General features: G+C 38.1%; 88 protein-coding genes, 2 pseudogenes and 1 riboswitch. Of the genes and pseudogenes, 55 read left to right on the top strand and 35 right to left on the bottom strand.

Annotated features, from left to right (window positions below; translation table 11 throughout):
* From AC4CVF_RS21325 to AC4CVF_RS21275, 11 genes and pseudogenes are all read left to right on the top strand, one after another.
* A partial coding sequence (locus AC4CVF_RS21325) for a DUF2345 domain-containing protein (protein ID WP_490789960.1) occupies positions 1 to 1,437 on the top strand: 1,437 nt, incomplete at its 5' end.
* The gene (locus AC4CVF_RS21320; protein ID WP_490789959.1) at positions 1,437 to 2,294 is read left to right on the top strand and encodes a hypothetical protein; all 858 of its coding nucleotides are present in this window, start codon (positions 1,437 to 1,439) and stop codon (positions 2,292 to 2,294) included. The genes AC4CVF_RS21325 and AC4CVF_RS21320, both read left to right, overlap by 1 nt.
* Positions 2,284 to 5,268 (top strand): T6SS effector BTH_I2691 family protein, encoded by a 2,985-nt coding sequence (locus AC4CVF_RS21315; RefSeq protein ID WP_419358817.1) that lies wholly within the window; start codon positions 2,284 to 2,286, stop codon positions 5,266 to 5,268. Before AC4CVF_RS21320 ends, AC4CVF_RS21315 begins: the two co-directional genes overlap by 11 nt.
* The gene (locus AC4CVF_RS21310; RefSeq protein ID WP_419358819.1) at positions 5,268 to 6,263 is read left to right on the top strand and encodes a DUF6708 domain-containing protein; all 996 of its coding nucleotides are present in this window, start codon (positions 5,268 to 5,270) and stop codon (positions 6,261 to 6,263) included. The genes AC4CVF_RS21315 and AC4CVF_RS21310 overlap by 1 nt, the downstream gene beginning before the upstream one ends.
* 96 nt (positions 6,264 to 6,359) lie before the next feature.
* Positions 6,360 to 7,358 carry a DUF6708 domain-containing protein gene (locus AC4CVF_RS21305; protein ID WP_419327677.1) on the top strand — a complete coding sequence of 333 codons (999 nt, stop codon included), beginning with the start codon at positions 6,360 to 6,362 and terminating at the stop codon, positions 7,356 to 7,358.
* A gap of 95 nt (positions 7,359 to 7,453) precedes the next feature.
* Positions 7,454 to 8,452 (top strand): DUF6708 domain-containing protein, encoded by a 999-nt coding sequence (locus AC4CVF_RS21300; protein ID WP_419327676.1) that lies wholly within the window; start codon positions 7,454 to 7,456, stop codon positions 8,450 to 8,452.
* Positions 8,449 to 9,429, top strand: coding sequence for a hypothetical protein (locus AC4CVF_RS21295; RefSeq protein ID WP_490789958.1), 981 nt, complete (start codon positions 8,449 to 8,451; stop codon positions 9,427 to 9,429). Before AC4CVF_RS21300 ends, AC4CVF_RS21295 begins: the two co-directional genes overlap by 4 nt.
* A gap of 47 nt (positions 9,430 to 9,476) precedes the next feature.
* The gene (locus tag AC4CVF_RS21290; RefSeq protein ID WP_490789957.1) at positions 9,477 to 10,484 is read left to right on the top strand and encodes a DUF6708 domain-containing protein; all 1,008 of its coding nucleotides are present in this window, start codon (positions 9,477 to 9,479) and stop codon (positions 10,482 to 10,484) included.
* A 161-nt stretch (positions 10,485 to 10,645) separates the two neighbouring features.
* Positions 10,646 to 11,620: a hypothetical protein gene (locus tag AC4CVF_RS21285; protein WP_490789956.1), complete on the top strand. Its 975-nt coding sequence runs from the start codon at positions 10,646 to 10,648 to the stop codon at positions 11,618 to 11,620.
* 92 nt (positions 11,621 to 11,712) lie between these two features.
* Positions 11,713 to 12,698, top strand: a pseudogene (locus tag AC4CVF_RS21280) (DUF6708 domain-containing protein).
* 84 nt (positions 12,699 to 12,782) lie between these two features.
* The gene (locus AC4CVF_RS21275) at positions 12,783 to 13,064 is read left to right on the top strand and encodes a hypothetical protein (RefSeq protein WP_490789955.1); all 282 of its coding nucleotides are present in this window, start codon (positions 12,783 to 12,785) and stop codon (positions 13,062 to 13,064) included.
* 101 nt (positions 13,065 to 13,165) lie between these two features.
* On the opposite strand, the gene AC4CVF_RS21270 is transcribed toward AC4CVF_RS21275, so the two are convergent.
* The 8 genes from AC4CVF_RS21270 to AC4CVF_RS21235 all read right to left on the bottom strand — a co-directional run bounded on the left by AC4CVF_RS21270 (position 13,166) and on the right by AC4CVF_RS21235 (position 24,051).
* Positions 13,166 to 14,125, bottom strand: a complete 960-nt coding sequence (locus tag AC4CVF_RS21270) for a formylglycine-generating enzyme family protein (RefSeq protein WP_490789954.1) — start codon at positions 14,123 to 14,125, stop codon at positions 13,166 to 13,168.
* Positions 14,126 to 14,263: 138 nt separating this feature from the next.
* Positions 14,264 to 15,667, bottom strand: coding sequence for an efflux transporter outer membrane subunit (locus tag AC4CVF_RS21265; protein WP_490789953.1), 1,404 nt, complete (start codon positions 15,665 to 15,667; stop codon positions 14,264 to 14,266).
* A 22-nt stretch (positions 15,668 to 15,689) separates the two neighbouring features.
* A complete protein-coding gene (locus AC4CVF_RS21260; protein ID WP_105714400.1) occupies positions 15,690 to 17,681 on the bottom strand; it encodes a MacB family efflux pump subunit in 1,992 nt (663 codons plus the stop codon).
* Between the two features lie 2 nt (positions 17,682 to 17,683).
* Positions 17,684 to 19,048: a MacA family efflux pump subunit gene (locus AC4CVF_RS21255; RefSeq protein ID WP_336953544.1), complete on the bottom strand. Its 1,365-nt coding sequence runs from the start codon at positions 19,046 to 19,048 to the stop codon at positions 17,684 to 17,686.
* A 112-nt stretch (positions 19,049 to 19,160) separates the two neighbouring features.
* Positions 19,161 to 20,153: a DNA polymerase III subunit delta gene (gene holA / locus AC4CVF_RS21250; RefSeq protein WP_336953545.1), complete on the bottom strand. Its 993-nt coding sequence runs from the start codon at positions 20,151 to 20,153 to the stop codon at positions 19,161 to 19,163.
* A 4-nt stretch (positions 20,154 to 20,157) separates the two neighbouring features.
* On the bottom strand, positions 20,158 to 20,691 hold the full coding sequence (locus tag AC4CVF_RS21245) for an LPS-assembly lipoprotein LptE (RefSeq protein WP_336953546.1): 534 nt from the start codon (positions 20,689 to 20,691) through the stop codon (positions 20,158 to 20,160).
* A gap of 212 nt (positions 20,692 to 20,903) precedes the next feature.
* Positions 20,904 to 23,540, bottom strand: a complete 2,637-nt coding sequence (gene leuS / locus AC4CVF_RS21240; protein WP_419327671.1) for a leucine--tRNA ligase — start codon at positions 23,538 to 23,540, stop codon at positions 20,904 to 20,906.
* Positions 23,541 to 23,655: 115 nt separating this feature from the next.
* The gene (locus AC4CVF_RS21235) at positions 23,656 to 24,051 is read right to left on the bottom strand and encodes a DUF4124 domain-containing protein (protein ID WP_336953548.1); all 396 of its coding nucleotides are present in this window, start codon (positions 24,049 to 24,051) and stop codon (positions 23,656 to 23,658) included.
* Positions 24,052 to 24,626: 575 nt separating this feature from the next.
* Here AC4CVF_RS21235 and AC4CVF_RS21230 point away from each other — a divergent pair.
* The 5 genes from AC4CVF_RS21230 to AC4CVF_RS21210 all read left to right on the top strand — a co-directional run bounded on the left by AC4CVF_RS21230 (position 24,627) and on the right by AC4CVF_RS21210 (position 29,887).
* A complete protein-coding gene (locus AC4CVF_RS21230; RefSeq protein WP_336953549.1) occupies positions 24,627 to 26,354 on the top strand; it encodes an acetolactate synthase 3 large subunit in 1,728 nt (575 codons plus the stop codon).
* Positions 26,351 to 26,842 (top strand): acetolactate synthase small subunit, encoded by a 492-nt coding sequence (gene ilvN / locus AC4CVF_RS21225; RefSeq protein WP_004725868.1) that lies wholly within the window; start codon positions 26,351 to 26,353, stop codon positions 26,840 to 26,842. The genes AC4CVF_RS21230 and ilvN overlap by 4 nt, the downstream gene beginning before the upstream one ends.
* Positions 26,843 to 26,991: 149 nt before the next feature.
* Positions 26,992 to 28,008, top strand: coding sequence for a ketol-acid reductoisomerase (gene ilvC, locus AC4CVF_RS21220; RefSeq protein WP_004725869.1), 1,017 nt, complete (start codon positions 26,992 to 26,994; stop codon positions 28,006 to 28,008).
* A gap of 55 nt (positions 28,009 to 28,063) precedes the next feature.
* Positions 28,064 to 28,987 carry a hypothetical protein gene (locus tag AC4CVF_RS21215; RefSeq protein ID WP_336953550.1) on the top strand — a complete coding sequence of 308 codons (924 nt, stop codon included), beginning with the start codon at positions 28,064 to 28,066 and terminating at the stop codon, positions 28,985 to 28,987.
* 69 nt (positions 28,988 to 29,056) lie between these two features.
* On the top strand, positions 29,057 to 29,887 hold the full coding sequence (locus AC4CVF_RS21210) for an XAC2610-related protein (RefSeq protein WP_490789952.1): 831 nt from the start codon (positions 29,057 to 29,059) through the stop codon (positions 29,885 to 29,887).
* A 109-nt stretch (positions 29,888 to 29,996) separates the two neighbouring features.
* Here AC4CVF_RS21210 and AC4CVF_RS21205 read toward each other — a convergent pair whose 3' ends face one another.
* On the bottom strand, positions 29,997 to 30,527 hold the full coding sequence (locus AC4CVF_RS21205) for an SEL1-like repeat protein (protein WP_336953552.1): 531 nt from the start codon (positions 30,525 to 30,527) through the stop codon (positions 29,997 to 29,999).
* Between the two features lie 140 nt (positions 30,528 to 30,667).
* Between AC4CVF_RS21205 and AC4CVF_RS21200 the strand changes: the two genes are divergently transcribed.
* From AC4CVF_RS21200 to AC4CVF_RS21135, 14 genes are all read left to right on the top strand, one after another.
* Positions 30,668 to 31,954, top strand: coding sequence for a glycosyltransferase family 4 protein (locus AC4CVF_RS21200; protein WP_490789951.1), 1,287 nt, complete (start codon positions 30,668 to 30,670; stop codon positions 31,952 to 31,954).
* 31 nt (positions 31,955 to 31,985) lie between these two features.
* On the top strand, positions 31,986 to 32,537 hold the full coding sequence (locus tag AC4CVF_RS21195) for a phosphatase PAP2 family protein (protein WP_004725875.1): 552 nt from the start codon (positions 31,986 to 31,988) through the stop codon (positions 32,535 to 32,537).
* 218 nt (positions 32,538 to 32,755) lie between these two features.
* Positions 32,756 to 32,956, top strand: a complete 201-nt coding sequence (iscX, locus tag AC4CVF_RS21190) for a Fe-S cluster assembly protein IscX (protein ID WP_004725877.1) — start codon at positions 32,756 to 32,758, stop codon at positions 32,954 to 32,956.
* Between the two features lie 143 nt (positions 32,957 to 33,099).
* On the top strand, positions 33,100 to 33,531 hold the full coding sequence (gene ndk / locus AC4CVF_RS21185; protein ID WP_004725878.1) for a nucleoside-diphosphate kinase: 432 nt from the start codon (positions 33,100 to 33,102) through the stop codon (positions 33,529 to 33,531).
* A gap of 178 nt (positions 33,532 to 33,709) precedes the next feature.
* Positions 33,710 to 34,954, top strand: a complete 1,245-nt coding sequence (gene rlmN / locus AC4CVF_RS21180) for a dual-specificity RNA methyltransferase RlmN (RefSeq protein WP_419327666.1) — start codon at positions 33,710 to 33,712, stop codon at positions 34,952 to 34,954.
* Between the two features lie 65 nt (positions 34,955 to 35,019).
* Positions 35,020 to 35,823, top strand: a complete 804-nt coding sequence (pilW, locus tag AC4CVF_RS21175; RefSeq protein WP_336953555.1) for a type IV pilus biogenesis/stability protein PilW — start codon at positions 35,020 to 35,022, stop codon at positions 35,821 to 35,823.
* The gene (locus tag AC4CVF_RS21170; protein WP_419358835.1) at positions 35,814 to 36,602 is read left to right on the top strand and encodes a helix-turn-helix domain-containing protein; all 789 of its coding nucleotides are present in this window, start codon (positions 35,814 to 35,816) and stop codon (positions 36,600 to 36,602) included. The genes pilW and AC4CVF_RS21170 overlap by 10 nt, the downstream gene beginning before the upstream one ends.
* Positions 36,603 to 36,623: 21 nt before the next feature.
* Positions 36,624 to 37,739 carry a flavodoxin-dependent (E)-4-hydroxy-3-methylbut-2-enyl-diphosphate synthase gene (gene ispG / locus AC4CVF_RS21165; RefSeq protein WP_490789950.1) on the top strand — a complete coding sequence of 372 codons (1,116 nt, stop codon included), beginning with the start codon at positions 36,624 to 36,626 and terminating at the stop codon, positions 37,737 to 37,739.
* A complete protein-coding gene (gene hisS / locus AC4CVF_RS21160) occupies positions 37,736 to 39,031 on the top strand; it encodes a histidine--tRNA ligase (RefSeq protein WP_419819972.1) in 1,296 nt (431 codons plus the stop codon). Before ispG ends, hisS begins: the two co-directional genes overlap by 4 nt.
* Positions 39,032 to 39,061: 30 nt before the next feature.
* Positions 39,062 to 39,763 (top strand): YfgM family protein, encoded by a 702-nt coding sequence (locus tag AC4CVF_RS21155; protein WP_336953558.1) that lies wholly within the window; start codon positions 39,062 to 39,064, stop codon positions 39,761 to 39,763.
* Entirely contained in the window at positions 39,763 to 40,911 is a 1,149-nt protein-coding gene (bamB, locus tag AC4CVF_RS21150; RefSeq protein WP_336953559.1) for an outer membrane protein assembly factor BamB, read from the top strand. Before AC4CVF_RS21155 ends, bamB begins: the two co-directional genes overlap by 1 nt.
* 200 nt (positions 40,912 to 41,111) lie before the next feature.
* Positions 41,112 to 42,521 carry a ribosome biogenesis GTPase Der gene (gene der, locus AC4CVF_RS21145; protein WP_004725892.1) on the top strand — a complete coding sequence of 470 codons (1,410 nt, stop codon included), beginning with the start codon at positions 41,112 to 41,114 and terminating at the stop codon, positions 42,519 to 42,521.
* Between the two features lie 59 nt (positions 42,522 to 42,580).
* Positions 42,581 to 43,252 carry a 4'-phosphopantetheinyl transferase family protein gene (locus tag AC4CVF_RS21140; RefSeq protein ID WP_419330225.1) on the top strand — a complete coding sequence of 224 codons (672 nt, stop codon included), beginning with the start codon at positions 42,581 to 42,583 and terminating at the stop codon, positions 43,250 to 43,252.
* Between the two features lie 380 nt (positions 43,253 to 43,632).
* Complete coding sequence (locus AC4CVF_RS21135) at positions 43,633 to 44,844, top strand: ammonium transporter (protein WP_336953561.1); 1,212 nt, start codon at positions 43,633 to 43,635, stop codon at positions 44,842 to 44,844.
* A 94-nt stretch (positions 44,845 to 44,938) separates the two neighbouring features.
* Here AC4CVF_RS21135 and rsfS read toward each other — a convergent pair whose 3' ends face one another.
* The 5 genes from rsfS to AC4CVF_RS21110 all read right to left on the bottom strand — a co-directional run bounded on the left by rsfS (position 44,939) and on the right by AC4CVF_RS21110 (position 51,168).
* Positions 44,939 to 45,340, bottom strand: a complete 402-nt coding sequence (gene rsfS / locus AC4CVF_RS21130; protein ID WP_336953562.1) for a ribosome silencing factor — start codon at positions 45,338 to 45,340, stop codon at positions 44,939 to 44,941.
* Positions 45,341 to 45,442: 102 nt separating this feature from the next.
* Positions 45,443 to 46,237, bottom strand: coding sequence for a hydroxypyruvate isomerase family protein (locus tag AC4CVF_RS21125; RefSeq protein ID WP_419358844.1), 795 nt, complete (start codon positions 46,235 to 46,237; stop codon positions 45,443 to 45,445).
* Positions 46,238 to 46,328: 91 nt separating this feature from the next.
* Positions 46,329 to 47,204, bottom strand: a complete 876-nt coding sequence (locus tag AC4CVF_RS21120; protein WP_419327661.1) for an NAD(P)-dependent oxidoreductase — start codon at positions 47,202 to 47,204, stop codon at positions 46,329 to 46,331.
* Between the two features lie 36 nt (positions 47,205 to 47,240).
* Positions 47,241 to 48,029 (bottom strand): crotonase/enoyl-CoA hydratase family protein, encoded by a 789-nt coding sequence (locus AC4CVF_RS21115; RefSeq protein ID WP_004725906.1) that lies wholly within the window; start codon positions 48,027 to 48,029, stop codon positions 47,241 to 47,243.
* A 331-nt stretch (positions 48,030 to 48,360) separates the two neighbouring features.
* Positions 48,361 to 51,168, bottom strand: coding sequence for a GacS-like sensor histidine kinase (locus AC4CVF_RS21110; protein ID WP_336953565.1), 2,808 nt, complete (start codon positions 51,166 to 51,168; stop codon positions 48,361 to 48,363).
* Between the two features lie 314 nt (positions 51,169 to 51,482).
* Here AC4CVF_RS21110 and cysM point away from each other — a divergent pair, with 314 nt between their 5' ends.
* From cysM to AC4CVF_RS21090, 4 genes are read left to right on the top strand one after another with little or no spacing between them, the layout of a single operon-like run.
* Positions 51,483 to 52,403 (top strand): cysteine synthase CysM, encoded by a 921-nt coding sequence (gene cysM / locus AC4CVF_RS21105; protein ID WP_336953566.1) that lies wholly within the window; start codon positions 51,483 to 51,485, stop codon positions 52,401 to 52,403.
* A 59-nt stretch (positions 52,404 to 52,462) separates the two neighbouring features.
* Positions 52,463 to 53,284 (top strand): 3'-5' exonuclease, encoded by an 822-nt coding sequence (locus AC4CVF_RS21100; protein ID WP_336953567.1) that lies wholly within the window; start codon positions 52,463 to 52,465, stop codon positions 53,282 to 53,284.
* Positions 53,285 to 53,292: 8 nt separating this feature from the next.
* Positions 53,293 to 54,687, top strand: coding sequence for a 23S rRNA (uracil(1939)-C(5))-methyltransferase RlmD (rlmD, locus tag AC4CVF_RS21095; protein ID WP_419819975.1), 1,395 nt, complete (start codon positions 53,293 to 53,295; stop codon positions 54,685 to 54,687).
* A 27-nt stretch (positions 54,688 to 54,714) separates the two neighbouring features.
* Positions 54,715 to 57,021 carry a RelA/SpoT family protein gene (locus tag AC4CVF_RS21090; RefSeq protein WP_336953569.1) on the top strand — a complete coding sequence of 769 codons (2,307 nt, stop codon included), beginning with the start codon at positions 54,715 to 54,717 and terminating at the stop codon, positions 57,019 to 57,021.
* A gap of 146 nt (positions 57,022 to 57,167) precedes the next feature.
* Here AC4CVF_RS21090 and AC4CVF_RS21085 read toward each other — a convergent pair whose 3' ends face one another.
* Positions 57,168 to 57,950 (bottom strand): SDR family oxidoreductase, encoded by a 783-nt coding sequence (locus AC4CVF_RS21085; RefSeq protein WP_336953570.1) that lies wholly within the window; start codon positions 57,948 to 57,950, stop codon positions 57,168 to 57,170.
* A 105-nt stretch (positions 57,951 to 58,055) separates the two neighbouring features.
* On the opposite strand from AC4CVF_RS21085, the gene mazG reads away from it, so the two are divergent.
* The 9 genes from mazG (at position 58,056) to yjgA (ending at position 64,789) form a co-directional block, all read left to right on the top strand.
* Entirely contained in the window at positions 58,056 to 58,820 is a 765-nt protein-coding gene (mazG, locus tag AC4CVF_RS21080; RefSeq protein ID WP_336953571.1) for a nucleoside triphosphate pyrophosphohydrolase, read from the top strand.
* Positions 58,821 to 58,827: 7 nt separating this feature from the next.
* On the top strand, positions 58,828 to 59,292 hold the full coding sequence (locus AC4CVF_RS21075) for a ComEA family DNA-binding protein (RefSeq protein WP_336953572.1): 465 nt from the start codon (positions 58,828 to 58,830) through the stop codon (positions 59,290 to 59,292).
* A gap of 147 nt (positions 59,293 to 59,439) precedes the next feature.
* Positions 59,440 to 60,921 carry a polynucleotide adenylyltransferase PcnB gene (pcnB, locus tag AC4CVF_RS21070; RefSeq protein WP_336953573.1) on the top strand — a complete coding sequence of 494 codons (1,482 nt, stop codon included), beginning with the start codon at positions 59,440 to 59,442 and terminating at the stop codon, positions 60,919 to 60,921.
* The gene (gene folK, locus AC4CVF_RS21065) at positions 60,918 to 61,400 is read left to right on the top strand and encodes a 2-amino-4-hydroxy-6-hydroxymethyldihydropteridine diphosphokinase (RefSeq protein ID WP_419327653.1); all 483 of its coding nucleotides are present in this window, start codon (positions 60,918 to 60,920) and stop codon (positions 61,398 to 61,400) included. The genes pcnB and folK overlap by 4 nt, the downstream gene beginning before the upstream one ends.
* Before the next feature lie 46 nt (positions 61,401 to 61,446).
* A complete protein-coding gene (gene panB / locus AC4CVF_RS21060; protein WP_336953575.1) occupies positions 61,447 to 62,256 on the top strand; it encodes a 3-methyl-2-oxobutanoate hydroxymethyltransferase in 810 nt (269 codons plus the stop codon).
* Between the two features lie 2 nt (positions 62,257 to 62,258).
* Entirely contained in the window at positions 62,259 to 63,104 is an 846-nt protein-coding gene (panC, locus tag AC4CVF_RS21055) for a pantoate--beta-alanine ligase (RefSeq protein WP_419819976.1), read from the top strand.
* A gap of 25 nt (positions 63,105 to 63,129) precedes the next feature.
* Positions 63,130 to 63,981, top strand: coding sequence for an RNase adapter RapZ (gene rapZ / locus AC4CVF_RS21050; RefSeq protein WP_004725931.1), 852 nt, complete (start codon positions 63,130 to 63,132; stop codon positions 63,979 to 63,981).
* Positions 63,978 to 64,247: an HPr family phosphocarrier protein gene (locus AC4CVF_RS21045; protein WP_004725933.1), complete on the top strand. Its 270-nt coding sequence runs from the start codon at positions 63,978 to 63,980 to the stop codon at positions 64,245 to 64,247. Before rapZ ends, AC4CVF_RS21045 begins: the two co-directional genes overlap by 4 nt.
* 2 nt (positions 64,248 to 64,249) lie before the next feature.
* The gene (yjgA, locus tag AC4CVF_RS21040) at positions 64,250 to 64,789 is read left to right on the top strand and encodes a ribosome biogenesis factor YjgA (RefSeq protein WP_004725935.1); all 540 of its coding nucleotides are present in this window, start codon (positions 64,250 to 64,252) and stop codon (positions 64,787 to 64,789) included.
* A gap of 63 nt (positions 64,790 to 64,852) precedes the next feature.
* On the opposite strand, the pseudogene AC4CVF_RS21035 reads toward yjgA, so the two are convergent.
* Positions 64,853 to 65,464: pseudogene (locus AC4CVF_RS21035) on the bottom strand (hypothetical protein).
* Positions 65,465 to 65,606: 142 nt separating this feature from the next.
* Here AC4CVF_RS21035 and baeS point away from each other — a divergent pair.
* Both baeS and AC4CVF_RS21025 read left to right on the top strand, forming a co-directional pair.
* Complete coding sequence (gene baeS, locus AC4CVF_RS21030; protein WP_336953578.1) at positions 65,607 to 67,343, top strand: sensor histidine kinase efflux regulator BaeS; 1,737 nt, start codon at positions 65,607 to 65,609, stop codon at positions 67,341 to 67,343.
* A 15-nt stretch (positions 67,344 to 67,358) separates the two neighbouring features.
* A complete protein-coding gene (locus AC4CVF_RS21025) occupies positions 67,359 to 68,045 on the top strand; it encodes a response regulator (protein WP_004725942.1) in 687 nt (228 codons plus the stop codon).
* Positions 68,046 to 68,266: 221 nt separating this feature from the next.
* On the opposite strand, the gene AC4CVF_RS21020 is transcribed toward AC4CVF_RS21025, so the two are convergent.
* The 8 genes from AC4CVF_RS21020 to AC4CVF_RS20985 form a co-directional block, all read right to left on the bottom strand.
* On the bottom strand, positions 68,267 to 68,647 hold the full coding sequence (locus AC4CVF_RS21020; RefSeq protein ID WP_336953579.1) for an MmcQ/YjbR family DNA-binding protein: 381 nt from the start codon (positions 68,645 to 68,647) through the stop codon (positions 68,267 to 68,269).
* A gap of 24 nt (positions 68,648 to 68,671) precedes the next feature.
* On the bottom strand, positions 68,672 to 69,271 hold the full coding sequence (locus AC4CVF_RS21015) for a L,D-transpeptidase family protein (RefSeq protein WP_419327649.1): 600 nt from the start codon (positions 69,269 to 69,271) through the stop codon (positions 68,672 to 68,674).
* 179 nt (positions 69,272 to 69,450) lie between these two features.
* Entirely contained in the window at positions 69,451 to 70,908 is a 1,458-nt protein-coding gene (locus tag AC4CVF_RS21010; RefSeq protein WP_490789949.1) for a protein adenylyltransferase SelO, read from the bottom strand.
* Between the two features lie 76 nt (positions 70,909 to 70,984).
* Positions 70,985 to 71,314, bottom strand: coding sequence for a DHCW motif cupin fold protein (locus tag AC4CVF_RS21005; protein ID WP_419327647.1), 330 nt, complete (start codon positions 71,312 to 71,314; stop codon positions 70,985 to 70,987).
* A 95-nt stretch (positions 71,315 to 71,409) separates the two neighbouring features.
* On the bottom strand, positions 71,410 to 72,573 hold the full coding sequence (locus tag AC4CVF_RS21000; protein WP_419327646.1) for an acyl-CoA desaturase: 1,164 nt from the start codon (positions 72,571 to 72,573) through the stop codon (positions 71,410 to 71,412).
* Positions 72,574 to 72,933: 360 nt separating this feature from the next.
* Positions 72,934 to 73,656, bottom strand: coding sequence for a glycerophosphodiester phosphodiesterase (locus tag AC4CVF_RS20995; protein ID WP_419358863.1), 723 nt, complete (start codon positions 73,654 to 73,656; stop codon positions 72,934 to 72,936).
* Between the two features lie 113 nt (positions 73,657 to 73,769).
* A complete protein-coding gene (locus AC4CVF_RS20990) occupies positions 73,770 to 74,348 on the bottom strand; it encodes a cob(I)yrinic acid a,c-diamide adenosyltransferase (RefSeq protein WP_262087002.1) in 579 nt (192 codons plus the stop codon).
* A 154-nt stretch (positions 74,349 to 74,502) separates the two neighbouring features.
* The gene (locus tag AC4CVF_RS20985) at positions 74,503 to 76,362 is read right to left on the bottom strand and encodes a TonB-dependent receptor plug domain-containing protein (protein ID WP_490789948.1); all 1,860 of its coding nucleotides are present in this window, start codon (positions 76,360 to 76,362) and stop codon (positions 74,503 to 74,505) included.
* Positions 76,363 to 76,398: 36 nt separating this feature from the next.
* Positions 76,399 to 76,605, bottom strand: a riboswitch (cobalamin riboswitch).
* 142 nt (positions 76,606 to 76,747) lie between these two features.
* Between AC4CVF_RS20985 and AC4CVF_RS20980 the strand changes: the two genes are divergently transcribed.
* The 9 genes from AC4CVF_RS20980 to AC4CVF_RS20940 all read left to right on the top strand — a co-directional run bounded on the left by AC4CVF_RS20980 (position 76,748) and on the right by AC4CVF_RS20940 (position 85,706).
* Complete coding sequence (locus AC4CVF_RS20980) at positions 76,748 to 77,398, top strand: phosphoribosylanthranilate isomerase (protein ID WP_419327643.1); 651 nt, start codon at positions 76,748 to 76,750, stop codon at positions 77,396 to 77,398.
* Positions 77,382 to 78,623: a tryptophan synthase subunit beta gene (trpB, locus tag AC4CVF_RS20975; protein WP_004725964.1), complete on the top strand. Its 1,242-nt coding sequence runs from the start codon at positions 77,382 to 77,384 to the stop codon at positions 78,621 to 78,623. The genes AC4CVF_RS20980 and trpB overlap by 17 nt, the downstream gene beginning before the upstream one ends.
* Before the next feature lie 152 nt (positions 78,624 to 78,775).
* Positions 78,776 to 79,495, top strand: coding sequence for a CPBP family intramembrane glutamic endopeptidase (locus AC4CVF_RS20970; protein WP_419358867.1), 720 nt, complete (start codon positions 78,776 to 78,778; stop codon positions 79,493 to 79,495).
* Between the two features lie 9 nt (positions 79,496 to 79,504).
* On the top strand, positions 79,505 to 80,038 hold the full coding sequence (locus AC4CVF_RS20965; protein WP_490789947.1) for a DUF1543 domain-containing protein: 534 nt from the start codon (positions 79,505 to 79,507) through the stop codon (positions 80,036 to 80,038).
* A gap of 199 nt (positions 80,039 to 80,237) precedes the next feature.
* A complete protein-coding gene (locus AC4CVF_RS20960) occupies positions 80,238 to 80,426 on the top strand; it encodes a hypothetical protein (protein WP_336953590.1) in 189 nt (62 codons plus the stop codon).
* 341 nt (positions 80,427 to 80,767) lie between these two features.
* On the top strand, positions 80,768 to 82,411 hold the full coding sequence (locus AC4CVF_RS20955; protein WP_419819981.1) for a nitrite/sulfite reductase: 1,644 nt from the start codon (positions 80,768 to 80,770) through the stop codon (positions 82,409 to 82,411).
* Positions 82,404 to 82,889: a DUF934 domain-containing protein gene (locus AC4CVF_RS20950; RefSeq protein ID WP_419819982.1), complete on the top strand. Its 486-nt coding sequence runs from the start codon at positions 82,404 to 82,406 to the stop codon at positions 82,887 to 82,889. Before AC4CVF_RS20955 ends, AC4CVF_RS20950 begins: the two co-directional genes overlap by 8 nt.
* A 306-nt stretch (positions 82,890 to 83,195) precedes the next feature.
* Positions 83,196 to 84,062: a 4,5-DOPA-extradiol-dioxygenase gene (gene ygiD / locus AC4CVF_RS20945; protein ID WP_419327640.1), complete on the top strand. Its 867-nt coding sequence runs from the start codon at positions 83,196 to 83,198 to the stop codon at positions 84,060 to 84,062.
* A 201-nt stretch (positions 84,063 to 84,263) separates the two neighbouring features.
* Positions 84,264 to 85,706 (top strand): hypothetical protein, encoded by a 1,443-nt coding sequence (locus AC4CVF_RS20940; RefSeq protein WP_419327639.1) that lies wholly within the window; start codon positions 84,264 to 84,266, stop codon positions 85,704 to 85,706.
* On the opposite strand, the gene AC4CVF_RS20935 is transcribed toward AC4CVF_RS20940, so the two are convergent.
* From AC4CVF_RS20935 to AC4CVF_RS20920, 4 genes are all read right to left on the bottom strand, one after another.
* Entirely contained in the window at positions 85,698 to 86,318 is a 621-nt protein-coding gene (locus tag AC4CVF_RS20935) for a rhomboid family intramembrane serine protease (RefSeq protein WP_336953592.1), read from the bottom strand. The two genes, AC4CVF_RS20940 and AC4CVF_RS20935, sit on opposite strands and share 9 nt — an antisense overlap.
* Before the next feature lie 83 nt (positions 86,319 to 86,401).
* A complete protein-coding gene (locus AC4CVF_RS20930) occupies positions 86,402 to 86,842 on the bottom strand; it encodes a VOC family protein (protein ID WP_004725980.1) in 441 nt (146 codons plus the stop codon).
* Between the two features lie 143 nt (positions 86,843 to 86,985).
* Complete coding sequence (locus tag AC4CVF_RS20925; protein WP_336953594.1) at positions 86,986 to 87,921, bottom strand: mechanosensitive ion channel family protein; 936 nt, start codon at positions 87,919 to 87,921, stop codon at positions 86,986 to 86,988.
* 14 nt (positions 87,922 to 87,935) lie between these two features.
* The gene (locus AC4CVF_RS20920) at positions 87,936 to 88,757 is read right to left on the bottom strand and encodes a DUF432 domain-containing protein (RefSeq protein WP_004725984.1); all 822 of its coding nucleotides are present in this window, start codon (positions 88,755 to 88,757) and stop codon (positions 87,936 to 87,938) included.
* A gap of 111 nt (positions 88,758 to 88,868) precedes the next feature.
* Between AC4CVF_RS20920 and gspE the strand changes: the two genes are divergently transcribed.
* Positions 88,869 to 90,356: a type II secretion system ATPase GspE gene (gene gspE, locus AC4CVF_RS20915; protein ID WP_490789946.1), complete on the top strand. Its 1,488-nt coding sequence runs from the start codon at positions 88,869 to 88,871 to the stop codon at positions 90,354 to 90,356.
* 155 nt (positions 90,357 to 90,511) lie between these two features.
* On the opposite strand, the gene AC4CVF_RS20910 is transcribed toward gspE, so the two are convergent.
* The 7 genes from AC4CVF_RS20910 to AC4CVF_RS20880 form a co-directional block, all read right to left on the bottom strand.
* Positions 90,512 to 91,633, bottom strand: a complete 1,122-nt coding sequence (locus tag AC4CVF_RS20910; protein ID WP_490789945.1) for an HNH endonuclease — start codon at positions 91,631 to 91,633, stop codon at positions 90,512 to 90,514.
* Positions 91,634 to 91,765: 132 nt separating this feature from the next.
* Positions 91,766 to 92,191: an organic hydroperoxide resistance protein gene (locus tag AC4CVF_RS20905; protein WP_004817050.1), complete on the bottom strand. Its 426-nt coding sequence runs from the start codon at positions 92,189 to 92,191 to the stop codon at positions 91,766 to 91,768.
* Between the two features lie 89 nt (positions 92,192 to 92,280).
* Positions 92,281 to 92,718, bottom strand: a complete 438-nt coding sequence (locus AC4CVF_RS20900) for a MarR family winged helix-turn-helix transcriptional regulator (protein ID WP_490789944.1) — start codon at positions 92,716 to 92,718, stop codon at positions 92,281 to 92,283.
* Positions 92,719 to 92,805: 87 nt separating this feature from the next.
* Positions 92,806 to 93,630, bottom strand: a complete 825-nt coding sequence (locus AC4CVF_RS20895; protein ID WP_490789943.1) for a carbon-nitrogen hydrolase family protein — start codon at positions 93,628 to 93,630, stop codon at positions 92,806 to 92,808.
* A gap of 32 nt (positions 93,631 to 93,662) precedes the next feature.
* Positions 93,663 to 94,187 (bottom strand): anti-anti-sigma factor GigB, encoded by a 525-nt coding sequence (gene gigB / locus AC4CVF_RS20890; protein ID WP_016539397.1) that lies wholly within the window; start codon positions 94,185 to 94,187, stop codon positions 93,663 to 93,665.
* Between the two features lie 113 nt (positions 94,188 to 94,300).
* Complete coding sequence (gigA, locus tag AC4CVF_RS20885; RefSeq protein WP_004725998.1) at positions 94,301 to 95,269, bottom strand: RsbU family protein phosphatase GigA; 969 nt, start codon at positions 95,267 to 95,269, stop codon at positions 94,301 to 94,303.
* A gap of 123 nt (positions 95,270 to 95,392) precedes the next feature.
* A complete protein-coding gene (locus AC4CVF_RS20880; RefSeq protein WP_336953599.1) occupies positions 95,393 to 96,346 on the bottom strand; it encodes an MlaA family lipoprotein in 954 nt (317 codons plus the stop codon).
* Between the last annotated feature and the right edge of the window lie 200 nt (positions 96,347 to 96,546).

The following is a 96,546-nucleotide window of genomic DNA, read 5'->3' as shown; positions in this document are numbered from 1 at the left end:
CAACAAAGCAATTGGGTAAATGAAAATAAAGCAGATTCAAATAACCCAGAACGCCAAGCCAATCAATTGGTACTACAACGCCGTAATATCACCACTGTTCCTGAATACCACCCACTACAACACCGTCCAAGTACCCATCCACAACGTGCCAAAGTGGTTGGGCCAAGTGGAGAAGAAATCCATGTCGATGAATGGGGGCGCATTAAAGTTCGCTTCCTATTTACCCGAAATGAAGACCACAGTCATGATGGTGGTGCAGGGAGCAATGACAACGACACCGATTCCGCTTGGGTGGATGTACTGACCCCGTGGGCAGGTGAAGGCTATGGTGCACGGTTCTTGCCGAGGATTGGTGAGATTGTCGTGATAGATTTCTTTGATGGCAATATCGATCGACCATTTGTGGTGGGGCGTATCCATGAAGCACAACGTAGCCCAACGAAATTTGATGACAAAGGCCAATTGCCTGATACTAAAAAACTGGCAGGGATCAAAAGTCGAGAAGTTAAAGGCAGTGGCTATGGCCAGCTTAGATTTGACGATACCACAGACCAAATCAGCAGTCAGCTACAAAGTAGTCACGGTGCGAGTCAACTTAACCTCGGTAATCTGAGTCATCCTAAAGAAACCGAGACCAGTGAAGGACGAGGTGAAGGCTTTGAACTAAGAACAGACCAATGGGGTGCAGTACGTGCAGGGCAAGGTCTACTACTCAGTACCTATGCTCAAGATTCAGCTTCAGGCAATCATCTTGATGCGACCGCCGCCAAAAGTCAGTTAGAAAGCAGCCTAAATAACTCTAAAGCCTTAAGTGAAGTTGCCAAGAATCAGCAAACTGATCCTTTGGAAGTGTTGGAAAGAATCAAAGGATTTATCAATACACTAGACCAACAAGATCCGAAAAAAGCAGATGCATTTAAGTCTGCGGTGATGATGTTGGCTTCCCCTAATTCGATTGCACTTGCCAGTAACGAAGATATTCATCTTTCAGCAGATGGGCAAATCAGTCATACCGCAGGCGACAGTATCAACCTAAGTACACAAAAGGCTTTGATTGGGCATGCCAGTGCTAAGATCAGTCTTTTTGCGGCACAGGAAGGGGCAAGGTTATTTGCTGGAAAAGGTAAAGTTGAACTTCAAGCTCAAGATGGTGGTGCAGATGTGATTGCACGCAAAGGGATTCAAATCATTTCGACCGAAGACGCGGTTTATATCATTAGTCCGAAAGAGATTAAGTTGATTGGTGATGGTTCTGAATTAAAGATTAATGGCTCAGGGGTATTTTCAACTACAGGTGGTTTGTTTCAGGTGAAGTCGGGGCAACAGAAGTTTACCAGTGGTGCGAAGATTAATTCAGACATTCCTCAGCTTCCTATTTGTGAAATGCGTGTTTCTGGTGCTGCGGCAAAAGGTGATGCTTCTGTGGAGCTTTCATAATGTTATTAGAGCCTATACATCCAAAAGAGGTGATTGAGTATGATTACGTCATTATTGACCCGAATCTAAATGCGCAATATTTTTATGAAGTGGAAGCTCAACTTAAGTCTTTAGCACCAGATTATGCGAAGAATGTACAGCATGTTTTTCCGTATTTATTGCGCTTAAATTCAGTTGATGCTTCGCTTGTTGATGAAATAAAGCAACATGATCAAAATCAGATCAAAGCAGAGCTTTCCCCTTTTTTTCTGATGATGTTTAAAAGTGTTCCAACTCGAGAACCTGATATTGTTGATCACTTAAAACAAAATTTAGTCTATGAAGTAGGCACTAAGAAGTATTTGTATCGGTTTTTTGATCCGAAAATTTGGATGTTACTCAATTATTTTGAGAGTCAGGATTTTTTATGGATCAATAAATATTTTAAAAATATTGAATTTAATTTCTTAAATGAAACATTGTGCTTTGACGCTGGATCTGAGGGTGATTTTATTCAACAGCCTGATCATGATTTATTGGAAAAAATCAGTGTAAACAATAGAGTGTTTGAAAAGTTAAAATTCAAGACTGAGGATCTGCCAGCATACTTTTTGAAAGTAAATCAGATTTTTAATTATGCAAACTTAATAAAAAATAAAGGAATTTTGACCAAGGATGATGCTGTAGCATCCATTTTTCATGCAGATTTAATCGGCGAGAGTTTTCTTGAAACCCACTTTTTTCAACGTTTAACAGAAAGTCCCAAAGGCTATGAACAAGCAAGCAAACAGCTTTCAACGTCTGAGTGGGATGATTTTTTTAAAAAACAAAATATTGATGATGAAAATTTAAAAAATAAGGTGGTGTATGGATTCTAAGAGTTGTGATTTTTGTAAAAGAGATATTGGCTTAAAGATTTTTGTGAATCGCTATATATTTTCATCAACAGGTGCAAATAATTCACTTGATGACGATGCAAATCAAAAAGAATTATATAACATAGCAGATATAAAATCACAGATTGATGAATATTTATCGAGTTTAGAAGAAACCAAGTTTAATTTTATTAACTCCTATAAGCCATCTAGTCCTCAAGCTTCAACAGCCGCGTCAGCTTTAGAAGCATCCAGTCATGATTCAACTAATAATCCTGAAGTAAAAGTTGAGCCCCTGCCTACGATTGAGGTTACAGCTACAGAGGCTAGTTATAGCTATCCTAAACATAAAACTGAAACATCAATGGAACAGTATGGTTTTAAAGGAAGCACTTTAAGAAAAGGTTTTTTATATGTTTTCATAAAGCATTTAAATCAATGGCAAGAATATAAAATTTCTGAAAAGGGTTTTTTAAAACGTATTAATGAATCAAATTATGATCAAGATTACTCATCTAGACCCTTAGTTTTAATGGAGCAGGGTGATGAGCCTTGCATGAATATTAAGCATAGAGCAAATGCTTTAACGATCGTTGTACCCAAACCCAATGAAGCTTCTTTTGTATATTTCAAATATTCTGAAAACGCATGGAGCAAAGCAACGAAGCTGAGAAACAAGTCACCTGAATTTTACGAAAAATATATGGATAAATTTGACGTAAAAAAATTTATTGCAGGACAGTACGCAAAAGGCACATTTCCAATGCAGACGGGAATTGAGAGTTTTTGTGCAGATTCTAAGACAGAATGGGTGGCTGGCGAAAAAGGTCAAGGAACTCTAGAAAACAGTCTGTTAAAAAATAATATATCAAAAGATTTATTTTCATATTCAGAGTATTTTTCCTATCTGTCAGGGAAGACATCTAAAGATATACTTGAAAACACTTTGTCTCAAAATGAAGATATTAACCAAGTTAAAACTAATAATTTAGCTTATAGATTATTTTCAGACTCAAGTTTGGATGATTCATTTCTTAAAGAGCATACCAAAGAGGAGCTCACCGCGGCTTTGTCAAATGATGCAAAAGCAAGAATACTTTTTGGCGCTGTATTTGCGATTGATGACCCTGTTGGCGTAGTGATGGATATTTCAGCTCAAGTTGCAAATCAAATGATGAGTGACGAAGATTATACTGATGATGAAAAAACCGTAAATACATTAGAAGTGTTAAAAAATAACTTTGGGATTAATGATTATCCTTACTTTACCAATGACGAATTAAAAAGAAATGAGGAAGCGAAACAAAAAATTCGTATGTATGGTGGGCAAGGAGCAATGATTGGTGGACTCATTGAGGACGTGTGGGATGATAAAAAAACAACAGAAGAACTCAATGCTAAGGAGCGAGCCCAAAAAGCAGCAGAACAAAAAGTAAAAAATCAAGAATGGAATACAGAATATGTCCAGCATATTGATTCAAATAGATTTAATGCAGGTTTAGCCACGCTTAAGCAGAAAAAACAAGTGCAGGCAGGCTATGCGGATACGCTCGATGGAATAGGTCAGGAGTTTCTTAAGGAAAGCGTAATTGCGGACCATTTTTTCTTTAACCAAGAAAAAGATAATTTAGTTGATGGTGTTTCTCTTGGCATGTGTGTCAATCTAGTTTTAGAAAGTAGCAAATTATGTCCAAAAATGAATAAATACATGGGGCAGTACTTATATAACACTCGAGATCCTAATAATTATTTTTTAAATTTTCTTGCTTTAAATTCAAATGGACTTCGTCAAAAGTTAAATGAACAAATTAATAAATGGTCGCTGACTAATTTAAATGGAGCTTTTGCTACACAGCCTTTTGGGGATTTCATCAATTCCTTTCATGGCTTTTTAAGTACAGCTCGAACGGAAGAATTAAAATTTACATTGTTGACGAATATCAGCAAAGCCTTTTTAAACATCACAGGCTTAACACCGCCCAATGCTTTAGCCGCTCATCCATTACAACCCTTGATGATTTCAATGTTTAGTTTGTCAGAAGTCAAGTCTGAACGTATTACTTTTACGAGCAAAAGCGATTTTAACTCGAAAATGCGAAATTATTATAGATCACATCAAAATATCGTCGGCAAAGATAATGGTCTAGGAAATGTTATAAAAAATAGTGATTGGAACTATCTATATGATAAATACAAACATCTTAAATATATCGATGTGCCTCGTTTAGAAGTAAATCCTGAGTTTGAGAAAAATTTACCGAAAAATTTTAGAGAGGCTGTAAAAAAGCATGCTGAGTTATTAAAAAAACAAAGTACGATGAATGTGAGCGTTATTGCTGAAGATGCCATAGAGCCAAGCCCAAGCTCAGATTATTTTAAATTCTTTATGATTAAAGTCGCAATTGTTGGTTTACAAGGCTGGGCAATTTGTACTGTTTTTAGTCAAAGTTTTGACAATAAATATGAAAAAGTTGGTCGCAGAAGTGCTGCTGTGATTGGTCTAACCATGTCCACTGTAGAAGCAGTGGGCGCACTGTTGAATTCAAGTGATAAAATCACGTCACAATCTCGGCTGTTAAAGTCAATGAATAGTTTTATTTTAAAACTCACTACAGATGATAGAAGCGTTTTAGCAGGAAAAATTTGGCGAGGTTTTGGATTATTTGCAGGATTAATTTTTGGTGGTTTTGATGTATATAATGGGGTTAACGCAAGTCTTAATGGAGAGTCTACTTATGGTTTTATTTTGGCCGCTAGTGGTGTTAGTGTAATTATAGGCTCAGTAATGATTTTTATGCTTAATCCTTTTGGATGGATTGCAATTGCTTTAGGCATCATTCTTTCTTTAATTGCCTATTTTGTAAAAGAGAACAATATTCAAATATGGATACAACGATGCCTACTATCGACCAATACTGAAAAGAAAAGATTTAGCGATATCTTCGAGCAAACAGATCAGTTAAAGACGGTAATGTGATGAAAAGTAAAATTAAAAAACATGTGTTTGGTTATGATGTGTTTAAAGAAAACATACCTTTTTCAAAATTAGATAAAGGTGATGTACTTTTAAATCCTCATGATGAATTTAAACGCAATCATAACTGGTCTTTTCTAAGAATGAATGATGATTATATTGAACTGATCGATCAATCTTATGCAAGATTGGGTAAATCACTTAGTATGTTTGTTTTTATATCACCTTTAGTTCTTTTCTTAATTGGTTGTTTAATGTATATGTTGATCAAACCATTTTATAGTGAAGGGATTTATAAATATATATTTGTTATATTTGTTTATTTATTCTTATTGTTTTTTACTTTATATGGTTTTTTGAGTCCATACTTTAAATATGATCATAAGAAACCGTTATGTAAACCGATCTTGTTTAATCGAAAAACAGGTAAAGTATTTTTTTATTTAACTGATGCTGAGTATATCGAGCGAGATTGGAAAGATGTTGTTTATGTTATGGGGACAAGTTTTGGTCTTTCAGGATTTACCTTAAGAGAGCTTAGAGCGCATATTGTAGATGATGGCCTGTTAAAACATACCTTTGTTATTGGCTTTCCAATGATTGGTTGGGATAATACCCAAGGCTTATGGTCATTTATATGTCATTTTATGCATAAAGGACCAGCAGAACTTTATCCAAAGCCTAATCCGATGTATGGAACAATAGATCCGTTTACACAATTAACGTTTTGCCAACAGGTCGTTGGAGCAAAAGAAAGTTATCGAGATACATGGAAGTCATTTCGAATCATTTATCATGATAACTGGGTTCCTGCCTTATTTTCCTATCCTTTCGATGTATGTAATTTTATTGCAAGACGAATATTGCTCAATATAAAACCTCTACCTGTATGGAATAAAGAAGTCATTCTTAAGAATAAAATGGAACAACAACGTCCAGAGGAAATCAGCTTTAAAGACAACTTTGAATTTAGTATGTTTGAGATGAAAGATAAATGATAAAGCGCGTAAGCGCTTTGATCTTTAATGATTAAAATGAAAATTATATTTTTTTGTGAGCTTAATATTTGGAAGCATCAGTAAAATGGTTACATAATGAAAAGTAAAATTAAAAAACATGTGTTTGGTTATGATGTGTTTAAAGAAAACATACCTTTTTCAAAATTAGATAAAGGTGATGTAATTTTAAATCCTCATGATGAATTTAAACGTAATCATAACTGGTCTTTTCTAAGCATGAATGATGATTATATTGAGCTTATTGATCAATCTTATGCAAGGTTAGGGAAAGGAATCAGTCTTTTAGTTTTATGTTTTCCTGTATTGTTATTAATATTTCATATCCTATATTTGTATTTTACACTTGGTGGAGGTCCTAACGAGTCTATTTATTTTTCAATATTTGTCGTTATTTCTGCATTGATTACCTTCTTTTTACCACTATACGCATTTTTGAATCCTTTCTTTAAATATGATTATAAAAAGCCAATATGTAAACCGATCTTGTTTAACCGAAAAACAGGCAAAGTATTTTTTTATTTAACTGATGCTGAGTATATCGAGCGAGATTGGAAAGATGTGGTTTATGTGATGGGGAATAGCTTTGGTCTTTCAGGTGCACCTTTAAGAGAGCTTAGAGCGCATATTGTTGAAGGTGGTCTGTTAAAACATACTTTTGTCATTGGCTTCCCGATGATGGGTATATTCCGTACCCAAGGCTTATGGTCATTTATATGTCATTTTATGCATAAAGGGCCAGAAGAATTGTATCCAAAGCCTAATCCGATGTATGGAACAATAGATCCGTTTACGCAATTAACATTTTGCCAACAGGTCATTGGTGCAAAAGAAAGTTATCGGGATACGTGGAAATCATTTCGAATTATTTATCATGATAATTGGGTTCCTGCTTTATTTTCTTTTCCTTTTGATCTTGGTAATTTTATTGCAAGACGAATATTGCTTAATATAAAGCCTCTACCTGTATGGCATAAAGAGGTTATCCTTAAAAATAAAATGGAACAACAACGTCCAGAGGAGATCAGCTTTAAAGACAACTTTGAATTTAGTATGTTTGAGATGAAAGATAAATGATAAAGCGCGCAAGCGCTTTGATTTTTTGGAATTAAAAAGAAAATTATATTTTTTGATAGCTTGATATTTGGAAGCATCAGTAAAATGGTTACATGATGAAAAATAAAATTAAAAAACATGTGTTTGGTTATGATGTGTTTAAAGAAAATATAGCTTTTTCAAAATTAGATGAAGGTGATGTACTTTTAACGCCGTATGATGAATTTAAACGCAATCATAACTGGTCTTTTCTAAGGATGAATGACGATTATATAGAGCTTATAGATCAGTCTTATGCAAGACTTGGGAAAGGATTGAGTCCATTTATATTTTCATTCCCTCTGATTTTAATTGCATTATATTTTTTATATTTATATTTTAGTCTTGGTGGTGATAGTAATGATTCTATTATTATAACTTTTATAATTGTAACTTCTGTTATTTTCATAATATGGTTTTGCATTTTTGTTTTTTTTCGTCCTTTTTATAAATATGATTATAAAAAAACGTTATGTAAGCCGATCTTATTTAACCGAAAAACAGGTAAAGTATTTTTTTATTTAACTGATGCTGAGTATATCGAGCGAGATTGGAAAGATGTTGTTTATGTGATGGGGACAAGTTTTGGTCTTTCAGGATTTACCTTAAGGGAGCTTAGAGCGCATATTGTTGAAGATGGTATTTTAAAACATACCTTTGTCATTGGCTTTCCAATGATCGGTTGGGATAATACCCAAGGCTTATGGTCATTTATATGTCATTTTATGCATAAGGGACCAGCAGAACTATATCCAAAGCCTAATCCGATGTATGGAACGATAGACCCGTTTACGCAATTAACATTTTGCCAACAGCTCATTGGTGCAAAAGAAAGTTATCGAGATACATGGAAGTCATTTCGAATCATTTATCATGATAATTGGGTTCCTGCTTTATTTTCTTTTCCTTTTGATCTTGGTAATTTTATTGCAAGACGAATATTGCTGAATATAAAGCCTCTACCTGTATGGCATAAAGAGGTTATCCTTAAAAATAAAATGGAACAACAACGTCCAGAAGAAATCAGTTTTAAAGACAACTTTGAATTTAGTATGTTTGAGATGAAAGATAAATGAAAAACCCATGGTATTTTGTTCCTCGTACTAAGGTGGGAGAAAGTGTAAAAAAGTATCAACTTTTTAAACTGGATACTTTTGAACTCAAACGGGTGATCAATCATAATTTTTCAGTTGTTCAGATGAACTCTAACTTTATTGAATTAACAAATAAAAATTATGCTTGGAAGGGAAAGATCGTAACAATTTTTCTCCTTGTCGCACTTCCTATTTTAACTTTAACTATTTATCTCAGCATATTTTTTTTAAAAGATGGTGTAGAGGATGAGGTATTTGTCATACACACCAGTGCAATAATTGTAATATGTAGTGCTCTTTATATATTTATTACGATGTTTATTTCTTTTTTAAAATTCGATTTTTTAAAGCCTCTTTATTTACCAGTCGTAATAAATAGACAAAAAAAGACAATGACTGTGTGTTCTGATGGGAATAACACCACTCAGTTTTTATTAAACGATTTGTATTTTGATATCGTTCATTCACAAGGTGTAGTGGGACTACCGCTATATGAGTTACATGCCTATATACTTGATGGTGAAGTGATAAAACATGATATACAGTTGGGTACACCCAATATTCATAAAGACTATATAGAAGGCTTTTTACTATTTATAAAAACTTATGCAGAACAGGGACCTGAACCACTGTACTATAGAAAAGGGATAGATGATCCTGAGCAAGATTATAAAAGTAAATTAACATATTGTTATGATATTCAAGAGAAAAAAGAATCCTTTAAGCAAAGTTGGCAAACCGTGTTTATCAATCATTTTCAGACACCACTCTATGCGCTTATTTTTGCTTTACCTGAATTTGTTCGGTTCTTTGGGCGACGAATTACAGTTGTTTTTTCAAAACCATTTTACTGGAGTGAACAGCTTAAAAAAGATAATTCCGTAGATGAAAATGATCCCTATATAGTGACAGCAAAAGACAATTTAAAATTTGGTTTCTTTAGCGTGAAAGATAAATAAAAAGATTAAAATTAATTTTTATCTTAAATTATATTAATAGGTTAACTATGCTAAATGGCACTTTACAATACCCAGTTTATAAGAATGATAGACATCTAACCCCAAAAGAAAAGGACAACATTCTTTCCAAAAGAGCCACTTATAAATCAAATATTTCTCATAGCTATAATTTTATAAAAATGAATTCTACCTATATGGAATGTGTGAATAATAGCTTTTTCTTAAAGGGGAATTCTTATTCTAATTTGCTCGGTGTTTTTTTTGTAGCAGTTCCGGTTATTTTAATTGTTTGGCTTATATTTTTTTATATTACAGTAATTCGTGATGCTGAAAGTTTATTAGCTTTTATAGTAGTTTTTTCTCCAATGCATATTTTATTTTTTTGTATTCTTTACGTTTTTTATAAAGGTTTTCAGAATTTTAAAAAGTATGAAAAATTAGGCTATAACTATTACCCAATCCGATTTAACAGAATAAATCAAAAAGTTTATGTTTATGATGTAAGTGGCCAAATATTCACAGGTGATTGGAGTAAAATTGACTTTATTTTAAATAGTCGACTTGGTGGATATGAAGGTACTTTTTGGGAAGTCAAAGGGTTTATCAAGGATAACAAAGATTTGATAGTTTATACCTTTGCCTTTGCACTCAGTAAGAATAAAAAACAAGAGACATTGGAGATATGGGAGTTTATCAAAGAGTATATGAATAATGGACCTGAGAAGCTTTATTTTAATAAAAAGGTTGCTGGTGTAATTCATCGCCTACCTGCTGAAAAGTTGAGTTATTGTCTAAACATTGAAGCACAGCCTGAGTCTTTAGAAACAAGTAAGGAAATCGTTGCATTAGATTATCAAAGTGAAATTCGATCATTCTACTCAAGAGCAATGATTAAAATTTTAGGCGCAACTCGGAATAAATTTATTCGTGCTGATAAACAACCTAAATGGCCTGATAATATTGAAGATGAATGCCAAGTTGATGCTACAGACCCCTATGTTGTTGATGCTTCGACAACATACCAACTTGATACTTTTGGAAAAATTATTAAGTAAAGAGCAATTTATTTAATTTTTTAAATAAATTGCTCTATTTGAATTTTATTAGTTTTGAATAGCACTAGAGTGAGTAAGAAAATTATTTCATAATTTTGATGAAATAATAATTATTTTGCAAAATATGAAACACAGCTATCAGCTCTAAATGGACTATTTAAATGAAAAACCCATGGTATTTTGTTTCTCGTACTAAGGTGAGCGAAAGTATAAAGAAATATAAGCTTTTTACTCTTGAAAAATGTGACTTAAAAAGATTTTTAAATCATAATTTTTCTGTTGTTCAAATGAATTCGACATTTATAGAATTTATTAATAAAGAGTATATTTGGATTGGAAAGTCATTTATTTATTCTTTAATAATAGGCATTCCAGTACTTGTAATGAGTATTTTCTTTATATATTTGATTTTTTTTGACTATGGTGAAATAGATTATATTATGTGGTTTGGAGCTCTATCTATTTTTATTGCAAGCTTATACATTCTAATAACGATGCTTCAGCCGTTGATAAGAAATGAAATCCTTAAACCTTTATACAACTCTATAATTTTAAATAGGAAGAACAAAGAAATAACTTTCAGTAAAAGTAATGAAATCCTGCAACTCAAATTAAGCGATCTTTATTTTGATATAGTCCAATCTCAAGGTGTTGCAGGACTATCTTTGTATGAGTTACATGCCTATGTACTTGATGGTGAAGTGATAAAACATGATATACAGTTAGGGACACCGAATATTCATAAAGATCATATAGAAGGTTTTTTACTATTTATTAAAACTTATGTAGAACAAGGTCCGGAACCACTATATTACAGAAAAGGAATAGATGATCCTGAGCAAGAAGTTCTGAGTAAATTAACTTATTGCTATGATATTCAAGAGAAAAATGAACCATTCAGTCAAAGCTGGCAAACAGTATTTATTAATCATTTTCAGACGCCATTATTTGCAATTTTTTTCGCTATACCTGAGTTTTTTAGATTCTTTGGGCGACGAATTACAGTTGTTTTTTCAAAACCATTTTACTGGAGTGAACAGCTTAAAAAAGATAATTCCGTAGATGAAAATGATCCATATATTGTGACAGCAAAAGACAATTTGAAATTTGGTTTTTTTAGTGTGAAAGATAAATAATAGAGCGCGAAAGCACTTTGATTTTTAAAAATTAAAAAGAAAATTATATTTTTTGAGAGCTTGATATTTGGAAGCATCAGTAAAATGGTTACATGATGAAAAGTAAAATTAAAAAACATGTGTTTGGTTATGATATATTTAAAGAAAATATACCTTTTTCCAAATTAGATGAAGGTGATGTACTGTTAAACCCTCATGATGAGTTTAAACGAAATCATAACTGGTCTTTTCTAAGAATGAATGATGACTATATTGAGCTTATTGATCAATCTTATGCAAGATTAGGAAAAGGGTTAAGCCTTTTAGTTTTTTTATCACCTTTAGTTCTTTTTATAATTAGTTACTTGGCTTATATGTTTATTAATCCATTTTATAACGAAGGCCTTTTATTATATATATTTATTTATTCTTATTGTTTTTTACATTATATGGTTTTTTGAGCCCATACTTTAAATACGATCATAATAAACCATTATGTAAACCAATCTTGTTTAACCGAAAAACAGGCAAGGTATTTTTTTATTTAACTGATGTTGAGTATATTGAGCGAGATTGGAAAGATGTTGTTTACGTAATGGGTACAAGCTTTGGACTTTCAGGTATACCACTCAGGGAGCTTAGGGCACATATTGTGGAAAATGGTATTTTAAAACACACATTCGTCATTGGTTTTCCTATGATTGGTATCTTTCGTACCCAAGGTTTATGGTCATTTATATGTCATTTTATGCATAAGGGACCAGCAGAACTATATCCAAAGCCTAATCCGATGTATGGAACAATTGACCCGTTTACGCAATTAACGTTTTGCCAACAGATCATTGGAGCAAAAGAAAGTTATCGAGATACATGGAAGTCATTTCGAATCATTTATCATGATAATTGGGTTCCTGCTTTATTTTCCTATCCTTTCGATGTGTGTAATTTTATTGCAAGACGAATATTGCTCAATATAAAGCCTCTACCTGTATGGCATAAAGAGGTTATCTCTAAAAACAAAATGGAACAACAACGTCCAGAGGAGATCAGCTTTAAAGATAACTTTGAATTTAGTATGTTTGAGATGAAAGATAAATGATAAATCCATGGTATTTCGTTCCTCATACTAGAGTCAGAGAAAGTGTAAAAAAGTATCAACTTCTTAGCCAGTGGTTTAAACTTGGTGCGGTTTCAAATAGATAATATTGTTTTGGCTCTAAATAACAATACAAAATATACTGGGCCAACCAATAAATGGATTAAAGACTTTATAGAAGCAAGAACAAGTTTGGAAGGGATTAAAATGTGGCCTTTACCACAAATTGCTTATAATCAGGATGATAGTATTTTTAAACAAGTCAAACTTATGCAGGGATATGATGAAAATAATGAAATTTTATATTTGGCGAGTGCTAATGATAAACCATTATTCTCAGAATCTGATAATGATACATACTTGACTTAAAAAATATTAAGGATTTTAGGGCATAATAAATATTTCCTAAAATCCTTTTATAGCTAAAAAATATGAGCTAAACGTTTAGATCAATGGGAGGATAGTTAATCTTATTTTTGTATTGGATTGGGGCTATTGGCCGCACATCTAACAGAGGTAGTATAGTAGGATAATTCATCATTTGGCTTTTTAGGTTCCATGAACATTCTTGAAAAAGTAAAGCCAAAAGCAGTCCGAATCATATATTCATCATTAATATTGGTACTTCTAAGTACTTTTGCAGTACCTGTCTCAGGCCCTTTGGGGTTTTTTTCAGGCGATTTTGAATAATAGTCAGGTGCATACCAATCAGCGACCCATTCTAAGTTTTCATTGATTAAATCGTAAAAACCTAATGGAGTAGGCTGATGGGCACCGAGTTGAGTGATGAGTATTATCGAATTCTCTGCAACAGTTTCTGTGAATGCTTGTTGTTGTTCATAACTATTAAAGTTTTTACCATATTCTACTTTACCATTATCGGTGGGATAGACCACTTGTTGTCCACGGTTACGAGCAGCATATTCCCATTGTGCTTCAGTTGGTAAGTCCATTGGCACATTTAATTGTTGACCTAACCATTGACAATAGTCGCGTGCTTGATACCAATTAAGCCCTGCAGCTGCATCTTTATATCTTTTACCTTGTAAATCAGGATCATTCATAACTTTGGGTTGCCCTGTTGCTGCACTATAAGTGTCTAAGTCTTCATAACTGGACTTATAAGTATTTAGGCTATAACTATCTAAAGTGACTTTGTGTAAAGGTTTACTATGACCATCGCCATCAAAGGGTAATTTTCCTTTATTGACGAGTTCACCGAAGTCCCCCATCATAAACGTTCCACCTTGTACAAAAATCATATTCTTTTTGGTTTTGTCTACCAGTGTTTTAATTCTTTGTTGTAACTCGACATCATTTTTTTCATTGAACTTTTTATCTGTTGAATTGGTATGTGTCTCGTTGGTGGTTTTTGCACAAGCAGATAAGGCTAAGCTCGAGAGTAAAATAGCGATTATATTATGTTTCATTATATTGTTTTAAATTATGGAGTTGACTAAATATAAATCAATCATAAGGTAAATTGAATCTTTCGGAAAGAGCGTTTGTGTTATTCAAATGGTAATTTTAAAAAAAGCCCCTCAGGGCTTTCTCATCTCAACACATTCTTAAGGTAATTGCTTAATCGGACTACCACCCAAAGCTTGCATCAAAGTGACATAAGCATTGTATTGGCTTTGCTTGGCTTGGACTAAAGACAAACGAGCACTACGCGTGGTTTCTTGAGCATCCAAAACATTTTTTAAAGCAATTGCACCATTACGATAGCGTACATTGGTCAAACGTTCTGTTTTTTCCGCAAGTTCCAAGTTCTTTTGTTGAAAGGCGACTTGTTTATCTAGCTCAGTACGATTCGACAATGCATTTTCAGTATCTGCAAAAGCTTGGTACAAGGTATTGCGATATTGAACAATGGCTTTTTCATAGTCCAGTTCACTGATTTTTAAATTCTTTTGCATATCATTATATTGCAAAAACGGCAGGCTTAAGCTTGCGCCTAAAGTCAGTGCAGGATTTTTCAATAAATTTGTCAATGATGTGCTGGTTGAACCTAAACTCCCCGTCAAACTGATTGAAGGATAATAGCTGGCTTTGGTGGCATCTTTGGTCGCCAAAGATTCACGTAAACGCAATTCGGCTGCTTTTAAATCAGGACGGCGCGACAAAATATCTGCCGGCAAACCTGCTGAGATATTGGGTAGACTGATCTGCGGTAATTGCTGTGGTTCTTGAATATTTAACTGTTGCACAGGTATTTGTAATAACACGGCCAAAGCGGTACGTGTTTCAACACGTTGCTGTTCAATCTGACTTAAACTGGCTTTTTGGCTTTGTACCGATTGCTCAGCTTGAGTCAAATCTAGTCCTGAAACTGCGCCAGCGCGATATTGAGTACGCACCAATTCAAAGGTTTTTTGAGTAGCAGCTAGGCTTTGTTGGGCAGAGCTATAGCGTTCATTTAAGTAACCCAATTGCCAATATAAATTTGCGGTTGTGGCAATTAAGGTCTGCCCAGTCGCTTGTAAGTCTTGTTCAGTGGCTAAAGATTCCCACTTCGATGCTTCAGTTTGACGTGCTAATTTTCCAAACAAATCCACTTCATAACTGACACCCGCACTGAGTGATAGGCCTTTGGCAGCATCATCACCTGAATGAAGGTCAAAGCTATGGCCTGTAGATACTCCAGAATTAACACGAGGACCTTGTTGGTCACGCGCTAAGCCAGCTCTTAAACGGGCTGTTTGTAGGTTAATCCCTGCGACAGCCAAATCAGCATTACGTTGAATCACTTGATTGACCAGTTGATTTAACTGAGCATCACCAAATAAGGTCCACCACTGATCTGCATATAAATCTGCTTGAACGTGTTTAGATTTTGCATTGTCATAAACAAAACCATTTGGAAATTGCACAGCAGGGGCCTCGTATGGGGTTTTAACCACAGCGGCACAACCGACCAATGAACTCCCAAGAATCAAGGCACTTGCAAGTTTGCTTAAATTCATTTGCATTAATAATTTCCTTATTCTTCGGTTATTCACGCGAAAGTGCATCAACAGGATTGAGCTGTGCTGCATTGCGAGCTGGGATAAATCCAAATACCACACCAATCAAGGTTGAACATACAAATGCCGCAATGATTGAGGTGCTTGAATACGCCATTTGGAAACTGCCTTTGGCAATATGACCAATCAACTGTCCAATGCCTAAAGAGAGCAGGACCCCTAAGATACCGCCCAAAATACACACCAAAACAGCTTCGATCAGGAACTGTTGCAGAATGTCACTTTGCCGAGCACCTACAGCCATACGCACACCGATTTCTTGGGTACGCTCGGTCACCGACACCAACATGATGTTCATTACCCCAATACCACCGACAACCAAGGAAATCACCGCAATGGCTGAAACCAGTAAAGTCATGGTTTGAGTGGTCTGTTCAATGGTTTGACGAATACTGTCAGAGTTTTGAGTAAAGACATCCTGTGCGCCATGGCGTTGTTCCAACAAGCTTAAAATGGCATTTTCAGCAACTGCAGTTGGATATTCATCTTTAATACGCACGATGATGCTACGGACATTGGATTGGCCTAACATTCGGCTCATGACGGTTGAATAAGGCAGATAAACATTGAGACTGTCTGAGTTGCCCATAAAACCTTGCTGTGCATCAATCACACCAATGATTCGGCTTGGAACACTACCCAATAACAGCACTTGGCCTACTGGATTGGTACCATCTGCAAAGAAAGTCTTTTCAGTATTGGCATCAATCACCACATCCTGCGCTCGCCCAGTGATACTGTTTTTATCAAAAGCTTGCCCAGATTTAAAGGTCATACCACGCACATAGAAGAAATCAGCACTGACACCATTGACGGTTGCAGAAGCTTCTGTGTCTTTAAAACGTGCTGTTACGCTACTATTGACTGTTGGACTGACTGCTTCGACATAAGGTTGCTCTGAGAGTGCCTCAGCATCTGCTGGAACCAAGGTTTTAAACTGTGCTGTTTTCGAGTTATCACCAAAGCCACGTCCCTGAAAGACGGTAATGGTATTGGTGCCTAAACTGCTGATGTTATCAAGAATTTGCTTTTGTGAGCCATTGCCCAAAGCCACCACCGAGACCACAGATGCAATCCCGATAATAATACCCAGCATGGTTAAAAAGGTACGCATACGGTGGGCATTCATTGCCAGCAATGCCATACGAAAGGCTTCTGCAAAACGATCTAATGCAGAGCGCCATTTGGATGATTTTTTACGATTTGACTTAGGTTCTTGGTCGACAACAACATCAATCTCATCATCATGTTCGGGAACATTTGGCTTATCCGCGATGATGTTACCATCACTGATTTCAATGATACGTGTCGCATTTTTTGCCACATTCATATCATGTGTAACTAGGATAATGGTATGCCCTTTGGCATTGAGTTCACGTAAAATACGCATAACCTCGACACCACTGTGCTTATCTAGTGCACCAGTTGGCTCATCCGCAAGGATGACATCACCACCATTCATCAAAGCACGGGCAATCGAAACTCGCTGTTGTTGTCCACCCGAAAGCTGATTTGGACGGTTTTCAGTTTTTTCACCGAGTCCTAAGTCAGTCAAGATTTCATGTGAACGCTTTTGACGAACACTCGGATCCATACCAGCATAAATTGCTGGAACTTCAACGTTTCCTGCGGCATTTAAATCACCCAATAAGTGATAGCGCTGGAAAATAAAGCCAAAATATTCACGGCGTAATTGCGCGAGTTCGTCAGGTTCAAGTTGACCTGTTTCACGACCATTGACTTGATAACTACCTGATGTGGGTTGATCCAGACAGCCCAAGATATTCATCAATGTCGATTTACCCGAACCAGATTGCCCAACAATAGCAACCAGTTCACCAGGGTAAATTTTAAGGTTAATACTCTTTAAAATCTGAATAGTGGATTCACCCGCAGGGAACTCACGAATCAGATTACTGACCTCAAGTAGAGGTTTGATCTGATGATTGTTCTGATCCATGCTTAGAGTCTCATTGGGCCACTGTTTTTATTGCTTCGTTTTGCAGAGTCATTAGATGTATCTGAACCATCTGCTAGTACAACTTGATCACCTTCATTGAGACCACGTAGTACTTGGGCGGTTACACGGTTATTTAAACCAATTAAAACTTGTTTACGTTGAGCACTACCATCCGCCTGTAAAACGCGAACAATCGAAACCGAAGCTTTACCTTCTTCAATCAAAGTCTTTTCATCTGCTGTGAGTTCAAGGCGTTCTGGGCGATCAGCTGTATTTTGTCCATTTTTATTTGCTTGACCTTGAGGCGCAGATGCTGAACGAGTTGAATTTGCACCAGATGCACCTTTTGCGGATTTATTGGCACGTTGTGGACGGTTTGAAGACTGTAATGCCGCAGCAGGAACAGTCAGTGCATTTTTGGCTTCAGCAAGAATGATATACACCTGTGCGGTCATATCAATTCGGAGTTTACCGTCATCGTTTGGCACATCGAATAGGGCATTATAATAAATTGCTGTACTTGTTGATGATGAAGATGAATTGCTTGATGTTTCAGTGTTAATTGATTCTGGTGCTGGCTCTACTTGACGCAGTGTTGCATAGCGTTTTTTCTCACTATCCCCCAGTGTGGTGAAATAAACTTTTTGACCTTCTTGAACTTTCATGACATCTGCTTCAGACACTTGTGCTTTGATGGTCATGGTGTCCAATTTTGCAAGTTTCACAATCGTCGGTGCACTTTGGTTGGCGTTTACCGTTTGACCTTCCTCGGTCACAATGGCTACCACTGTGCCATCCATAGGTGCAACAATACGGGTATAACCTAAGTTTTCTTGTGATGTTGCAAGTGTAAGTTTGGATTGTTCAATTTGTGCATCCATCGAAGCAATATCAGCTTGTGCTGTTTTAAATGCCGCTAAGGCACTGTCATAATCTGCTTTAGACGTTGCATCTTGTGCATACATATTTTTTTGGCGGTTATATTCTGCCTCAGCTTTGGCTAAAGTCGCTTGTTTGGTTGTCAGTTGGGCCTGTTGATTTTTAATATTTGCTTCAGCCGTTTTTAAGTCATTGCTTTGACGCACTGAATCAATTTGTGCAATTAATTGACCTTGTTTAACTTGATCACCCAGCTTGACGTACATTTTTTTGACTTGACCTGAAACCTGGGCACCAACGCTCACCATCTTGGTTGCTTCTAAATCACCTGTTGCAAGAACCGCATCTTCAATATCACCACGTGTAACTTCTGAGGTGATATACTGAGGTTGTGTATTTTTAGGCTTTAACACGTACCATGCGATCGCTGCAATGATGGCAAGACAGACCGCTATAAGAATGGCTTTGGCTGGTTTTATTTTTGGCATAGCGATAATTTGGGCTGAGAGAAAAATTGATCAAATTATAATGAGGAAATAAGGATAAAGCGTGAATTTTTTAAAATAAATCGAAATGAGAATTATTCTGTATAATATTTGCCTAAGCATTGATAAATAAAGTTTTTCCACATAGTTCAGCAATACATTGTTGAATGATATGTTCTGGACTTTCTTTGCTGAGTCCTTTGATTGCAGCATCTACACGCAATAACAGTTGTGGCCAAGTTAAAAATGAATGTGGATTTAAGCGTCTAAGTGCTTGTTGATACAAAGAAATCTTGGTTTTCCAAATACCGAGCTGTAAGGCATTTTGTGGTTGTTCATACAACTGCATCAAAAGACGCATTTCTTTACTAATTGTCCATAAAATTAAACTGTTGGGTTCGCCTGACTCCACAAGATATTGGAAAATTTTAATTGACAGCGCCAAGTTTCCAGCAATCAACGCATCACTTAAATCAAATGTACTATAGCGTGATTGATCCTGTAGACATTCTTGTAAATGTTCAATTTCAATCTGCTTTTGATCAGGGAAGGTATCTGCAACACGCATCAGACTATTTTTTGCAGCCAATAGATTGTGTTCATGGTGCTGTTCAAGCCAAATCCAGGCATCTTGATTTAACTGGACACCAAGTTGATCTGCTTCGATTGACAATATTCGTTGGCGGTCTTGTGGGTAATTAGCGGTTAAAGCAACCACAACACCATTGGCCTCAACTGTTTGAAAGAAGCTTGACTTTAGGTTGCTCGAGTCTTGTTTAGGCATAATGATCACAAGTAGGTTGTGTTCATTATGCTGAATATAGTGTTTAAGTTGTTTGAGTCCATTGGCATCAGGTTTGATATTGCCATGGACTTCAAGTGCAAGATTTTGAGAAAATAAAGATAAGCTATTCAAAGCATTAAAGACATTTTTCCAGTCGGAAACGCTATTGAGATCATAGCGTTGTCTTTCTACTTCATGTTTTGCCCAGCTTTTTCTTAAAGCATCCAGTAGGTTTTGTTCTAAAAGTGGTTCTTGACCATGTAAAACCCAGACACCTCGCGCTTCATCAACACGTTTAAGGGCTTGTAAATAGTCAAGTTTCATAGAGTTATTGCGCTACAGGTTGGGTCGAAAGAGTACGTGCTTTAGGTAAGCGATTGGCTGCAATTTGACGCGACATTTGTTGTGCAATGTCATCAATCAAAATTTGGCTGAGATATTTATATTGTTGATCATCTGTGTTGACCGTTGCAACATCATATTGATAACTACGAGATGCATTTAAGGTCCGAGGTTCAGTAATCGGATTCCCTTGTTTATCTTCAATCTGGAAAGTAACACTTAGACGGAGTAGTGTTTCCACCAATTTACCATTTAACTCATGACGAACAGGCTTGTAGTCTAATACTCGTAATATATAAGCGTCACTTGAATTACTCAGTTGGACACCTGTTGCAGTTAAATAAACACTGAGTTTCTTCTCAAGATCTTCAGTATTTGCAGGCAATACTAGTTGTAATTTGGTGTAAACCAAAGGTGTTGCTTGGGCATTGGTGCCCTTTAAATGAAAGCCACAACCTACTAAGCCCGCACTTAGACCCAAAGTTAATACAACTGCAGCAACACGTTGAACTAAATGCATGCTTTGTCCTCATGAAATTCCATTGGATATGGAATATTTAATCTTTATAAATTCACGCCATTTTAGAATCAAAGCCCGTTGAATGACAACGGGCTTTGTTTGGGTTTTGTTTATTCTACTAAAGTCCCTTCTCCCTTAGGGAGAAGGTTAGGATGAGGGGAATGACCTCTCCCTAACCCACTCCTAGAAGGAGAGGGGATTTAAGCAGGAAATTAAACCACCAAATTCACAAGTTTATTTGGAACCACAATTTCTTTCTTGGTTGGACCCGTTAAGAATTGTTGAACCTCAGGTAATGCTTTAGCCAATGCCAATAATTCATCTTTCGATGCATCGACAGAGACTTCTAACTTGCCACGAAGCTTACCATTGACTTGAACTACGATCGTTTGTGTATTACGTGTTAATGCAGACTCATCAACCGTAGGGAACAGTACCGAAGTTAAATCGATATCGAACTCAGTCAATAAGGTCTGACTTAAGTGTGGTGCAAATGGTGCAAGTAAAGTTAATAAAGTGGTAATCGCTTCACGTGCTACAGCAACATCGTTGTCATCTTTTGCTTCAAACTTATTGCTGGCATTGAGTAGTTCCATCAAAGCTGCAATCGCAGTATTGAACGCATGACGACGTTCGATGTCATCACCCACTTTTTGAATCGTTTCATGAGTTTTACGACGTAGGTCTTGTGCTTCAGTGGAAAGTGTCGAAGCATCAATTGCTGTTGCATGGTTGCCTTTTTCAAGGAAGCCTGCAACTAAACGCCATACACGTTTTAAGAAACGGTTTGCACCTTCGACACCCGCATCAGACCATTCTAAAGATTGATCTGGTGGTGCAGCAAACATCATAAATACACGTGCAGTATCTGCGCCGTATTGGTCAATAATCGCTTGTGGGTCGATACCGTTATTTTTCGATTTCGACATTTTCTCTTGGCCACCAACCACAACGTCTTGACCATCACCTGAATATTTAGCAGAAAGTACACGACCTTTCTCGTCTTTTTCTAACTCAATATCCGCAGGATTAAACCAAGTTTTTTTGCCACTTTCCGCTTCACGATAGAAGGTATCCGCTAAAACCATACCTTGAGTCAGTAAGTTGGTAAATGGTTCATTGCCTTGTACCACACCCTCATCACGCATAAGTTTATGGAAGAAACGAGCATAAAGTAAATGTAGGATGGCATGCTCTACACCACCAATATATTGGTTTACAGGCAACCAAGATTTTGCAGCTTCAGGTTTAACTAAACCACCTGTGAAATCAGGAGAAGCATAACGCGCATAATACCAAGATGATTCTACAAAGGTATCCAAAGTATCGGTTTCACGACGTGCATCACCACCACAGCTTGGGCATTTTGTTTGATAGAATTCAGGCATTTTATTTAAAGGGTTGCCTGAACCATCTGGAACCACATCTGTTGGAAGAACAACAGGCAGTTGATCTTCTGGAACAGTAACTTGACCACACTTGTCACAGTTGATCATCGGAATTGGACAACCCCAGTAACGTTGACGAGAAACACCCCAGTCACGTAAACGGAATTGAACTTTAGCGCTGGCAAGACCTTGTGGTTCTAATTTGCTCAAAAATGCATCAAAAGCAGCTTGGAAGTCTAAGCCGTCAAATTCAGCTGAATTGACCAATTTACCTTCTTTAGAACCGTACCATTCTTGCCATTCAGAGGCAGAATATTCGGCATCATCTGAGCCTTTAGCATCAATGACTTGTTTGATTGGTAAGTTGAATTTATTGGCAAACTCAAAATCACGTTCATCATGTGCAGGAACGGCCATTACCGCGCCTGAACCATATGACATCAATACATAGTTTGCGATCCAAACAGGGATATCTTGACCTGTAACAGGGTGTTTAACTGATAAACCTGTTGCCATGCCTTTTTTCTCAGCAGTCGCAAGATCCGCTTCTGCAACAGAACCCATACGGCATTCTTCAATAAAGGCAGCAAGTTCTGGCTTGCCTGCCTCAGATTGAATCGCAGCAGCTTTGAGCGCTAGAGGGTGTTCAGCTGCAACCGCAACATATGTTACCCCCATCAAGGTATCGGCACGTGTGGTATAAACCGTTAAACCATCTGCATAAACTTCAGGATTTGCCGACGGGAAGGTTATGTCCATACCCGTTGAACGACCAATCCAATTGCGTTGCATGGTTAAAACTTGTTGTGGCCAACCGTCTTTTAATGTATCTAAATCGTCTAATAATTCTTGTGCATAATCGGTAATACGGAAGTAATACATTGGAATATCACGTTTTTCTACCAATGCACCTGAACGCCAACCACGTCCATTTTCAACTTGTTCATTTGCAAGAACAGTTTGGTCTACAGGATCCCAGTTTACTGTAGACAGCTTGCGATAAATCAAGCCTTTTTTATAGAGCTGTACAAATAACCATTGTTCCCAGTGGTAATACTCTGGTGTACAGGTGGCAAATTCGCGATCCCAGTCGACAGATAGACCAAGTTTCTTCAATTGATCGCGCATATATGCAATGTTTTCAAAGGTCCACTTTGCTGGCGCAACTTGATGGGCAATCGCTGCATTTTCAGCAGGTAAGCCGAAAGCATCCCAACCCATCGGTTGTAGCACAGTTTCACCTTTGAGACGGTGAAAACGGCTGATCACATCACCAATAGTATAATTACGCACATGACCCATATGCAGTTTGCCGCTTGGGTAAGGGAACATCGAGAGGATATAACGACGTGGACCTTCTACAGTGTCGGCAACTTTAAACGATTTGCGATCTTCCCAGTCTTTTTGGACTTGAGGCTCAATCGCATTTGCTTGATATTCAGGGTCAATATGAGTAGTCATAAATGTATTTGAGAATAATGGTTAAAAAACTGTGCACACAGCATAGCGCAAAATCCATCAAAAAGTGAATTTTGCGCGCTTTTAAATCTGAAAAACTTGTGATTTTACTTTTAATTTAATTATTGACTGGGGCAACACTAATAGGTGTATTTTGCCCATTTTGTGGTGCGACATTGGGCTGTTGTATATTCGGTGGGTTAACCACTGGTGCAGGAGTTACAGGTTGTGTACCTTGTGGTTGCCCATTTTGTGGCTGATTTTGGGGTGTATGCGGCTGAGTTGTTGGCGTTGGGTTGGTGGGTGTCGAATCTCCGTGATAGCCATAAGTATTCACCTTGCTTTGACTACGCGCATTCTTCGGCGGCGGTGTGGTGGTGTAATGGGTAGAGCCTTTGCTGTCTACCCATTTATAATACTGTTTTGCATGACTGGCGCTGACCCCAATCACAGAGAATAAGACAAAAATTGTCGATACAAAAGCTGTGTGTGCAAAGCGTTGACGTTGTTTCATTTTATAAAACCTTTGAGTCATTTTTTATTCAGATAAAAACGAAAAATCATTCTGCTATCTAATATACATCGGATTGTTTTCGCTTGATCTGGGTATTTTAGAAATCGTATTTATTTTATACAGAAAAATAAAATTTTAAATAATTCTTTTGCAATTTTATTGGTTTATAAGTCTTTGAAAATTTTATTTATAAGACAACCAAAAAAAAGGAATAGTTTTAAAAATAAACGCTTGGTAAATAAACAATAAAAAGCCTGATAGAAACCTTGACTTTGTTCGCTAAAACTACAAAAATGCTTGCTTTAGTTTCAGATGTTTTTTTCGATCACCCTTCGAGTAAAAATATCAAAGCAAGCAATAACATTTTCTCTAAGCCGAGAAAATGACTCTACCGAAGCATGTTTATCCCAACATATTTCAGTGATTCATACAGCTCAAACAGCTGCGTGACGATTTATTTTTTTATTGCTGCAAAAACTAGTAAATATGTGTGCTATAACAGAGCGCACAATCAATGAATGAAACACAGTCTGTGTCTCCCATAGCGCTGTGGAATAAAGATTAGGGTGAATACGTTGGAACTTTTATCTGGTGGTGAAATGCTCGTTCGTGCATTGGCGGACGAAGGCGTTGAACATGTTTTTGGATATCCAGGCGGCGCAGTATTACATATTTATGATGCGCTATTTAAACAAGATAAAATCAATCATTACCTCGTACGTCATGAGCAAGCTGCTGGTCATATGGCAGATGCTTACTCACGTGTGACTGGTAAAACAGGTGTAGTACTGGTCACTTCTGGACCTGGCGCAACCAACACTGTAACACCAATCGCTACAGCTTATATGGACTCAATCCCAATGGTGATTTTGTCTGGACAGGTTGCCAGCCATCTTATTGGTGAAGATGCATTCCAAGAAACAGATATGGTCGGTATTTCTCGTCCGATTGTAAAACATAGTTTCCAAGTGCGTCATGCAAGTGAAATTCCTGCCGTTATTAAAAAAGCATTTTATATTGCTGCTTCAGGTCGTCCGGGTCCTGTTGTGGTTGATATTCCGAAGGATGTTACTAATCCTGTCGACAAATTTGCTTATGAATATCCTGAAAAAGTGAAGATGCGCTCTTATCAGCCACCTCACCGAGGTCATTCTGGTCAAATTCGTAAAGCTATTGATGAGCTTATTAATGCCAAACGCCCTGTGATTTATACGGGTGGTGGTGTTGTTCAGGGCAATGCTTCTGCATTACTGACTGAATTGGCGCATTTGTTGAATTACCCAGTGACCAATACGCTGATGGGTTTGGGTGCATTCCCTGGCGATGATGAGCAATTCTTGGGTATGTTGGGTATGCATGGTACATATGAAGCCAATATGAGTATGCATAATGCTGATGTTATCTTGGCGATCGGTGCGCGTTTTGATGACCGTGTAACCAATAATCCAGCGAAGTTTTGTACCAACGCAAAAGTGATTCATATTGATATCGACCCAGCGACGATTTCAAAAACCATTATGGCGCATATCCCAATCGTGGGTGCGGTAGAGCCAGTACTTCAAGAGATGTTGGTTCAATTGAAACAAATGAATGTTTCTAAACCAAACCCTGAAGAAATCTCGGCATGGTGGTCACAAATCAATGAATGGCGCAAAGTACATGGTTTGCGTTATGCGCCAGGTGAAAATGGCGTGATGAAACCACAACAAGTGGTTGAAGTATTAGACAAAGTAACCAATGGTGAAGCGATCATTACTTCTGATGTTGGTCAGCATCAAATGTTTGGTGCGATGTATTACAAATACAAACGTCCACGTCAATGGATCAACTCAGGTGGTCTAGGCACAATGGGTGTGGGTTTACCTTATGCCATGGCTGCGAAACTTGCATTTCCAGATCAACAAGTGGTGTGTATCACTGGTGAAGCATCGATTCAGATGTGTATCCAAGAACTTTCTACATGTAAGCAATATGGCTTAAATGTGAAAATTCTCTGCTTGAATAACCGTGCTTTGGGTATGGTGAAACAATGGCAAGATATGAACTATGAAGGACGTCATTCAAGTTCTTATGTTGAGTCATTACCAGATTTTCCAAAATTGATGGAAGCCTACGGTCATGTAGGTATCCAGATTGACCATGCGGATGAGCTTGAATCTAAGCTTAGAGAAGCAATGGCGATTAACGATAAATGTGTATTCATTAACGTGATGGTTGATCGTACCGAGCATGTATATCCAATGCTTATCGCAGGTCAATCTATGCAAGATATGTGGTTGTCTAAAGGGGAGCGTACTGAATGAGACATATTATTTCTGTACTCGTTGAAAACGAAGCTGGTGCGCTTTCTCGTTTAGTGGGGTTGTTCTCTCAACGTGGTTATAACATTGAAACTTTAAATGTCGCACCAACTGAAGATCCAACCATGTCACGTTTGACATTAACTACTTATGGTGATGACCATAAAATTGAGCAAATCACCAAACAGCTGAATAAATTGGTTGAAGTGGTTAAAGTGGTTGATTTATCAGAGGGCGCGCACATTGAGCGTGAGCTGATGCTGATTAAAGTTAAAGCCTTGGGTTCTGCACGTGCTGAAATTAAACGCACAGCGGATATCTTTCGTGCTCAAGTGGTTGATGTTACACCAACGACTTATACCATTCAGATTGCGGGTACAACTGAAAAAATTGATGGCTTTATTGATGCACTTGCAGAAAACACAATTTTAGAAGTTGTTCGTTCTGGTGTATCAGGTATTGCTCGTGGTGAAAAAGTTCTTTCACTTTAGTTGCACCCCAACCAGTAATTAATTATTTGATTTTTTATTCCCTCATGTATAACCTCTCCTCGCAATAGGAGAGGGACTTAGACTAGAAGATTCAAAACAATAATCTTCAGGATAGGAAGAGGAAACACAGCATTTTAGCGGAGACAGCAATGCAAATTTTTTATGATAAAGACTGCGACTTATCTATCATCCAAGGTAAAAAAGTAGCGATCATTGGTTATGGTTCACAAGGTCATGCTCATGCGCAAAACCTTCAAGACTCAGGTGTAGACGTTACTGTTGGTTTACGTGCTGGTTCTACTTCTTGGAAAAAAGCTGAAAATGCAGGCCTTAAAGTTGCTGAAGTTCCAGCTGCTGTTGCTCAAGCTGATTTAGTGATGATCTTGACACCAGATGAGTTTCAATCACAGCTTTATCGTGACGTGATTGAACCAAACATCAAAGAAGGTGCGACTTTAGCATTTGCACATGGTTTCGCTGTTCTTTATAACCAAGTTGTGCCACGTAAAGATTTAGACGTGATCATGGTTGCACCTAAAGCACCAGGTCATACTGTACGTTCAGAATTCCAACGTGGTTCAGGTGTACCTGATTTAATCGCGATTCATCAAGATGCTTCTGGTAATGCACGTAACGTTGCACTTTCTTACGCTTCAGGTGTAGGTGGTGGTCGTACAGGTATTATCGAAACTTCATTCCGTGAAGAAACTGAAACTGACTTATTTGGTGAGCAAGCAGTACTTTGTGGTGGTGCTGTTGAATTGGTTAAAATGGGTTATGAAACGCTTGTTGAAGCGGGTTATGCACCTGAAATGGCTTATTTCGAGTGCTTGCACGAACTTAAATTAATCGTTGATTTAATGTTTGAAGGCGGTATTGCAGACATGAACTATTCAGTATCTAACAATGCTGAATATGGTGAATATGTGACTGGCGTTGAAGTTATCAACGAGCAATCACGTGAAGCGATGCGTAATGCACTTAAACGTATCCAATCAGGTGAATATGCGAAGATGTTCATCCAAGAAGGTGCATTGAACTATCCATCTATGACAGCTCGTCGCCGTCAAAACGCAGCTCACGGTATTGAAGTGACTGGCGGTAAATTACGCGCGATGATGCCTTGGATTCAAGCTAACAAAATCGTAGATAAAGAGAAAAACTAATTTCTTAGTTAACTGATTCTATGTTATAAAACCCTTGCGTAAGCGAGGGTTTTTTATGGATTTAATAAGTTTAGCCTTAACAATAATATTTGGTGTTATAAGTATCTTTTTGGCTTGGAAAGCTATTTTTAGAACAAAAATTCAATTAATTACAGAAAGCTCTACTCTGTTGGCTAATTTAAGTAAAGCATCATCAGAACTAATTGTTTTTTATAAAAATGATGATGTTTCGAACGATCTCATCTTAGTAACTGGTTTTTTAATAAACTCAGGCAATAATGATATTAATAAAACGGATTTTGAAAAACCAATAATATTATCTTTACCTGATAATGGACTATGGCATGCTTTTAATATTCGTGCAAAAACAGAAGATATGGAGGTGGGGTATACTTTTGAAAGTAATAAATTGTTATTGGATTTAGGACTTTGGAAAAAAGAAGAGGGGTTTTATTTTGATGCACTAATTTCGATTAAAGATGGTGATGATTTAAAAGATAAAATTTTTGATGAAATTGAAATTAAAACTAGAATTCATAATTTTTATAAAGTAGATAAAAAAAATAACTTACCGAATAATTCTGAAGGGAAAAGAGGTAAGAAAAAAATTTTAATCGCAATAATCTCGAACATATTTCTTTTAGTATATATGGGAGTTGGTATAGCTATGTATTGTGATGGAGTGAGAGGAGGATATATTTATAATTTTTATAATGATAAAAATGAATTGTTAGATTTGGATATGAAGGACTCTAAGGTAATAGTAATAAACAAAAATACAAAGAAAGAAATAGAGAATGTTGAAGGTTTTTATAAAATGAAGCCGAGAGTATATAATAAAGAAAAAGTTGTAGATAAGTACATGGGTATTATATTATCTTTGGCAAGTTTTAGCATTTTATGCTGGCTTAATTATAAAATTTGGAGTGATTATCGAATGAATAAGAGGGTTAGAAAAATAAAAAAACTAATAAAATAGTGCTAATTCTCCCAAATTTTTTGTGATAAATTACACATTATTGATTATGGTTAAACGTGGTATTCAAGCATGAAATCTAAACTTCTCATCGCAATGACGACTTTGTCTATTTCATGCTTTAGTTTTGCTGAAACGCAGTCCACTTCGACCAACACTGCGCTAAAACTGTTGAGTGGCGTACGCGTATCGATGCAACGTATGCTCAAGTCGAGTGAAGGTCGATACTTTATGAACCTTTATGCGGGGGTTGCTCATCCGCATGGTGTGTTGACCGATTTAATGGATGGTACAACAACAGATTTTAAAGGGACACAAAAAGCTGATCAGTTGGATTTAAAGTCGATCACTGCTGATTCAGATTCTTCTGCAAATGGTAGTGATCAATTAACTGGTTTATTGAATGCAAATACAGGCGTGTTTAAAGCAGCATTGTTAAAGAAACCAAATACTGCTTGGCAGTCGATACAATTTGAGCCTGCTTTTAAAGTCACCAATAAACCTGTTTTTATCTTTAAATTTTATGGTCAGGATGATGCTAATAGTCCTTATGGAAAAACCTTAAAACGTGTTGATGTATTAAATAAAACTAACAATACAGTGGTACAGAGCTTGTCAGGTTTTAGCGGTTATCCAAACAGTATTGGCTATATGGATATTAATTTTGATGGTTATTATGATGTCATTGTGTCGGACTTGTCACAAGGTCGCACAGTTGATGATAAACGCTATATTTACTGGATGTACAATCCGAAAACACAGCAATTTCAACGTTCTCCGCAACTGGAAAAAATTGTTGGTTTCCCAAGTTTACATGGTGAAAAACAACAAATTGATTTTGGTAATGGACAGCTTTATCAAGTTCAGAATGGTTTGTTAAATCGTATTGCTATACAAAACTGATTTTGTTGTTACAAGCACAATGATAGATTTTACAAGGCTAAGTTTTAAAGCGAGGCTTAGTGAAATCCATATTTGTTATTGGATTTGAATAAATATTTGAACTAAGTTTTTAATTCAATTTTGTCGCGTTGTTGAGTTGCTGGATATATTTCACAATCATTTGTTTTTCTGATTCTCCTCCTTTTTTAGTTGCATAGTGCTTTAAGGCCTGTGGGCAATATTGTTGCGCTTTTTGATAATTATAAACTCGATCTTCTGGTTCAGCGTAGGCATGGCATAGATGGAAAGTAGATTCAGTTTGTCCTAAGTCCGATGCTGTATGCCAAAGTGTTAGTGCTCTTTGACGATTTTGGGTTACACCAAATCCATAAAATAATAAAAAGCCTAGATTATTCATGCTGTCAATTTGGAGCTGATTAAATTTTGCATTTACGGGTCTAATTTGAATTGTTTTCGCCCATTGGGTGGCGGCTAAGGAAAATTCTTGATTTCTATAATGGCACGTCCCTGTAAAGAAGTGTTGTGTTATGGAAGACTCTTGCTTAAGTTGTAAAGTGCTGATCGAACAGTCTTCTTTTGCAAAGCAATTTGTAGTCAATAAAATGCTGGAAAGCATTGCTGTATATACATAAATTTTCATGAGTTTTACTTTTCAAGTGTGTAATATTCTAAGGAGTAAGCTGAGTACATGTCATATTGTAAAAGAAACGTCACGAAATAATCATTAAAATGTCAAAAACTTAGCCTAATCTATTCAAAAATGAAGAGATTAGGTATCGTATGAATAAACCGTACGCGAACACCTTGCAATTTAAACAACAAGATTTTCCCGATAACTTTAAATTTTATTTTAATCCAAACAAGAAAAAAATCGATACGAATAAAGACCAGCTTATTCGTGACTTATCCCGACCTCGACTAAAAATTGCAATCGTGACTGAAACATGGCCACCAGAAATCAATGGTGTTGCTTTGTCTTTAATGCAACTGTGTAAAGGCTTACAAAACCAAGGCCATAAAATATTACTAATTCGCCCTGCACAAAAGACCCAATGTCAAGACTTTAGCCCAAATAAAGAGTGTTTGGTGACTGGGCAATCAATTCCGAAATATCCAGACATGAAGTTTGGCTGGCCCCAATTTCTAAAAGTCTCTCAAGCGATTTCAGCATTTTCACCTGATGTGGTGCATATCGTGACTGAAGGGCCTTTAGGCTTTACTGCGCTGCATGCGGCAAAGACACGACGAATTCCGGTATCAAGTGGTTTTCATTCACAATTCCAAGAATTTAGCCGTTTCTTTGATTTAGCATTCTTGGTCAAACCAATTCAAAGTTATTTGAGATGGTTCCATAACGCAACGCAACTGACCTGTGTGCCAAGCCGTGATACAGAACAAGCATTACGTGAGTTTGGTGTGACCTGTCCATTGGTTGTGGTCGGGCGAGGAATTGATACTGAACGGTTTTCATCACAACGCTACTCCGAACAGTTGAGACAACAGTGGGGTGCAGATGAAGACACCACAGTCTTGATCTATGTTGGGCGTTTGTCTTCTGAAAAAGAAGTCAATGTGGTGATTGATGCCTATTCTGAACTGCGACAACAAGCACAACGAAAAGTAAAGTTGGTGCTGGTAGGGCATGGTCCAGATCGTGGTCGTTTAGAAAAAATGCCCGGTGCTGAACATGTGATTTTTATGGGCAGTCTAACTGGCACACAACTTGCTGAAGCCTATGCGAGTGCAAATGTTTTTGTTTTTGCAAGTCAAGTAGAAACCTTTGGGAATGTCGTTATCGAAGCGATGGCGAGTGGTTTACCGATTATTGCTTATGACTATGCCTGTGCTCAACTTCATGGCAGATATGCACAGAATGGCTGGTTATGTCCAATTGGAGACATCAAGCAATTCACTCAACATGTATTAGATATTCCAGATAACAGCACACTCAAACGTTTCGGGCAACAAGCGATGCATGATGTGCAAAGCATCGGATGGCAACATCCCGTACAACAATTCGAAGAAGCACTATACCAGGTAACGCAGTATGCAAAACGACTGACCTAGTTCATCTCAAATAATGAGAGGAGAGTGGAAAATGAATTTTAAAAATACCAAAATAAAAATGCTCGATCTCGACCTTAGAGGTTGTTTATATCTCAATAATTTATCGCATACCCAAAGTATTGCGACGTTCTTTAAAACTGTGAGCCGTTTGGGAGATGGTCCTTTCTGGTGCGCAATGTTGGTTCTGATTTGGCTACAAAAAAGCTGGATCTATGGTCTGCAACTTCTTTATGTCGTTGTTATGGGACTTTTAGGAACAGGAATTTATAAGTTCTTAAAGCATAAAACAGTGCGACCACGACCTTATCAAGTTCATCAAGTCATTATTCTGGGTGAACGACCATTGGATCATTTTAGCTTTCCGTCAGGTCATACGTTACATGCGGTCATGGTCACAATTGTGTTTGGTTATATTCAGCCAGTGATGTTGTTCATTATGATGCCTTTTACCATTCTTGTGGCGTTATCGCGGATGGTTTTAGGTCTGCATTATCCAAGCGATGTCATTGTTGGCGCACTGATTGGTGCAAGTGTCGCGAGTTTGATTGTGTTAAGCGCACCATATTTAGGAGTGATGTTATGATGGTTTACTTACTGCTGGTCTGTAATTTTATTTTTAAAGAATCTGATGATTTTGATCATCAAGGTTTTAACTTTGAATAACTGACTCAATTCAATCCGTCTTGTAAATTAAACGCTTGAATCCGTGGTGAATCTTGTAAATGTCTAGAATGATTTATTTCTGAATGAATTGAGATTTGATACAGTAGCAGAATTAAATTGAGCAAAGGAAGACCTGATATGGGCTTACGTTGGACAGATACAATTGATATCGCAATTGAACTCAGTGAAGCGCATCCAGATGTGGATCCACAATGGGTGCGTTTTACCGATATGCATGCATGGATTTGTGCATTGCCAGAATTTAGTGATGATCCAACCAAATCGACTGAAGGTCTGCTAGAAGCCATTCAAATGGCATGGATTGATGAAGCGAATTAATGGCTTGAGATGTTGCTGAATGATGCTAAACGTCACAGCGCATCGAAAAATCCAAATTTTTTACAGATTAAAAGCAGAAAATTGTTCATTATTCGGTATAATGCGCCCAAATTTTCGTGTCAATTTGACTAAAGGAGCCACTCATGGCTATTGAACGTACTTTATCTATCGTAAAACCAGATGCAGTTGCTAAAAACCACATTGGTGACATCTTTGCTCGTTTCGAAAAAGCTGGTCTTAAAATCGTTGCGACTAAAATGAAACACCTTTCTAAAGCAGAAGCTGAAGGTTTCTATGCTGAGCATAAAGAACGTGGTTTCTTTGGTGACCTTGTTGCATTCATGACTTCTGGTCCTGTTGTAGTATCTGTTCTTGAAGGTGAAAACGCAGTTCTTGCTCACCGTGAAATTCTTGGTGCTACAAACCCTAAAGAAGCTGCTCCTGGTACAATCCGTGCAGATTTCGCTGTAAGCATCGATGAAAATGCTGCGCATGGTTCTGACTCAGTTGCATCTGCTGACCGTGAAGTAAATTACTTCTTCGCTCAAACTGAAGTTTGCCCACGTACTCGTTAATTCGACGTATCTAGGGTCTTTTTTTCTATACGAATAAATCTCCGATTTATGAATTGATAACAGACCCGAAACCAGATAGGTGATATACTACTTGTCTGGTTTTTTTATTTTTGTTGCTTTATTTGGCTAAATATTGGTCAATATGTTTTATTACTACGGCATGATTTAGGTAATCCCCATGAATTCTGAAGTTGTCGCTTCATCGTTAAATCTAGATGAACAGCAGCCTGCATCATCAAAATCTGCACAGGCTGATCGTATTCAGACTGCAAATGTGCAGAAAGTGAATTTACTTGGCATGTCACGTCCGCAATTGGAAAAATTCTTCGAAGAAATCGGCGAGAAAAAATTCCGTGCTGGGCAGGTAATGAAATGGATGCATCAATTTTTTATCACTGATTTTGCTGAAATGACCAATATTTCAGGAAAGTTGCGTGAAAAACTAGAAAGAATTTGTGAAATCAAAGCGCCGGAAGTAGTGCATCGTAACTATTCGAAAGATGGAACCCGTAAGTGGGTATTCCGTGTTGGTGATGGTGCGGGCTCTTTGGTTGAAACGGTATTGATTCCGGCAGAAGATAAAACAGGTTTACGTAAAACACTGTGTATTTCATCACAAGTGGGCTGTGCTTTAGATTGCTCATTTTGTTCAACTGGAAAACAAGGTTTTCAGCGTGATTTAACCCCTGACGAGATCATTGGACAGTTATGGGTGGCCAACTATTCTTATATGGAAGAAGTACCTGTTGCTGAACGTGAGCGCTCGGTAACCAATGTGGTGATGATGGGAATGGGTGAGCCATTACTCAATTATGACGCTGTATTGAGCTCAATGAATATCATGTTAGATGATTTCGCTTACGGAATGTCTAAACGTCGAGTTACATTATCAACCTCAGGTGTTGTACCCAAAATTGACCAATTGGCACAAGATATAGATGTGGCTCTGGCGATTTCTTTACATGCGCCAAATGATGAATTACGTAATGAATTGGTGCCGATTAATAAAAAATATCCATTAGCACAATTAATTGCTGCATGTCAGCGCTATATTGCCAAAGATGGTAATGAAAGTTCTCGTAAACATGTCACCATTGAATATGTAATGTTAGAGGGTGTGAATGATCATCCTGAACATGCACAACAAATGATTAAGTTACTGAAAAACTTACCAAGCAAAATTAATTTAATTCCATTCAATCCGTTTCCGCATGCGCCATATGGCCGTTCAAGTCGAAATCGTATTATTTCTTTCCAAAAAACTTTGTCTGATGCAGGTTTTGTGTGTACGATTCGTCAGACACGTGGTGATGATATTGATGCGGCGTGTGGGCAGTTGGTCGGGCAAGTGGCAGATCGTACCCGTCGTGCAGAGCAGTGGAAAAAGAAAGTTGCTGAACGTGGTGAGATTATCCGTTCATAAGCTTAAAGATTTGTAGGCATACATTTATATCAACAAATAAGCAGGGGCTGACTTTGAGAAAATCGATGTATCAAAAAGCAGTTGTAATATTGGCAATTGGTTTATCTGCATTGGTCGTACAGGGTTGTCAAACGACAAATTCAGATACAATAATAAAAAAAGATCCTGAAAAAGCCGTTAAAGTACGTACTCAGCTTGCTGCTGAATATATCCGTACAGGTGATTTAGATGCTGCAAAACGTGCATTAGATCAAGCTTTAGAAACTGATTCACGTGATTCAGCGGCAAATATGATGATGGGTGTCTTACTGCAACAAGAAGGAAGTAAGATTAGTCTGGAAAAAGCGGATGGCTATTTTAAGCGTGCGATTTCCAGTGACTCAAAAAATGCACAAGCTCGTAATAATTATGGAACATATTTATTTGTTACTGAGCGCTATAATGATGCGATAGAACAGTTGAGTATAGCTGGTACTACGCTTGGTTATGACCAACGTTACAAAGCTTTAGAAAATCTAGGTCGAGTTTATTTAAAAGTAGGTGATGTGGCAAATGCTGAAAAAGCATTCAAACAAGCTTTACAAGTCAATCGCGATTCGATTATTTCTCTGGTAGAGTTATCAGAGATTTTCTATTTGCAACAAAAAAGTGTACAAGCAAGTCAACTCTATGAGCAATATGTTCGTTTAGTAGGTCAGGACAAACAAGGTGCTAGAGCACTTTGGATTGGTTTACGTATTGCACGTGCCAATAATGATCAGATGGGAATGCAAGTGTTGGTGAACCAACTACGTGCATTATTCCCGGACAGTAAAGAATATCAACGTTATCTGCAATTACAGTACAGTACTGAGGCCGTATGGAAGTAAATCCTAATTCACAGCAACCTACAGGTTCAAACGTAGCATCTAATGGCTTAGGAAATGTTCAACGTCCAGGTGAGTACTTGCGTCAAATTCGAGTCTCCAAGAACCTAGACATTAAAGATGTTGCAAACGAACTAAAAATGCCTGTAAAAACCTTACAAGCATTGGAACAAGATGAGTATAAGTCTTTGCCAGAAGCAACCTTTATTAAAGGTTATTATCGTTCATATGCCAAGTTTTTAGGTGTTGATGCAACAGTAGTCATTCAGCGTTTTGATGAAATTTATCAAAATGATACAGGGCTTTTACCAAATCATGCATTGAACAATTCCCCAATCAAAATTATGGGGAAACTGCCTGGCTCAAACAGTGATCGTAATAAAAAGTGGCTAAAGCGAATTTTAATTGCCATTGTTGCGATTGCTGTGATTTGGGCTGTGATTGCTGGAATTCAAAAAATAACATCGGGTAAAAGTACTGATGTAGATAGCAAACCACAAGAATCAGAAGTAGAAGTGTTGAATTTAAACAATGCTACAGCAACTTCAGGTGATCAAATGGTGTTGAATTTCAGTCATCCTACTTCTGTACATATCGTAGATAGTACAGGAAAAGTTTTGGCGACTGGTCGTCAGTCGGCTGCTTTAACTGTCAATGGCCAATCACCATTCCAAATTCGCCTTGATGATGCAACTGCTGTGTCATTAAGCCTTAATAATGAACAGATTTCATTGTCTCCATATACAGTGAACGGAAAAGCAGAATTCCGTTTGTCACGTTAATGGGCAAGAGTAGATAAGATCATGATTGAGAATCCAATCAAGCGCCGTCCCACTCGTAAAATACGTGTAGGTTCGGTGTATGTCGGTGGTGATGCACCTATCAGTATTCAAAGTATGACCAATACTGAAACGTGTGATGTAGATGCAACAGTTGCACAGATTCAACGCTGTGCGGATGTGGGTGCGGACATCATGCGTGTTTCTGTACCGACTATGGAGGCTGCTGAAGCTTTTGGTGAAATTCGTAAACGTGTCACTGTACCATTGGTTGCAGATATTCATTTCGATTATAAGATCGCTTTGAAAGTTGCCGATATGGGTGCGGATTGTTTACGAATCAATCCGGGTAATATTGGTTCTGAAGCTAAGATTCGTGAAGTTGTTGCAGCTGCACGTCATCATGATATTTCCATGCGTATTGGTGTCAATGCAGGGTCTTTAGAAAAAGATATCCAAAAGAAATATGGTGAACCAACAGGTCAGGCTTTACTTGAATCTGCAATGCGTCATATCGATATATTGGATCGTTTAAATTTCCATGAGTTTAAAATTTCAGTAAAAGCATCAAATGTATTTTTAACAATGGATGCTTATCGCTTATTATCTGCTCAAATTGATAATCCATTACATTTAGGTGTAACTGAAGCTGGGATTTATCGTACCGGTTCAGTGAAATCTGCGATTGCTTTAGGTGGTTTGCTGTTGGATGGCATTGGTGACACCATGCGTATATCATTGGCAGCTGAGCCTGAAGAAGAAGTAAAAATTGGTTTTGATATTTTAAAATCTCTGAGCCTTCGGTCAAATGGGATTAACTTTATTGCTTGTCCAAGCTGTTCACGTCAAGAGTTTAACGTGATTAAAGTGATGCAGGCTTTAGAGGAACGGTTAGAAGATATTCGTACCCCAATGGATGTGTCTGTCATTGGTTGTAAAGTCAACGGTCCGGGTGAAGCAAAAGAAGCTGATATTGGTATAGTCGGTGCAAGCCCGCGCTCACTCGTGTATCGTAATGGCGAAAAGAGTCACTTAATAGATACAAATCAGTTGGTTGATGAAATCGAAACCATGGTTCGTCAACGTGTTCAAGAGCTTGAAAAAGCTAAAGCTAAAGAGATTATTCGTAGTTCATCATGAGTTCAATTGTCGCAATTAAAGGTTTTAATGACTTTCTTCCATCGCAAACACCTGCGTGGAGACGTCTTGAGCAGCACTTAGCATCGCTTATGGATGCATACGGTTATCAGCAAATCCGTTTGCCAGTGGTTGAACATACCAACTTATTTAAGCGTTCAATTGGTGATGCCACTGATATCGTTGAGAAAGAAATGTACACTTTCTTCGATAAGGGTAATCCACCTGAATCTTTAACTTTGCGTCCAGAAGGCACAGCGGGTTGTGTACGTGCGATGTTGGAACATAACTTACTCCGTGGTGCAAATCCGCGTGTGTGGTATGTTGGACCGATGTTCCGTTATGAAAAACCGCAAAAAGGTCGTTATCGTCAGTTTCACCAATTTGGTGTGGAAACTTTCGGTGTGGCCACACCTGATCAAGATGCTGAACTGATTCTTATGACTGCACGTTTATGGAAACGCATGGGTGTTGCGGATAAAGTTCAACTTGAATTGAATACGTTGGGGGAGTCTGATGAACGTGCAGAGTATCGTGCTGCGTTGGTTGAGTTCCTTACTGCACATCACGCTGATTTGGATGAAGATTCACAACGTCGTTTAACCACCAATCCATTACGAATTTTAGATTCAAAAGATATTCGAACTCAGCAAATTCTTGAAAATGCACCAAAATTGCATGATTTCTTAAAAGAAGAAAGTTTGAATCATTTTGCTCAATTGCAACAGTATTTAACTAATGCGGGTATTGAGTTTGTCATCAATCAAAAATTAGTGCGCGGTTTAGACTATTACAACAAAACTGTTTTTGAATGGACAACCACACATTTAGGTTCTCAAGGAACAGTATGTGCGGGTGGTCGTTATGATGGTTTGGTTGGACAGCTTAAAGGTAAGCCGGATCAATCTGTGCCCGCAGTTGGTTTTGCCATGGGTATGGAGCGTTTATTATTGCTTCTTGAACAAGTTGAAGATAATACGCCAGTGCGTGAATGCGAGTTATTCTTGGTATCAGATCCAGCAACACAAGGTCAGGCTTTGGTATTGGCTGAACAAATTCGTGATCAACTTGAAGCTCTAAATAGTACAATTCGTTTGAAAACAGGTTCACAGGGTTCAATGAAGAGTCAAATGAAGAAAGCAGACCAATCTGGTGCTATCTATGCTTTGATCTTTGGAGAGCGTGAGGCTGAAGCACTACAAGTTTTAGTCAAAGAACTTGCGACAGCAGAACAATATGAAATTAAGGTCACTGAAATTGTGCCTTTCTTCATAGAAAAATTTTCGTCAAAATAAGCCGATAATCATAAGGAAAAGGGGAGTCAAATGAGTGCAATGACTGATGATGAGCAACTGGATAGTGTGAAGTCATTTTTTAAGAAATATGGCTCAGCTATGGTGACAGGTGTCCTCATTGCATTGATTGCCTTTTTCGGTTGGGAATATTGGCAAAAGAAAACTCTGGCTGAAAATCAAAATGAGACAGCCAAAGTTCAGCAATTGATGGATGAGGCGAGAGCAGCTAATGGGGATGCTAAAGTTACTGCAGCTTTAGTCGCATCAGCAGATAAAATTGTGAAAGATAATCCTGATTCAGTTCAAGCGATCCAAGCACAAATTGTCATGGCAAAAGTTGCTTACGATAAAAATGATTATGCATTGGCTGAGCGTGAACTCAAAAAAGTTGAAAATTCTAAAATTAAAGATGCTGGTTTGTTACAAGTTGTAAAAATAAAACTTGCCGATGCACAATTGGCGCAAAAGAAGTTTGATGAAGCTTTGAAAACCTTGTCAGCTGTGAATGATCCTGCTTTTCAGGCCAGTGCTGACGAGTTGAAAGGTGATATTTATGTGGCAAAAAATGACACCGAAAATGCAAAAAAATCGTATCAAGCAGCATGGAATGCGGTCGTTGAACGTAAACAAGAACGTCAAATTTTACAAATTAAACTCGAAAGTGTTGGCGTATTAGTAGAAGATCCTGATCTTGAACGCCCAATTTTAGCAACACAAGTGGATGAGTCTTAATGGATAGAAATTTTAAAATACCTTTTGCTTTAGCAATCTTATCAATCGCTTTAATCGGCTGTTCAAGTAATAAGACGAAAGAAGTGAAGATTAAGCCTAATCCACTGCCTAAAGTTGCACAAGCCTCGAGCTTGGTTCAAGTATTTTCGACCAGTGTATCTTCGACCAGTAGTGAAGATGCATTACGTCTACGTTTAGATACAGACAATGGTGTTGTGTTTGCTTTAGATCCAAAAGGCGAAGTGGCTGCCTATAAAGGTAAACAGCGTCTATGGAATGCTAAAGTGACCAAAGACGGCTTAAGTTCTGGTGTTGAAGCGGCAGATGGCGTGGTTATTGTGGGTAACCAAAAAGGGCATGTTTTTGCATTAGATCAAGCGACAGGTGGGACCAAATGGTCTGCGCAATTGTCGGGCGCAATTATCAGTTCTGCTTTAATTCAGTCTGGTCGTGTGATTGTGGTTGCAAATGATGGTACAGTTTATGCCTTAGATGTTGCGACAGGTCAGCAAGCGTGGACTTATAAATTACCAAGCGCTTCATTTAGCTTAAGAGGCCAAGCCACTCCAGTTAGTCTAGATCCACGTACAGTGCTTATCGGTACCTCTACTGGCTATATTTTTGCAATAGATAGCCTTGCGGGTGTACCGCGTTTACAACGTCGTGTTGCGGTATCTGAAGGGCGTTCTGATATTCAGCGTTTGATTGATGTGGACAGTGAGCCTGTTGTTTCAGGACAGTATGTGGTTACGACAAGTTTCCAAGGTCAAGTCACTGTTCTAGATTTGGCTTCACAACGCGTTTTGTGGAGTGAAAACTCAAGCAGTATCAACCGTCCAGAAGTGACTGATGGTAAAGTCATCGTATCGCAAACTGATGGTCAGATTATTGCTTATGACTTGATTACAGGTCAGCAACTTTGGAAAAATGAGCAACTGCTCAATCGTAACTTAAGCAACCCTGTATTGCTCGGTTCAAATCTTGTTGTGGGTGATTTAGATGGTTATTTACATCAAATTGATCCAAATACTGGAACAACTTTAGGGCGTGCTAAAACCAGTGGTGAAGTCCGTACTTTGAGAGTGATTGACAATCAAGTTTATGTTTCGACACGCAAAGGTGCTATGAGTATCTGGCAAAGTCGTTAACAGTTAATCAACAGACACGATTAGGATTCTCTATTTTTTTAGTCTTGTGTTAAAATAGAGCAATCCGTATGAATTCCATACACGGGGTGATTGAAAATCAATACCCCGTGTTTTTATTTTAGGTTTTTCCTATTCTTCTTCCTATACATTTCTGATGTTCAGACCAGTCATACTGGCTGATCTTGAATAAAGGTTATTTTATGAAACCCGTAATTGCGCTCATTGGTCGTCCAAACGTCGGCAAATCAACGTTATTCAACCAGATTACCAAGAGCCGTGATGCACTCGTTGCTGATTTTGCTGGTCTTACCCGAGATCGTAAATATGGTGATGCAACTTATGAAAATAAATCTTTCATTGTCGTTGATACTGGGGGTATCGGTGAAAATGAAGGTGGTATCGACTCATATATGGCAGAGCAGTCCAAAACTGCGATTAATGAAGCTGATATTATTGTTTTTGTTGTCGATGCACGGGCTGGGCTACTGGCTTCTGATGAGCAGATTGCCCGTGAATTGCGTACACTTGGTAAAAAGGTTTACTTGGTTGCCAACAAAGTCGATGGTGTGCACGCTGAAGCTGCATTAGTTGAATTTTATAAACTTGGTATGGGTGAACCCTTACAAGTTGCGGCAAGTCATGGCCGTGGTGTTCAACAAATGCTTGAGGATATCTTGGTGGATGTCCCTGAAGATGAAAACCCAGAAGAACACGATAAGGCAACAGGTCTACGTTTAGCAATTATTGGTCGTCCAAATGTCGGAAAATCTACTTTGGTTAACCGTTTGTTAGGTGAAGATCGTGTTGTCGCTTTTGACCAACCAGGTACAACTCGTGACTCGATTTATATTCCGTTTGAGCGTGATGGTCGTCAATATACCTTGATCGACACTGCTGGTGTACGTCGTAAAGGTAAAGTTGATGAGATGATTGAGAAATTCTCAATCGTAAAAACCCTACAAGCGATTAAAGATGCGCATGTCATTGTAGTGGTTTTAGATGCACGTGAAGGTGTGGTTGAACAAGATCTACATTTGATCGGTTATGCACTCGAAGCTGGTCGTGCCATGGTGATCGCCATTAACAAATGGGACAACATGACAGAGTATGATCGCAAACAATGTAAATTAGATGTTGATCGTCGTTTTGACTTTATTCCTTGGGCAAAAGTGCATTTGATTTCTGCTTTACATGGAACCGGTGTGGGGGAGATGTATCCAACTATTCACCGTGCTTATGATTCATCCCACTTAAAAGTTTCACCTGCAAAATTAACCCAGATTTTGAATGATGCAACTGAAGCACATCAACCGCCAATGATCAGTGGTAAACGTATTAAAATGCGTTATGCCCACATGGGTGGACAAAATCCACCAACGATTGTGATTCATGGTAATAAGGTTGATAAGACCCCTGCGGATTATCGTCGTTATTTAGAAAATGTCTTCCGTAAAGTGTATAACCTTGAAGGTACACCGGTTCGCGTTGACTTTAAAACAGCTGAAAATCCATTTGAAGGCCGTAAATCTCAAATTGATGAGCGTGTTGCAGCACGTCGTCGTCGTTATGTACAGAAATTTAAAAAGGCTGAAAAGAAATTTAGAAGCTAAATTTAGCTTTGAACACATTAAAACCCAAAGTGATCTTTGGGTTTTTTTGATTTAAGATAATGAAAAATGTTTGGGAATGGATTGTGAATCGTATTATTCAATTGGATGTTAATTCTATTCAAAATATTCTTCCGACTTACCATTCGATCGATCGAAAGGGGCAGATCCAAGAACTGAAACAGGCGATCTATCAATATAGAAACCAATTATTGTCCGATATTTTTTCAGTTGAAATCAGTAACCACTCTTTTGAAAAAACAGATTTTGGTAAACCCTATTTAATTGATTATCCAAAGTTTCACGTGAATCATTCACATAGCCAGCACCATTATGCTTTGGCGAGTAGCCAGCAGATCCAAGATTTGGGTGTAGATGTTGAGGACTTAGATCGAAAGGTGCGCTTTGAGGCTTTAGCTAAACATGCTTTTCATCCCCAAGAATATCAGGCTTGGCAAGCGTTAGACTTTGATCCTACTTTTTGGTTTAAGGTGTGGACCACAAAAGAGGCGATTTTAAAAGCATCGGGCCTAGGGATTCGTTTGAGTCTAAATGAGCTAAATACTGGAGTGCATGTGATGAATGATGGTGGGATCTCTACGCATCCGTTATTGGGCAGCTTTGCCTATCAAAATCTCCAGCTGAGCCGAGTCATGCTTACGGTGGCATGGCGTTCTGAATTATCCTGTAAGGGTTTTGCATTTCCACAGATTCAAATCATTCAACATGGCTAATTAAAGACCGTATAGACGTTTTCATTCTGCATAACATATAAATTGCAACAACGTTATTCCATATTGGAGTGTGGCATCTATACGTCTAAGTGTTGAAATTTTCAACCTTAAGCCACCTGTATTGCAAATCGGCATTATTTAATAAAACCAGTTAAATGTAAGCTGCTTATCTTTAAATAAAAATAAATAGTACTCGATCACGAACAAACAATCTTGCTAGTCGTGTGTACTTTATAAGCTATATTTTTTACATAAAAATTAGTTTATTTCTCCATGAAATTCTCTATACTTGATAAATTAAATGATAATTAAGTAGCGAAAATACTAATTATTGTGAATTTAAAGCGATGAAAAAGCGATAGGTTAGGATTAATTATATAGTGCGATTTAAATACTTCATCAGCTTAATTTGCATCATATTTTTTTATCCAAATTTTAGTTTTGCTTCAAGCTTAGAAAGTGATCTTGCTGCTTTTAATCTCATTACCAACTACGAGCTTTTATTCTTTGGTGGAATATTTGTCATTCTGATGCAAGCTGGTTTTGCTGTAGTTGAAGGCGGATATGAAAATACCTATAAGTCAATTTCCGCATTATTGGTTAATTATATTTCAGCAATTTTAGGAACGCTTATTTTTGGTTTCTTCTGCGCAAAAATTCTCCTTGCAGGTGATGCCTACTCCGAAAAATATATGAATGGCATGCTACATGGCTGGCATTGGAATTTATTGTTTTTTTATACTTTGATGGCCACGACAATAACCACTGTAGTTGGACGAGTGATTCCGAGTAAAGTTCCTTTATTTGTAAACTGGATAACCGGTTTAATGATCGCAGGTGTGATCTTTCCGTTCTTTAGTAGCTGGACCTGGGGCAATATCTTATTTGGCAAGGGCTGGTTAAAAGAATTAGGCTTTATTGATTTTGCAGGATCAACTGTGGTGCATTCCACTGCGGCTTGGATCGTTTTGGCGGGATATTTAACCTTAAAACCTCACGACCGACAAGAAATCTTAAAAAAAGATTTAATCTTTGAGGATTATAAGATTTTATCTTTGGCATTGGCTGGTTTTATTCTTTGGCTGGCGTGGTCAGGTTTAAATGTGGTTTATATCTCGGCATTTTATGCGGATATTGGGTTAATTGTTGTCAATGCTTTTGCTGCACTCTTTGGGGCAATGGTTGCATCCTTAGTTTTTTCTTTGGTATTGAATAATAAAATTATTTCATGGGTTGAAATGATTAAAGGTGCTTTAGGTGGTTTAGTTGCGATAACGGCAAGCTGTGGCTTGGTGAATTTATCTTCAGCATTGATTATTGGCTTAGTCTCAGGCTTATTGACCATATATTTACCTCGTTTTTTGGCTTATTGGATTGATTCTAAACATATTCGTGAAGTTGTTGTGGTACATGGTGTTTGTGGAGCATGGGGGACACTGGCTGTTTCTTTGACAGATAACCCCGTGATTAATTTAGCCAACAAGGCCAGTGTTATCGATCAAAGTATTGGGATTGTGGTAAATTTTGTGTGGAGTTTTGGCGTTGCATTCTTATTATTTAAACTGATTTGTAAATTGCGTAATACATACTAAATTAAGGATTCAAAAATAAAGCTTTGAAAAAAGCCAAGCACTAAAAAAAGCGACATAAAGTCGCTTTTTTTATATTTAAGTTCTGTATTAAAAGTTAGGCAACACTTTCAGGTGTCGCACGCCATAAACTTTCCAGATCATAAAATTTACGTGCTGTTGGTAGCATCACATGTACGACTACAAATCCTAAATCGATAAGGATCCATTCAGCGTCTCGTTCACCTTCAACACCAATTGGGCGAAAGCCTGCTTTACGTGCTTCTTCAGCAACATTGTCAGCAAGTGCTTTAACATGGCGTGTTGATGTCCCGCTCGCGATGACAATTGCATCTGAAACGTTGCTAATAGCGCTGACATCAAGTTGAATAATATCTTTGGCTTTTACATCAAGTAGAGCTTCTTGTACGACTTTTAAACAAGTCTGTACATCTTCATTTTGAGTGTTCATTGCAAGTTCGTGAGAATTAGAAGCGCTGGGCGATGGTTCTAAATTCATATAAGGTATATTTTCCAGAAAATATCTCACCTTCTAATATAGCGCTTTTGTCTAAAAAATACAAATTATACAATGCAATCGTTTGCCTAAGTACACACTGATTTAATAGCTATGGTTGTTTGAAAAATATTTTTCTTTCCATGCAAATGACTGATTTGAATGAGATTGTGGTTTGTATTCTGCTGCAATAAAGCCTGTGTAGGCGCTTTGTTTTAACCATGAAAAAATTGCAGAATAATCAATTTGTGCAGTATCTGGTTCGTGACGACCTGGGCAGTCAGCAAATTGGATGTGCCCAATCCAATCAATATTTTCTTGTAAGGCTGCCAGTACATCTTCGCCCATCATCGCCATGTGATAACAGTCAAATTGCATTTTTAATGCAGGATGCTGTACTGCTTCTAACATTTCTTGGCCTTGTGCAATATTTTGAACTAAGAACCGTGGCATGTCTGTACCATTAATCATTTCAAATACAGGCTGAATATCACGATTAGAGAGCAGATGACAAGCCAGTTTTAAATTGTTTGCCAATGTATTTAAACAGGGGAGTAAGTCGGCATCTTGTGGTTGTTTACCTGCTAAAATATTGACGTTTGGAACATTGAGCGCTTCTGCATATTCAATTGCAAGTTCTAAGGCTTGATGAAATGCTAGTTCTCGACCAGGCACACCAGCAAGACCGTTTCCACCTTGCATCAAGTCACCGGTGGGAACGTTGATCAGGCAAAGGCTGAGGTCATATTGTTCAAGCTGTGCTTGAATCTCTTCAATGCTTAATTCATACGGAAATTGAATTTCGACATTGTGGAAGCCATGAAGATGTGCCAAAGCAAAGCGTTCAATGAGCGGCACTTCAGTAAAAATCAAGGATAGGTTTACTGCGAGTTTAGTCATAAGAACGCTCCTTGCTATATTTGGACTCTCATCTTCAATGTAGTAGGCAATAGATTATTTTTCAACTTATTTATGTGTAGTTCCGTGTATTTTAACCCGATTTATTTTCCACTTGATGAATGACTGTGGCTAAATCAGACTCAGCAAATCCGTTGTTTTGATGGCTTTGTAATTGTCCCAGTGCACGTTGAGCCACAGGGATTTCTAAATCAAATTTTTGTGCAAGTTGAATGGCATTATTTAAGTCTTTAGAAAGCGTTTGTACTTTCCATTGTACGGGCTCAAAAGTATGTGTCGCCATGCGTGGGGCTAAAATTTGGAAAGGTTTTGAGTCGGCAAAACCACCAGCCAAAGCCGGCGCCAATAGGGTTGTATCTACACCTGCTTTACTGGCAAGCGCAACAGCTTCCGCGATCAAGGTGCTATTGGCAGCAACGATCAGTTGGTTGCAGATTTTAGTGGCTTGTCCAGTACCTGTTTCACCCATACGGGTGACACGCTGTGACAGGATATTGTAAATGAGGCTCAATGCTTGGATCACCTCAGCATTTCCCCCAGCGAAAATGACCAGCGTGCCATTTTCAGCACCTGCGGTTCCACCTGAAACAGGTGAGTCAATCCAAATCACCTGTTTTGTTGTTGCGCTTTCCGCCAGTTGCTTGGTTTTATCTACAGATAAACTGGAGAAATCCACAATCACTTGCTTGGCTTGTAAATAGGGCTCAATGTGCTCATAGACTAGCTGTACAGCTTTATCATCAGCAAGGCAGCTGAGAATAATCGGATATTCTGCAATATTCTCAAGTTGTAATGGGTGAGCACCTAGATCAATAAGGGCGTCACAAGCAGATGCTGTTCTGTTCCAGACAGCGACATGCAAGCCTGCTTGGATTAATCGGGTTGCCATACGGCTACCCATTAATCCCATCCCTAAAAATGCAATTTTACTGTTACGATCAAAATTCATTTTATAACTCAAAAAGCTTTCAATAATAATTTTGGATTATTTGTATTGGCGCGGTAAAAATTTTAATTCAGGATTTTTATCCTTTTTACGTGCAATTTGACTATTTTTACCCAAGAGTAATTTTAACTGCCAAATCTTCTCTAAACGTAAAGATTTCTGAGGTTGATGTTCCATAGCATCTAAAACACGTTTAGCAGCCATCAGCGCATCTGGCGAGCGTTGCAGCATCTCTTCTGCAATGGCTTGAGCTTTTGCCAACGGTGAGTCGTCTACATGCGTCACCAAACCAATGTCTTTGGCATAATTGCCATCAAAAATACGTGCAGTGAGAGTAAGCTCTTTGGCTAAATCAATACCAATCACGCCCTTGATTGAGCGGGTTAAGCCCATGTCAGGCACAAGCCCCCAACGGCTTTCCATGATTGACATTTTAGTCTCTGGGTGTGCAATACGAATATCTGCAGCCAATGCAAGTTGCATCCCTGCACCAAAGCAGAAACCTTCAATTGCTGCAATGACAGGGACAGGCAGTTCTTGCCAGATCAAAAATGCTTTTTGGAATAGGCTTTGACCAGGTTTAATCAGTTCCCAAGCAGCAAAGGCTGTATTTTTTGGACTATTTAAGTCAGCAAGGTCAATACCTGCACTAAATACATTGGCTTCACCTGTTAGAATCACCACACGAATACTGCGGTCTTTTTTAATCTGTTGTGCGACGCTTACCAGTTCTCGGAGTAAAGCAAAACTCATGGCGTTGCGTTTATCTGGACGATTTAATGAAACTGTTGCGATACCATTGTTTTTTTCTATGTGTAGTAGTGCCATGATCTTGACTCATTTTTTCCTTGGTCATCAGCATAGCATGTGAATTGAATAGTTACATGACAGTAGAGTCACCGAAACTGTGTTGGTGTGCCAATTGGATGGTAAAGCCAAAACAGGGTTGAAACAGCGGCTTGTATAATTTTATTGGATTTCTAAAAAGATGATTGCAATGAAAAGATCATTCTAATTCATGGTGATTTAAAGAAACAATAAAACCGTATGTAAGATAAAACCCACAGTAAACTTGGGTTTTATACAGACGATTTAAAACAGCTCAAAACGCCTTAAGAAAAGCATTTATAGAGCTGAATCGGATAGAACAGCGCTGTATTTATGAAACGGGTAAAATCTGCTGTGCAGCTGTTTCAACTTCATGAATCGCCAATTGAAGTTCATCAAAGCGTTTCATCACATCTTGGATAAAGGCTTCATCTGCTTTACGACGTTCTTTGCGTAGCATCGAAATAAATTGTTCGAAATCGCCTGTAATGCGTTGCAATTTTGGTGTGCCGACATAACGGGTTGCACCATATAAGCGATGTAAGACATGCTCTAATTGAGGGAAGTCTTCCAGCTCAATGAGTTGCTCAATTTCAGCTAGCTCTGTTGGGAAGCTGTCGACTAACATTTTTAACAAATCTTGTGCGAGATCTTCTTTATTGGCTGCTAAAGCAAGACTTTGTTTCCAATCTAGAATATAAGCATCCAGCGCTTCGATATATACTGTATTTTCGATAGGTTGCTGATGTTGAATAAATTTATCGCTTGTCCAATTGGTGAGGATTTGAATGATTTGTTCAATTTGGATCGGCTTGGTTACATAATCATCCATACCGACCTTGAGTAATTTTTGTTTTTCATCGGCCAATGCGTGTGCTGTTAACGCAATAATCGGCATACGCATACCATCTAAGGTTGATTCCAAAGAGCGGATCGCCCGCGTGGTATCAATCCCTGACATGACTGGCATTTGAATATCCATAAAGATGAGATCAAAAGGCTTCGCACCTTGTTCAACCCCTTGCTGAATAATGGTTAAAGCTTCTTGACCACTGAGTGCCTTAGTGGTTTTTACATTCAATTCGCCTAACAATGCTTCAAGCACGATCAAATTCGGTAAATGATCATCTACAGCTAAAACATGTAAATCTTGCCCTTTAAAGTCTTTGTGATGCTCTTGTTCAAAGACAGGTTGATTGCTGAGCAGTTGAATCACTGAACTACGGCTCAGTGGTTGATATAAAGGACGCGCTTTATATTCAGTCAACATATTTGGATCAAGTGACATTTGATAACCATATACCGCTAAATGACCTTGATAACGACCACGAATTTCTTTAAGTAAGGCTTCAGTATCTCCACTATGATCAACGATCAACCATGTATTTTCAGTATTTTTTTCTAGGCTGTTTAGTCTGCTAAACAGATCTAAAATCGATTGTGCTTCGGCATGTCTAACTTGATAGTCTTCTAAATAATGACGTAATACATTGGCTGTTGCAGGATGGGCCAAGAAAGACACCACATTTAAGTTTTTAAATGATGGGTGAACAATTTCTTCATCTTCATTCACCGTTAACAGGGCAGTAAACCAAAAGGTTGAACCTTTTTCAGTAGGTGCACGTTCTTGGTTATCTTCAAAGCCAATTTGACCATGCATCAAATGTACTAGTTGCTTAGAAATGGCCAAACCGAGTCCTGTACCACCAAATTGGCGAGTGACAGAAGCATCACCTTGAGAGAATGATTCAAATAGTCGTTTACGATCTGTACCACTTAAACCTATTCCACTGTCTTGCACACTAAAATGCAGTAAACATTGCCCAATATCATCATGTTCCATACGCGCACGAACAATAATTTCACCATCGGGTGTGAATTTAATCGCATTGGAAATTAGATTGGTCAGTACTTGTTTAAAGCGTAAGGCATCACCAATGACATGTTTAGGCACATTGTCTGCAAAATAGAATGCCATCTCGATATGTTTTTGCGCTGCCAATGGCGAGAGCATATCCATGACATCGAAAATTGCTTCTTCTAGATCAAAGGGCGCGGTCTCAAGTTCTAATTTACCAGCATCAATTTTTGAGAAATCGAGTACATCGTTAATCAGGGCTAATAAATGTGCAGAAGACTTGCGAATGGTCTGTAAATATAAACTTTGATCATTGCTTAAATTGTCTTGGCGCAACATCAAATGGATAAAGCCATCAATACTGTTTAACGGGGTCCGCAATTCATGACTGATATTGGCAAGGAAGACTGACTTTGCCTGATTGGATGAAATCGCCTGATCACGGGCTTGTTTATAGGTAATGTTTTGAACTTCTAAGGTGTCTAATGTACGACGTAAATCATCTTCTGTTTGTTCAGTATGTTCTTTTAGTTCAAGGAAGCTGAAATGTAGCCGTTTCACCACATTGGCAATATCACGCTGTAATAAGCGTAGTTCACCGGTACTGTTGATTACCATATGTTGATCAAGCGTATCTGCATTTAAACGTTGCAGTTGCATCCGAATTTCGTACATCGGTGCAATCCACCGTCTTGAATAGAAGTTTAGACACAATAAAAGTAGCAAAAGGGTTAGCAAAGCAGTCGTAATCAAAACGATCATGACACGATAATGTGCAATTTCTAAAGGTTGATTATCAAGTTCAATCACCAACCACATATTTTGATCAGAGTTGATGGGGTTAAGTTTAATCCCATAAATATTATTGTACTTATTTTGAACAGGCCCAAAGAATGTGCCTGATTTTGGAATTTTTGGCCAAGCACGCTGATTTTGGTAGCCAACGCTTAAATGATTGACATTATTTTCATCTATGATTGCTGCACTCAATAAATGCTTTTCGTTAAACATTTTTTGTAAAATGCTTTCAGCTTTTGCGTGTTGTGTTGGATTTTGTTCCATTACTGCGGTGAGTTGCTCAGCAGTATATTGGTAACGACTCAATATCGCGATGGCTTGGAAACGCTGTTTAGACTTGGCAGCAGCTGACGTTTCAGAAAGAACAAGTGCTGTTCCAACACCTGCCAAAATCATAATTGGCACGAAAATTAACGCAATAAGTTGACCATAAGCGTGATTGAGTTTTAAGCGTTTAAAGAGTTTTTTATTGAAATTCGACATTGTTCCAGCAACTCATTGCCCATGGCAAAGATATTAACATGCTTTACTCATCCTGCATGACAATATGACTAAAAATCTTGAGAATTGGAAATAAGTTATGCTGTTTTATAGATAACTTTATCATTTCTAATTCTAAGTAAAGTTTATTTTTTTATATGTATTTAATTTTATTCAATAAACAAAATCATGATCCCACTTAGGCTTGTTGATATATATGAATTTAGTTTGATCATTCCAAGTAAAATAAAGCGGAAAGATGTGCAGTATGTTTCTTTTTTTCATACAATATGCCCACCTCGATATAGGTGCAACAGATGAGTCACACACAACCTGATTTCTTAGCCAACGAATTTTTGTTAGATCACTATGTAGGAAAAACTCCTTTAGTGCGTTTACAACGGTTGGCAAGTCATACTCAAGCAACAGTATTGGCAAAGCTGGAAGGGAATAATCCCGCTGGTTCTGTAAAAGATCGTCCTGCATATAATATGATCATGAAAGCTGAACAGCGTGGTCAAATTAAGCCAGGTGATACGTTGATTGAGGCGACGAGTGGAAATACGGGAATTGCGTTGGCGATGGTCGCCGCAATGCGTGGTTATAAAATGAAATTAATCATGCCAGGTAACTCAAGCCAAGAGCGTAAAGATGCGATGCGTGCCTATGGTGCTGAATTGATCGAAGCAACCAATATGGAAGTTGCGCGTGATATGGCTTTGCAAATGCAAAGTGAAGGCCAAGGTCTGGTGTTGAATCAGTTTGGGAATCCAGACAATGTGGAAGCACACTACCTGACCACAGGCCCTGAAATTTGGCAACAGACAGCGGGGAAAATTACTCATTTCGTCAGCTCTATGGGCACAACTGGCACGATCATGGGAATTTCTAAATATTTAAAAGAACAAAATCCAGATATTCAAATTATAGGATTACAGCCTTCAGAAGGTTCAAATATAGCGGGTATACGCCGTTGGCCACAAGAATACTTGCCGACAATTTTTGATCCAAAGCGTGTCGACCAGATCATGGATATTCCGCAAATTGAAGCTGAAAAAACGGCACGCAGTTTAGCGCGTCAAGAAGGCATTAGTGCAGGAACCTCCTCAGGAGGGGCTGTATGGGCATCTGTTAAAATTGCTGAAGAAAACCCAGATGCAGTGATTGTGTGCATTGTATGCGACCGAGGTGATCGTTATCTTTCTACAGGTTTGTTCTCTGTTGAGGATGAAGAATAGTTGCTTCAAGGTCATAAATTGCCTCATGATGGTAAAGTTGATTATTGAGTAAAGTTTTTATGCGCCTTCCAGTTTTAGTTTTTGATATCGAAACCCTGACAGATCTTAAATCTGGAGCGCATTTATATGGTTTGGATTTACCACAGGACGATTTAGAACAGGCGTTGGCAAAATTACGTCGTCAAGAATCAGGGATGGATTTTCAGCGATTATCTTTACATGAAATTGTCTGTATTTCGGGTTTGTGGATTGATGAAAATGGTGTGATGAAACTATTTTCATTTAGTCGTGAGCACTATACTGAAACTGAAATTTTACAAAAATTTTTATCTATCTTTGATAAAAGACACCCAACCCTCGTGAGTTGGAATGGTTCACAGTTTGATTTACCAGTGATTTTGTTCCGTGCAATGTATCACGGACTATCTGCGCCAAGTTTGTTTGATCAAGGTGAGATTGACACACAAAAAAGGTATAATAACTATCAGAACAGATATCACAACCGTCATGTCGACTTAATGGATGTTATGGCGATGTTTAACGGGCGTCATTTTCAGAAATTGGATGATGTTGCTCATTTATTGGGTTATCCCGGTAAACGTGGTATTTCAGGTTATTTTGTTCCCGAATATGTGAATACAAAGCAATGGCTGAAATTAACCAGCTATTGCGAAGGTGATGTTTTAAATACGTGGTTAATCTTCTTAAGATGGGCTTTGTTAAAAGGTCAAATTTCTTTGCAAGATCACCAGTTATGGATTCAAGCCTCTATTCATTATTTGCAAGGACAACCTCAACAACATGAGTTTTTAAATGTTTGGCGTGAAACGTCACAACGAACTGAATTTACTCAAGCAGATTTTTCCTCCACACCCGATTAGGTATCCCTTTGAAACATAAAGCAAAACCTCGACCATCTCAGCTTCCACAATATATTTTTAAAGTTGAAAGATTGTCACATGAAGGGCGAGGGATTGCGCATTATGGAACAGAGCTCAATCATCCAAATGAAAAGCAGGGTAAAAAAGTTTTTATTCGTTATGCACTACCTGGTGAAATTGTAAAAGCTCAAGTGACTCGTCAGGTATCTAAACTTGAAGAAGCGGACAGTATTGAATTACTCAGTGAGGCTAATCCACATCGTATTCAGCCGATCTGTCCACATTTTGGCATTTGTGGTGGATGTAATATGCAACATATCCATCCAGATGAACAAATTCGTTTAAAACAAGATGTTTTAAAATCGCATCTCAGTCACTTTGCGGGATTAGCGCCTGAACAATGGTTAGACCCATTGCGTTCAACTCGTTCCGATTATCGACATAAAGCCAGAATAGGTGTGCGTCATTTGCCCAAACAAAATAAATTGCTTATGGGGTTTCGTGAAGCACAGAGTAACCATTTAACTGAAATCCAAACCTGTAAAATTTTAGATATTGAATTGGATCAGGCCTTACCTGAAATAAAGGCATTACTCGAAAGTCTAAAAGGCAAAAGTAGCATTGGTCATATAGAATTAGCCAAAGGCGATAGCGAAATTTCATTATTGGTTCGCCATACTGAAAAATTAAAAGCCCATGATGTCAACCTATTGCAACAATATGCGTTACAGAAACAGTGGCAGTTGTATTTGCAACCTGCGGGTGTGGAAAGTGTACATCGAGTAGATCATGCTCAAGCCGACATGCATTTGCATTACCGTTTAAAAGATTTTGATATTGAGTTTGCATTTAATCCAACAGATTTTACCCAAGTGAATCCTACTGTAAATCCGCAGATGGTTAATCTGGCATGTGATTTGCTTGAGTTGAAAGCAGGTGAGACTGTTTTAGATTTATTTTGTGGATTGGGAAATTTTTCACTCCCGCTTGCTAAACGTGTGGGTGCTACAGGAAAAGTCATTGCTGTAGAAGGTAGTGAAGCAATGGTGAAGCGTGGTACAGAAAATGCACTGAACAATCGCCTCAGCAATGTTAAATTCTATTCACAAGATTTAACAAAAGACTTTTCGCATTATTCTTGGGCAAATCAAGGATTTGATGCATTATTGATTGACCCTCCTCGTGCGGGAGCAGAACAAGTTATGCATTATTTGCCCAAATTTGGTGCGCAAAGAATCGTTTATGTGTCGTGTAATCCTGCAACTTTGGCTAGGGATGCTGGGATTTTGGTACAACACGGTTATCAGCTCACTAAAGCAGGTGTAATGGACATGTTTACTCACACTGGGCATGTTGAATCTATTGCTTTGTTTGAAAAGAAATTAGAGATAAACGATTTATAATGAAATATAGAGTTAGAGGAGTAGGGTATGGTCACAGTACGTGAGCAACTTCCTGATGAGCTCAATGAGCTATCAGAGGAAGCGACTGTAGAGCATGCCGATGAAGCGCAACACGCTCTAGCAACTTGGCTAGATCGAGTGCGTGGAATTTTAGACGGTGCTGAACTTAAGCAGTTAGAAGAAGTCGCGCAATTAGTATTACAAAAAGAATTGGCGACCACAGTAAATTCCAGAACCAATACCTTTGCAACAGGTATTGGAATGGCTGACATCCTCGCGCATTTACATGTCGATGAAGATACATTAGCAGCAGCTGTACTTTATCGTAGCGTGCGTGAGGATCTCACCACCTTAGAGGAGATACAGCAGCAATGCGGTGAGCAAGTTTATAACCTTGTCAAAGGCACTTTGGCTATGGGTAAACTTTCTGAACTGATTGAAAAGAATAAACGGTTAGAAGATCACTTTAATAATAATCAGCGCGAACACCTGACAGGCATCTATAAGATGTTGATTTCTGTGACAGAAGATGTTCGTGTGGTATTGATTAAATTGGCTGAACGGACATTTGCTTTACGTGAATTGGCACACTCTTCAAAAGAGCGTCAAGAGCGTGTTGCACGAGAAATCTTGACCATCTATTCTCCTTTGGCGCATCGTTTAGGGATAGCTCAATTAAAATGGGAGCTCGAAGATCTTGCTTTCCGTTATTTGGCTCCTGAACGCTATAAAGAGATTGCTTCATTACTCAATGAAAAGCGGCTGGAACGTGAGCAATATATTCAGTTTGTGGTTGATAAACTGAAAGGTGAGCTTGGTGAGCATGATATTGAGGCAGAGATTTCAGGTCGAGTAAAACATATTTATTCGATCTACCGTAAAATGAAGAGTAAAAATCTGAGTTTTGATCAGCTATATGATATTCGTGCGTTAAGAGTTTTGGTTAAATCTGTAGCAGAGTGTTATCACGCTTTGGGCATTGTGCATCAAATTTGGCGCCATATTCCTCATCAGTTTGATGATTATATTACCAATCCAAAAGCCAATGGTTATCGCTCTTTACATACTGCGGTGATTGCAGAAAATAAATCTTTGGAAATCCAAATCCGTACCAAAGAAATGCATGAAGAAGCAGAGTTGGGTGTATGTTCGCATTTCAACTATAAAGAAGGCTCGAAAACCACTGATTATTCATTTAATCATCGTTTGCATTCATTACGTGCAGTCCTTGAACATTATCAAGAACGTACTGAAACCAGTGCACATCCCAATGAAGATGAAACAGAAGATTTTGAACAAATTCAAGATTTTGAAGGGTTCGAAAAAATCTATGTTTTTAGTCGTGATGGGGATATTAAAGAATTACCACGTGGATCGACGGTGCTTGATTTTGCTTATCATGTGCATACCGAGGTCGGGAATAAGTGCTATGCATCAAGGGTTAATCAACGCTATGTGCCATTAACCTATACTCTGAAAACAGGGGAACAGGTTGAGATTTTAACCAAGAAAGATCGTGAACCCAATCGTGATTGGTTAGTTAACTCATTGGGTTATATCAAAACTGCACGTGCCCGTGACAAGTTGCGCCACTGGTTTAGACAACAAGATCGCAGTAAAAATCTGGAAGTTGGGCGTGAACTACTCAATAAAGAGCTTTCACGTCTAGCGATTCATCCAAAAAGTATTGATTTAAGTGATTATTGTAATCATTTCAATGTAAAAACTGGTGATGACATCCTTGTTTCATTGGTAAGTGGGGAAATTAGCCTGCATGCCTTGATTAATCAAGTTAATCGCCACATGCACTTAGATCAAGATGAACCAGAACTTGTTCTAAAACCGACGTTAAATCCACGTGCAAGTCATACCTTATCTGCACATGGAATTTTAATTGATGGTTTGGATAATGTTGAATTACACATTGCACAATGTTGTCAGCCTGTTCATGGTGAATCGATTGCTGGATATATCACCTTGAATCGTGGTGTGAGTATTCATAAGGTTGCGTGTCCCGATTACATGCGCATGATCAAGTTAGAACCTGATCGTGCTGTTGAAGCCGATTGGGAAATGCAACCGACACGTGGGCAAAGTGTGCAAATTGTGGTGGAAGCTTATGATCGTCGTGGTTTGTTAAAAGATTTGACCCAAGTGATTTTTTCAGATCAGATCAATATTCGTCAGGTAAATACGATTTCTGAAGCAGATGGTATTGCCAATATGAAATTGTTGATTGAAGTGAAAGGTTTGGCGCAATTGTCTCGCCTTTTAGCAAGATTGGAACAACAGCCTGGCATTATCAGTGCTCGACGTTTGGTTCAAGGTAATTAAGCTATATTGCCTTGATCAGATTTTATGATTTGAACAATAACAAAACTCGCGAAATGCGAGTTTTTTATTATTCAGTATAATAAATTAAACTATGAATTTGATTTATAAAAAGAAAGCTGATATCTGTTGAATGAGTTTTTATAATATTAATGCTTAGATTTTCTCGTCAGTATTAAATTACTCAAGCGATTGATAAATTGAGGGCTAATGGTAGAAAGTGTAAACATTACTTTAGTTTTTAAACCAACTGGACGATGTGTAGCAGTGAAAAGTGAGTCTTTGGCTTTAACTTGTGCAAGCACTTGCTCAGCAACATCTTGGGGTGTGAGGCTAACACCGATATTTTGAATCGCGCCTGCATCCATGTTTGTTACCATAGTCGTTTGGACAAACAGCGGCATAACATCCAGTACACGAATGCCATATTTTTGCCATTCGATATCTAATCCTTCGGTAATACCGCGTACCGCAAATTTACTGGCAGAATATGAGACTAAATCTGCTTGTCCATAAATGGCTGATGCTGAAGAAATATTGATAATACGCGCAAATTTTGCTTCTTTTAGATAGGGAAGTGCGGCGTGACAGCCATTTAAAACACCATTTACATTGATATTGATTGTTCGGTGGTGTGCACTAATTTCAGTTTTCTCAAAATCTCCAGAATAAAGGATGCCAGCATTATTCACTAAAATGTTAAGACCATTTGCCCATTGAGAAAACTCTTTAAGCGCTATTTGCCATTGTGCATAATCGCTCACATCTAATTTGCCAGCTTTGGCATTGTGACCTAATTGATCTGCTAAAATTTGAGCCTGAGCTTCATTGATATCATAAATACCAACTTGATAACCTTGTTGGTAGAATAGACGTGCGATCGCTGCCCCAATGCCTTGTGCAGCACCGCTTATGAATATGCTCTGACGCATTGCAGTATCCTTTTTAGTTTATTTTGATTGCAGTGAGTTGAACATAAAATATGCATAACAACAAGTGTTGTGCAGTCATTTCTTATTGATCTTAAAGGACATTAAATGCAACAGTTATTCGCCATTATGAAACAATTACGTGCAGAGTGCCCTTGGGATCGTGAACAGACCCCTGAAAGTTTAACGCGCTATGCGATCGAAGAGGCGTACGAGGTGGAAGAAGCTGTACGCTCTGGCGATGTTGATGAGATTAAAAATGAATTAGGGGATTTATTGTTACAAGTGGTTTTTCAATCACAGATGTACAGTGAGCAGGGTGCTTTTGATTTTAATGATGTTGTAGAAGCTATTTGTCAAAAATTGATACGTCGTCATCCGCATGTTTTCCAAAAAGAGCAGTTTGAGAATTTAACTCCTGAACAAGTGTCACTTTTGTGGCAGGAGATTAAACAACAAGAAAAACAAGGTAAACCTCAATTTCGGTTAGATGAGTTAAAGCATGGTCCTGCTTTGTCTCAGGCGGAAAACCTGCAAAAAAATGTTGCAAAAGTAGGATTTGATTTTACTGATGTGGCTCAGGCCTACGATAAAGTCAAAGAGGAACTGGCAGAGTTTGAAGAAGCCATGCAATCGGAAAAACCTGATGAAATTATGGATGAATTTGGTGATTGTTTATTTTCTTTAATTAATGTTGGGCGTAAACTAGGCATTTCAAGTGAGATGGCTCTTTTAGGAACCATTTATAAATTTAAATCTCGCTTTGCTTATATTGAAAATCAAATCAATTTTAAAAATAAAAGATTAGAAGATATATCTTTAGAAGAAATGGATCTTCTTTGGGATCAGGCAAAGCAACAATTAAAACCATAGGTTATCCATGAGTAATCATAATTTTTATTGTAATCGTGTAGTAAAGCTAATTAAATTGTCTTTTTTATTGGTGCTTTTAAGCTGCTCTTTCAGCTTATATGCGCAACAATTTGATCAAGCTTATTTAAAATGGAAAGCAGAACAACAAGCACATGATGAAAAAATAAACAAGATTGATGGTCACTATTATCTTTCGACACCGAATAACCAGACATCACAACCTAAGAATAGTGGTAACAATAACACATTGTCACGTGTTCAAAATTCAAATAGCTCAGGTATGAGAATTAGTTTAAATTCTGCAAATATTGAACAATTACAACAGTTAAAAGGTGTCGGTACAAAGAAAGCACAGGCGATTATTGATTATCGCAATCAGAACGGGAAGTTTAAAAGTATTGATGATTTAAAAAAGGTAAAGGGGATTGGGGCGAAATTTTTCGAGCAGAATCAAGCACGACTTAGTTTGTGACGTGTTTAATGCTGTATGGATCGATGAATTATCAACATATCTTAAATTCAAGTGAAGTTTGCGAGAATCAAATTGCCCTTTAGCTGTGTAAGCGATATCATTAGCACAATTATGATTTTTACGTCCTGACGTAGGAGACAGTGTCTTTTGCAAACTTTGCGTGCGTCAAAGTGTGGGTTATCCACCGCTCAATTACCTTCCTCCATTTTAGATGTTATTGATTCTTTAACTAAAGCTGGCTATGAAGCTTATATAGTCGGTGGTGGTGTACGTGATTTAATGCTTGGCTTAAATCCGAAAGACTATGATGCAGTGACCAATGCAACGCCTTCTCAGGTGAAAGAGGTATTTGGTCGTCGTTGCCGAATTATTGGGCGACGTTTTGAATTGGCACATGTGTATTCAGGTCGTGAATTGATTGAGGTGGCGACATTCCGTGCCCCACCGAAAAAAGCAATTACCTCTGCACAAGGAATGATTTTACGTGACAACAATTGGGGAACTATAGAGCAAGATTTTGCTCGACGTGATTTTTCCATCAATGCCATGTACTACCAACCAAGAAAAGGGGAAGTGCTCGATTTTTGTAATGCTATTGATGATATAAAAACCAAAACTTTAAGGTTATTGGGTGATCCAGGACTTCGTTTTGAAGAAGATCCCGTACGAATGTTGCGTACTTTACGTTTTGCTGCGAAGTTAAATTTTAGTATTGATCCTAAAATTTTAGACGTTTTTACCCAAGAGATGACACAGCTGCTGCGTGATGTTTCTCCGCACCGTTTATATGATGAGTCGCAAAAATTATTCACGATGGGACATTTACATCGTGTTATGCCTATGTTGATTGAATTTGGTATTTGGAAGCAATTATTTGCTGATATTAGTCCTGAAATTACTCAGTTTATTGAACGTGCTGCGAAAAATACCGATCAACGGATTCAAATGGGTAAAACCATTAATCCTGCTTTTTTCTATGCAGTATTGCTATGGAATAATTTCTTAGCGCGTTGTGATTTTTACCATGCTAAAGGGGTTGTTGCTGCAGAAGCACGAGCTCAAGCAGGTTTGGATGTGTTGAAACGTCAAGCGACTCGAACCATTATTCCCCGTTTTGCGGAAACCTTTATTCGTGAAGTTTGGGAAATGCAAAGCCGTTTGTTAAATCCAAAACCTCAACAGATTGAAGCACTTTCTGGTCATGCACGTTTCCGTGCAGGATTCGATTTCCTGTTGTTGAGAGAGAAGTCTGGTGATACTTCTACCAACGGTATGGGAGCATGGTGGGAAGCTTACCAAGATATGTCGACTGACGAGAAAGAGCGTGCAATTGGTAGCTATAATCGACAGCGTGCTAAGAGCCGTAAAAAAATTGCTGAAGTCGCACCAATTGAAGATGCAAAAGCTGCAGTTTCAACGCAAATTGAGCCATTGGTCAAAGAACAAGAGTCTCGTAGTCGTCGTTCACGGAATAAGCCAAATTCAACATCATCTCATGATTTTAGAACACGAAATGATGCTCGAACAGCTGTAAACAAAGGTGAAATCACTGCTGATCATCCAATTACCAAGCGTAGACGAGTACAACGTGATTTGAACAGTGTGATTTTTGGACCCACCCAGTCATGATTAAAACCTACATTGGTTTAGGAAGTAATCTAGGAGATTCTGAGCAAATTCTACGAGCAGCTGTAGAAAAGCTTAGAAAATTTGGTGGTGTTACGGTTTCAAAGTTGTACCAAAGTCCCCCAATGGGGCCTCAAGATCAACCAAATTATCATAATGCGGTTGTAGAATTGCACACAGATTTAGCGCCATTGGCCTTGTTGGATGAGTTGCAACGCATTGAAAATGAATCAGGTCGAGTACGTTCACGTCATTGGGGTGAGCGTACTTTAGATCTAGATCTTTTGCTTTATGCTGAAAAAAACATTATAAATGAGCGGCTCACAGTACCGCATATTGGTATTTTAGAGCGTGATTTTGTAGTGATTCCATTGTTGGATCTCGATCCTGAGCTTCAAGTCAATGGACAATCATTGCAAAAGTTAGATTTCGTGCAACATTCAACCCTTAGCGTTTTAGCAGATCAGTCATGGGCTGATTAAAGGATTGAATGGGCAGAGGAACTCTCATTGATAGAGGAATATCGTCATGATTAGCCTAAGTGATTTAAGACAATTCAAAACTCAGGGACGTAAATTTTCATGCTTAACTTGCTATGATGCGAGTATGGCAAAAGGTATGGAAGTTGCTGAGATTGACACCATTTTAATTGGTGACTCTCTAGGGATGACAATCCAAGGGCATGATTCTACATTGCCTGTTACTGTTGCAGATATGGCGTATCATACTGCAGCTGTACGTCGTGCGAATCAACACGCATTTATCATGTGTGATTTACCTTTTCTGAGTTACGCAACGCTTAATGATGCGTTGCTTAATTCAAAAACCGTGATACAAGCGGGTGCTCAGATGGTGAAAATTGAGGGTGGTGAATGGCTGGCTGAAACTATACGAGTTTTGACACGAAATGGTGTACCTGTTTGTGTACATTTGGGCTTAACACCACAGTCGGTACATGTCTTTGGTGGCTATAAATTACAAGCGAAAACGCGTGAAGCGGCAGATCAATTAATTGCTGACTGTAAAGCTGTGGTAGACGCTGGTGCAGCTGTGTTATTGCTCGAATGTGTTCCTGCTCAAATGGGTAAAGAAATTACTGAATTATTCCCACACGTTCCTGTGATCGGTATTGGAGCTGGGGCAGATACTGATGGTCAAGTTCTTGTTGTGCAAGATATGCTTGGTTTGACTTTTGGTAAAGTGGCTCGCTTTGTACGCAATTTTATGAAAGAACAAGCAGGTGAATCTGCAATTGTAGATGCATTCAAGGCATATCATGTTGCTGTGCAAGAGAAATCGTTTCCTGCAAAAGAACATACTTTTCAAGTAGAGCTGTAGACATGAAAACAGAAACGACCATTCAAGGACTAACAGCATCACTTAATCCTGCTCGATCGGCACGTAAAATCATCGGTTTTGTACCAACGATGGGAAATCTACATCAGGGCCATTTAAACCTTGTTCGTGAAGCGCGTAAATTATGTGATGTGGTGGTGGTTAGTATTTTCGTGAATCCAATTCAGTTTGGACCCAATGAAGATTTTGATAACTATCCACGTACACTTGAGCAAGACAGTAATTTACTTGCTGAAGTGGGGTGTGACATTGTTTTTGCACCGTCTGTTGAGCAAATGTATGGTAAATTCCCACGTTTAACAAATATTACTGTGGGTGAAATTACCAATGATTTGTGTGGCTTACAACGTCCAGGTCACTTTGATGGTGTTGCTGTTGTTGTCACCAAATTGTTTAATATTGTACAGCCGAACTTTGCATTTTTTGGACAGAAAGATTATCAACAATTGGCTGTGATTAAGCAGGTTGTTCGTGATTTGAATATGCCAATTGAAGTGATTGGTGTACCAATTGCACGTGCTGAAGATGGTTTGGCCTTAAGTTCGCGTAATGGTTACTTATCTGAACAAGAGCGTCAAACAGCTCCTGTTATTTTTAAGACCTTAACGACTGCTGAACAAGATTTACATGCAGGCAAAACACTTGCAGATGTCTTGGCTCAAATTCGTGAAAGTTTAAATGATGCAGGGTTAATTGTGGATTATGTCGAAGCACGTAGTCTAGCGTTGCAAAAAGTTGAACAATTCGACCAAGATGTTGTATTGTTTGTTGCAGCGAAATTAGGCAAGACTCGTCTGATTGACAATTTACAAGTAAAACATTTTACATAAACTTTGCTTTTAGGATCGCGATGCCATGAAGCGCATACTTATCGTAACAGGACAGTCTGGTTCAGGTAAATCATCTGCTTTGCAGGTGCTTGAAGATTTGGGTTATTACTGTATCGATAATTTGCCTTTGGCATTGCTTCCTGAAATTGTTGAAAAGCTGGATAGAGAAAATAATTTAGAATTATTGGCACTCGGTGTCGATGTTCGAAGTGCAAAAGAAGATTTACAAGGTTTTGATCAGGTTTTTCAACAGTTACAAAAACATGGCAGCGTAGACGTTATTTATTTAACGACGCGTGATCAGGAGTTGATTTCACGTTTTAGCGCATCGCGACGTCCACATCCTTTGTCAAACCGCTTCCAAAGTTTGAATGAATGTATTCAAGAAGAAAAAAATTTATTGCTCCCAATTCAACTGCGAGCAACAGTACATATCGATACAACGGATAAAAGTGTACACGATTTAAAAGATACCTTATTGTCCAAACTTGGACAGTCCGATAAACTCATTTTAATTTTGCAATCTTTTGGTTATAAACATGGTATTCCATTAGATGCAGATTTTGTTTTTGATGTCAGGCATTTGCCAAATCCACATTGGGATTTAGAGTTACGTAAATATTCGGGTTTAGATGAACCAGTACGTAAATTTTTAGAAGCCAGTGAGCAAGCAAATGAGATGTATCAAGACATCTATCAGTTTTTAAATAAGTGGTTGCCTGCTTTTTCGGAAGGTCATCGTCACTATATTACAGTGTCAATTGGCTGTACGGGGGGACAACATCGTTCAGTTTATATTGTGGATAGGTTGAAAAAGGCTCTTGAGTCAAAATGGACTATTCAAGTATTACATAGAGAAATGAAGCACTGGTCATGATTGACACAACTGTTGACGTAATTAATAAATTAGGATTACATGCGCGTGCATCTGGAAAACTAATCGAAGTCACGACTAAATTTAAATGCTCTATTCAAATTGGTAAGGGTGACAAGTTAGTCGATGCCAAGAATATCCTTTCTTTACTTATGCTCGGAGCTGGTAAAGGAACCACCTTGCGTCTAGTGATTGATGGTGCAGATGAAGAAAAAGCTTTGTCTGAAGTTCAAGCACTGTTCGCAGATAAATTTTACGAGGCAGAATAATCGTGGCACGTCGTCCGCAACGTTTTACTGAAGATGATTTTGAATCTTTAGAAGGGCGTGCAAGTAAAACCGAACAGAAAAAAGCTGTACAACGTATGGCTGCTTTAGGTGAACAACTCGCAGAGTTGTCGAAGAAACAAATTGAATCTTTACCTGTTGAAGATCGGTTGATAGAGGCTTTGCTTGATGTGCAATTGATCACATCTTTTGAAGCACGTCGCCGTCAATTTCAACGGATTGGTAAGCTTTTGCGTAATGAAGATGAAGCCATCATTTTGTCTTATTTAACCCCTAAGCAAGGGATTAAAAAGTTGGCGCAATTGGATCGTTGGGTGGATCGAATGATTGAGCAGCGTGACCCTGCAATTAAAGAATTCTGTAAATCTTATAATGCTGCTGAAAGTCATTCTTTACGTCAGCATGTATTGCGTATTCATCGGGATATCACCCGTCAAGCCACCGCTGAAGAATTAGCGGCTTCTAAACTTAAGTTATTAAATTATGCCCAACAAGTGGCTTTGATTTCGGATAATTCCAAGTAAATTATTGTGACAAATAAAAAACGACCCAACAGGGTCGTTTTTTATATTTAGCCAAGATATGAATTAAACTTTTGATGGTATCATGGGAATGTTATCGCCTGATTTAAACTCTGGCTGGAATTTAACAACACATTTACCATCGATGATTTTATCATCCAGTTTTACTTGGATTGCCTTACCATCAGTCTGGCCTGCACATGATTTTTGAATCGCATCCCACTTCGCTTTACGTTCTGCACGTTTTTGGGCAAATTCTTGCTTAATTTGAGCACGTTGTTCTTCGGTCATGTCTTTCATACGGGGTCCGTCATGACGCATCATATGACCACGTTGTTCTCCATCACGACGGAAATCCTGATTCATCTCTTTCATCGCCTTGTGATCAGGCTTGAATACGATATTTCATGTACCATTAATATTTTGCTGACCTGCTGTCACCTGAACCGTTTGACCAATTGCTTTGCCATCACAGGCTTTTTGCATTTGTTGGCGTAACGCTTTATGTTGAGCACGTTTCTGTTTCATTTCTTCACGTTGTTCAGGTGACATTTTATGATGCCCACCATGCATCATCGGGTGGCCCTCTTTTGGACCTGGATTAGATTGACAGGCAGTCAAAGCCCCTACAGTTAAAATACTTGCCGATACAAGTGCGATTTTTGTCATAGCTTTCATTGTTACTACTCCAATGAATATTTTGTGTTGTGTTCTGTTGATACCGTAAAGATTAAATAATAATGATGTAGAAACAATGGAGAGAATTTTGAACAACTGTTGGGTACAATGTTGAAATGAGAAGAAAAACGTGAGATCAGTTTTGAAAATACGTCGAGTCCCCATTGCACTGCGCTTATTTCTCACCGTTTTATTGACGACATTAGTCATTACAACGGTGAGCTTAAGTGTTTTGCACTGGACCATGCAAAAGAATTTTGCCAAGTATGTCGCAGATGTCGAAATGCAAAAACTTGATCATCTGATAGAAAATTTGGCAGATGTATATGGGGTCTATCAAGACTGGGGTAATGCGGTTCAAGCACAGATTTTACAAATTGAAGGCGATGCTGCCCCTGATGATTATGATAAGTTGTCACGCTGGTGGCTACGTCGTCAATATGATATTGCTTTACAACAGCGCTATTTTAAAGAACATACGATAGTAGCGACTTTGGGACAAACAGATGGTGCAGTTCATAAGTCTCAGCTGGATCAAGAAGAACTAAAAATTCTTGAAGAGAATTTACCCTCAGCTTATCAGCCATTTGAAGGTTTGAAGTTTCCACTGAGCTCAAATCAAAATTTATTTAGACCCTCTGATCGTAAAGGAAAAAAATCATCTATAGACAAAGGACATCTTTCAGCGGGTCGTGAAGAAGCAGCTTCAGCACCTAAAGAAACGTCAACGAGAGATTCAATGCGGACTGTAAATCCACAGAATGGCAAAAAGATATTTGTATCATTGCCTGACCGCTTAGGACTCAGTTCACGCCTTTCATTATATGATGCAAAACAACAGTTTATTTTGGGTGAACCTTCTGATGATCAGGTTTCTTATCGTCCGATTTTGGTCAATGATCAGGTGGTAGGGTATCTAGGTTTAAAACCAGTTTTAGATCAGGATGATGCATTGAGTATTAACTTTTTTAGTAATCAAAAACGTTATTTAGTACTGATCTATATCTTCACATTCTTATCAAGCTTGGTTGCAGCCTTGTTATTGGCGACTTATTTTAAAACACCGATTCAACGTTTATTGAACGCAACTCGTGAATTAACCAAAGGTAACTACCAGCATCAAGTGGTGATTAACCGCAATGATGAATTAGGAGACTTGTCTACTGAGTTAAATCAGTTGGCTGTCATTCTCGACCAGCATGAAACATCACGCCGTCAATGGGTTGCAGATACTTCACATGAGTTAAAAACACCATTGGCAGTATTGCAGGCACAAATTGAAGCCATGCAAGATGGGATTCGAAAGCCCACACCTGAACATTTTGAAGCGATGTTACGTCAAGTCACAAGCTTGAAAAAATTGACACAGGATCTAGCGGATTTAGCCCAAGCTGAAGCACAACAATTGAAATGCTACTTTGCAGAAGTTGATCCTTGGTCCGTCATTTTACAGGAAATAGAGAATTTTAAACCTAAATTTGAACAGGCTGATTTAACAATTTCAGCCAGAGGTGAGGGGGCAAAATTACAATTAGATATAGATCGTTTTAAGCAAATTATGGTCAACTTACTTGGAAATAGTATTCGTTATACTGAAGCAGGCGGTGAAGTTCAAGTCCATACAGAGCAAGATGCAGATTCATGGAGTGTGATCGTAGATGATAGCCCATTGGGTCTGAGTGATGAACAGATTGCACGCTTGGGAGAACGCTTCTATCGTGTGGATAATTCACGTACACGTAGTACAGGTGGTACAGGATTGGGCTTGGCTTTATCAGGTAAAATTGCACAAACACTCGGTGGTCAGCTTACTTTTGATCATTCGCCATTAGGCGGTTTGCGTTGCAAACTGACATTTTCAAAACATACTAAATTTTAAAAGGAATAGTACAACATGAAGCATATCATGCTGGTAGAGGATGAAGTTGAACTTGCGCAATTGGTGCGGGATTATCTAGAAGCAGCGGGCTTTGAAGTCAGTATGTTTCATGATGGTCAAGAAGCTTATGACAGCTTCCTGCAACGTAAGCCGAGTTTAATGGTATTGGATTTGATGGTCCCGCGTATGGATGGTTTGACCATTTGCCGTAAAGTGCGTGAGCAAACCGACTTACCGATTATCATGGTGACTGCACGAACAGAAGAAATCGATCGTGTCTTGGGTTTAAATATGGGAGCAGATGACTATGTCTGTAAACCTTTTAGCCCAAAAGAGTTGGTGGCACGTGTACAAGCGGTATTACGCCGTTTAGAACGTAAAGCTGAACCTGAAGCCAATGACTTATTTCGTATTGATAAAGCACAACAACGTATCTGGTATCAACAAAAATCGTTGAATTTAACGCCAACTGAATTCCGCCTTTTAGAGCTTTTCCTCGAACATTTGGGACAAGTCTATTCTAGAGCGCAACTTTTAGACCATATCAACCCAGATAGTTTTGATGTTGCTGACCGTGTTATTGATAGTCATATCAAAAACTTACGTCGTAAAATATCTGAAGCTGCTGAAACTGGAAATCGTCATGAATGGGTACAAGCTGTTTATGGCGTAGGCTACCGTTTTGAATATCCAGAAGATTAAGTTTTCAACATTTTAAGTTCACCATTGTGGATAAACACAGGTTTATCCACAGATATTGTGGGTAAATGTTTATAAATGTAAAAATTTATGTTTGAAAAATAAGCATATAACTTATGGTTATCGATAGATTCTGACTTGACTGAATCAGGTATAGACAGGTCTGTTGATCTAAACCTGTAATTCAAAGCTACTATCAAATGCAGTTATCAAAAGACCGCTAATTATTTAATCTGTTGATAAACCGCCAATACCTGCTTTTGAGCTTTGGTTAGACTCTTGGCCACTAGCTCATAAGAGCCTTCAACCAAGTCTTGAATCAAATCAGCACTGATCTGTTCACCTTCATAGACTGAAATCCAATGACGTTTATTCATATGATAGCCCATCTGAATCGAGGGGTAGAGATCTCTTAACATTTCGCCATGATCAGGTTCAACTTTTAAATTAATTAGTTTTTTGCCATGCAGTTCAGAGCCTAACATAAACATTTTTCCCACCACCTTAAAAACAGGAATATCCTCACCAAAAGGGTAGCTAAGTTCGGATTTAGGCAAATCTGATGCAATCTTAAATGCTAAAGTTCGGATTTCTTCACCTGTCATCACTGTCTCTTTTTAAAATATTCTTTATGAATAAATGCTAATCACTGTTCCATCATCGACCAGCTTCCAAATTTCATCCATATCTATATTTCTAACGGCAATACACCCCCATGTCCAGTCATTTCTAGGTAAGTACGTCATTAAACTAGGGAGTTTTTCCATTTGTGAGCGTGTTGCTGAACCATGAATCATAATGTCGCCACCAGGAGAAACGCCGAGTTGGTTGGCTTTAGATTTATCCTGTTGGTTTGGATAGGACACATGCAGCGATTTATAAAATGCACTATTAGAATTACGCCAATCTAAAATATAACGACCTTCAGGGGTTTTTCCATCACCTTCTTTAACCTTATGTCCAATAGGATCAAAACCTAAGCGCATTGGATATGTTCGTATGTCTTGATCATGATGCATGAGTTTAACAATACGATCTGATTTATAAACTTTAACTTCGGTGATTGGCGTGTCTTGACGGAGACGTTGAATGTCTTGCTCAGATAAATTCTGCACGTGTATGGTAGCATTTGCCGTTGGAATAAATTGATTATATTTTTGATAAGTCCAGACACTAGCTATAGCTATAGCCAAAAGAATCAAGCATGGAATGAGGTATTTTTTATTCATTTTAGAATACTAATGTTGTAAAACCCTGTATTGCCTAAATTTTATTCACTCTAAAGACAAAAGCTGTAGTTAATTTGTGATTGTGGATTTATCCTGTGGATAAACACAAGTTTATCCACAGAAATTGTGGGTAACTATGATGAGTCAGATCAAAGAAAGCGATTCGGCAATTTATTTGATCAAGACGAACAACTCACCATTACTTCAGGAACATCACTTGGTAAAGGTGCTAAGTCTTTGGCTGTTTCTAAATCCTTTTGTTTGATAAAGGGCTGACCAAGCAATTTAAATAGGCGATCAACCTCAGAAAAATCATCACGTTCAGCCTGTTCAATGGCTGTTTGTAGCATATGATTTCTTAAAATATAGACTGGATTGGCTTTTTTCATTTCCGCATCAAGTACATCAATATCTTGCTGCTCACGAATACTGTGATATTGCGTCAAGAAGCTTTCAAATTGAAAGCGATCTAGGCAATCATCTTTAATAGCTTCATATTCTTTATTCTGTAAGCGAAGAAAACTGTTGGTATAGTCGAGTTGCTCACTTTGTAGAATTCTTAAAAATGCCATACCGCAATCAAAACTATCTTTATGGAAGGCAGGTAGTCCAAGTTTTTGGCATAGCCCATGGGTATAATGTTCTAGAAAGGTCGGTTCAAAATGCTCTAAACATTTGACGAGATCTTGCTTAAATTGTTCTTTATTTTCTGCTTGTGCTAGTGGAATTAAATTGTTTAACCAATTCCATAAATTCCAATGTGCAATACTCGGTTGGTTTTGGTAGGTATAACGGCCATTGTAATCACTATGATTGTTGATCCAATTGGGACGGAAACGCTCCATAAAACCATAAGGGCCAAAATCAAGGGTAGAACCTGTAATATTGAGATTATCCGTATTCATAACACCATGCGCAAAACCCACCAATTGCCATTTGGCGATCATGATCGCAGTGTTTTGAATCACTTGCGTTGCAAATGCTAAAACAGTGTCTTCAAACTTTTGTTGTTCAGTACTCAAACATTGTGGATAGTGCCATTCAATACATTTTTGGGTAAATTCAGTGAGTAACTCAGGCTGATATTGATTGATCCATTCAAAATGCCCTAAACGGATGTGGCAATCCGAAGTGCGTAACATCATTGCACCAAGTTCAAGTTTTTCTCGTTGTACGCCTTGGGTTGAGGAGGTAAAGCCTACGGAATTGCTTGAAGGAACCCCCAGTGCATTGAGTGTATGACCTGCTAGATATTCACGAATCACAGAACGTAATACAGCACGTCCGTCTCCCATACGAGAGTAGGGAGTTGAGCCTGCGCCTTTTAAATGGAGGTCAATGGTTTGACCTTGTTGATTTAAAATTTGCGCTATCAATAGGCCACGCCCATCCCCCAATTGACCTGCCCATTGTCCAAATTGATGCCCTGCATAAACCATGGCAAGGGGATGAAATTCAGGAAAGGTTTTTTGCCCGCTACAAATCTCGACCCATTGGGTCTTTTCATCTTCAGACCATTGTAATTCATCCGCAAGTGCAGCATTAAAATGCCCAGCCTTTGCACCTTTCAGTGGGCTAGGCATTTGCTCATGATAGAGCTTTGAATCGAGAAATGGGTAACGTGGGGCAAATTGCATAGCGATCGGTCACAATGGTTTCACTTGTCCTCTCAATATAGCAAAGTTTTAAGCTGTTGAGATAATGTCGACTGTTTTAGTCGACAATAAATAGCTTTGCACCAAATGTGGTGGAAGAACGATGCGCTTCAGCTTGGTCTGCAACTTGATAACTCATCCCTGCTTTTAAGGTAAAGGTACGTCCATCATCAAGTTCAGTGTCCAATTCACCTTCTAAGCAAAACAGGATATGACCTTTAAGACACCAGTGGTCAGCCAAATAATCTACAGAATATTCGACCATTCGCACTCGAATATTATCAAATTGTTGTGTGCGCCAAAGCGCAAAACCTTGCTCACCCTCATGACGCGTTGTTGGAACTTCTGACCAGTTGGTAATGCCAAAGGGGATGTTATTAATTTGCATATTATTTTCTCTCAATATTATCAGTAGGAATGTCTGTAAAAACTGGATAAAAGAAAAGCCCCTTTCGGAGCTTTGCTTTTGATGTGTATTGAGAGTTAAGAAACAACGTTCTTTTTGATTCCACGCATCAATGTTTCTAAACGTTCACGATGGAAAGCAAGTTTCTGTTCGACCAATTGGAAATCAACTTTGAGTTTGACATCCATTTGGTGAATTTTCTCAGCAACAGATGCTTTTTTCGCTTGTAGCTCTTGTTCTTTTAACGCAGCCCAATCATTTAATGTATTGGTGAATGCTTCATATTCTTGCGATACTTTTTGTTTCATCGCGATAATATCTGCATTGACGTTATGACCATAAATCGCTAAATCCTGTTCAGCATATTTAAATCTCATCGCCAATTCCGCTTTTTTGATATTAAAGCTTGGGATACGACGTAGGTTCTTGGCTAAACCGATTTTAGAGCAGGACCAAATCAACCATTTTGTTGGATCATATTGCCACCATTTCACACCATTACGATAATCGTATTGGAAAATATGGTGATAGTTATGATAACCCTCGCCCCATGTTGCAATGGCAAGAACAAAGTTATCTCGTGCAGTATTTTCGTCAGTATAAGGACGTTTGCCCCACATATGACAGAGTGAGTTGATAAAGAATGTTACATGGTGGCTAATAATTAAGCGGAGTAAACCACCTAAGAGTAGTACACCCCACATGTCACCTACAGCCCACCCCAGAGGAACTAAAATCGCAGCATGTACGGCAATAACAAGTGGGACATAATACTTGTCTTGGAACATAACCACTTTGTCATTCAACAAATCAGGTGCATTTTTATAATTTGATTCAGAAGCGGGATAGTTACGTAACATCCAGCCAATATGAGCGTACCAAAAACCATTGTTAATCGAATACGGATCTTGATCTACATCATCCACATGGCGGTGATGTGTACGGTGACCAGAAGCCCAGAACAAAATACTGTTTTGAACAGCAAAAGTTCCCATGATCATCAAAATGATTTTAAGTGGTAAAGTCGCTTCGTATGCACGATGTGCCCACAAGCGATGATAACCTGCAGTAATACCTAAACTACTGAGACCGAGTAAAACGAATAAACTAATCCAAGCTGCCGCACTAAAATCATGGTGGTAGGCATATAAAGGGATCGCAATTACTGCCACAAGGGGTAAAAACACCAAGGCAAAAACACCGATCCAATTTATTGGGGCTTTGGGTAGGGGAGCATTCATCTCCAACAGCACTCCTAAGAACCTTAATCAGGTAAAGTTAAACGCATAGCTTCAGCATTTTTCTAGGCTATACTTTCACAGATATTATCATGGGCGAACATGTGTTCACTAGTATTAGTGTACATCTGTATTGTATAAAACAGTAACAGAATAAAACATGAATTCTAGCGGTTTGATCGAAAAAAATGAATGGTTAAAACGTCGTATTTAAATGTCAAAATAGTGTAAGAATTTTTCTGTCTTATCCAATTTGATTTTTAAGGGTTTAGACGCTTGATTCTCAAGTTAAATTTTAATTTTTGAAACCCTCTAAAGTTCAAAATAAAATTCTACTTTATTGTGTTATTAAATGGATTTGAGTTATTGAATTTGTGCTAAGGCAAGCTGCATCATTTTGGGGAAATCTGTAATTAATCCATTGATCCCCAAATCTCTTAAATGCTTAGCGCGCTCAATATCATTGACGGTCCAAACACTGATGTCCAAACCTGCACGCTGGGTTGCTTGAATGAGCTCATCTGTTGCCAATTGATTCATCCATCCAATCTGGCAGCATCCCAGTTGTAATGCTTGTTCGATTGCACGTTGTTGGATGTCATCTTCAATCAGTAGACCACGTTTAAAACTTGAGTTTTGCTGTTGTAAGGCTTGATGTATTTTTAAATCAAAACTGGTAATCGCCGCAACATTTTCAAAACCTTGCAGTTGTTTTTGTAATTCGATGATGAGTTTTTCAGCGTGTTGCAATGTTTCTACAGCTTTCACTTCAACTTCAATATGCTCAAAGTCCTGCATAATCTTTAGGCTTTGGCTTAAGGTTGGGGTAATTTGTTTTTCCCAATCCATCCAGATATTGGCTTGGTTATAGGCCGCTAATTCAGCGCTGTTTAAATCATACAGTGCTTGATCTATTCCAGTTGTTCTTAAAAAATTATCATCATGCATGATAATGAGTTCATCATCTTTTAATTGTCGAACATCGAATTCAACTGCACGGATACCTAAATCGTGAATATATTGAAATCCAGCTAGGGTATTTTCAGGTGCTTCACCACGCGCGCCACGATGTCCGATAATTCTCATAATGAACTCACATACTCATTTTCATCTGTCTGGTAATCGTTTAAGTCTTACTTTTAGCAATAACTTGACTTTATCATACTGTTAAAAATTTACTTTTAGACAGTGATTTATCGTTAAATCGTGTCATTGATGTTCTTTTGCCAAAGCACTTCACTACCGCCTTCTGCGCGTTGTAAGGTGCGTGAAGCTACAAAAAACCAGTCGGATAATCTGTTAATTAATTGTAGAGCAGTTGCTTGAATATTTTGATCACGACTGTGTACAGTCATTAAGCTGCGTTCTGCTCGACGACATACAGCACGTGCTTGATGTGCATAACTACATGCTAAAGTTCCAGAGGGTAGAATAAAGTCTTTGAGCATTGGTAAGTCTTCATTCATTTTGTCGATTTCCTTTTCAAGGAATTCAACACAAACAGGTTGGAGTAAGTTGTAGTTGGGAATACAGACTTCACCACCCAAATCAAATAGCCAGTGTTGAATCAAGCTCAGTGATTTATCCCAATGGGCTTTATCAACGATGTTACTCATTGAAATTTGTGAACGTAATACACCAACAATAGAATTTAGTTCATCTACATCACCGAGAGCGGTAATACGTAAGTCATCTTTCGCTACGCGAGAACCGTCTCCTAATCCTGTGGTGCCTGAATCGCCTGTACGGGTATAAATTTTACTTAAACGATGTCCCATAATTTTGTCCTAGATAAAAATGAAAAGATAAAGAATAAAAAAGGATAATGTCGGTCAAAACATTATCCATAAACTGCGCTGTTTTAGATATTTTTTTGGGTGTCGCTTTTAGTAGCGGAAAGTTACCCCAGCTAGTAGCGGAAAGTTACCCCAGCTAGTAGCGGAAAGTTACCCCAGCAGATGCAAGTCGACCACCGTTGATATAGTAAACACCACTACCGTTATATGCTGTCTTATAATTAACATCACCAATGTTTTCAATATTGGTAAAGAGTTTAATCATTGGAGTCGCTTGCCAGTAAGCATTGACATTAGTACTAACATAACCAGGCGTTGTGGTTGGTGTGGTCGATGGATAATCTGCAAAATCTTTTGAATTAGATTTTGCGACGACAGATGCAGAAATACCATATACGCCATCATCCCAACCTGTAGTTAGAGTTAAACTTTGGCGTGGTCGGCGAGTCAAATCTTTTTTAGTTTCATCATCTTTTGCTTGAACATAAGCATAAGTTGTAGTTAAAAAGAGTTTATCTTGTTGCCATTTAAATGAAGCTTCACCACCAGTAAAGTTTGCTTTATTTACGTTAACTAATTTACCCGCCTGATAACTAATCAGGTTGTCTACTTTATTGCGATAGATAGATAAACCTAAATCAATATTATGATTGAGTTTTTGATCGACACCGATTTCATAAGAAAAGCTTTCTTCTGGTTTTAAATCAGGATTTGCTCCCCAAGAAATTGCATATAAATCATTGGTTGTTGGTGCACGAAAAGCTGATCCCACATTTGCATAGATGCTTGTAAGTGGTAAAACTTGATAACGGACAGCACCTTGACCCACTGTGTGTGTACCAAACTTATCGTTGTCTTCTACACGAATACCGACTTGAGTTTCTAGACCATTGTGTTGATATTGATGCTGTGCAAAATAGCCAATAGTATCTACAGATTCTTTGTATTTAACATCTTGTCCGCCAAACAGATTTTTCGAATAAACATCACCTTTAATATCTTTAAAGGTTGAGCCGAATAAAATGTTTTGAGCAGGTGTCATTTGCCATTTTGTATAGAGCTCAGCTTCTTTGGTTGTACTATGTACATAATCTGGAGAACTATTTTGCTCAATATTGTCTTTAAATTGCGAAAGTCGGGCATGAAGTGCGACATTACCTAAAATATCGACTCGACCTTTTACATTAATGATTTCGTTTTTAAAATCTTGAGAAACAAGATTACCGTAATTGTCATAATCGCTATAGCCTTGATTTTCACTATAATCGACTGAGGCTGCATAGCGCTCTTTTTCAACACCTATTTTGGCACTATAACCCTTTTGATCAAAACTTGCTTTCTTGTTGTTTTTTGCATCTGTTACAGGAGTACCATCAGTTTCTAGGCGTTGTCCGCGAACTTGGGCATAGAAACCATCTTGAGCAAGATCAGCCCCAATCACTGCCTTATAGGTGTTATTTTCACCCATTTCACCAGTAACAAAAGCGCCTGTTTTTTCAGGTGTTTTGGAAATCAGCTGAACTACACCACCAATCGCATCGGCACCATATAAAACTGAAGCAGGTCCTTTTAATACTTCAATTTGTTTAATATCTGTTGTATCAATAAAAGGTAAAGATGCTGCACCAGCAGTATTTGAGTTTAAGCGAACGCCATCTCTTAAAAGTAAAGTATGGTTAGAGTTTGTACCACGTAAGAAAATAGCAGCTGTTTGTCCATAGCCACCGCTTTGTACCATATTGATAGAAGCATCGTTCTGTAACAGTTGCGGTAAAGATGCTATTGGTGATTGTTCAAGAATCTTCGGCTCAATAATATTGATTCGAGCAGGAACTTCACTGATTTTTTGCTCAGTACGAGATGCTGTGACAACGATTGTATCGAGTTTCGAATTTGCTTCTGAATTTGAAGAAGTATCTGCAAAAGCAGTAGAAGATAACCCCATCGCAATAGCGACAGCACCTACAAGTGCAGTAGGTTTAAAAATAACAGACATGATATGCTCCATACATTCACTCCCCGTGAATGATTGAGTTTAAGGGCACAACAAGTTGGTATCCGGACTTAAATATAGAACCTAACGTGATTCAGATTATTCCACCTTCCCACAAAACATTGCAGTGGTGTAAGCCTTTTGACTTATAAAGAATAATATTTTCATTTTACCGTTGCGGGGGCAGTGTTGGATTTTCACCAACTTCCCAAAGCCTTAAGCTAGACTTGTTGCATTTGTGTGCAGTATAAAGTTTGTTTAGTGTATAAACAATGTAAAACAGATAATCCTATTGAACTTTAACGCAAGTGAATAAATTTGCTTTACAATGATTTGCTTAAAATACTGAAAAAATCAGTTTGATCTGAACAAATTCGAGTTCAAAGCTATGCGTACCCGTGCCAAAATTTGTGGGATTACACGACCCCAAGATATCCAAGCTGCTGTACAAGCAGGTGTAGATGCGATTGGTTTTGTGTTTTATGAACCTAGTCCACGTTATGTCACGATTGAATTGGCTCAGCAATTGGCACAACTGATCCCACCGTATATCAACATTGTTGGATTATTTGTCAATGCCAGTGCACAAAACATTGCACAAGTATTAGAGCAGGTGCCTTTGGATATCATTCAGTTTCATGGTGATGAAACCGCACAACAATGTCAGCAGATCGCACAGTATAATAAGCGTCGTTGGTATAAAGCGATTCAGATTAAACCCGATGCAAAAAATTCAGATATTATTACGACAATTCAGCAATACCAACAGGCTGGCGCAAGTGCTATGCTTTTAGATGCATGGCATCCTGAACTGAAAGGAGGGACTGGACACAGTTTTGACTGGTCTCAATTCCCTAAACTCGATATTCCTTTAATTTTGGCAGGTGGTTTAAAACCTGAAAATATTGAAGACGCTATACAAACGACTCAAGCGTATGCAGTCGATGTCAGCGGAGGTGTAGAATCCGCAAAAGGTATCAAAGACCAACAACTCGTAGAACGATTTATGCAAGGAGTCCAACGTGGATCAGCAAAGTAATCAACAAAATAGTGTGATTGACTATACCCAATTCCCAGATCAAAACGGGCATTTCGGTATCCATGGCGGACGTTTTGTGTCAGAAACTTTAATGGCAGCTTTAGAGGATTTAGAGAAACTCTATTTCCGTATGAAAGATGATGCGCAGTTTCTGGCAGAATTCGACCGTGATCTCGCTTATTATGTCGGACGTCCTAGTCCGCTTTATTATGCTGAGCGATGGTCGAAAGAGTTGGGTGGTGCGCAAATTTATCTTAAACGTGAAGACTTAAATCATACAGGCTCACATAAGGTCAATAACACCATTGGTCAGGCGCTACTTGCGAAGCTTTCTGGCAAAAAACGTATTATTGCAGAAACGGGTGCAGGTCAACATGGTGTGGCGACTGCAACAATTGCTGCACGTTTAGGTCTTGAGTGTGTGGTATTCATGGGTGCTGAAGACGTAAAACGTCAGGCCATGAATGTCTACCGTATGCGTTTGCTTGGTGCAACAGTTGTACCTGTAGAAAGTGGTTCTAAAACATTAAAAGATGCCATGAACGAAGCGATGCGTGATTGGGTAACCAATGTAGACTCGACTTATTATGTGATTGGTACGGTTGCAGGTCCACATCCATATCCGCAATTGGTACGTGATTTCCAATCGATTATTGGTCGTGAAGCACGTAAACAAATTCAAGAGCAAGCAGGTCGTTTACCAGATGCTTTGGTTGCATGTGTCGGCGGTGGTTCAAATGCAATGGGCTTGTTCTATCCATTCTTAAATGATCAAGATGTCAAAATGTACGGTGTTGAAGCCGCGGGTTTAGGCATTGAAACAGGAAAACATTCTGCGCCATTAAATGCAGGCCATGTTGGTGTTTTACATGGTAACCGTACTTATTTAATGTCAGATGAGCAAGGTCAGATTATTGAAACACATTCAATCTCAGCAGGCTTGGATTATCCTGGTGTGGGTCCTGAACATAGTTTCTTAAAAGACATGCATCGTGTGAATTATGTGCCAATTAATGATACAGAAGCACTTCAAGGCTTCCGTGATTTGACTCATATTGAAGGGATTATTCCTGCATTGGAAAGTTCACATGCAATGGCTTATGTGACTAAACTCGCGCCAACAATGTCGAAGGATCAAATTATTATTGCGACGGTATCGGGTCGTGGTGACAAAGACTTAATGACTGTTGCACGTATTGATGGTGTTGAAATGGTCGAGATGTAATTCATCTTACTCGATCAATTTAAAAGCCTCTTTTATAGAGGCTTTTTTATTTCTGAACTAGACAGGATCATGGGGAAACTCTACAAAAAGCACATGGAAATCATGAGCTAAATTACCCAAAATTTAATGAAAATAATCGGTTAATTTTTTATATGCGTTTTTTACAACGGGTTCGAGCTGAACCTTTTCCTGAAAAAATTGTCTGGGGATGGAAAGACACATTTGCGATTTGTATCATCCCTTTAATTATTTTAAATGGCTTTATTTTAGAAAAAATCTTTGGAATCTCGATAGCTGTTAGTCTGGGTGATACCATTTTAAGAGGCGTGCTATTTATTTTAGTGTGCTACTTATATAAGGATATGTTGCTTACACATTGGCAAAAGTATAAACAGGCCTTTTGGCGCTCAAGTGTCTTGGTGGTGGTTGGTGCAATCGTGTTACAAGTAGTAATCACATTGACACGTCAGCTTTTACCCCTTGGGTCGAGTACACAAGAAAAAGACCTGATTGACCCTGAATATATTCCTTTTCTCAGTCTGTTGATCATTAGCTTGGGTCCACTATTTACTGCGCTTTTAGAAGATATTGTGTTTCGCTATACTTTATTGCAAAAGTTATTTATCCAAGCGTGGTTATGGCGCATTGTACTGATTATATTGAACTCTATATTATTTGGTCTGATCCATTATTATAATTTTGATGGAAATTTAATCTCGACAATCAGCTTTATGAGTGCAGGTTTATTTTTAAATCTGATCTATTTGTGGACACGCAATATTTGGCATGTATTACTCATTCATTTTTTGAATAATGCCATATTATCTGTGGGTGGGATTTTATTATTAAAACTTGTTCAAACATTAACTTAGTGACTGAATATGTCTAGTTTATTTATCGTTATGTTGGGTGGCCGTCATGCACGTGCCAATGTTGAAGTTCATGATGTGGTTCTTGCCGTAGGCGATTCGCTTGAAGAGGTTTATCCTCAATTAAAAAATGCGTGGTTTGGTGAGCAACAGGGTTTACACATCGACGCATGGCAAAAATTACAGGCTTTAGTGTTTGAAAATAAAAAATATCAAATACATTTTACTGATGCGCAACCGAATGTATCAGATCAGAAGCTTTGGCTGATTAATTTAGGCGGCTATGATGCAAATGAGTTTGGTGAGTTACACCGCTATATCCTGATTGTTGCTCAAGATGCGATTGAAGCGAAAGCCAAGGGTAAACAGTATTTTGCATGGCATTGGCAAAAGCCACATACCGATCGAGTTTTAGAGATAGATGATTGTCTGGCGATAGATCAGGTATATGGCCGTTATGTGCAATTGGTTGAAGTAGATTTGAATGCTGATTTTCATGCAGAGCTTGACCAAAGTGTTTGGGAGAATACCTATTTGACCATCTGAATTGTCATCGTTTGATCTGCTTAAAAGGGCGTTGTATTGCAGCCTTAAAAGATTAAGCGGATCTTAATTTTAAAAAATTGACATCAATCATTGCATTGCTCTCTCATAATCTAGTCAGTGTAACAACAGAATCTTCGCAATGTTTTCAGCAAGTATGCATAGACTTGAAACTCAAACAAAACACTGCGGAGTATGATCAATGAGTGGTTTATTAGACGAGTTAGGTAAAATTGCAGGTGCAGTGATTGCTGAGCAAAGTGTCGATAAGTTAGATCCTGATGCTGGCTTGCTAGAAAAAGCAGCTGGCGCATTTGCAGGTTATGAAGTCGCAAAAATTGCCGAAGATAAATTAGAAAATAGTGATGAGCAGCAGAAACCAGAGTATTAATTCAAAATCGCTAAACTCAGCTTTGGGCATTGATCTTAATCAATCCTGTATAAGATCAATAAACTACAGGGTTGAACAAGTTCAGTATTGGGATGACAGCTGTGATTAAAGAGAGGGCATATTCGATATGCTCTTTTTATTATCTGAAATAAAGATAAGCAATGAAGAAAAACATCCATAACGTAATAAAAGTATGCTTTGCCCGTAAAGCATTGCCAATTCGATCTTTGCACAATGCTTATCAATAAAATCGCTATAAAATATGGAAAAAAAGCATTTCTTTGATAGATCAATACTCGTTATATTGTGCATCGTTATAATGAAACTACTAGCTGTACGCCATGTATTTATATACTGATTTCGATCAGCAACTGATCAATGAACGTGTTACACAATTCCGTGATCAAACGGAACGTTATTTAGCTGGAAAACTCACTGAAGATGAGTATCGTCCATTACGATTACAAAATGGTTTATACGTACAGCGTTATGCGCCAATGCTACGTATTGCTGTACCTTACGGTTTAATGAACTCTAAACAATTACGTAAAGTTTCAGAGTTGGCCAAAGAATATGACCGTGGTTATGCACACGTTTCGACACGTCAGAACATTCAGTTTAACTGGCCTGCGCTAGAAAATGTGCCTGATATGCTAGAAGGTTTAGCTTCTGTTCAGATGCATGCGATTCAAACTTCAGGAAACTGTATCCGTAATACCACAACTGACCAATATGCTGGTGTTGTTGCTGGGGAAATTGCAGATCCACGCCCAACGTGTGAATTGATTCGTCAGTGGTCTACATTCCATCCTGAGTTTGCATTTTTACCACGTAAGTTCAAAATTGCAGTTTCTGCACTTGAAGAAATTGATCGTGCAGCAACTTCATTCCATGACATTGGGGTGTATTTAACTCGTAATGAAGCGGGTGAGTTGGGTTATAAAATCAAAGTGGGTGGTGGTCTAGGCCGTACACCTATCATTGGTTCTATGATTCGTGAGTGGTTGCCACGTGAAGATTTAATTGCTTATTTAGAAGCGGTTCTGCGTGTTTATAACTTGCATGGTCGCCGTGACAATAAATATAAAGCTCGTATTAAAATTTTAGTTAAAGCATTAACACCACAAGTTTTTGCTGAAAAAGTTGAAGCTGAATTTGCTGAAACAATTAAAACATTGAAAGTTCAACCTGAAATTTTGCAAAAATTAGACGAAGAGTTTATGCCGTTTGATTATCAAAATTATGCAGATGAAGATTTCAGTGGCTTATTTGCTGAATATCCAAAGTTTAAACAGTGGTTCAATATCAATACCAATGCACATAAAGTTGCAGGCTATCGTATTGTCACTATTTCACTGAAACGTGCGGGTATTGCACCAGGTGATATGACTGTTGAAGAAATGAATTTGATTGCAGATCTTGCAGACAAATATACATTTGGTGAATTACGGACCACACACGAACAAAATATTTCATTGGTTGATGTACCACAGAAAGATTTATTTGAATTGTGGCAAACGCTTGAAAAGAATAATCTTGCTCGGGCACATATTGGTTTTATTACCGATATCATTTGCTGCCCAGGCGGTGACTTCTGTTCATTGGCAAATGCCAAATCTATTCCAATTTCTGAAGCCATTACACGCCGTTTTGATGATTTAGATACAGTCTATAACTTAGGCCATATCGACTTGAACATTTCAGGTTGTATGAATGCTTGTGGTCATCACCATGTCGGTAACATCGGTATTTTGGGTGTGGACAAAAAAGGTGCTGAATTCTATCAAATTACCTTAGGTGGAAATGCAGACCATGATGCATCAATTGGTGATATTTTAGGACCATCATTTGCAGCAGAATCTGTACCTGACATTATTGATGAAATTTTAAATACTTATCTTGATCTTCGTAACGAAGGTGAAGAATTTATTGAAACTTATCGTCGAGTGGGTATTCAACCTTTTAAGGAGCGCGCATATGCTTAATACCGCACTTCAAGTCCTCTCTAAAGATGGCACTGTTGCAGACAATACCTATCAAATCATTGGTGAAGATGGTGTATTGCCACAAGGTGATGTGTTGTTGACTGTTGAGCAGTTGGACCAGCTTGCGAATGTGACGGGGAAAAAAGCACTATTTCTTACCGTAGATGCTTCACCTGAAACCAATACGTTTCCATTAGATCAGTTAGATGCGATCTTTATTGATTTCGCCGGTTTTAATGATGGTCGTGGTTATTCATTTGCTGCGTTGTTACGTCGCCAAGGCTATACAGGCGATCTTCGTGCAACAGGCGATGTGTTTAAAGATGTTTTGAACTATATGAAGCGTTCTGGTTTCGATACTTTTGTTGTGAAAGAAGGTAAAGATATCCATGAGGCAGCAGCAGGTTTAGGTGATTTTACTCACCCTTACCAAGCATCTACAGCTGTACCAAAAGCGCATTATCAAACAGGTGCTTGATTGTATTAAGTACTGATTTTGAAATGAAAGCCGAACGAAAGTTCGGCTTTTTATTGTTCTCAAGTTAAAGCTGGTGTAGCCATTGCTTATTATGAATATGATATGAACGATATAAATTGGTATTCGGCTTTATCTGTATCGTACCCAAATCAATATTGATTCAACATAAGATCATCTGTTAGTAAAACCTTTCTCTGATTAAAACTATTGATAAAAATTTCATCGTTGCATTTTTGCAATGTTGTAGGCTGGAAAAGTCTATATATCTACAACAATGAACAGCAGATAATTAAACAAAGATGATTCATGGTGGATGAAATGTTAAATCAAACAATGGGTGACTTATCGCTACTCAAAGGCTGGAACGCAACTTTACCCAATACTGAAGTCATGCCTGTACTATTTTTGGGACATGGTTCACCCATGAATGCGATTCAAACCAATGATTTTACCCGTACTTGGAACAGCATTGGTGCAGAAATGGACGTACAGCCCACAGCAATTTTATGTATTTCTGCACATTGGCTTACCCAAGGTGGTACAGCCGTCACTGCAATGCAACAACCGAAAACCATTCATGATTTTGGTCGTTTTCCTCAAGCTTTGTTTGATGTGCAATATCCTGCAACTGGAAATAAAGCTTTGGTTGAGACAACAACTGAAGCAATTCACAGTATAGAAGTTCATCATGATCATAGTTGGGGATTAGATCACGGAACATGGGGGGTGTTATGTCATGTATTTCCACAAGCCAATATTCCGGTTGTTCAATTGAGTGTCGACTATAGTCAAGGTGCCCAATATCATTATGACTTGGCTAAACAATTGGCGCAGTTACGTCGTAAAGGGGTATTGATTGTTGCCAGTGGTAATCTCGTACATAACCTGAGCAAAATTGCCTTTGATAAATTTGATGACTATTATGGTTATGATTGGGCTTTAGAAGCTGATACAAAGATGAAAAATTTCTTAGCGACGCATAACCATCAAGCTTTAATTGACTGGCAAAAGCAAGGTGCTGAGTTTTTATTGTCGATCCCCACACCTGATCATTATTATCCAATGTTATACGCATTAGGTTTGCAGGAAGAGAAAGATGAGTTACATATTTTTAATGATCAAGCCGTCGCTGGTTCATTAACCATGACCTCATTTCGACTTGATCAACATTAATTTCAAATGTTAAGAATATAAAAGTTGGGTCTAAGGATTCAGCTTTTATAGTATTGGTGAAATTGAGTTAGTCATATTTATTCTCTCAAGATAGAATTCTTTTAAGATGACTACTTAATTTTTGAATATTAAAGCGTTATGTGGAATTTGTACTTAAATCTGTGTTATTACTAACTTAAATTATTATTTAATACATTATTTATGTGGCAATTTTTCAAAAATTTTTTTAAACAGTCTCAATCTTTGCCTCCTGTAAAAATTGAAGAAAATCAGCAGAAAGTTATTGTAAATACGGTAACTCAGTCTGTTGTTCAAAATACTCAAAGCAGTCCAGATATAGATGATTATACATATAGGTTTAATGGAAAAGAGCTTACAGACTTTGAAAATTCATTATTAAAACTAAAAAGTTATGATGGTTACACAAGACAGAAAATGTTGAAAAAGCTTCAACAATGTTTTGAACCAGAGCTTTTTCCACATTTATTGTATCGCCTTAGTGATTATGTTGAAGTAAATCGTCATTTGGCTGCAGAACATATTGTGCGTTGGAGTCAACGACCTGAATTTTCTCAGCTTTGTAGTGATTATTTTTTTGAAATTTCAATGTTGCAAAATCGAGATCGAACAGATAGTGATTCGTTAAAGTTATTGCTATCGGAAGTAGCGAGCAATAGAGTTTACCTCTCAGAAACTTTAATAAATAAACAAGGTAAACTTCCTCGTATTTTATTAAAATTTATTCTTCAATATCAATGGATAGAAGAATACGAGTTACTTCAATTCTGTGGATTAGCCAAAGATCAACATATCCGAGCTTTTTGGCTCAAGCAGTTGATTCAACACAAAACTGATGAAGAAGTTCTGTATCAATTGAAGCAGAGTTCCAATAGAGATGTGCAATATCGTTTATTTGATTTTTTATACCAGAAAGATGTACTCACTACAGATGATTTAATCTTATTTTGGCATAGTAAATTTCTTACGATTATGGATTATGCCTATTTTGCTTTAAGATCAAAAAACTTTAATTTTGAAATGTATTTTAAGGCACACCCAGTTGAGCAGTTATCTACATTTGAGGTAAGGATTCGTGCACATCAATGGATGTTATTAAAAGGTGATCTAACTGAATTTTATACGATTATTGAGCAAGTCAATCAACCCTTAATTGTAGATTCAATCTTATCTTTAGCATTAAAACAAAAGTATATTGAAATAGATCAATATTTTAGTTTTTGTCGAAAAATGGGGCGGAAATTACATTTCTATCACTTGTCAAAAGCAAAAAAATACTTGAGTGAAAAACCTAGTCTAGATGAGCTTATTCACTATTCATCATTCATCGATGATGGAATCAGTTTCCATCAACGGCTGGAATTGGTTAACGGCAGTAATTTTGCGGATCAACTATATTGGTATGTTAAACAACATGACTATATTGAAACAATCGAAGACCAACAGCTGTTAGGTTCTTATGTTCGCCAAAATTTACAAAATTTGAAATATGCAATATATGGCGTACAGTGGACAGAATCACAAAAAATTGAAATGCGTAGTCGATTACCTGATTTTACACAGTTATATCCAGATATCTTTGACGATCAAAACATTATAGTTCTATTAAGACCTTATCTAGAATAATGGTGAATTAATAAACTTATAGAAAAATGCTGTAGCTAATGATGGTTCTAATAGTAAAGGAAATAAGAAACCATAGATTGCACCGGTAATATGCGCGCGGTGATCGATTAATGGCGAATGTCCTGAACGGATTGCATACAGGCTATAGCATAAATAAATCGTCCCAAAAATAATCGCGGGCACAGGTAAAATATAGATATAAAGCATGCCCCAAGGGTTAAACAGAATCGCACTAAATAATACTGCATTAACGGCACCCGAAGCCCCTAAACTTCGGTAGGAATTTAGGGTTCGATTATGTAAATAGCTGGGAATCGCAGCAATGATGATGGCGCTACAATAAAATAAGACAAAGCCCATACCACTTAAGTAATCACGGAAAAACCATTCAACATTTCGCCCAAAGAAGTACAAGGTAAACATATTGAAAAATAAATGCATACCATCTTTATGGATAAAACCATGGGTTAAAAAGCGATCATATTGACCATGCTTAATCGCTGAAACATTGAAAATCAAACGATTCATTACATTGCGTTGCTGCCAAGCAATAAAAGAAATCGCAAGTGTGATTAAAATAATCAGAAGGGTATGGGTAAGACCAGTGATCATATTGTTATAAATGACGTTGTTATCGTAATAGCAATATAACCTATATCATTGTCAATCAATAGGCTATCGCAATATTCTGTTCATTATCCTTCATTCAGTTGGCAGTTCACCATCCAGCGAATACCAAACTGATCGGTGAAAGCACCATATAAAGCACCCCAAAATGTAGGTTCTAGTGCCATTTCAATATGACCATTGGCAGAGAGTGCTGTAAATAATCGCTGAGCTTCATCCGCTTCGTGAGCTTCTAAGTTGATCGAAATATAATGGTTGGTGCCTTTGCTAAATGGCGCACTATTAGGTGCACAGAACTGCTCGCTGGTGTCTGAACCCATCAACACGGTAAACTCATTAATCGGTAAAGAAACATGTAAAATATAGTTTTTTTCTTGGTCTGGCACTTGGACATCGGGTAGTTCGGAATAACGTTTTAAAAATGAAAATTCACCACCAAAAACAGATTTATAAAAATTAAAAGCGGCTTCAGTCTGGCCTTCAAAGTTTAAATAGTGATTGAGTTGCATTGTGATTGTCCATTTTGTTGTTTTGAAGTGATTAATTTATCAGCTCATGGTTTAAAACTTGATGAATATTTTGTAATTGAAAATAAGAATCCCTCAATCATAAATGAGGGACTCTTATTTTCTAGATTATCGCTTTTGTCTGCTTAAAGTTGTTTATCTTGTTGTTGCTCTAATTTTAATTCCTGTTTATTGGCATAACCGTCAATATCTTCATTTTGAAGAACTTCATTTGGATTTGGACGATCTACAAAGCCAATTTTTGGTACAGGGATTTCAATCTGATTTTCCACAAAACGATTACGGATTAACTCATGAATTTCATCTTTGACTTGTAGATAGTTTGCTTGCATACACCACAGTGCAAATAAAATTTCAATGGAGGATTCTCCAAAGGCAGAAACAGTCACACGTGGTTTTGGATCTGCTAAAACCAACGGGTAATCGTTGGCAACATCAATTAAAACTTCACGAACTTTATTGATGTTCTCATTAAAGTTAATTGCAACTGTAATCGACAATCGCCGTATCGGGAATTTTGATAGATTATGTACAGGGGCGCGAATCAATTGCTCATTGGGGAGGCGCACATAGACATTATCCATGGTCAAAAGCTTCACGGAAAGTAAGTCAATGGAAATCACTTCACCTTCAATGGTATGTCCACGAATCAGGGTGATTTGAATTGTATCGCCAACTTCAAATGAACCTTCGCCAATTAAAAATAAACCACTGATTAAATTCGATGCTGAAGTTTGTGAGGCAAAACCCAATGCAACAGTTAAAATCCCTGCTGCACCTAAAAATACGCTGAGTTTAAAGCCCGCTTCTTTTAAGCTGGCGATCACAAACAGTAAGAAAATAAAATAAAAAATACCTCTACGCCAAACCAAACGTTGATGTGCATTAAAGCGTGCACCTATGGTGCGGATAAAGGTATTGGAAATAACACGTGCCAGTACAAAACCAACAAAGCAGAGGATCAGAGCAACAGCAATTTCACTTAAGCGGTCGACATTTACATTGGTAAAGATGCCTTTTAGGCTATTGGCAATGTCTTTGGGAATATTGGATTCAGCCATTTTTACCTCATCCCTTAGAAAAATGAATCAAACATATTGAACAAAGCGCCACCTGGTGAGCGTGGCGGATGTACATAAATCACTTCGCCGGCCAAAGGTGGTGTACGATTTTCAATTCTTACACGGGCAGGGCGGTCATTGCCTTCATACACGACCTTGATTTGTGATGTCCATAAACGTCCTGTGCTTTCACTATAAAATAAAGGTAGCGCAGGAACAGGCACATTCATACGGTCAAATCGAAGCTGATGACTACTGACGTTGTGGAAATCAATCGGTGTTACTGCACGAAAGGCACGTGGACGTAATAAATTTAATTCGGTACGACCATCGACTGAGGTGGCATAACACATTTCACCTGTGCGGTGATCAGGGCCAAACCATGTATCCTTAGGTAAAATTACGGGAATATCAAATAAGGGTTCTTTTTGGGCTTGCACAAAACCTGAAATCCACAGGGGTGTACTGATGTAGAGTGTACCGCGTTGGCCTGCTGGAATATAAATTGGATCGACAGGACGAATCACTACAGAGCGATCAGCTAAACGGGGCATGAGTTGAAACGCTTTATGGGTCTCGCGAAACATATAGCGTTCAACATGTACAGGTTCAGGAAAACCAAAATTTACATCATGGATTTTATGCCATTGCTGTTCATAGTCATATTGGAATTTTGGACGATAATATTCCAAGCGCCATTCTTGCAGACCACGAGTAATGCGCATCATCATAGAACCAAATTGCCATGCTTTGGATTGGTTCAATTCAAACAGTTGTTCTCCCCACCACTTTAAATCAGGGAGTTCTGGTTCCAGATGTTCTTTCTTCTTAGACAAAAGTGTTTATCCCATTCATAAAATCATCATCAAATCTTTAACAAACAGACTTCACGCTGTCATGAGCATAGAGTACACTCAAAGCAATTTAAATCATTAATATAAGTTGTAATGCAAGTTCTCAAACAATTACAAATACCATATAGTTTTGCAAAACGGCATGGAGTGCTGTTGCGTTATGAAGGTGATCAAGTTTTTATTGTTCGCCGTCAGGATACCGCACAAATTGCGATTCAGGAAGCCCGCCGCTATCTCGGTCGTACAGCACAACATCAATTATGTAATGAAACTGAGTTTAATCACATGCTCAGTTCAAGCTATGCAGGTGAAACGGGCGAATCACAACAGGTTGCCGCTGGTCTTGAAGATCACCCTGATCTATTGAGTCTGGCCGATCAGATTCCTGAAACTGAAGATTTGATGGATCAGGAAGATGATGCACCAATTGTGCGACTCATCAATGCTTTATTGTCTGAAGCGATTCGAGTCGGGGCTTCAGATATTCATATTGAAGCCTTTGAAAAGAAATTATCTGTTCGCTTAAGGGTAGATGGGCAATTGCGTGAAATCGTACAGCCTCGTCGTGAACTTGCGCCATTGTTGGTATCGCGTATTAAAGTTATGGCAAAACTCGATATTGCAGAAAAACGTATTCCACAAGATGGTCGTATTTCTTTACGTCTTGCAGGACGTGAGGTGGATGTCCGTGTTTCGACCTTGCCATCGTCGCATGGTGAACGTGTCGTTATGCGTTTGTTGGATAAACAAGCGGGTCGACTCAACATGACCCATTTGGGTTTAATGAAGCCTGACTATGAGCGTTTAACCCAATTGGTTCATCGTCCACATGGCATTATTCTAGTCACTGGCCCTACAGGGTCGGGTAAAACGACGACTTTGTATGCCGCGCTTTCTGATTTGAATGATGGTTCTAAAAATATCCTCACTGCTGAAGATCCGATTGAGTATCAACTTGAAGGGATTGGGCAGACTCAAGTGAATACCAAAGTGGATATGACCTTTGCCCGTGCGTTAAAAGCCATGCTGCGTCAAGATCCAGATGTGGTGATGGTGGGGGAGATCCGTGATTTGGAAACGGCTGAAATCGCAGTTCAAGCCTCTTTAACAGGTCACTTAGTTTTGTCTACGCTACATACCAATACTGCAATTGGTGCTGTGACCCGTTTAAAAGATATGGGCATTGAACCCTTCTTATTATCCAGTTCATTGATTGGGGTGATTGCCCAGCGTTTAGTTCGGACATTGTGTTCTCATTGTCATACATGGCGTGAAGCAGATGACTTTGAAAAAGATGTGTTTAAACCTGTGAGTTTAGAATCGAATTTAAAACTACCTGTACCGAATGGTTGTGATTTTTGTTCCCATACGGGCTTTACAGGACGTACTGCGATTTATGAAATTGTGCCGATTGATGAGCAGATGCGCCGTTTGATTCATGGTAATGCAGCAGAATATGAGCTTGAAGAATATGCGCGTAAAGATGCAGGTTCAATTCGAGATGATGGTTTACGTAAAGTATTGTCGGGTAAAACCACAATGGAAGAGGTTTTACGGGTAACCAATGAAGCGGCTGAGTAGGTTGTTCCAGCAGGTTTTGAAAGGATTACATCTTTTATAACTAAATGTATTAATTATTTAGAGCGTGCTAAAGGTGGTAGCCTTTAGCATAAAGGCTGAATTCTGTATAAATTATCATTTATCGCTATTAGTTTTTGTGTAATATTTTTTGTATATTATTTGATTTTTTCAAGCAGGTGTTTATCAGAATAACGAGTCAAAAATGTTGTAAATCCATACCCTAAAGTGCCTCCAACCACTCGTGTCCAACCGCTTACAAAGATATCTTCGATACCATCGTTATTGAAGTCTGCCCTAAATTGCTCAATTAGAGAAATTTCCATTCCATCAAACTCTAATGAAATTGTGTAAATCTGGCTTTCATTGACTGTAATAATACCTTTGCGAACTAAATCTCCAACTGAAAATCTCTGTTGAGTGTACTTATTAAATTTTGCTCCAAAATCATGAAAGACACTAGGCGATAATAAATCAAGATTATTTATTTCTTCCCAAGGCTCACTTATAAATGAAATTTTGGGCATTTTAGCTATTTGCAATGCTTTTATTAACTCATCAAAAAAAATGAAAGTAAAAGACATTTTAAGATCCGCATTTGTCAAAGGATAAAAACCATTGTTTGTAGCCCATCTCCACTCACTTAAAGTGGAAACTTTGGTTTCCTTGTTAATATCATTGACTAATTTGAGATAGTCATATATTCCTCCAACTAGAAGTTTTTTGTTGATCAATGTCGAAATGTCTGTGTCAAAGTAGAAAGAATCATATACTTCATCAATGAATTCAACTCCTAATGGTAGTCTTACTTCTTTGATATTCCAATTATTCTGTTGAGCTTGATTTATTATGCGTTGTAATTCTTTAATATCAATTAAATTGGTTGCTAACGCCGTTTGAACTTTAGAAATAATTTGTCCTTTGTTCTTTCTTCTTTTAAGTTTTTCTATTTCTTGTGTGATTTTTGGCAACGCTCTTTTGGTTAGTCCTAGGTAAAATAAGATTGTCTGCTTCGCAAATAATTCGTCATTTTTTCTAAGGTTACATTTTCCGTGCACAGGAACTAGGTTATATAATTCGTTTACATCAAAATTTTTGTCAAGGTCAAACGCTACCTTAAATGTATCAAAGCTTCTTTGGTTATTTGCAAGACTTTCTGGAATCACATGATCAATATGGACATCATTCCAATCTAAGTTCTTGTTGCAATAGAAGCAAGTATTATTATAAGAAGCCCATAATGCACTTCTTATAATATTGTCAAATTTGGTAAGGCTCATATAACATTTTACATAAAGTATTATTTTGTGAATAAATATACCTTAATAAAGAAATTTTTTGGCTTAATTCAAACAAAACAATAAATTAAATCTACCTAAAACAGAATTGAGTATTTAGGTAGAAACAATAAATTAAACAATCACATTCAATGTCACATCAATATTGCCACGAGTCGCATTTGAATATGGACAAACGATATGTGCAGCATCTACTAATTTCTGTGCTTCTTCTTGCTCTAAACCTTCTAAATGAATATTTAAAGTCACTTGAATACCAAAACCAGTAGCGATTGGACCAATACCAACATCACCTTCGATATAAACATCTGGGGTAATTTTTAAATGATCACGGTTGGCAACAAACTTCATCGCACCAAGGAAGCAAGCAGAATAGCCTGCTGCAAAAAGTTGTTCAGGATTGGTACCGCCACCAGCACCACCCATTTCTTTAGGCACTGCTAATTTAACATCTAAAATTCCGTCTGATGATGTTGCACGACCATCACGACCGCCAGTTGCTTTTGCATGTGCTGTATAAACCACTTTTTCTAAAGACATCGGAAATCTTCCATTTTTGATTGTGTTCAATTATATCGTATGCGATATAAATATTTAAACAAGTAGCGTTTGTGTAAAATTTGATAACTTTATTTTGAAATGTTTTCGCGTAAGTTTGAAAGAAGATCTTTCAATTGAGTAATGCTGTCTAAATCACAGGCACTGGCTTGAGCAACTTGTAACGGAATATTCACGGCTTTTAATTTTAGCGCATGGCCCTGAGCAGTGAGGCTAATAATTACTTGACGTTCATCTTTCGTAGAACGTTCGCGGTTAACAATACCATTACTTTGTAATTTTTTGAGTAAGGGCGTAAGCGTAGATGATTCTAAAAAGAGTTTTTCACCGATTTCAGACACAGTTAGACCATCTTTTTCCCAAAGGACTAACATAACTAAATACTGTGGATAGGTCAGCCCTAGTGGTGCGAGTAATTTACGATAAAGTTGATTTAATGCTAAGTTTGTAGAGTAAACAAGAAAGCAGAGTTGATGATCAAGATTTAAATTGGAATAGTCTTGTTGCATGCTTGTCTCGTGAAGATATTACGCCTCACAAGTATAACGTTGTTTTGTCTCGTTCAGGAAATAAAAGTCATTAATGTCAATACAGACTTAGAATGACATCAATTTGCGATGTTGCATTAAAGGCATTGTTTCACGAATTGAGCGCTGCTCATTCAAATCAAAAGGAACTGTCATCAATTGCGCACCTTCTGCATCTGTGATCGCTAAAATTTGTCCACGACTATTAGTTGCGCCAGCATGTCCCCAGGTTTGACGTTTTTCACCATGCCAACCTTGTTGTGCTGCACCTAAAACATGACATTGACTGTCCATCGCACGTGCTTGAAGTAATAACTGCCAATGCATTTGGCCTGTGGTATAGGTAAATGCAGCTGGTGCAGTCAAAATATTTGCACCTTGCGCTCTCAAGGTGAGTGCAAGTTCTGGAAAGCGTAAGTCGTAGCAAACCATCAAACCGATTTGTCCAAAAGGTGTTTTCGCGACAACAACATCACTGCCTGGTTCAAAAAACTGAGATTCTTGATACCCGCCAACAGCGTCACCCACGTGTACATCAAACAAGTGAATTTTGTCATAACGTGCTTCAGTGCCTTCTGGACTGATACATAGGCTGACAGTACGAACTCGACCATCAGCAATAATTGAACCATCTGGACGGAAAGGGCAAGGTAAAGTCCCTGCAACAATCCATATTTGATAATGATGTGCTAAGTTTTCTAAACGCTTTTGAATTTCTTCAAAACGTGCAGCAGTCTCCCGTTGTTTACCTGCGGCAAAGCAGACAAAATTTTCAGGAAACACAATCAAAGAAGCGCCATCAGCTTTACTTTGTTGTATCAACGACTCAATCACACTGAAGTTTGCTTCGATGTCATTTTGAGAGTTCATTTGAACAACGGAAAGTAAAGTCATGGGCTATCCCTGATAAAGCAATCTTGAGATGATTAAGCGTTTTGCTGGTTTGAAGATACACATTCCATAGTATCTTGCTGCTTTTCAAGTTGTTTAACTAATGGCTCGAACATATTTTGGTTGTTTTCATTGAGCTTCATTAAAGTTTTATGTGCATCGAGAACGGTACACAGCATTGTGCTGTGATTAACATTATCGTCAATCAAAGCATTGGTGCACACTTGAGGGTCACCACAGTAATTTAAAATGACAAAAACCTGCCCTAAGCCCATGCTATTGGCTAGAGTGGTAATATCTGGATTTGTGGACAGCATCACCGCTTGGATGTGGTGTACTTGTTTCAACTTTAAGCCAAGCTTGGCAAGTATTCCAAGAACTGTACTATCAATAAATGTGGTTTGGGTTAAATCAACAATTGCGCCAATGACGTTTTTTTGTTGTTCAATCCTTGCCAAAAGTTTGTCTAAACTAATACAAGATTGGGCTCGCACTTCACCAATAAGTTTGAAAATATGCGTTCCATTCAAGCTTGCATATTCAACATGACCTGTTGACATATAAATGCCATTTGCAGAGAAGGATAGGAAAATTATCACATAGCGCAAGTCTATACTCAAGCGTTTGCGTATAGGTTATTAGTCTAATTTGTTATATGTGTTTGATTATATTGTTAATTCATTCTGCGGAGACTGAGGATTGCTATGTCATCTGCTACATGTTCTGGTGCACGGAATGATTGATTTTGCAAATGATAGACCAATTGTGAGAACTGTTCATTCAAACCACCCGAGAATGGTTCAAGGGCACCATCAGAACAAATAATAAACCGCGCATGCTTAGTTAAGGTACATTGAAACTCTTCAACCTCTAAGTCTTCGGTGAGTCCTAAAGGAAAACTGCTGGTATTCAAAACACGAGGGGCTTGGTTGGGTTCAAAAATAATGGGGGGAGGGTAATGCCCTGCACTTGACCATTTTAAAGCATGTGTTTCTAGATTTAGAATGCCAGCCAACATTGTGATATGTTTTTCAATATTTTCTTGAACCAGCATACCATTGAGTTTTTTAATCAATTCTCTTGGTGTTTTCGAGCGACCATGAAAGGCAGCCATCCAAGATGTCAGTAAAGAGCTGGTTACCCCATGACCCGATACATCGGCCAAATAGAACATGATTTCTTTATCACTGATTTTCCAGTAATCATACCAGTCACCAGACAAATACGCAGAAGGCTGGAAAAGCGTCTCAACTTTATAGTTTTGTAGTTCAATTGGATTTGGAAGAAGTTTTTTTTGTAGTTCTGCGGCAGAAGGTAAATCACGGCTATCTTGATTACGTTTATATTGCGCATCAATTTTTAATAAAGAATCTTCAAGATTGGCGGGAAGCTTGGTCCAGATCCAACCCGCAAGGGCGCCAAGCTCCCATGCTTGGGAAAGTTCGCTTCCTTCATTTTCTTGCGCAATCACAATGGTAGGCAAAGCCCATTGGTACTGTAAAAAATCGTGGACGTCTGCAATTGCAATAATTGTTGGATCATAACGATGAATGTCTTCAATGGTAATCATCTGCAAGCTAGGAAGCGTATCTAATACTTGTTCTAAGCTTGAAATTTGGCGACTGGGTTGAATGAAATACATAGAAGAAATGAATGATCCTTAATCGGTATAAAAGCATTATCCAGTAGATTTACTATAGATGACACCACAATGCTAGTAAAACCATATGAATTACTAGCAAATAAGTTTAACAAAATATTGTGGTTATTTGTCTGCGTTTGTATCAGCAGGACTATTGCTATCATCCTCGTCATCATCTACAAACGCCACAGCTTCCTGTCCACGGCCTTTTTTCTCAGCGATTTGGAATGCTAAACGTTGTAAATAGATATCGCGAATTGCTGAGTAACGATCACCTTGCAATACACTTTCCACATCTAGAAGTTTAGAACGAGTATTAATCCCACCTAATGCACGGTTACCCCAGATTAAACCCGTTTGATGGTTGTTATCCATTGGATAGGTAAGCGGATTGGCATAACCTTCAGCAACATAATCAACTGAGTGACGAAGTGTGCTTGGCCCTAAGATAGGCAGCATGACATAAGGACCACTTGGAATACCGTAGTAACCTAATGTGGTACCTAAGCTTTCTTCTTCAGTTGCTAAACCTAAGCGAGTTGCAGGATCAGCTAAACCTAAAGAGCTGACGGTGTTAATGGTAAAACGACCTAGAGACTTGGCTGCACGACTAAAACGCCCTTGAGCAAGTTGGTTGACTGCATTCCATGGTTCACTTAAGTTTTTACGAAATAAACTATATGAAGAACGTACATCACCAGGCACTTTTGCTTTGTACTGAACAGCAATAGGTCGAGCAACATTACGGTCGATCATGTCATTAAACGCATAAATTTCACGGTTCAATGGTTGTAGTGGATCTTTTACAGCATCTGGTTGAGCTGCATTGGCATTCACTTTTAAGTCATTTTTTGTGATGTTTTTAAGCTCTCTAAGGGCTTCAATTCTTGGGTGTTTAGAAGCTGCTTCGTTTTCTAGTACCGAAGAATTCTCTTGAGACGACTTATCATCTGAATCAGAGTTTGTAGAAACAGCATTGTCCGAATTCTCTTGAGCAGATAATTCGTCTTGAGCAAATACATGGCTAGTCAGACCAATGCTAAGTAAACAAGCCCAAAGTACATGATAAGGACGCATAGAATTCCTTGAAATATTCTTAAAGTAAAAGTAGTCGATAATGATATAGCTATATTAAAGACTTCATAATCGTATTCTAACAGTAGTTATTGCATATGTATTAAAGCAAATTTGATTAAAAAGTGTGAATAAATATGATAAACGAACATTATTTGTTCGAACAATTAAAATAATTAAAAAAAGGGGTTGTGTTGGTTTGT

It is taken from the genome of Acinetobacter sp. LipI_19 (assembly GCF_058242925.1).
This window is presented reverse-complemented; position numbering and strand designations above follow the sequence as displayed.

What these genes read in the sequence shown, in the direction of transcription:
- AC4CVF_RS21320 (WP_490789959.1), top strand. Translation starts at nt 1,437, where the DNA reads ATGTTATTAGAGCCTATACATCCAAAAGAGGTGATTGAGTATGATTAC.
- AC4CVF_RS21315 (WP_419358817.1), top strand. Translation starts at nt 2,284, where the DNA reads ATGGATTCTAAGAGTTGTGATTTTTGTAAAAGAGATATTGGCTTAAAG.
- AC4CVF_RS21310 (WP_419358819.1), top strand. Translation starts at nt 5,268, where the DNA reads ATGAAAAGTAAAATTAAAAAACATGTGTTTGGTTATGATGTGTTTAAA.
- AC4CVF_RS21305 (WP_419327677.1), top strand. Translation starts at nt 6,360, where the DNA reads ATGAAAAGTAAAATTAAAAAACATGTGTTTGGTTATGATGTGTTTAAA.
- AC4CVF_RS21300 (WP_419327676.1), top strand. Translation starts at nt 7,454, where the DNA reads ATGAAAAATAAAATTAAAAAACATGTGTTTGGTTATGATGTGTTTAAA.
- AC4CVF_RS21295 (WP_490789958.1), top strand. Translation starts at nt 8,449, where the DNA reads ATGAAAAACCCATGGTATTTTGTTCCTCGTACTAAGGTGGGAGAAAGT.
- AC4CVF_RS21290 (WP_490789957.1), top strand. Translation starts at nt 9,477, where the DNA reads ATGCTAAATGGCACTTTACAATACCCAGTTTATAAGAATGATAGACAT.
- AC4CVF_RS21285 (WP_490789956.1), top strand. Translation starts at nt 10,646, where the DNA reads ATGAAAAACCCATGGTATTTTGTTTCTCGTACTAAGGTGAGCGAAAGT.
- AC4CVF_RS21270 (WP_490789954.1), bottom strand. Translation starts at nt 14,125, where the DNA reads ATGAAACATAATATAATCGCTATTTTACTCTCGAGCTTAGCCTTATCT.
- AC4CVF_RS21265 (WP_490789953.1), bottom strand. Translation starts at nt 15,667, where the DNA reads ATGCAAATGAATTTAAGCAAACTTGCAAGTGCCTTGATTCTTGGGAGT.
- AC4CVF_RS21260 (WP_105714400.1), bottom strand. Translation starts at nt 17,681, where the DNA reads ATGGATCAGAACAATCATCAGATCAAACCTCTACTTGAGGTCAGTAAT.
- AC4CVF_RS21255 (WP_336953544.1), bottom strand. Translation starts at nt 19,048, where the DNA reads ATGCCAAAAATAAAACCAGCCAAAGCCATTCTTATAGCGGTCTGTCTT.
- holA (WP_336953545.1), bottom strand. Translation starts at nt 20,153, where the DNA reads ATGAAACTTGACTATTTACAAGCCCTTAAACGTGTTGATGAAGCGCGA.
- AC4CVF_RS21245 (WP_336953546.1), bottom strand. Translation starts at nt 20,691, where the DNA reads ATGCATTTAGTTCAACGTGTTGCTGCAGTTGTATTAACTTTGGGTCTA.
- leuS (WP_419327671.1), bottom strand. Translation starts at nt 23,540, where the DNA reads ATGACTACTCATATTGACCCTGAATATCAAGCAAATGCGATTGAGCCT.
- AC4CVF_RS21235 (WP_336953548.1), bottom strand. Translation starts at nt 24,051, where the DNA reads ATGAAACAACGTCAACGCTTTGCACACACAGCTTTTGTATCGACAATT.
- ilvN (WP_004725868.1), top strand. Translation starts at nt 26,351, where the DNA reads ATGAGACATATTATTTCTGTACTCGTTGAAAACGAAGCTGGTGCGCTT.
- ilvC (WP_004725869.1), top strand. Translation starts at nt 26,992, where the DNA reads ATGCAAATTTTTTATGATAAAGACTGCGACTTATCTATCATCCAAGGT.
- AC4CVF_RS21215 (WP_336953550.1), top strand. Translation starts at nt 28,064, where the DNA reads ATGGATTTAATAAGTTTAGCCTTAACAATAATATTTGGTGTTATAAGT.
- AC4CVF_RS21210 (WP_490789952.1), top strand. Translation starts at nt 29,057, where the DNA reads ATGAAATCTAAACTTCTCATCGCAATGACGACTTTGTCTATTTCATGC.
- AC4CVF_RS21205 (WP_336953552.1), bottom strand. Translation starts at nt 30,527, where the DNA reads ATGAAAATTTATGTATATACAGCAATGCTTTCCAGCATTTTATTGACT.
- AC4CVF_RS21200 (WP_490789951.1), top strand. Translation starts at nt 30,668, where the DNA reads ATGAATAAACCGTACGCGAACACCTTGCAATTTAAACAACAAGATTTT.
- AC4CVF_RS21195 (WP_004725875.1), top strand. Translation starts at nt 31,986, where the DNA reads ATGAATTTTAAAAATACCAAAATAAAAATGCTCGATCTCGACCTTAGA.
- iscX (WP_004725877.1), top strand. Translation starts at nt 32,756, where the DNA reads ATGGGCTTACGTTGGACAGATACAATTGATATCGCAATTGAACTCAGT.
- ndk (WP_004725878.1), top strand. Translation starts at nt 33,100, where the DNA reads ATGGCTATTGAACGTACTTTATCTATCGTAAAACCAGATGCAGTTGCT.
- rlmN (WP_419327666.1), top strand. Translation starts at nt 33,710, where the DNA reads ATGAATTCTGAAGTTGTCGCTTCATCGTTAAATCTAGATGAACAGCAG.
- pilW (WP_336953555.1), top strand. Translation starts at nt 35,020, where the DNA reads ATGTATCAAAAAGCAGTTGTAATATTGGCAATTGGTTTATCTGCATTG.
- AC4CVF_RS21170 (WP_419358835.1), top strand. Translation starts at nt 35,814, where the DNA reads ATGGAAGTAAATCCTAATTCACAGCAACCTACAGGTTCAAACGTAGCA.
- ispG (WP_490789950.1), top strand. Translation starts at nt 36,624, where the DNA reads ATGATTGAGAATCCAATCAAGCGCCGTCCCACTCGTAAAATACGTGTA.
- hisS (WP_419819972.1), top strand. Translation starts at nt 37,736, where the DNA reads ATGAGTTCAATTGTCGCAATTAAAGGTTTTAATGACTTTCTTCCATCG.
- AC4CVF_RS21155 (WP_336953558.1), top strand. Translation starts at nt 39,062, where the DNA reads ATGAGTGCAATGACTGATGATGAGCAACTGGATAGTGTGAAGTCATTT.
- bamB (WP_336953559.1), top strand. Translation starts at nt 39,763, where the DNA reads ATGGATAGAAATTTTAAAATACCTTTTGCTTTAGCAATCTTATCAATC.
- der (WP_004725892.1), top strand. Translation starts at nt 41,112, where the DNA reads ATGAAACCCGTAATTGCGCTCATTGGTCGTCCAAACGTCGGCAAATCA.
- AC4CVF_RS21140 (WP_419330225.1), top strand. Translation starts at nt 42,581, where the DNA reads ATGAAAAATGTTTGGGAATGGATTGTGAATCGTATTATTCAATTGGAT.
- rsfS (WP_336953562.1), bottom strand. Translation starts at nt 45,340, where the DNA reads ATGAATTTAGAACCATCGCCCAGCGCTTCTAATTCTCACGAACTTGCA.
- AC4CVF_RS21125 (WP_419358844.1), bottom strand. Translation starts at nt 46,237, where the DNA reads ATGACTAAACTCGCAGTAAACCTATCCTTGATTTTTACTGAAGTGCCG.
- AC4CVF_RS21120 (WP_419327661.1), bottom strand. Translation starts at nt 47,204, where the DNA reads ATGAATTTTGATCGTAACAGTAAAATTGCATTTTTAGGGATGGGATTA.
- AC4CVF_RS21115 (WP_004725906.1), bottom strand. Translation starts at nt 48,029, where the DNA reads ATGGCACTACTACACATAGAAAAAAACAATGGTATCGCAACAGTTTCA.
- AC4CVF_RS21110 (WP_336953565.1), bottom strand. Translation starts at nt 51,168, where the DNA reads ATGTCGAATTTCAATAAAAAACTCTTTAAACGCTTAAAACTCAATCAC.
- cysM (WP_336953566.1), top strand. Translation starts at nt 51,483, where the DNA reads ATGAGTCACACACAACCTGATTTCTTAGCCAACGAATTTTTGTTAGAT.
- AC4CVF_RS21100 (WP_336953567.1), top strand. Translation starts at nt 52,463, where the DNA reads ATGCGCCTTCCAGTTTTAGTTTTTGATATCGAAACCCTGACAGATCTT.
- AC4CVF_RS21090 (WP_336953569.1), top strand. Translation starts at nt 54,715, where the DNA reads ATGGTCACAGTACGTGAGCAACTTCCTGATGAGCTCAATGAGCTATCA.
- AC4CVF_RS21085 (WP_336953570.1), bottom strand. Translation starts at nt 57,950, where the DNA reads ATGCGTCAGAGCATATTCATAAGCGGTGCTGCACAAGGCATTGGGGCA.
- mazG (WP_336953571.1), top strand. Translation starts at nt 58,056, where the DNA reads ATGCAACAGTTATTCGCCATTATGAAACAATTACGTGCAGAGTGCCCT.
- AC4CVF_RS21075 (WP_336953572.1), top strand. Translation starts at nt 58,828, where the DNA reads ATGAGTAATCATAATTTTTATTGTAATCGTGTAGTAAAGCTAATTAAA.
- folK (WP_419327653.1), top strand. Translation starts at nt 60,918, where the DNA reads ATGATTAAAACCTACATTGGTTTAGGAAGTAATCTAGGAGATTCTGAG.
- panB (WP_336953575.1), top strand. Translation starts at nt 61,447, where the DNA reads ATGATTAGCCTAAGTGATTTAAGACAATTCAAAACTCAGGGACGTAAA.
- panC (WP_419819976.1), top strand. Translation starts at nt 62,259, where the DNA reads ATGAAAACAGAAACGACCATTCAAGGACTAACAGCATCACTTAATCCT.
- rapZ (WP_004725931.1), top strand. Translation starts at nt 63,130, where the DNA reads ATGAAGCGCATACTTATCGTAACAGGACAGTCTGGTTCAGGTAAATCA.
- AC4CVF_RS21045 (WP_004725933.1), top strand. Translation starts at nt 63,978, where the DNA reads ATGATTGACACAACTGTTGACGTAATTAATAAATTAGGATTACATGCG.
- AC4CVF_RS21025 (WP_004725942.1), top strand. Translation starts at nt 67,359, where the DNA reads ATGAAGCATATCATGCTGGTAGAGGATGAAGTTGAACTTGCGCAATTG.
- AC4CVF_RS21020 (WP_336953579.1), bottom strand. Translation starts at nt 68,647, where the DNA reads ATGACAGGTGAAGAAATCCGAACTTTAGCATTTAAGATTGCATCAGAT.
- AC4CVF_RS21015 (WP_419327649.1), bottom strand. Translation starts at nt 69,271, where the DNA reads ATGAATAAAAAATACCTCATTCCATGCTTGATTCTTTTGGCTATAGCT.
- AC4CVF_RS21010 (WP_490789949.1), bottom strand. Translation starts at nt 70,908, where the DNA reads ATGCAATTTGCCCCACGTTACCCATTTCTCGATTCAAAGCTCTATCAT.
- AC4CVF_RS21005 (WP_419327647.1), bottom strand. Translation starts at nt 71,314, where the DNA reads ATGCAAATTAATAACATCCCCTTTGGCATTACCAACTGGTCAGAAGTT.
- AC4CVF_RS21000 (WP_419327646.1), bottom strand. Translation starts at nt 72,573, where the DNA reads ATGAATGCTCCCCTACCCAAAGCCCCAATAAATTGGATCGGTGTTTTT.
- AC4CVF_RS20995 (WP_419358863.1), bottom strand. Translation starts at nt 73,656, where the DNA reads ATGAGAATTATCGGACATCGTGGCGCGCGTGGTGAAGCACCTGAAAAT.
- AC4CVF_RS20990 (WP_262087002.1), bottom strand. Translation starts at nt 74,348, where the DNA reads ATGGGACATCGTTTAAGTAAAATTTATACCCGTACAGGCGATTCAGGC.
- AC4CVF_RS20985 (WP_490789948.1), bottom strand. Translation starts at nt 76,362, where the DNA reads ATGTCTGTTATTTTTAAACCTACTGCACTTGTAGGTGCTGTCGCTATT.
- AC4CVF_RS20980 (WP_419327643.1), top strand. Translation starts at nt 76,748, where the DNA reads ATGCGTACCCGTGCCAAAATTTGTGGGATTACACGACCCCAAGATATC.
- AC4CVF_RS20970 (WP_419358867.1), top strand. Translation starts at nt 78,776, where the DNA reads ATGCGTTTTTTACAACGGGTTCGAGCTGAACCTTTTCCTGAAAAAATT.
- AC4CVF_RS20965 (WP_490789947.1), top strand. Translation starts at nt 79,505, where the DNA reads ATGTCTAGTTTATTTATCGTTATGTTGGGTGGCCGTCATGCACGTGCC.
- AC4CVF_RS20960 (WP_336953590.1), top strand. Translation starts at nt 80,238, where the DNA reads ATGAGTGGTTTATTAGACGAGTTAGGTAAAATTGCAGGTGCAGTGATT.
- AC4CVF_RS20955 (WP_419819981.1), top strand. Translation starts at nt 80,768, where the DNA reads ATGTATTTATATACTGATTTCGATCAGCAACTGATCAATGAACGTGTT.
- AC4CVF_RS20950 (WP_419819982.1), top strand. Translation starts at nt 82,404, where the DNA reads ATGCTTAATACCGCACTTCAAGTCCTCTCTAAAGATGGCACTGTTGCA.
- ygiD (WP_419327640.1), top strand. Translation starts at nt 83,196, where the DNA reads ATGGTGGATGAAATGTTAAATCAAACAATGGGTGACTTATCGCTACTC.
- AC4CVF_RS20940 (WP_419327639.1), top strand. Translation starts at nt 84,264, where the DNA reads ATGTGGCAATTTTTCAAAAATTTTTTTAAACAGTCTCAATCTTTGCCT.
- AC4CVF_RS20935 (WP_336953592.1), bottom strand. Translation starts at nt 86,318, where the DNA reads ATGATCACTGGTCTTACCCATACCCTTCTGATTATTTTAATCACACTT.
- AC4CVF_RS20930 (WP_004725980.1), bottom strand. Translation starts at nt 86,842, where the DNA reads ATGCAACTCAATCACTATTTAAACTTTGAAGGCCAGACTGAAGCCGCT.
- AC4CVF_RS20925 (WP_336953594.1), bottom strand. Translation starts at nt 87,921, where the DNA reads ATGGCTGAATCCAATATTCCCAAAGACATTGCCAATAGCCTAAAAGGC.
- gspE (WP_490789946.1), top strand. Translation starts at nt 88,869, where the DNA reads ATGCAAGTTCTCAAACAATTACAAATACCATATAGTTTTGCAAAACGG.
- AC4CVF_RS20910 (WP_490789945.1), bottom strand. Translation starts at nt 91,633, where the DNA reads ATGAGCCTTACCAAATTTGACAATATTATAAGAAGTGCATTATGGGCT.
- AC4CVF_RS20905 (WP_004817050.1), bottom strand. Translation starts at nt 92,191, where the DNA reads ATGTCTTTAGAAAAAGTGGTTTATACAGCACATGCAAAAGCAACTGGC.
- AC4CVF_RS20900 (WP_490789944.1), bottom strand. Translation starts at nt 92,718, where the DNA reads ATGCAACAAGACTATTCCAATTTAAATCTTGATCATCAACTCTGCTTT.
- AC4CVF_RS20895 (WP_490789943.1), bottom strand. Translation starts at nt 93,630, where the DNA reads ATGACTTTACTTTCCGTTGTTCAAATGAACTCTCAAAATGACATCGAA.
- gigB (WP_016539397.1), bottom strand. Translation starts at nt 94,187, where the DNA reads ATGTCAACAGGTCATGTTGAATATGCAAGCTTGAATGGAACGCATATT.
- gigA (WP_004725998.1), bottom strand. Translation starts at nt 95,269, where the DNA reads ATGTATTTCATTCAACCCAGTCGCCAAATTTCAAGCTTAGAACAAGTA.
- AC4CVF_RS20880 (WP_336953599.1), bottom strand. Translation starts at nt 96,346, where the DNA reads ATGCGTCCTTATCATGTACTTTGGGCTTGTTTACTTAGCATTGGTCTG.